This window comes from Actinomadura sp. ATCC 39365 (assembly GCF_054392275.1).
In genome coordinates this window covers 8,535,674-8,646,507 of the sequence record NZ_CP184335.1, presented here as the reverse complement: position 1 = coordinate 8,646,507, position 110,834 = coordinate 8,535,674, and the positions used below count along the sequence as shown (strand labels likewise).

The following is a 110,834-nucleotide window of genomic DNA, read 5'->3' as shown; positions in this document are numbered from 1 at the left end:
CGCATCCACACCACGTTCAACCAGATCATCGCCGCGACCGGCCGCCTGTCGTCGGAGAAGCCCAACCTGCAGAACATCCCGATCCGCACCGCCGAGGGCCGCCGCATCCGGCAGGGCTTCGTGGTCGGCGAGGGCTACGAGCGGCTGCTGACGGCCGACTACAGCCAGATCGAGCTGCGCATCATGGCCCACCTGTCCGGCGACGAGTCGCTGATCGAGGCCTTCGAGTCCGGCCACGACTTCCACCAGGCCACCGCGGCCCGGGTGTTCGACCTGCCGCCCGAGCAGATCGACAGCGAGCTGCGGGCGCGCATCAAGGCGATGAACTACGGCCTGGCCTACGGCCTGTCCGACTTCGGCCTGTCCGGGCAGCTCAACATCCCGGTCTCGGAGGCGCGGGCGCTGAAGGAGGAGTACTTCACCGAGTTCGGTGGCGTGCGCGACTTCCTGCAGGCCATCGTGGCCCAGGCGCGCACCGACGGCTACACCGAGACGATCATGGGCCGCCGCCGCTACCTGCCCGACCTGACCAGCGACAACCGCCAGCGCAGGGAGATGGCCGAGCGCATGGCGCTCAACGCCCCCATCCAGGGCTCGGCGGCCGACATCATCAAGGTCGCCATGCTCCACGTCCACCAGGCCATCGCCGAGGAGGGGCTGGCCTCGCGGATGTTGCTGCAGGTCCACGACGAGCTGGTGTTCGAGGTCGCGCCGGGCGAGCTGGAGACGCTGCGGCAGCTCGTGTGCGACCAGATGAACGCCGCCTACCACCTGCGCGTTCCGCTGGAGGTCTCGGTGGGCGTCGGGCGTACGTGGCAGGACGCCGGCCACTGACCATGTTTATCCCGACACGGCGGGGCAGACCGACATATCGCGAACGGCGTGGCCCCGCCGTCTCCGGGGCTTCTCGTCTACGCTGAAGATAGTTTTGGCCGAGATGCGGGAGATTTGTGCGGGTACCAGCGTCCTTCACGCGGATCATCGCAATCGCGAACGCGGCCGTGGTGACCGTGGCCGTCGTCGGGCTGAGCCTCTTACCTGACGGTGAGACTCCTACTACCCAGGCGTCGGCCCGGGTCGGCGTGATCGCTCCCGTCTCACCCCCGCAGGGGCAGCCGCAGGACACCTCCCAGCCTCCCGGCGTGGTCGCCACCCCCGAGTTCGCCCGGCAGGTGCGCGCCAACGAGGCGGGCATGGTGCCGATCATCATGTACCACCGGATCCTGCGCAAGCGCGTGGCCTCCATCGACCGCACCCCCGACCAGCTCAGGCAGGAGCTGGAGAAGCTGGCCAGGCAGGGCTACGTGCCCATCACGGCCAGGGAGTTCGCCACCGGCGACATCCGGGTGCCGGCCGGGCGGTTCCCGGTCGTGCTGACGTTCGACGACGGTCACCGGAGCCACTTCGCGCTCGACGACGCGGGCAACCCCAAGCCCGACACCGCCGTCGGCGTGATCCTCGACGTGGCCGCCCGTTATCCCTCGTTCCGGCCGGCCGCGACGTTCTGGATCACCCGTGAGCCGTTCGGGCTGCGCGATCAGGAGCGGCAGGCGGCCGCGGTGCGGTGGCTGGTCGATCACGGCTTCGAGGTGGCCAACCACACCTGGTCCCATCCGGACCTGCGGCGGCTGGGGAAGAAGAAGGTGCGCGAGCAGATCGTCCGGCTGGAGCGGCTGCTCAAGAAGTTGGGGGCGCCGCCGGACAAGACCCTGGCCCTGCCGTACGGGTCGGTGCCGCGGCCCAAGAAGCTCGCCCGGACCGGCTCCTGGGACGGGACCCGCTATGATTTCGCCGGCGTGTTCCTCGCCGGGGCCCAGCCGTCCCTTTCGCCCTTCGCGAAAGACTACGACCGTGGGGCGATCCAGCGGATCCAGAGCAACGGCAAGCGGGGAGAGTGCCGCAAGTGGTGCTCCCAGTACTGGCTGGAGTGGCTGAACAAGCACCCTGGCGAGCGCTACGTCTCGGACGGCGATCCCACGCGGATCTCCATCCCGCGCAAACTACGGGGTAATATCAACCCCAAGCGGGAGTCCCAGATCATCGCGTACTGATGTGCCTCCGGATTGACCCCGTGGCCAAGGTCTCATATGCTGATCGCTGCGCTGTGGGCTCGCGCGCGCCTCAGACGGAGCGGGCTCGCGCTCGGTCACGTCGATGTCGTAATTCCTCGGCTTGATGCGGAAGAGGGCCTGCCGCGCATCCGCCACATCGACATCCTGTCCGCGTTCGGAGCAATTCCACACATGACGTCCAGCACTGAGGCCACCTCGAGCACCCCGCAGGTAGCGGTCAACGACATCGGGTCCGAGGAAGCCTTCCTCGCAGCGATCGACGAGACCATCAAATACTTCAACGACGGCGACATCGTCGAGGGCACCGTCGTCAAGGTCGATCGAGACGAGGTCCTTCTCGATATCGGCTACAAGACCGAGGGTGTCATCCCCTCGCGCGAGCTTTCGATCAAGCACGATGTCGACCCTGCTGACGTCGTGGAGGTCGGGGAGCACGTCGAGGCCCTGGTTCTCCAGAAGGAGGACAAAGAGGGCCGCCTGATCCTGTCCAAGAAGCGTGCGCAGTACGAGCGCGCCTGGGGCACGATCGAGAAGATCAAGGACGAGGACGGCATCGTCACCGGTACCGTCATCGAGGTCGTCAAGGGTGGTCTCATCCTCGACATCGGCCTGCGCGGCTTCCTCCCCGCCTCCCTGGTCGAGATGCGACGGGTCCGCGACCTGCAGCCGTACGTCGGCCGCGAGCTCGAGGCGAAGATCATCGAACTCGACAAGAACCGCAACAACGTGGTTCTCTCCCGCCGCGCCTGGCTGGAGCAGACGCAGTCCGAGGTTCGCCAGACGTTCCTCAACACCCTGCAGAAGGGCCAGGTCCGCAAGGGCGTCGTCTCCTCGATCGTCAACTTCGGCGCCTTCGTCGATCTTGGCGGGGTCGACGGTCTGGTCCACGTGTCCGAGCTGTCCTGGAAGCACATCGACCACCCTTCCGAGGTCGTCGAGGTGGGCCAGGAGGTCACGGTCGAGGTCCTCGACGTCGACATGGAGCGCGAGCGCGTCTCCCTGTCGCTCAAGGCCACGCAGGAAGACCCGTGGCAGCAGTTCGCCCGTACCCACCAGATCGGCCAGGTCGTGCCGGGCCGCGTCACCAAGCTGGTGCCGTTCGGTGCGTTCGTCCGGGTCGAGGAGGGCATCGAGGGCCTGGTCCACATCTCCGAGCTGGCCGAGCGCCACGTGGAGATCCCGGAGCAGGTCGTCCAGGTCGGCGACGAGATCTTCGTGAAGATCATCGACATCGACCTCGACCGTCGTCGCATCAGCCTCTCGCTGAAGCAGGCCAACGAGGGTGTCGGCACCGAGGTCGAGTTCGACCCGACCCTCTACGGCATGGCGGCCACGTACGACGACCAGGGCAACTACATCTACCCCGAGGGCTTCGACCCGGAGACCGGGGAGTGGCTCGAGGGCTTCGACAAGCAGCGTGAGGAGTGGGAGCGGCAGTACGCCGAGGCCCAGACGCGCTTCGAGGCTCACCGCAAGCAGATCGAGGAGGCCCGCAAGGCCGAGGCGGAGGCCGGCGAGGCCGCTCCCTCGTCCTACAGCGGCGAGACCGCTCCTCCGTCGGGCAGCTCGTCGTCGGCTCCGGCCAGCGGCGCGCTCGCCTCTGACGAGGCGCTCGCAGCCCTCCGCGAGAAGCTCGCGGGCGGCCAGAGCTAAGGCTCAGCCTTGAAAGGCCCCGCACGGGTTTCCGTGCGGGGCTTTTTCATGCCTTTTTCTGGGACGGGCACCGCGGGAGAGCCTTGCCGCCCGGGGGTTCTTTTGTGATGCCCTTTCGCATCGACATTCCGTGAGCCCGCCCTCGACAGAGCGGCCGCGCCGCACCCGGTGAGCCGGGGCCGCGGCCGGGCGGAGGGGGCTGGGGGCGTGCCGGTTGGCCGCCTGCGCGGGCGTGCTGGTTCGACGGGTCCCGGCCATCGGTTTCGCGGCACCGCTGAGAGGGTCGCCTTCTCACCGTTTCCCGGGCCGTCAGGGGAGCGGCCGTGGAGCATCGCCCGCCCGGCCCGGACGTGGGCCGAGCTCATGTCCCGCCCGGGCCACGACGGGTACGGTCGCCCCGTGGAGGCGCTGCTCACACCGGCTCGCCGCGAGCGCAGGGGGCTGCCCTCCCCGCCGGACTCAGCAGGAGCGGGGGCTGGCCATAAAGCAGCAGGGAGTACCGACGAGGGTCCTATGGGCCTGGCGATCGAGCAGTGGGCAGGGGCGTCGCACGGTGGCTGACGAGCGGGCGGGGCGTCGCGTTCCGCAGGCGTGATCTGTGGTGGGGAGCCTGAGTCGCATGGTGGGCCTGGGGACAGCTTTCTCTGACCGGTGACGGGTGCGGGCTTCGGCGGCACGGAGAATCGCCGAGCGGGCCCAAGATTTTACCCACCGACCTTTTACGACTTCTCTACCTGCGAAGACGGCCGCTGGGAAACTGGCATGCGGCTGGAGGTACGAGCGTTCGGGGGCGATGCGGTGCTAATGGTTCGGCGCGTGATCCCGGTGGTGGCGGCCGTCACCGTCCTGGTCCTGGCGGCAGGCGGGGGAGTCGGGCAGGCGATGCGGCTGGCGGCGTCGCCGACCCCCTGGCCGGAACGCGACGTGACCGAGCTCGCGGAGCCGCAACCGAAGGCCGCCTGGCCTCAGAACCCGGAACAGGACGCAGTCGGACCGGCAGGCGCGGAGCTGGGAGCGACCGGATCGGCAGGCTCGGCGCTGGAGGCGGCCGGGTCGGCAGCGCCGGAGCTTGGGGCGGCCGGGTCGGCAGGGCCGGAGCTTGGGGCGCCCGAGCTGGATGCGGCGAGGGTGGAGCGGGGCGTTGCCGGGCGCGTGCGGCCGGCGCCTGGGCGGGAGACGCTCTCCTGGACCGAGTGCGGCGGGGGGCTGCGGTGCGCCACGTTGCCCGTCCCCGCTGACTGGGCCAGGCCGCGCGAGGCCCGCGTGGCCGTCCAGCTCGCCATGCTGCCCGCCCAGGACCCGCTGCGGCGGCTCGGCGCGCTGGTGGTCAACACGGGGTCCGCATCGGTCGTACGAGAGGTCGCGGCGCGGCCGGACACCGTGGGCGAACTGGCCAGGTGGTTCGACGTCGTGCTGGTCGAGGCGCGCGGGGCCGGGGACGGGGGGCACGCGGGGGCGTGCCCCCGGTCCCGGCCGGTCCCGGCGCGGCTCCAGGTGGCCGAGGGGCGGACGGCCTGGCGCATGTTCGCCCGGGACAACGCCGCCTACGACAGGTCCTGCCGTGCCGCGCTCGGGCCCGCCTACGCCGGGCTGACGTCCTGGCAGGTCGCCCACGACCTCGATGCCGTACGCGCCGCGCTGGGGGAGTCGCGGCTGCGCTACCTCGGCAACGGCTACGGGAGCGTGTACGGGCAGGCGTACCTGGAGCTGTTCCCCGGCCGGGCCGGGCGGATGTACCTGGAGGGGCTGCCCGACCACACCGAGACCGGGCTCGAACGGCGGCTGCTCGCCCACGCCCGCGCCCAGGAGCGGCAGCTCGGGTACTTCCGCGACTGGTGCCGGAACCGTCCCGGCTGCCCGCTCGGCCACGCGGACGCCGTCCGGGTGTTCGACGGCCTGGTCAGGCGCGCGCCTCTGGGGCTCGGCGGCGGCGAGCGTACGGTCAGCGGGCACGAGATCGCCGCCGCCGTCTGGGCGGGCCTCACGCCGGCACGGTGGCCGGCGCTCGCGCACGCCCTCTCCAGAGCCAGAACGGGCGACGCCACGGGCCTGGCCGCCCTGCTCCCCGCCGAGCCCCCACAGGCCACCCCTCCCGGCCCGACGGGAGGGACCCCCGGTGTGGCGGGGGGAGGCGTCGCGTCCGGGGCGCGGGTGGCTTCGGGGGCGGTCGGAGCGGTGCCCCGGCCTGGGACGACGGTTCCCCGCGCGGTGGGGGGAGTGGGGGAGACGGGGCCGGGGAGTGCGGAGGGGGTCAGGTGGTGTCATGACTTCGGGCTGGCGGTGCCCGGTTATCGCCGGTTCCTCCAGATGGAGGCACGACTGCGGAAGGCGGCCCCCCGGGTGGGGTGGCTGAGCGGGCGGGCGGAGGTCGCCAGGTGCCTGGGGGCGGCGCGCTCGCCGGGCTGGGCGCCGCACCCGCTGGCGGCCGGGCTCAGGGTGCCGCCGGTGCTGGTGGGCGTGGGACGGCTGGACAACGAGACGCCGTCCTCCGGGGCGGCGCGGCTGGCCAGGCAGATCCCCGGGGCGAGGGTGCTGTGGCACGGGGACGGGCAGGGCGCGTACCTGGCGCAGGGCGTGAGCAGGCTGCGCGCGGCCTGCCTGCGTACGAAGGTGCACGACTACCTGGTCAACGGCGTGCTGCCGAAGCCGGGCACGTTCTGCCCGGGCGAGCTCACGGCGGGCAACGCTCCCTAGCCGGAAGCGCGAAAGGACGTCCGGGTCAGGAGGGCGTGAAAGTCGGCGGTGGCGACGGAGAGGCAGCCGGTAGGGTGCTGGCGTGATGGTCGAACGGGCGGTGGCGGCGGACGCGGGAGAGATCCTCACCCTGCAACGGGCGGCGTACGTGAGCGAGGCCCAGCTCTACGGCGACCCCTACATCCCGCCGCTCGTGGAGTCGCTGGAGCAGGTGCGCAAGGCCGTCGAGACGGGCGTCGTGCTCAAGGCCGTGGACGCCGGCCGGATCGTCGGCGCGGTGCGCGGGCAGGTGGCCGGCACCACTTGCCTGGTCGGGCGGCTCGTGGTCGCGCCCGACCGGCAGGGGCAGGGGCTCGGTACGGCCCTGCTCGCGGCGCTGCACGAGCAGGTGCCGGAGGCGGGGGCGTTCGACCTGTTCACGGGGCATCTGTCGGAGGGGAACCTGCGGCTGTACCGGCGGCTCGGCTACCGGGAGACGCGGCGGGAGCGGATGGACGACCATCTCACCCTGATCCACCTGCGTCGCAGTCCGGACTGAGCGCTTCGCCGGGGCGCGCACGGCCGTTCGCGTGCGACGACGCCGTCCGCCCTGCACCCAGATCCAACTGATCCACAAGAAGCACTCCCGATGCTGCTGCGCATGCGGATGAAAAAACTCTTGTGGCCCGCGGTCGTGCTCGCCCTGACCGCGCTCGTCACCGCCCCCACCGCCCAGGCCGCGGCGAACGGGACCGGCACCAGCGACTTCAACGGTGACGGCTACCAGGACCTGGCGCTGGGCACTAGCAGGGCGCCGGGCCTCCAGGGCGTCACGGGAGCCGTCACCGTCCTGTACGGCGGCCCGAACGGCATCTCCGGCCACTTGGTACGCCGCCCGGCGCCCGGCTGCCTGACACCGTCCAAGAGCCCCTGCAGCAACTGGGGCCTTCAGGTGGCCGCCGGTGACCTGGACGGCGACAACGACGCGGAACTGCTCTTCCTCGGCGGCTACCCGGCCATGCAGATCGACACCTGGGAACCCGGCGGCGTCCGGACAGTCAGCACGGACGCGGGCGGCCCCAACTGGTTCACGCGGAACCTGACCATCGGACAGTTCGACGGGCAGCCCGGCGCCGACATCGTCGGCGGCCAGTTCGAACTGCCCTACCCTGGCCTGTTCGCCGCCAACATCAGCACCAGCCTGAACGGCGGCGCGTGGGCCCGGCACTACCTCAACAGCGGCGAGAACGCCCAGGACCGCATCTACTCGATGGCCACCGGCGACGTCCACGGCACCGGCCGGCAGCAGGTCGCCCTGATCTCGAGCAGGTCTCCGAACGAGTCCCCTTACCTCTACCTCCTGGACGACCTCACCCCCAGGTCGCGACCCGCGAGAACACCCCGTGGGCCTGGGGCGCCCTGTGCAACGCCGACAACCGGGACGTCCTCGGCTGCCCCAGGAAGGACTCCCGGCTGGCCATGGGCGACGTGGACGGCGACGGCCACGTCGACCTCGTCATGACCAACCCCAGCATGCGGGGCATCCAGATCTGGTACGGCACGGCCTCCGGCCTGTCCGCCTACCCGGGCTTCTCCAAGCACGACATCGGCTGGTTCGACGTCGGCGCCGAGATCGGCGGCGACGTCGCCGTGGGTGACGTCGACGGCGACGGCGCGGCCGAGATCGTCCTGGGCGCGCCCAACGCCACGGCGTCGGGGCAGGCGGGAGCGGGCGGGATCGTGGTGATCCCGGGGTCGAAGAGCGCACCTCGTGGCCCGGTGCTCGCCGCGGCCCGTCTCATCACCCAGGACGCCATGACGGCCCCCGACGGGAGCGCCACCGACCCGATCGGTGAGCAGTCGCAGGCGGGCGACCGCTTCGGGCAGACGGTCAAGGTGCTGGACGTCACCGGTGACGGCAAGGCCGAGGTCGTCGTGGGCGCCCCGGCCAAGAACGGCGGCGCGGGCATGCTCGTCGTCCCGCGCGGCTCGTCCGGCGGCGTCTCGGCCACGGGCACCCAGGTCTTCCACGCGGACCAGTTCGGCCTCGCCTCGCCCGACACCGCGTTCGGCAAGCTCCTGGCCCGGTAGCCCGTGCCCGGTCCGGGCGCGGCCGGTCCGGGCACGTCTCGTGGTCAGGCGTTCAGCGATCTCCGCACGGCGGCGTCCACGAACTGGCGCACCTCCTGCTCGGTGAAGATGTCGGGCAGGGTCAGCCGCTCGACGATGAGCCAGTTCAGGGCGAGGTAGAGGAGGACCACCGAGGTCGAGTCGCCGGGCAGGCCCGACTTCGCGTGGTAGCCGATGTTGGCGTCGATGTCCTCGCGGATGCGCTTGGTGAGCACGGCGCGCAGCTCAGGACGCCGGGTGGACTCCAGGCGGAGCTCGAGCAGGGCCAGGTAGCCGGAGTTGAAGGCGGTGATCCGGTCCACCAGCTCGTGCATGAGCTCGGCGTAGCGGGTCTCGTCCTGCACGCCTTCCTGGCCGCGGGCGAGCGTGGCCTCGTCGGGCAGCAATCGTTCATAGATGCGTCCGCCGACCTGGGTGAACAGGTCGTCGCGGTTGGCGAAGTAGTTGGAGGCCGTGCCGGGGGCACGGCCGCCTCGGCGTCGACGGCCCGGAACGTCAGCCCGCGCGCTCCTTCCCTGGCCAGCACCTCGATGGCCGCGTCGATCAGCGCCTGCCTCCGCTCGGGGTTCTTCCGCACTTGACACCACTCCACTCGTAGTACTATGTTCAAACCACTTCAGACATAGTACTACAGCAGGAGTTGCTCCGTATGCGCAAGCTCGTCTACTACATCGGCGTCTCCCTCGACGGCTACATCGCCGGGCCCGGCGCCGAGTTCGACTTCTACCCCGTGTCCGCCCAGATGGCCGACTGGATCAACACCCGATATCCCGAGACGCTGCCCACCCACGTCCGCAAGCTTGTCGGCCTTGAGGGCGTGCCCAACAAGGTGTTCGACACCCTGGTGATGGGCCGCGGCACCTTCGAGCCGGCCCTGGAAGTGCCCACCACCAGCCCCTACTCCCACCTGCGCCAGTACGTCGTCTCCAGCACGCTGACGATCGACGACCCCACGGTGCACGTCGAGACGGGCGACCCGATCGAGCTCGTCCGGCGGCTGAAGGCCGAGGACACCGGCATGGACATCTACCTCTGCGGCGGCGGCAAGCTCGCCGGCTCCCTGCTGCCGGAGATCGACGAGATCATCCTCAAGCGCTACCCCGTGGTGGCGGGGGCGGGCATCTCCATGTTCTCGGGCCGGTTCAGCCCCACCCTGTTCACCCCCACCAGGCGCGAGTCCTTCGACAACGGCGCCCAGGTCACCTGGCTCACCCGGGCCTGACACACACCCCCAAGGAGGAAAAGTATGCATATCAAACTCCCCGCCACGATCACCCAGGCCAAGTCCGGTCAGCAGGCCCGCTCTCCGCACCGGCACGACCAGCCGGCGCGCGACCTCAAGCCCACGGGCCGGGCCAACCTCTCCCGCCGTCCGACCGCCGCCCCGCGCCGCGGTGGATACTGAGCGAGCCGGCGGGATGACCGGGTACGCCGGGATGGGTAGTCTTTTCCGGTGCTGAAGATTGGGCTCACCGGCGGCATCGGCTCCGGCAAGAGCGAGGTGTCCAAGCGGCTGTCGGCCAGGGGCGCCGTCGTCATCGACGCCGACAAGATCGCGCGTGAGGTGGTCGAGCCCGGCACGGTGGGGCTGTCCCGGGTGGTGGCCGCGTTCGGGGAAGGGGTGCTGCGCCCCGACGGCTCGCTGAACCGGGAGCGGCTGGGCTCGGTGGTCTTCGCCGACCCCGACCGGCTGGCCGCGCTCAACGCGATCGTGCATCCGCTGGTGGGGGAGCGGGTGGCCGAGTTGCAGGGGCAGGCGGCCGACGACGCGATCGTGGTCTACGACGTGCCGCTGCTCGTGGAGAACAAACTGGCGCCCATGTACGACCTGGTGATCGTGGTCGACGCGGCCGACGAGGTGCGGATCCGGCGCCTCGCCGACCATCGCGGCATGCCGGAGGCCGACGCCAAGGCCCGCATCGCCGCCCAGGCGAGCCGGGAGGACCGCCTGGCCGCCGCCGACCTGGTGATCCCCAACGAGGGCTCGCTCGCCGACCTGGAGACCCGGGTCGACGAGGTCTGGCACGAGCTCGTACGCCGCGCCGCCCGCGGCTAGTCACCCATCGGTCAGAAGGGCGAGTCGAGCGGCACCTGACGCACCCCCGGCAGGTACGGATCCAGCTCCCCCAGCTCGAACCGCGACATCCCGATGACGTGCCAGAACTGACCGCCCGGCTCGCCGTGCACCTTGTAGCGCCCGTCCGGCGTCAGCGAGGCCCACCCCTCGGGCAGCCCCAGCAGCGTCGCCCGCCGCTCGCCGCCCTCCCAGAGGATCACCACGCCGTCGTCGCCCGCGCTGGCCAGCAGGTCGGACGTGGGGCTGTAGGCCACCGACCACACCCGGCGCGCGTGCCCGGTGAGGGTGTGCAGCAGCCGCCCGGTCGCGGTCTCCCACACCCGTACGGTCATGTCGTCGCCGCCGGTGGCCAGGTGGCGGCCCGTGGCGTCGAAGGCCAGGCTCCACAGCCGGCCGTCGTGCTGGGTGAGCGTGTGCGCCAGGCGCGGCTGCCAGGGTTGGCCGGGACGCAGCTCCCACACCATCGCGCGGCCGTCGTTGCCGGCGCTGGCCAGGTAGCGGCCGTCGGGGGAGAAGGCCACGGAGTACACCCGGTCGGTGTGGCCCTCCAGCGTCGCCACCCGGCCGCCGGAGGCGACGTGCCACAGGCGGACGAGCTTGTCGTCGCAGCCGGTGGCCACGTAGTCGCCGAGGGGGCTGAAGGCGATCGAGCGCACCCGCCCCCGGTGGTCGACCAGGTCGACGGCCATCCGGCCGGTCGGCCGGTACCAGATCTTGACGCTGTCGTCGTCGTTGGCCGTGGCCAGCATGTTGCCGTCGGGGCTGAACGCCTCGGCCCACACGTGGTCGGTCTCGGCGTGCAGCTCGCGCTCGTAGTCGCCGGTGGTGGCGTTCCAGAAGTGCACGCCGCCGTCGTTGCTGGAGGTGGCCAGCACCGGGCCGGCGGGCGAGAACAGCGCGGAGATCAGCCGGTCGGCGGTGCCGGTGAACTCCCGCAGCCGCCGCCCGGTGTGCGGCTCCCACACCCGGACGACGCCGTCGTTGCCGCTGGTGGCCAGCATCGAGCCGTCGGCGCTGAAGCGCACCGACGAGATGCGCCGGCCGTGGCCGCGCAGCACCCGCTGGCACTGCCCGGAGAGCGGGTCCCACAGGCGGACGGTGCCGTCGTTGCTGCTGGTGGCCAACTGCTGGCCGTCGGGACGGAACGCGAACGGCCAGACCGAGCTGCGGTGGCCGGTCAGCTCGACGCGCTTGCCGCCGCCCACGGGCTGCAGCCGGACCGTGCCGCCGGAGTCGCCGCTGGCCACCGTACGGCCGTCGGGGCTGAAGGTGACCTGGTAGACGGCCGCCGTGTGGGTGGTGTGCACGCCGAGCGGCTCGCCGGACGCCTGCCACAGGCGGACGCTGCCGGCGGTGTCGCCGCTGGCCAGCATCGAGCCGTCGGGGGAGAACGTCAGGCAGTAGACGCTGCCGGCGTGCCCGGTCAGCTCGTGCCGGGGCGACCAGGTGGCGGTGTCCCAGAGCCGGATCGTGCCCGCCTCGTCGCCGGTGACCAGCAGGGTGCCGTCGGGGCTGTGCACGGCCCGGAAGACGCTGCCGCGGTGGCCGTCGAGGGTCACGGCCGTCTCCCCGGCGGTCAGGTCCCAGACCCGGACGACGCCCGCCGAGTCGCCGGTCACGAGCTGCGAGCGGCCGAAGGAGGCGGTGTAGACCGGCGCGCGGTGGCCCGGGAGCTCGTGGAGCAGCCGGCCGGTCGCGGTCTCCCACACCCGGACCACGCCGTCGCCGCCGCCGGCCGCCACCAGCTCGCCCGAGGCGCTGAGGCGTAGCGGCCACACGCCGTCGGGATGGCCGGTCAGGGTGTGCAGGCGCCGGCCGGTGAGGGTGTCCCAGAGCAGGACCGTGCCGTCGCTCGCGCCGGTGGCCAGCAGGTCGCCGGCGAAGGTGACGGCGTAGACGCGGCCGCGGTGGCCCTGGAGGGTGCGTACCGGGGAGCCGCTGGCGCACAGCAGCACGCCGCCGTCCTCGTTGCCGATGGCGATGGTCGAGCCGTCGGGGCTGTAGGCGATGGGCTCGGGCAGGCGGGAGGTCTGGAAGTGGTAGCCGTACGGGACGCCGATGCCGGCGGGCGCGAACTCCACCTCCACCGGCTGGCCCGGCACCACCGCCGCGCCCGGCAGGTGCGGCAGCGTGCCGGTGACGTTGATCAGGGACGCCCGGTGCCAGCGGGCGCCCTCGACCGTGACGTCGCTCAGGTCGACCTGCGCCAGCCGCGCGCCCGACAGGTCGGCCCCGGTCAGGTCGGCGCCGGTCAGCCTGGCGCCGTCGAGCCGGGCGCCGGCCAGGCTGGCGTCACGCAGCACGGCCCTGGACAGGTTCGTGCCGGCCAGGGTGGCCTCCGACAGGTCGGCGCCGGTCAGGTCGACCTCCTGCAGGTCGCGCGCCGACAGGTCTTCGCCCTTGAGGTTCGCGCCGCGCAGGTCGGCCTTGGCCGGGGTACGCAGCCTGGCCGCGATCTTGACCGCGTTCGCCCTGGCCACGTCGTCGGCGGGCGGGTCGGCCACCCAGGCGCGCAACGCCCGTACGTCGGCCAGGTCGCACAGGAACTCGACGGTCAGCGCCGACAGCGGCCTGCGGGTCAGCGGGAGGGGATTGTCGAGGTTCGCGGCGATGTGGCGGGCGATGAGCCATTCCATCACCGAGGCGTGGATGAACCCGAACATGCCCTCCTCGGTGCGCACGAGCAGGCTGCCCGAGCCCATCGCGTGCGCGGCGTGCGCGGGCGAGAGCTGGCCCGAGGCCAGGTCGCTCAGCGTCTCGCCGATCTCGGTCAGCTCGTCGACGCCGAGCAGCGTCTCGCCGCTGTCCCACAGGCGCAGCGCCAGCGCGGTCACCACCCGCCACAGCTCGCCGATCGACAACGCGCCGGGCGAGCCGGGGACGCGGGCCCGCCGCTCCTCGAAGGCCAGCCAGGTGCTGAGGATCTCCTCGTACAGCAGGGCCGGGCTGAGGGTGTGCTGGGCGCCGGCGACCGTGCGCAGGCGGTCGGCGTCGAGGTCGGCGATGAAGCTGAGCATGCGCGGGTTCTGGGCCAGCGCGAGCAGGTCCTTGATCTCGCCCATGAGCGACATGCGGGCGCCGGCCTCGTCGCCGTCGTCGAAGCGGTTGGCCAGGTAGGAGCGGATCTGGTCGTGCGTGAAGTCCTCCACGCTGAGCACCCGCCGCTGCGGCAGCACGCCCACCATCTCGCCGAGCGAGGTCAGCACCTGGCTGTGCGACTTGAAGTGCTGCGTACGGCTGGCCACCACGATCTTGGCCTTGTCCTCGGCCGCGGCGAGCAGGGTGGCCAGGTGGTCGGCCGCCCGGTCGTAGGTCAGCCGGGTGACCAGCTCGTCGAACCCGTCGAACAGCAGCACGATGCGCCCCTGCCGGAGCAGGTAGCGGAACGCCTTGAGGTCGATGAACTCCTCGCCGTGCCCGGCCAGGTGCGCGGCGACCAGGGCGTCGACCGAGTGGGCCTTGTCGAGGGCGCGCAGCTCGATGAAGATCGGCGTCAGGTGCGGCAGCTCGGCCGGGATGCGCCTGGCCAGCTCGCGCAGCGCGAACGTCTTGCCGTGGCCGAAGTCGCCGAGCATCAGCAGGAAACGGCCGTGGTCGGTGGCCAGCAGCCGCATCAGCTCGTCGGTGAGCCCCTGCCTGATCTGGCTGCCCGGCCGGTCGAGCTCGCGGTAGCGCTGGGGGACGTAGAGGCCGGGCGGGTAGCGGCGGTCGCCGGTGAGCCTGGCGGTCTGCTCGGCGACGTACCCCGACAGGTCGAGCAGGCCCTGGAACTCCACGAAGCTGCGCGTCCGCACGCCCTTGCGCATGAGGTCGTCGCGGAGCGCGCGGGAGGCCGGCGGGCCCTGGTAGACCAGCTCGGCGGCCAGGTCGGCGGCATGGGCGCGGCGGGCGAACCCGGTCGCGGCGGCCTCGGTCAGCTCGCCGACGTGCGCGCCGATCATGAGCTGCCGGACGAACCCGTCCTCGGGGTGGGTGACCACCAGGTGGTCGGGGAAGCGGCGGATCTTGGCCCGCTCGTGCCGGGCCTCGCAGACCTCGGTGATGCGGTCGAGCAGCAGCTCGACGGGGCTCGGCTCGCGCTCCTCGGGCTGGGCGGCGGGCGGCGGGGTGCCGGGGGTCTCACCGGTGAACGTGGCCCGCACCGCCCGCCAGCCGTGCCGGGCGCGTGCGGGCTTGCCGGTGTCGGGCGTCCAGGTGCGCATGCCGTCGGGGGAGATCTCGACCACCTGGTGGCGGCCGGAGCGCGGGGCCACGACCGCGGCGAAGCCCGGCCGCGGCTCTGCGGCCGGGACGCCCGCGCCGGACCCGTGGAAGAGCAGGTTGAGCCGGTGGGTGAGCAGCCGGTCGAAGGTGGGGGCGTCCCGCAACGCGGCGGGCGGATGGCCGATCGCGCCCAGCCGCAGCCAGGCGCTCTCCTCGTAGGGACGCAGCCGCTCGGCGAACCACGCGGCCTGGGCCTCGCCCAGCAGCGCGTACGCGTCGCGCTCCAGATGGCTCATCGCCATCGTGGAGTTTAGCCCGGCCACGACCACCCTCAGGTCGGGCACCTCGAACAACGTCCAGGGCTGGCCGCCGTCGAACACCCGGTCGTCCAGCCCCTGGTACACCTCGCGGAACAGCCCGGCGAAATGCCGCCACTTGGGCCAGTAGGGGGGCTGCGGGCTCACGTCGTCGGCCTCGCAGGTCATGAAGTACGCGCTGGCCGCGGCCTTGGTGACGTCGCGCGGGCCGGGCAGCAGCACCAGCCGGTGGGGCTCCAGCCCGATCAGCAGCCGCAGGTCGGTGACGAACTGCGTGGCCTGCGCGAACTGCCCCAGGCTGCCGGACTCGGTCAGGTCGCCGCTCACCACCATCAGGTCGGGACGCGGCATGCCCCGGTCGTACATGGCGGTCAGGTCGGCCCAGATGCGGGCCTGCATGTCCTCCGGCGTGAACGGCTCGCCGGGATCGGGCAGCGCCCGCCCGAACCTCGGCCCGCCGATGTGCAGGACGTTGACCGACTCGCGCCCGCGGTCGTCGCCGCCCGAGGGCGGGAACTTGGGGGCCGTCACCGGGGTGCGGCGGGCCCTGGCCAGGTCGGCCGTCGGGGGCAGCGTCGGAGGGGCCGGGGGCGGGACGGCCCGGCCGGTGGGGAAGGCGGGGGCGGCCTCCGGCTTGGCCCGCCCGGCCAGCGCCTCGCCGACCCGGCCCAGCAGCAGCGCCCTGGCCTGCCCGGAGTCGGTGACGCCGAGCAGGTCGACCCAGGTGATCGTGGACAGCAGGCCCTCCAGCTGCACGTCCTCCAGCCGGATCGTGACGAGCTTGTTGGAGGGGTTGTCGGGGTCGGCGCGCATGGCCGCCTGCCACTCCATGCGCCCGTAGCGCGAGGTGAGGTAGTTGCGCGAGAGCACGGCCACGACGAGCTGCGCCTCACTGACCCCGCGGTCCATGAAGTCGATGAAGTTGGTGCCGGGCACGAAGTCCCAGGCTTGGATCATGGTCCGGTAGCCGGCCGCCTCCAGCTCCCAGGCGATCCAGGTCGCCCAGGCGGTGTCGGCCGGGGAGTAGCTGACGAAGATCTCGGTCGGCCTGCCGTCACGTGCCATCTGCTCAGTATCCACCGAGGAATCGGTGATTTGGAGTCAGTGTGCGATCATCGTCGAGTGTGGCGGCGTCTGGCTGTGCTCGATCTGATCCGGATCGGGCTGCTTGCTCTCGGTCTGGTCTTCGTGGCGACCGGTCTGCTGCCGTGGCGCGACGCCGTCGAGAGTCTGGAGACGATCGGGCCGTTGCTGATCTTCCTGGTCGCCATCATCGTGCTGGCCGAGCTGACCAAGGAAGCGCAGGTCTTCGACGCCATCGCGGCCAGGATGGCGGTGCTCGGCCGCGGTAACTACACCGCACTTTTCTTTCTTTGTACGGCTTTCGCGTCATTTGTCACCATATTTCTGAACCTTGACACCACCGCCGTCCTGCTCACCCCCGTCATGCTCGCCCTGGCGCCGCGGGCCCGCATCGCCGCCCTGCCGCTGGCGATGACCACCATCTGGCTGGCCAACACCGCGAGCCTGCTGCTGCCGGTCTCCAACCTGACCAACCTGCTCGCCATGGACAAGCTCGGCCTCGACGCCCAGGGCTTCGCCGCCCGCATGTGGGCCCCGCAGCTCGCCTCGATCGCGGTGACGATGGTGTTCCTGTGGGTGTTCTTCTGGCGCCGGGGCGAGCGCCGCGACCTGCGTTACACGCCGCCGGTGCTGGAGCCGGTGGCCGACCGCGTGCTGTTCGGCGCGGCCGCGGCGGGCTGCCTGCTGTTCATCGCCCTGCTGCTGCTCAAGGCGCACGTCGCCGTCGCCGCCACCGCCGCGGCCGTGCTGGTGGTGCTGGCCTTCCTGGTGCGCGACCGGGCCAAGCTGACCTGGAGCCTGCTGCCCTGGCAGCTCGTCGTCTTCGTGACCGGGCTGTTCCTGGTGGTGCCCACGCTCAGCGCCCACGGGCTCGACGCGCTGATGACGTGGATGATCGGCACGGAGGGCGACCCGTACCGGACGGCGGCGGTGGGCGCGGGCCTGTCGAACGCGATCAACAACCTGCCCGCCTACAAGGCCGTCGAGGCCGTGATCCCGGCTGCCGACCAGGACCGCCTGCTGGCCCTGCTGGTGGGCACGAACGTGGGCACGGTGATCACCCCGTGGGCCTCGCTGGCCACGCTCCTGTGGTTCGAGTCGTGCCGCCGCCACGGCGTCGCGGTGCCGCTGCGCCGCTTCCTGCTGACCGGCGCCGGCCTGGCCGTCGTCGGGCTGCCGGCCACGGTCTGGGCCCTGGTCACCTTCGGCTGAGCAGCGAGGGCGTCAGCCGGGCAGCAGCGACATCAGCCCGGGAAGCGCCCGCGGGTGGGCGGCCACGAAGCTGCGGTCGTCGGCCGAGCCGTCGATGCTCTCCTCGAACGGGCCGCCGTCGAGCGCCCTGATCTCGATCCCGGCCTCCTGGGCCAGCAGCGCGCCGGCCGGCAGGTCGACCGCCTCGGCGCGGTAGCCGACGATGCCGTCGATGTCCCCGCGGGCCAGCATCGCCCACGACAGCAGCGGCGCCCACAGTTGCAGCACCCGCCGCGCGCCGACCTCCAGCGCCGCCTTCAACGCCAGTACGGTGGCGTCGCCCCTGTTCACGCCGTACCCCTGGGTCCAGGCCAGCAGCGGGCCGTGCGGGCTGGCCGTGTACGGCGGCGCCAGCCGCGCCCCCGTGGACGCCACGGCACCGCGCCCCCGGATCGCCGACCACGTCTGGGCCGTCACCGGGTCGTGCACCACGCCCAGCACCGGCCGCCCGGCCCGGCACAACGCCACCCCCACGACGTACGTGGGCAGCCCGATGGCCACGTTGTTGGTGCCGTCGAGCGGGTCGACCAGCCACGTCCACTCGCCGCCCGCCGCGCCGATCAGCCCGGACTCCTCGGCCACGATCGCGTGCGAGGGGAAGGCCGTCAGGATGCGCTCGACCAGCAGCTTCTCCGAGGCCAGGTCGAGATCGGTGACGACGTCGCCGGCGTCGCCCTTGGCCCGGATGCCGACGGCCCCACGCGTGCCCGCCGCGAGCAGCGCCCCGGCGGCCTGGGCGGCCTCGACGGCCACAGAGCGAGCGTGATCCAGGTCCATCGGGCACCCCTCAGGTCAGGTGGGCGGTGATCAGCCGGACGGCCAGCGCCGTCTCCTCGGCGTTCAGCGGTTCCCGGGGAACGTGGTGGCTGCCCGCCCCGAGCGGGCCGAGCGACAGGTCGCGGCTGCCGGGCCGGCCGCGCCCGAGTGCGATCGTGGCCGCCTCGCCGCCCTCCGGCACCACGCTGCTGTGGAAGCGGTCGGCCGACAGGGTGTAGGTGTCGCCTGGGCCGAACAGCTCCACCAGCCCGGTCGCGTGCCGCACGGTGCGGCGGGTGGGCGAGATGCGGTCGCCGTCGGCGCCGCTGACCACCTCGAACACCCGGTGCGTGGCGTCGGGCCCCGCGTCGGTGACCACCGCGTGCACGTTGCGCACCTGGCCGTAGAGCACGTGGCTGACCAGGTCCCAGCTGTGGCAGTGGATCTGCGAGGTGGTGCTCTCGGCGTGCTGGAGCGAGTCGGACCACAGGTGGAGGCATACCCCCTCGCCGCCCTCACGCTCCAGCGGCAGGCAGACGAAGCCGAGCGGATGGCGTACGGCCCTGGGGCGCGCGGTTTCCCTCAGCACGCCGAGCGCCCACGACCTGGCCTGTCCGTCGCGGACCCGCTGGAAGACCGACCGATAGCTCATGAGTCGCACTCACGTTCCGTCTCGTCGGAGGGCCGCAGGACGCGCCTCGCCGTAGGGATCGACGGCGCGCAGGGCCTTGCGCGCGATGTCCACGACGTCGCGGCCGTCGTAGGCCTTGGGAAGGGGCACCCCGATGCGACCGAACAGGTCCTGGACCTCCTCGATCGTGGGCTCGTCGCCGAGCGGCGCCTTCTTGTACATGTCCATCGGCACCCGCCGCGCCTGCTCGAAGCTGAGCCGCAGCTCGGTGTCGCAGTTCTCGTAGTAGAACGTGCCGGCCAGCGCGGTCATGGCGCGGTTGGGGTCCTCCACCGTCATGATCAGCCGGGTGGCCGACAGGTCCCAGCGGAAGGTCGTCATCGACGACGACAGGCCGACCTCGATGTCGAGCAGGCCGTAACGCTGGCGGTACCAGAAGGCGGCCAGGATCGTCGCGTACGACTCCTTCCTGACCCGGTCGGTCGTCCACGTCTCGCCGGTCGCGTCGGGGGAGTCCGACAGGGAGCGCCGGTAGTGGGCGTACGTCTCGCACACCTCGACGTTGGACGGGTCGATCACCTCGACCCGCACCACGAGGTGCCGTTTCTCCCGGCGGGCCGCGGCCACGCACTCGGGCAGGGTGACCGCGCGCAGGTAGGTGCCGGTGCCGCCCTTGAAGCTCCACCGGGTGGTGTCCTTGCGCGCCTCGGCGTGCATCTGGGCGATCTCCTGCTTGCTGCCCAGCACCCTGACGAGCTGCAGCGCGTCGAGGGCCTTGCGGGTGCCGTGGACGAGCGTCTCGATCTCCTCCAGCCGCGACAGCCGGACGGGGAGCTGGGCCAGCGCGCCGGAGGTGATGGTCTCCTCGACCGGGGCCTGACGGGCGCGGTCGCGCAGCAGGGCGGTGGCCACCAGCGCCATGATCACCAGCGTCGCGGCGTTGACGAGCTGGGTCTGCACATCGGTCGGCACCACCTCGTCGGGCATGATGCCGAGCACGCCGATCACGACGGCCAGTAACAGCGCGATGGCGCCGTCGGCGTTCTGGGCCGCCCATGGGGCGACCCGCTTCAGCGCCGCCATGAACCGTGCCATCGTTCGCCCGCCCGTCCGACGATCAGTCAATCCCTAGGTCATCGTAACGACCGCCGGCATGCGACTTCCAGCGCACGGGAAGGAGGTATCTCCTACCCGGGAATGACATGACATCTCCCCCTGGCAGCTCAGGACCGGGACCTGACCAGGTTCGATACTGGAAGCGCACGGGGGGTGGGGATGAAGGGGATCAGGATGTTCTCGGCGGCCGCGCTGGCGCTGCTGCTGGTGGCCGTGCTGGCGTGCCCGGCAGCGCCCGCCGCGGCGTGGGCGGAGGTCTACCGGCCGTCGTCGGCGGAGCGGTTCGTGCAGGTGGTGGCCCATCCGGACGACGACCTGCTGTTCATGAGCCCCGACCTGTACGGCGCCGTCCAGTGGCACCGCCCGACGGTGACCGTCTACCTGACCGCGGGCGAGGGCCAGGCCGGCTGGGACGACGACCGCGACCCCGTCGCCTACGCCCGCGACCGCGCGCAGGGCCTGCGGGCCGCGTACGCCTTCCTGGCCGGCGCGCCCGACGTCTGGCGGGTCAGGACGATCACGGCGGGCGGCTTCCCCGTCCGCCTGGAGGAGCTGGTCGACAGCCCGGCGGTCAGGCTCGCCTTCGTCGGGCTGCCCGACGGCGGCGACCCGCGCGCCGACGGCGGCCGCGACGCGCTGACCAGGCTGTGGCAGGACCGCTCCTGCGTGCGCCGGTTCGGCGCCGGCCCCGAGCCGCGCTGCGTCGGCAGGAGTGACGTGGTCGGCGTGCTGCGCGCGCTCTACGCCCGCTTCCGGCCGACGGTGCTGCGCACGCTCGACCCCGAGCCGCCCGTCAGCCGGGGGCTGTGCGACCACCCCGACCACGTGGCCTCGGCCCGCTTCGCGCTGGCCGCGGCGAGCGGCATGGGGCTGCGGGCGGTCTCCTACCGCGGCTACCCGATGACCGGCTGGGCCCCCAACGTCGCGGGGGCGCTGCGCGAGCTCAAGCGCCGGGTCTTCGGCGTCTACCTGGGCCACGACTACCGCGTCGGGCGCACCTGGCGCTACCGGGCCTGGACCGAGCGCATGTACCGGGTCCCCTGAGCCGGGACGGCCGCCCGGCTCGGGGAGCGCCCGGTCAGAACCAGCCGCGGCGGCGGGCCATCTGCTCCAGGCCGTGCTGCAACGCCTGGTCGGCCGCGCCGGGGTGGTCGTCGTAGCGCACGGTGAAGCGGTTGTAGGTGTCGTGGCTGGAGGTCAGGAAGCCGCCGCGCTTGTCGGCCTCCAGGATGACGTCCATCTGCCGCGGCCCGGCGATGAACGTCAGCTCCAGCTCGTTGAAGTGCCGCCGCCACTGGCCGCCCGCGTAGTACTCGATCTCCTGGAAGAACGGCATCGTCGAGCCGTACAGCGTGCCGCGCTCCAGGTCGGCCTTCTTGAAGCCGAAGCCCAGCCGGTCGAGGGCGGCGATGACGTGCTCCTGGGCCGGCAGCGGGCTGACGAACAGCGGGTCGAGGTCGCCCTTGTCGATCGCGCCCGCCAGCGCCAGCTCCGTCTGGACGCCGAGCCGCATGCCGTGCAGCGGGTGGCCGCCGATCGCGCTGATCGGCGTCTCCCACGGCACCATGATCTGGAACGGCTGCTGGTGCTGGGCGCCCGAGGCGAGCTGGAACGTCCCGGCGACCTGCTGGCGCAGGAAGCTGTAGGTCGTCTTGTACTCGTTGTCGCCGCTCTCGACCTCCACCACGGCGGTCAGGTCGAGGTAGATGCCCTCGACCTTGTAGTCGGAGCCGCCGCCGCGGAAGTGCACGACGCCGCGCAGCGGCTCGCCGGGACGCACGGTCGTGTCGGTGAGCACCGTGTCGACCTCGACGCCCGCGCCGAAGGCGGCCATCAACTTGCGGAACACCATGGGGTCTCTCCTATGCGGTGGGGGTCTGGCCGTTGGCGGCGACGTGTCCCGTGCCCGAGATGCGGGGGAGCAGCTGGGCCAGGACGAGGGTGGACAGCGCCGAGTCGGCCTGGCCCTGCTGGGTCCGTACGACCAGCGGCTGGGGGGCGTTCTCGGCGAGTTTGGCGCCCACGTCCAGGCGCCGGCGGGCCAGCTCGTACTGCAGCACGGCCCGGTTGTCACGGTAGGACTCGGCCAGCCTGCGCAGGGCCTTGGCCTCGTTCTCGGCGGCGGTCAGGTCGGCCCTGCCGCGCGCCTCGATCTCCCACGTCACGCGCTGGGCCTCGGTCTCCTGCTCCTCCAGCATGCGCGCCACGTTCTTGCGCGCGGTGTTGTGGGCGGCCTTGACCTCGACCACGCGGGCGTCGCGGGTCTTCTTGGAGCGCTCGATCTCCATGAGCAGCGTGTCGATGCGGCGCTTGCGGGTCAGCTCCCACTCGCGCTCGTAGGCCGACAGCTCCTTGGCGACCTTCTCCCGGGTGGCCAGGTGCTGCTGGTACTGGTCGGGGAGCTGGACGTCGGGGATGTTGGCGCCGGTGACGCGCACGCCGTACCGGCCGAGCTGGCGGTTGAGCGCCTCCTGCATGTCGCCGACGTCGGAGCCGCGCAGGTCGTAGGCGCGCTCGGTGTTGACCCGCCGGCTGCGCTGCCTGATCGCGTCCTGCACGGCGCTGGAGAGCACGAGGTCGAAGTTGCCCGCGCCGATCGTCCGGACGAACGCCACCGGGTCCACGATGCGGAACTTCAGGAAGAACTCGATCGACTTCAGCGGCACGTTCTCGGCCGTCGGGCAGGCCACGATCGGCGCCGAGTACGGGATCTCGGTGGAGGTGTCCACGACCGCGTCCACCCGGTCCCACGGCAGCCACAGGTAGTGGCGGCCCGGCGGGAGCGTGCCGGTGATCGCGCCCCAGCGGCTGCGTACGCCGGTGGTGCCCTCCTCGATCTCGATGATCGCCTGGCGCCAGATCGTGACCAGCGCCACGACCAGGAAGAACAGCGCGGCCAGCGCGGCGGGCAGGGTGAGGTCGGTGAGCGCGGCCATCCCGGCGAAGTACAGGGCCAGCAGGACGAGCGCCATCCAGGAGAAGCCGCGCCGGTCCTTGGGGATCACCACCGGCACGAGCTGGCCCTGCTCGCCGCCGCGCAGGAGCTGGCGGATGTCCGACCAGGAGGCCAGCGATTCCTTGATCTTCGAGAACTCGCGGGTCATCGGACCTCACCCTCGCTCAGGTGGCCGGGCAGCAGGCGCTCGACCGTGCGTTCCAGGTCGTTGTCGGGCTCGGGCGTCGCCTGCGGCTCGCTCACGTCGGCGGCGGCCTTCTTCAGCAGGGCCGCGATCTCGTCCTCGCGGCTGCTGACACGCGCGGCGATCTCGCCGAGCCGGCCGCGGATGGCGGCCATGTCCTCGGCGGAGAACAGCGCCGCACCCTTGCCGCCCACGAGCTGCTGGGCCAGGGCGAGGAAGTCGATGTCGGTCTGCTCGCCCACCTGCACCACCTGCGGCAGCCGGGTGGCCACCGACTCCAGCTTGGTCAGCAGGTCCTGCTGGAAGCGGTAGTCGAGGATCTCGGGGGCCTCGGCGGCCGACAGCGCCCGGATGTCCAGGGCCTGGGCCTCCAGGAGCGCGGCGTTGGCGTTGGCCGTGGACTCGGCCTCGACCAGGCGCTGCCTGGCCTGCGCGGTGGCCTGGTGGCTGGCGCGTTCGAGCGCGGTGTCCATGCGGGCCTGGTAGCCGGCGATCTCGGCCTGGATGGCGCTCAGCGTCTCCTGGAGCCCCGCCAGCTCCTTGACCAGGTCGCCCTCGTTCTGCTCCTTGCGCAGCTGGAGCTCGTACTCGTAGGTGTACGCCTCCTTGGCCACCCTGACCATCTCGGGGGCGGCCAGGTCCATGCGGTACTCCTGGCTGGACGGCTCGGCGTGGGTGATGTTCACGTCGGTGAGCCGTACGGCGGGCAGGAACTGCTGGTTCAGGTTCTCCAGCATGCCGAGGGTGCTCTCGCCCACCAGGTCGTAGATGTCCTCGGCCCGCTGGGCGTAGATCAGCGAGCGGGTGACCTCGCTGATGGCGTTCTGCAGCTTGGACTGGAAGCCGCTGACCGAGCCGAGCACGAAGATGAACTCGGCCGGGTTCTCGATCCTGAACTGCAGGAACAGGTCGACGCTGGCCTTGACGCCCTGCTGGGTCGGCGCCTCCCTGATGGGCGCGTTGAACGGGTACTCGCGCGTGGTGTTGACGATGTAGCTGACCCGCTTCCACGGGTTGAACAGCGTCACCCGGCCCGGGTCGGCGATGTGCACCAGCTTGCCGAACTTGGTGATCAGCGCCTTGCAGCCCTCGGGGACCATCACCACGCTCCTGCGCCACCACAGGAACGCGGCGGCCAGCACCAGCACCACCCAGTAGTGCGGGCCGAAGAAGATGTCCGACCCCGGCACGATGCCGCCGAGCGCGCCGATCAGGCCGAGGACCACCAGAACGGTCAGCGGGATGACCACCTTGGCCGTGCTGCCCTTGGGGATCACCACCGGCGAGATGACGTGCATGCCGTTCTCGGCGAAGCTGCGGTTGACGATCTCGCCGGCCTCGTTCAGCGAGGCGGACCTGGCCTCGATCAACGTGCCGACGGAGGCGCCGCCGTCGCGGGCGGCGGCGAAGTCGTGCGGGTTGAGCGCGAAGCCGGGGGCCTGGCCGGTGAGCTGGCCGGCATGGTCGGCGACCTGTCCGACCGCCTGGCTCATCGCCTGCCGTACGTCACCTCCTTGCGCGACCGCTTGGGCTATGCCCTGACCTGCCTGGATCAGTGCCTCTCGGGGTCGTGACATCGAACCTTCCTTTTCCGCTACAGGCGAATCCGACCGTATCGGGTATGACTTGCTGTTCGCTTGCAATGTGTCGTCATATGACTGTTACGTCCCATAGCAGGTCTGCTACATGGAGGGTTGATGAGTGAGACCGTCCACAACCGCATCGCGCTGCTGCGCGGCGAGCGGGGGTGAGCCGCAGGCAGCTCGCGCAGGCGCTGGGGGTGCACTACCAGACCGTTGGATACCTGGAGCGGGGCGAATACAGCCCGAGTCTTCACCTGGCGTTGCGCATTGCCGGATACTTCGAGGTGCCGGTCGAGGTGGTGTTCTCCACCACGCCGTTCCCCCGGATCGGGCAGCCCATGGCCTGACGGTTTCTGTCGGTGGCGCCGCCTACAGTGGCAGCATGCGTCCGGTCACAGATTTGCAGCGGAAGGTGGCGCCTTTCGAGGTCGTCACCGAGATGACTCCATCCGGCGACCAGCCGACGGCCATCGCCGAGCTGGAGCGCCGCGTCCGGGCCGGGGAGAAGGACAGCGTCCTGCTCGGCGCCACCGGCACCGGCAAGACGGCCACGATCGCCTGGCTGATCGAGCGGCTGCAGCGGCCCGCGCTGGTCATGCAGCCCAACAAGACGCTGGCCGCCCAGTTCGCCAACGAGCTGCGCGAGATGCTGCCCAACAACGCGGTCGAGTACTTCGTCTCGTACTACGACTACTACCAGCCCGAGGCGTACGTGCCGCAGAGCGACACGTACATCGAGAAGGACTCCTCGATCAACGACGAGGTCGAGCGGCTGCGCCACTCGGCCACCAACTCGCTGCTCACCCGCCGCGACACCATCGTGGTCGCCTCCGTCTCGTGCATCTACGGCCTGGGCACCCCGCAGGAGTACGTCGACCGCATGGCCAGGCTCCGCGTCGGCATGGAGGTCGACCGCGACCAGCTGCTGCGCCGCCTGGTCGACATGCAGTACACGCGCAACGACCTGGCCTTCACCCGGGGCACGTTCCGGGTGCGCGGCGACACGATCGAGATCATCCCGAAGTACGAAGAGCTGGCCGTGCGCATCGAGATGTTCGGCGACGAGATCGAGAAGCTCGCCACCATGCATCCGCTGACCGGCGAGGTGATCACGGAGGACGAAGAGCTCTACATCTTCCCCGCCTCCCACTACATCGCCGGCGAGGAGCGCATGGCGGCGGCCGTGGCCGGCATCGAGGCCGAGCTGGCCGCGCGGCTGTCGGAGCTGGAGCGGCAGGGCAAGCTGCTGGAGGCCCAGCGGCTGCGCATGCGCACCACCTACGACATCGAGATGATGCGCCAGATCGGCACCTGCTCCGGCATCGAGAACTACTCCCGCCACCTCGACGGCCGCGCCGCCGGCACCGCGCCCAACACGCTGCTCGACTACTTCCCCGAAGACTTCCTGCTGGTCCTCGACGAGTCCCACCAGACCGTGCCGCAGATCGGCGCGATGTACGAGGGCGACGCCTCGCGCAAGCGCACGCTGGTCGACCACGGGTTCCGGCTGCCGTCCGCGCTGGACAACCGGCCGCTGAAGTGGGAGGAGTTCCTGGAGCGCATCGGGCAGTCGGTCTACCTGTCGGCCACGCCCGGGCCGTACGAGCTGGGGCGGGTCAAGGGCGACGTCGTCGAGCAGGTCATCCGGCCCACCGGCCTGGTCGACCCCGAGATCGTCGTCAAGCCCACCAAGGGGCAGATCGACGACCTGGTCCACGAGATCCGCGAGCGCGCCGAGCGCGACGAGCGCGTCCTGGTCACCACGCTGACCAAGAAGATGTCCGAAGACTTGACCGACTATCTCCTCGAGCTCGGCATCCGGGTGCGCTACCTGCACAGCGAGGTTGACACGCTGCGCCGCATCGAGCTGCTGCGCGAGCTGCGCATCGGCGAGTTCGACGTGCTGGTCGGCATCAACCTGCTGCGCGAGGGTCTCGACCTGCCCGAGGTGTCGCTGGTGGCCATCCTCGACGCCGACAAGGAGGGTTTCCTGCGCTCGGAGACCTCCCTCATCCAGACCATCGGCCGCGCCGCCCGTAACGTGTCCGGCCAGGTCCACATGTACGCCGACAAGATCACGCCGTCGATGGAGCGGGCCATCGACGAGACCAACCGGCGCCGGGCCAAGCAGATGGCCTACAACGAGGCCAACGGCATCGACCCGCAGCCGCTGCGCAAGAAGATCGCCGACATCCTCGACTCCCTCCAGCGGGAGGACGCCGACACCGACAAGCTGCTCGGCGGCGGCCGCCAGCAGTCGCGCGGCAAGGCCCCGGTGCCCGGCTTCGCCGCCCGCCAGGCGGGCCAGCACGCCAAGGCCATCGCGGGCGAGATGCCGCGGGCGCAGATGGAGTCGCTGATCGAGTCGCTGACCGAGCAGATGCACCAGTCGGCCGCCGACCTTCAGTTCGAGGTGGCCGCGCGGCTGCGCGACGAGATCAAGGAGCTCAAGCGCGAGCTCCGCGACATGCGCGAAGCAGGCGTGAAGTAGCGCGTCGGCATGTGCGACGTGGGCGTGAAGTGGTGAGCGTCGGCATGTGCGACGTGGGCGTGAAGTAGGGGTCGGCGGGCCGGTGGCGTGCGCCCGCGTGGCGCGCGCTGCCGGCCCCGATCCTGGCCCGGGGTTCTGACCTGCGGGAATGAAGGCCGGTTCCTGGGGCAGCGGTCCAGGTATGAACAAGTCGATCATCGGGGCTCTGGTCGGTGCGGCGGTGCTCGCCGCCGGCTGCGGCGCCGTACGGGAAGTCGGCCAGTTCGCCGTCGAGCCCACGCCGGGCCCCACCATGGGAAGCCCGTCTCCGTCGATGGAAAGCCCGCCCGCCACGGGGACCATGTCCCCCTCGCCGGGCACCACGTCCATGCAGCCAGGGGCCGGAGAGCTCAAGGACGCCGCCAAGGTCGCGATGGCCGCGGTGCCCGGGTCCAAGGTCGTCTCCGTCGAGAGCCAGGAGAACGGCATGGTCTGGGAGGTCAAGGTCGTCGGCTCCGACGGCACGGAACACCAGGTCGACGTGCAGTCCGGCAAGGTCGTCAAGGGGCCGACTGCTGAGCAGATGGACGAGCAGGAGAAGGCCGAGATGCAGACCCGCATCACCGAGGCCAAGCTCGACTACGCCCAGGCCGCCGACAAGGTCGCCGCGTCCGTACCGGAAGGACACGTCGCCGAGCTGAAGCTCGACACCGAGAACGACAAGACCGTCTGGCAGTCGGACGTGATGACCCCGGACGGGACCAAGCACGAGGTGATGGTCGACGCCGCCACCGGTGAGGTCACCAAGAAGAACGCCACCAGCTGACCCACGGGGGGAGCAGGCCACCTCTGACCATCGGCGGAGGTGGCCGCCCCGCTGGGGCGCGGGGCCTCGACCGGATGCGCCCAGGCCGGGACGCCACCAGGGGGCTGAGAAGCCGGAGGCCCGGCAGGACCGGGCGACTGCGAGGACGCCGGAGGGCCGGCAAGGGCGGCGGGGCCGGGGTAGGTGCTCTACGGGTTGTAGAGTAAAGTCTTGATCGCGTTTTCGGCCGCCACCCGCGGCGGTTCGCCGAGCAGCAGAGAGACCTTTTCCCCCATGACCACTCCCTTCCAGTGGCTCGCCGCCCGGGTCGCCTTCGAACGAGCCGCCCTGCGACGGGCCGCGGCCGCGGCGCTGGCCACCAGCCTGATGATCATCGTGACCGGCGGAGTCGTCCGGCTGACCGGGTCCGGGCTGGGCTGTGACGGGTGGCCGCGCTGCTCGGAGGCCGGTTTCGCGGCCACGCCCGAGCTCGGCGTCCACGGCGCGATCGAGTTCACCAACCGGGTGTTGTCCGGTGTCGTGTGCGTCGCCGTCGGCTGGCTCATCGTCGTCGCCCGGCTGCAGCGCCGTCCGGTGCCCGAGCTGACCCGGTGGGGGTGGGTGCAGTTCTGGATCGTCGTGCTGAACGCGGTCGTCGGCGGCCTCACCGTGTGGGCGCGGCTGAGCCCGTACCTCGTCGCCGCGCACTTCCTGGCCGCCGTGCTGTTCCTGACCGCCACCACGGTCGTCTGGCACAAGGCCCGCCTGCTCGACCGGCCCGCGCGGCCACTGACCACGCCGGTGGGCCGGCTTCCGGCGGCGCTGGTGGCGTCCGTGGCGGTGCTGGTCGCGGCGGGCACGATCGTCACCGGCACCGGGCCGCACGCGGGTGACTCCTCCGACGTGCCGCGCATGCCGTTCAACTGGACTGCGATGGTCTGGCTGCACGGGGCCGCCGCCGCGCTCAGCCTCGGCCTGGCCGTCGCCCTGTGGCTCAGGACCAGGCGCGAGCCGGGCTCGGCGGCCCACCTGCGCACCAAGCTGTTCCTCGCCGTGCTGCTCGCCCAGGGCCTGGTCGGCCTGACGCAGATCGTGACGGACCTCCCCGAGGTCGTCGTCCTCGCCCACCTGCTCGGCTCGGCCCTGGTGTGGGTGGGCGCGGTACGCGTGCTCCTCGACACCCAGCTCCCGGCGGCGGCGAGGCAGGAACAGACCCCGCTCGCCCACGCCCGTACGTAGACGATCCGCGCGGACGGGCCCGGACGCCGGGGCGGCGCTCCGGTCACGTCCGGCCGGACTCCTTGCGGAGCAGGTCGGCGAGCGCGTCGGGGTCCGCGGCGGCCACGCCCTTGGCGGCGAACCAGGTGGCCACGTTGCGGGCGTCCCGTTCCAGGTACGACGGGCCCGCGGGGTGGGCGATCACGTCGACGATCTGCGGCAGGTCGATGATCACCAGCCGTCCGTCGTGCACCAGCAGGTTGTACGGCGACAGGTCCCCGTGCGCCAGCCCCTCCGCGGCCAGCGTCACCATGGCCGCCACGAGCTGCTCCCACAGGTCGTCGAGGCCGTCGGAGACCTGGGCCAGGCGCGGGGCGGCGAACCCGTCGGAGGTGCCGACGAACTCCTCGAGGATCTCCGTCCCCACGATCTGCACCGGGTACGGCACCGGCACCCCCAGCTCCCAGAGCCGGCAGAGCGCACCGAACTCGGCCACCGCCCACTGCGCGGCGATCACCTGCTTGCCGAAGGCGGTGCGGTTGGCCATGGCCCGGTTCATCCGGCTCTCGCGGGCCCTGCGGCCCTCCAGGTAACCGGAGTCCCGGTGGAACAGGCGGTGCTCGGAGGAGCGGTAGCGCTTGGCCGCCAGCAGGCAGACCCGGTCGGTGCCGGGCACGCCACGCGAGATCAGGTGGACGTCGGCCTCTTTGCCGGTCTTGAGCAGGCCGAGCTCGGTGTCGACGGCGGCCAGCTCGGTGACCAGCCAGCCGGGGTAGGGCTTCGGCCCCTTCTCGGTGGGCGTGCTCTGATCCCAGGTGGACCAGCGGTCGCCCTCGGGCGGCCCGTCATCGGTCTCGGGGGTGCTTTCGAGCCATTCGATGTCGTCGGCGTCGAGCGCGAACTTGCCACGGCGGCGGTGCTGCGAGTGCTTGGGCACGGTGAGATGTCTCCAGTTTCGAGGCCCCACCGGCTCGCCGCACGGATCAGGTCAGCGGACACCTGGTGGGAAGGTCTGAGGTCGCGGAAAACGGCACGCGGGCAACGGTCGTCACGGTCTCAGCCTCCCTTCGTCTCGCTGCGATCAACGCGGACGAGTATGCCGTGTCCGGCACGGCCCCCGCAATCGAATAAACGACGGCCCGATAATCGGGTGCGCCGCGACTTGCCCGGCTTGTACGGTTCGGGCCATGCGGCGATGTGAGGTGTGCGGACATCGGGAACCCGCCGGCGCGCCGGACTGCGACCGCTGCGCCGGGCTGGTGGACGAACTGGTCGAGGCGGGCTGGCGGGCCTTCCTGCTGGCCCAGTTCGGCACCGTGGACCCTCCGGACGAGCAGCTCATCGCCCGCATGGTGGCCGACGAGCCCGACAGGCACCCGTGGCGGGTCGTGGATGCCGCCTACGACCGCCTGACGTGCCCCGAGTGCGGCGGCAGGCTGAGCCGTGGCCCGGCCGGCTGCGCCTCCTGCGACCTCGCGAACGGCTTCCGCTACTCGGCCGTCGAGATCGACCGCCCCGGCGTGCCGCCCGGCAACGAGCACGCGCTGCGGGTCAACGTGGCCGTGACGCGCCGCCCGTACGGGATCGCGGCCACGGAGGTGCTGGTGCGCCGGCTCTCGCTGCCCGTGCTGATCGAGGGCCGCCTGCCCACGATGGCCCAGGCCCAGGCCACCAAGGCCCTGGCCCGCAAGGGCGCCACGGAACAGGAGCTGGCCGCCGTGATCTACGCGGACTGGGACAGCTGAGCGTGACGCGTGGCCGGGCGCGAGGCTCCGCCATCGCCGTGGCCAGGTGAGGGGCTCCGCCATCGCCGTGGCCGGGTAGGGGCTCCGCCGACGCTGTGGCCGGGTGAGGGGCTCTGCCGACGCCGTGGCCGGGAACGGGCGACGCCCGTGCCGTGAACCGTCGGGCCGGTGCCGTGAACCGTCGGGCCCGCGCCGTCCGCTCGCCGTGGCCTTACCCGGCGGGCCCGTCACTTCTGGTCGGCGGCGGGCTGGTCGGTGGTGGGTCGGTCGGTGGTGGGCCGGTCGGCGGAGTCGCGGGCGAGGGCGACGATCCGCTCCAGGGCCGCCGCATGCCGCTGGAAGGCCGACCGCCCCTGCGGCGTGAGCTGCACGTACGTCCGCCGCGCCCGCTTGTCCTGGTCCTTGCGGACGACCACGTATCCGGCGGCGGCCAGCGCGGAGACCTGCTTGGACAGCGCCGAGTCGCTGGTGCCGACCGAGTCCCTGAGGAAGCCGAAGTCCACCCAGTCGGCCGGCGCCAGCAGCGCCACGACCGACAGACGCGCCGGGACGTGCAGGAACTCGTCGAAGAGCGGATCCATCAGGCGGCCCCGCCACCCTGCTGGACGATCGACTTCATGACCAGGCGGTTGACGGGCGTGGCCGCGACGTACGCCACGGCCGCCACGGCCGCGCCCGCGACCGCCTGCGACAGCATCCCGTGCGGCGGCAGGTCGAACAGCGCGAAGGAGGCGATCCGGCCGATGCCGAAGGCCACCATGACCCAGGCCAGCAGCACGCCGTGGAACACGGCCTCCCGGCGGGTGGCCGTCCGCCGGACCGAGGCCCGGTGCTCGTAGACGATCCCCACGCCCGCGTACACGACCACCCCGAGCGCCGCGCCGAGGTAGCGCCAGGGGCTCGGCAGGTCCATGGCCGCGAGCATGACGAAGAGGCCGAGCGCGGAGACGAGCACGCGGGGGAGCGCGAAGCTCTGTCGGACGATCTGCTGCCGGGTCCTGTCCTGAAGACGGTGGATGTCGTCGAGCGAAGTCTGGGCGTCGTGCTGGTTCATGGGCCTACTTCCAAGGTCGACTACTACTTTCCTGTGAGGAAAGTACCATCTGTTTTCCTCTCGGGAAAGTCGTCAGCGGCCGAACGGCCCGGCGCCCGGAGGTGAGCCATGTCTCTTTGATCTTCGGCAGCGGCGGAACTAGGGTCGCTGCATGGTCAAGGCCAGGGGTGACAAACCGTGATCGGCCGCGCAAAGCTCGCTCTGGGGCGCCCGCTCGGGCGTGAGGGCCAGGGGATGGTCCACGAGGAGCTCAGCGGCAGGATCAACGGCCGGCCGGGCGTCGCGTACAAGGAGATCGACTACGACGTCCGACCGGACCTCGACGTCGCCGTCCTCACCGCGATGACCCAGCTGACCGGCCGTCTCTCCCCGTCGGACGCCGCCTGGCTGGAGGAGCGCGCGGCCTGGCCGGCCGAACTGGTGGCGGAGAACGGCGCCGTCGTCGGCTTCCTGATGCGGACCGTGCCTCAGCGGTTCTTCCGCGAGACGCCCGGCCCGTCCGGCGCGGTACGCCGGCTCGCGACCGTCGACCGCCTGTTCGGCCGGGACGACGTCACCGACCGCGACCGCCTGCTGATCCTGGCCGATCTCGCCGACACGCTCGCCCGCCTGCACACGATGGGCGTCGTCGTCGGCGACCTGTCGCCCGAGAACGTGCTGTTCACCACGGAGCCCCGGCCGGGATGTTTCCTCATCGGCTGCGACGCGATGGGGCTGGGCGGGGCGCGGGCGCTGCCGCCCGTGGAGACGCCGCCCGACCGGCGCATTCCCGCCGGGGAGCAGCCGGGGACGCCGCAGGGTGACGCCTACCAGTTCGCGCTGCTGGCCGTCCGCGTCTTCGCCCGTGGCCCGTCCGCGACCGACGTGTCCGCGTTGGCCGCCGTCCATCCCGGCCTGGCGGAGTTCGCCACGGCCGCGCTCGACCAGCCCCCGTTCAGCCGTCCCATGCCCGCGCAGTGGGCCGCGCGATTACGCGAGGCGGCGCAGCCGGAGCCGGTCTCGCCGCCGGTCCGGCAGGCCGAGGCGGCTTCGGGGGCCGGACGGTCGAGAATGCTCGGCATCGGGGCCGCGGTGGCGGCCGTCGTGCTGGTGCTGCTCGCGGTGGTCGGGAAGAACGTGATCAAGAACACCGTGCGCGAGACCCTGGCCGGTTCTCCGAGCACCACGAACGAGCCCGCCGAGACGTCGTCGTCGTTCCCCGCGCCCACCGACTTCCCCACCCAGGCGCCACCCACCTCGCCCCCAACTGTGGCCCCGACTGAGGCCCCGACTGTGGCCCCGACCTCGGCGCCGAGCGAGCCGGTGGCCGACTTCAAGGTCGGCGACTGCCTGTCCGGCCTGCCGGACGCGCCGGTGACCGACAGTTGCAAGCAGGGCGCGCCCTACCGGGTGGCCGCCATCACCACTCCCTCCGGCCTCTGCGACGGCGAGACCAATCACCGCTACCTCATCCACAACGACGTGCTGTACTGCCTGGCGTACCAGTTCGGGCGGGACTACTGCTACAAGTGGTCGAAGAACGATGAGTACGTGGACTTCGCCCGCAAGTGCCGAGCGCCGAAGACGTTCACCGTGCGGCGCGTCCTGCGGGGGAACGCCGACAAGGACGCCACCGCCTGCGATGGCGTGACCAGACATTCCTGGACGTGGCCCGTGCCCGCGCTGACCATCTGCGTCGACAAGTACTGAGCGGCGTCCGGCCGGGCACCGATGAGTTCCGGGCGGCACCGATGTCCTACGTGTCACCGGACGACCCGAGACCACGGAGACGCGCTCATGCGGAAGCTGATAGCGACAGTGTTCAACTACTCACTCGACGGCCTGCTCGCCGACGAGGGCACCGACTTCTGGAAGTTCTGCTTCGACCTCCCCGAGAACAACCGGCCCGACTCCCCGGCCTACCTCGACTTCCTGCGCGGCGCCCACGCGCACGTCATGGGCCGCACCGCCTACGAGGGCATCGCCAAGGGCATGACGACCGCCACCGACCACCCGTTCGCCGACATCCTGACCGCCGGGCGCAAGGTCGTCTTCTCCCGGACCATGAAGACGGCCGACTGGGCCAACACCACCGTCGCCGACGGCGACACGGCGGCAGAGATCGACAAGCTCCGGCTGGACGGCGACGGCCACGTCCTGGTCTGGGGCGGCGTCGGCCTCTGGCGGTCGCTCATGCGGCTCGACCTGATCGACGAGTTCCGGCTGAGCGTGTACCCCTACGTCGCGGGCGAGGGCACCAGGCTGTTCGACGGCTTCCCCAAGTCCTACCGGCTCGACCTGGTCTCCAGCTTCGCCTCCAGCGGCGGGATCATGGAGCTGCAGTACCGCCGGCACCGCTGACCCCGGCCGCGGCCGGTCCGCGCCGTCGAGGGCCCCTCGACCGCCGTGACAGCGGAGCTAGGCGGGCGGCCATTCCAGGCCGAGGTCGACGTCCACGTCGAACCCGACGTCGAGGCGCAGCCGCCCGCGATGGACACCGGCCGACACGTACGCCCCGGCGTCGCGGTCGAGGCGGAAGGCGTGCACCACCGGCTGGCCGTCTTCGCACTCCACCCGCCAGTAGTGCTCGATGCCCGCCTCGGCGTACCTGACCGGCCTGGTGCGGCGATCCCGCTCCCGGGACTCCGCCGCGACCACCTCGCAGACGAGGTGCACCTGATCAGGACGGAAGGACGTGGTGGCCGGGCCGATCACCGGCCTGTCGGCCACCAGGACGTCCGGCGCGAGCAGCAGCCGCGGCCCGAGGGCCACGGTCATCGAGCGGATCACCGCCAGATGCGCGGGCGGCCTGAGCGACCGCTCGAACAGCCGGGTCGCGAACATGTGGAAGGCGGTCCGCGGCGGCCGCCTCACGAGCACGCCGTCGATCAGCTCGGCGTGCCGGGGAGCACCCGGCGGGAGCCCGTCGAGCGGGTCCGCGGTGAAGGTGCGCGACCGCGCAGGCAGGGCTGGGGACATCGGGCGGGCACCTTCCGGACGAGCGCTCGGCGCGCTCATGGTGCCACGGCGGACGAGGCTCAGGAGGGGTCTTTGCGCTGCTCCATCGAGCGACGGTAGAGCTCGTCGATCTGGTCCAGCGGGTCCGGGGGACGGCGGCGGGCCTCGATCTCCAGCTCCGTGCGCGAGTACAGCTCGTCGATGCCGGACGACGCGTGGTGCATCTGGTCGCCCAGGAGGTCGGCGCGGATACGGGCGCACATGGCGGTCAGCTTGGCCTGGTGCTCGCGCAGCCGGTCGAGGGCGGCGTGGTCGACGTACGGCGAGACGCGGCGCTGCTGGGCGTACATGGCGAGCTGGCCGTCGTGCACGTCGGCCTGGGCCGACAGGTCGGCCAGCAGCCGGGGCAGGTCGCCGAGGCCCCAGCCGCGCTGCTGGGCCTGTTCGACGGCCTGGCGGGTGAGGGCCACCTCGCGGCGCAGGTCGAGACGGAGGCGTTCGACCTCGGCCGCGTCGCCGGTGCCCATGGCGTTGACGTGCGTGGTCAGCCGGGTGGTGGCCTGCCGGGCCTTCTTGGCCGCCTTCTTGCCCAGTTTGACCAGCAGATAGACGCCCACGCCGGTCAGCAGCAGGAGGAACGCCAGGATGGCCAGCACGATGACAAGGAACTCGCTGATCTCCGCCACCTCCCGTGGTTCGTTGCTTAGAAGGATAGTTCGACCCCCAAGGGGTTCAACGCGCGACGGGGATCCCGGGTTCCGGCGACCGTGCCGAGCAAGCCCTTGATCGGGGACGTGGGCGCGTGTTTCAGTGCACATGTTCGGTCGTCTCGGATGAGGGGTGCGCGTGCTCGACGGCAAGGTAGTGATCATCACGGGCGGCGCCCGGGGCATGGGCGCGGCCACGGCGCGCCGGTGCGCGGCGGGCGGGGCGCGGGTCGTCCTCACCGACGTGCTCACCGAGGAGGGGACGGCCACCGCCAAGGACGTCGGGGGCATGTTCGTCCCGCACGACGTGACGGACCCGGAGCAGTGGGCGGCCGTCGTGGCCGCGACCGTCGAGGCGCACGGGCGGCTCGACGGGCTGGTGAACAACGCCGGGATCGTCACGGTGCGGACCATCGAGCAGCAGTCCCTGGCGGAGTTCGAGCGGGTGCTCCAGGTGAACCTGGTGGGCGTGTTCCTCGGGCTGAAGGCCGTGGCCGGGGCCATGCGGGCGTCCGGCGGCGGGGCCGTGGTGAACCTCTCGTCGGTCGCGGGGCTGACCGCGCTGCCCGGCACGGGCGGGTACGGCGCGTCGAAGTGGGGCGTGCGCGGGCTGACCAAGATCGCGGCGCTGGAGTTCGGGCGGGACCGCATCAGGGTGAACTCGGTGCATCCCGGGATGATCGTCACCCCGATGACGGCCTCGCTGGGCGCGGTCTCGGGCGAGGGCACGTTCCCGCTGGCCGCCGCCGGGCGATGGGGGGAGCCCGAGGAGGTCGCCGAGGCCATCGCGTTCCTGCTGTCGGACGCGGCCTCGTACGTCACGGGCGCGGAGCTGGCCATCGACGGCGGCTGGACGGCGGGGGAGACGGCCCTGCTGGGCTCCGTCCCGCGCGAGGCCGCTCCCGCGACGGAGGAGGAGGCCGGAGATGGCCGTTGACGAGCCGACCCGCGCGGTCATCGACCTGATGAGCGAGTTCTTCCCCAAGGGGGAGGGGCCCTGGGACCCCGTGGCGGCGCGGCGCGTGCTGGCCTCGGTCCCGAGCCCGGAGCCGATGCCCGTGGGTCGGGTGGAGGACCGCGAGGCGGCGGGCGTCCCCGTGCGCGTCTACCGGCCTACGGAGGGTGCGGCGGGGCGGCCGCTCGTCGTGTACTTCCATGGCGGCGGGTTCACGCTGGGGTCGCTGGACAGCCATGACGGTGTCTGCCGCCAGATCTGCGCCGGGTCCGGGGCGGTGGTGGTCGCCGCCGACTACCGGCTCGCGCCCGAGCACCCCTATCCGGCCGCCGTCGAGGACGCCTTCGCCGTCACCCGGTGGGCCCACGAGCACGCGGCCGGCCTCGGCGCCGATCCGGGGGCGCTGGTGGTGGCGGGCGACAGCGCGGGGGGCAACCTCGCCACCGTCACCTGCCTGCGGGCGCGCGAGGAGGGCGGGCCGCCGATCGTGCTGCAGGTGCTGGTCTATCCCGCGACGGACGCCGTCCGCCACTGGCCCTCCTACGACCGGAACGGCGAGGGATACTTCCTGACGACGGCGCACATGCGGTGGTTCTGGGACTGCTACCAGCCCGATCACGAGCGGCGCGGGGAGCCGTACAGCTCGCCCCTGGGCGCGGACGTGAGCGGCCTGCCGCCGGCCCTGGTGATCACGGCCGGGCACGACCCGCTGCGCGACGAGGGCGAGGCGTACGCCCGCCACCTGCGCCACTCCGGGGTCGAGGCGGAGTGCGTCCGGTACGAGGGCCTGTTCCACGGCTTCTTCGGCACGGGCCCGATCCTGCCGGCCGCCCGCGACGCCATGGACCGGGTGTGCGCCGCCATCCGCGCCCTCAAATAAGGGGATATTTCATGCCACACGCCGAAATTTCGGCAACCATCAGCCTCTTCTACACCGACGACGGCGCCGGCGACCCGCCGCTGCTGCTCGTGCACGGCTGGGGCGCCGACTCCCACCAGTGGTCCTGGCACATCGACGCCCTGGCCGCCCGCCACCGCGTCATCGCCGTGGACCTGCGCGGCCACGGCTACTCCTCGGTCCCGGAGACCGGCAACACCCCACAGGCGATGGCCGAGGACCTGAACACGCTGCTCGACCGCCTGGACGTCCCGGAGGTGATCGTGGTCGGCCACTCGATGGGCGGCCAGGTCGTCTCGATCCTCGCGGTCGAGCATCCCGGCCGCGTACGGGCGCTGGTCGCCCTCGACCCCGGCTACGGCATGAGCCAGGACCTCGCCGCGGGCTTCCCCGGCATGATCGCGGGCCTGCGCGGCGAGCACCCGCACGCCGTCGCCGAGGAGATCGACCGGTGGTGCACCACCTCCGCGACCCCCGCCGTCATCCGGCGCTGGCACAAGCGCCGCCTGTCCGGCATGCCCCCGCACGTGCTGGCCGAGGCGTTCGAGGCCATGTTCACCGCGCCCGGGGCCATCGGCGTGCGGCCGGCCAGTGACGACTACCTGGCCCGTCGGAGCTGCCCGGTGTTGTCGATCTGGGCCGACCCCGGACGCGCGGCGTGGGAGGCCGGGCTGCTCAAGCATCCGGACTCGAAGGTCGTGTGCTGGGAGGGCTCGGGCCACCGGCTGCACGAGGAGCGCCCGGCTGAGTTCGTCCGCGTGCTGGAGGGCTGGCTCAGGGGGCGTTGAACGACATGGTGAAGGGCCCGGCAGCGCGGACGCTGCTGCCGGGCCCTTCGTGTGAGCGCGCACAGGGGGTTGGGGGCCATGGCGCTCACACGTCTATGCGGGCGGCTCCACCCGGACGATCTCGCCCTTGCCGGGGGTGAAGCCCTTGTTCGACACGTAGACCGAACCGTCGGCGGCGACCGCCATGCCCAGCGGCACGGTCAGCGTGCCCGGCTTGAGCAGCTCGGTGCGCGTGCCGTCGGCCTCGATCCGGTAGAGCGACGTACGGGGCTGGTGGTCGGCGGGCACCGGGCCGACCGAGCCGAGCACCAGCAGCCGGCCCGAGGCGTCGAAGGCGACGTCGACCGCGGTGGTGAAGCCCTTGACGGCGGTCTCGGTCTTCTTCCCGGCCAGCCTGAACACCCTGGCCACGCCCTCGGGCTGCGGGAAGCCGGCGTGCTCCGCGACGTAGTAGGAGCCGTCGGGGGCGGCCGCGATGCCCATCGGCACCGACTGCATCGGCACCTTGCTGCCCTTGGCGAGCTTGAGCATGGCCGGGGCCGCGACCTTGCGCGCGTGGAACACCGCCCGCAGCGTCACCTTGCCCGACGCGCTGACCTGGAGCACGTCGTTGGCGCCCACGTCCGTGACCAGCGCGCCGCCCTGCGGGGTCGGCACGACCGCGAACGGGTACGAGTCGATCGCGCTGCCCTTGTCCTTCTTGTCGGGGTTGTGCTTGACCTCGAACGCGAGCAGGTCGCCCATGACGGACGACTTCCCGTCCTTGATCTTCAGCAGCGTGCCGAGGGTGCGGCCCTTGGGGCCGAGGTCGGCCCGCAGCTTGCCGTTGCCGCCCAGGCCGACGGGCACCAGCATGGAGCCGTCCGCGGCGAAGGCGACGTCGTGCGGGCCGGTGCCGAGCCCGTCGGAGCCGGCCGAGGGCAGGCCCTTGACCACGGTGGTCAGCCGGCCGTCGGCCAGCTTGGAGATCTTCCCGGTGAGGCCGAGGCACACCTTGCTCGCCTCGCCGCCCGGCTCGGCGGGCACGGTCGCGCACTTGATCTTGCCGCCGGAACCGGACTCGGCGACGTACAGGGCGCCGTCGGGGCCGAAGGTCAGGCCGCGCGGGCCGTCGAGCTTGGCGGCGACGACCGTGACGCTCGCCTGCGCGGACGCTGACGCCGGGACGGGCGCGACCGACGCGGCCAGGCCGAGAGCAGCGACTCCCCCCGTGATGATGACTCGCTTCATGAGGGAACACCGTAGGAGCGCGGGACGGGGGAGCGGATCAGCCCGCAGGGTGAGGCGTACTCAGCCTGGGGGTGGATTTCTCCTGATCCTGCGCCGGGCGCGCAGCCGGCGTACCCGCCGGAAGGTCCACCACGCGAGCAGGGCGAGCAGCAGCAGCACGACGATCACCAGCAATGGCAGGAACACCGCGATCAGGCTCATGCCGAGCGAGCCGGCGTCCTCGGCGGTGCTCACCACGGGCGCGCCCACCCCCGCCGTGCCCGCGTTGATCACCGGACGGGCCGTCGCCTTCAGCGTGTGGACGGCCAGCGCCATCACGATGCCCAGCAGCCAGCCGGCCCACGGGTTCTCGGTCATCCAGGTCGAGTGGTCGATCTCGGCGGCGGCGTTGGTGGCGGAGAAGACCACGCCGCCCGCGGCCGGGCGCACCACGGTCTGGATGGCGTCGTTGACGGTGTCGACGGCGGGCACCTTGTCGAGGACCATCTCGGCGACCAGCAGCACCGCGATGATCGCCAGGACGCCCCAGTTCGACAGCCAGGAGTAGCCGTCGGGCAGTTTCACCCGGTCGGTGAGGTTGGCCAGCACGCCCACGACCAGGAGAGGGATGTAGGCGTTCAGGCCGGCGGCGGTGGAGAGGCCGAGACCGGTCAGCGCGGCGAACATCCCCCTAGTCTGCCCCCGCCGCGGCCTCCATCACGTGGGCCAGGCCCGGCCGGGTGAACTCGGCCGCCGCACGCTCGTACTTCTCCATGCCCCAGGACCAGAAGTCGAAGTCGATCGTGTCGTTGGCGCCGTCCTGGATCGAGGCCCACAGGGTCCAGCCGTACTTGGACATCAGGCCGAGCAGCCGGGCACGGGCGATCCTGTGGCGCAGGCGGCGGCCGTAGTAGGCGGTGACGAGCTCCTCCAGGTGGCCGGGCGGCAGGTCGGCCTCGCTCCAGAGGTTGCCGAGCTCGAAGCAGGGGTCGTTGTTGCCGGCGTACTCGTAGTCGATGAGGTGGAGGCGGTCGCCGCACTCGACGATGTTGCCGGGCAGGAGATCGTTGTGGCAGGGGACGGTGGTCTCGGCGCGTACCGCCAGACATTTCCTGATTTCTGCGGCGGCGGGCATGAAATCCAGATATTTCGCAGGAAGTCGGAAACCTCGCTCCTGGACGATCCGCAGATACCCCCGCTGCACCTCGAACATGTCGAAATCCCGGACGAAGCGCGGCCCCGCGTGCAACCGCCGGCACACCTCCGCCACCCGGGGCAGGTTCGCCGGCTCCCACAGGTCGGCCTCGGTGAACGTCCGGCCCGGCAGGAACCCGATCACCAGCACGCCCGCCTCCGGCAGGTAGCCGTGCACGGGCGCCCCCACCCCGGCCCGCGCGGCGGCGACCGAGTCGGCGTGCTCGGCGTCCTTGTCGATGCCCAGCAGGGAGCCGTCGCTGGCGGCCACGCGCACGACGTAGACCCCGGCCGGGGTGGTGACCTTGTAGTTGCGGTTGGTCATCCCGCCGGGCAGCTCCTCGACGGAGCGCGGCAGGCCGGACAGCAGCGGGATGCGGTCGAGGACCCGGGCGATCGCCATGATCGATGCTAGCTCCGCCGCTCTAAACGGTCTAGACCTTTTAAGGTACGCGGGTTAGCCTCGCGACCATGAGCGACTCGGCCCGCATCGTGATCATCGGCGGCGGGGTGGGCGGCGCGTCCGTCGCCTACCACCTCACCCGGCGCGGCGAACGCGACGTCGTCCTGCTGGAGCGGGACGAGCTCACCAGTGGCTCCACCTTCCACTCGGCGGGCCTGGTCGGCCAGCTCCGCTCCGACCCCACCCTGACCCGGATGAACCAGTACTCCGTCGAGCTCTACCGCACCCTCGACGCCGGCTGGACCGAGTGCGGCGGACTCAAGCTGGCCTCCACCCCCGAGCGGATGGCCGAGATCCGCCGCCAGATCGGCTGGGCCAGGACGTTCGGGCTGCCGCTGGAGGAGATCTCGGTCGCCGAGGCGGTGGAGCTGTTCCCGCTGATGGACCCGACGGGGGTGGTGGGGGCGGCGTACCTGCCGACCGACGGCCAGGTCGACCCCTCGATGCTGTGTTACGCCCTCGCCGCCCGGGCCCGCGAGGGCGGCGCCCGCGTGCGCACCCGTACGCGGGTGCTGGGCATCGGCGTCGAACGCGGGCGCGTCACCGGCGTCCGCACCGACCAGGGGGACATCGCCTGCGAGATCGTGGTCAACTGCGGCGGCATGTTCGCCGCCGAGATCGGCCGCATGGCCGGGGTGCGCGTCCCGATCGTGCCGATGTCCCACCAGTACGTCGTCACCGACGCCTGCCACGACCACCCCGTCCTGCCCACGCTGCGCGACCCCGACCTGCTCGTCTACTACCGGCAGGAGGTGCGCGGCCTGGTCATGGGCGGCTACGAGCGCACCTGCGCCCCCTGGACCGCCTCCGAGACCTCCTACGACGCCGTCCCGGCCGACTTCAACGGCAGGCTGCTGCCCGAGGACTGGCCGCGGCTGGAGGAGATCTCCGCCAACTCCCGGATCCGGGTGCCCGCGATGGCCGACGTCGGCATCCGCAAGCTGATCAACGGGCCGGAGGCGTTCACCCCGGACAACGAGTTCTGCCTGGGGGAGACCGAGGTGGGCGGGCTCTTCGTGGCGGCCGGGTTCTGCGCCCACGGCATCGCGGGCGCGGGCGGCATCGGCCGGGTCATGGCCGATTGGATCGTCGACGGCGAGCCCGGCATGGACGTCCACCACATGGACGTACGCCGCTTCGGCCGCCAGTACCGGTCGCCGTCGTACACGGTCAGACGCTCGGTCGAGAACTACGAGACGTACTACGACATCCGCTACCCGGGCCACGAGCGCGCGGCCGGGCGCCCGCTGCGGGTCTCGCCCGCCTACTCCTGGCACGCCGCCCACGGGGCCGTCTTCGGCGAGAAGGCGGGCTGGGAGCGGGTCAACCACTACTCCGCCGCCCCCGGCGGCGCGGACGAACGCCCCCGCGGCTGGGCCGGGCGCCTGTGGTCGCCCGCCGTCGGGGCCGAGCACCGCGCCACCCGCACCACGGCCGGGCTGTTCGACGAGAGCTCCTTCGCCAAGATCGAGGTCACCGGCCCGGACGCCGCCGCCCTGCTGGAATGGGTGTGCGACAACCGCGTGGCCCGCCAGGTGGGCGCCGTCACCTACACCCAGGCGCTGAACCGGCGCGGCGGCATCGAGTGCGACTTCACCGTCACCCGGCGCGGCGAGCAGGAGTTCCTGATCGTCACCGGCACCGCGTCCGGCTCCCGCGACCTCGCCTGGCTGCGCCGGCAGGCCGCGCTCACCGGCTCGACGGCCAGGATCGCCGACGTCACCGGCCAGTACGCCTGTTTCGCCCTGTGGGGTCCCAAGGCCCGCGACATCCTGTCCGGGCTGACCCCGGACCCGCCGGATCTCCCGTTCATGTCGGCCAGGGAGCTCACCGTGGGCGACGTGCCCGCGCTGGCGCTGCGGGTGACGTTCGTGGGGGAGCACGGCTGGGAGCTGTACTGCTCCAGCGAGTACGGGCTCGCGCTGTGGGAGACGCTGTGGCGGGCGGGCGAGCCGTACGGGCTGGTCGCGGGCGGCTACCGGGCCATCGACAGCCTGCGGCTGGAGAAGGGGTACCGGGTGTGGGGGGCCGACATCGGGCCCGAGACGACGCCGTACGAGGCCGGGCTCGGGTTCTGCGTCAAGCCCGGCAAGGACTTCCTCGGCCGCGACGCCCTCAACCCCGACCCGGCCCGCCGCCTGCGCTGCCTCACCCTGGCCGACCCGCGGGCGGTCGCCCTGGGCAACGAGCCGGTACGGGTGGACGGCCAGGTCGTGGCCCGGGTCACCTCAGGCGGCTATGGGTACACGGTCAAGCAGTCGATCGCCTACGCGTACCTGCCGGTCGGGCCGGGGGGCGAGGTGGAGGTCGAGGTCGAGGGGGAGTGGGTGCCGGGCGTCGTGGTCAGGGAGCCGCTGCATGACCCGGCGGGGTCGCGGGCGCGGTGACGCCGCTGCGCACCGACAGGCGCACCCGGTCGGGGCGGAACAGGTCGCGGGCGTACTCGACGGGGGTGCCGTCGGCGGCGTAGGCCGTGCGCTCGATCAGCATGAGCGGCGCGCCCGCAGCGATGCCCAGCTCGGCCGCCTCCTCAGGACCGGCGATCACCGGGTCCAGGTGCTCGACCGCGGTCCGCGGCTCCAGCCCGTAGCGGCCGGCCAGCAGGGCGTAGAGGGAGCCGCCGAGGTCCTCGCCGAGGAAGCCGGGCAGGGCGGGGAAGAAGGAACGTTCGAGCGCCACCGGCGAACGGCCCGCCGACCGCACACGGGCCACCTCGTGCACCGGCTCGCCCGGCCCGACGCCGAGCGCGGCGGCCACGCCCGCCGGCGCCGGCACGGTGGCGGCCGTCAGGATGCGCGCCTCGGCCCGCAGGTGGGCGCGGCGCATCTGCTCGGTGAACCCGGCCAGGCCCGTCAGGTCGCACTCGATGCGCGGCTCGGCCACGAACGCGCCGCCCGACCGGCCGGGGAGCCTGATCAGCACGCCGTCGCGTTCGAGGGTGGCCAGGGCCTGGCGCAGGGTCATCCGGCTCACGCCGAGGCGGGCGGCCAGCTCCCGCTCGCCGGGCAGCCGGTCGCCCGGGGCCATCTCGCCGGACGAGATCGCCGCCAGCAGCCACTGCTCGATCTGCGTGTGCGCGGGAACCCCGGTGCCACGCTCCAGCTCAGGCGGTGTCCCGACCACACGCGCATGCTATCGGGCCATACGGGAGGAACCACTCCGCACGGGGGCGGTGAGACGGCCTTCAGGTCGAGGTGAGACGGGTCACGGCGTCGGTGAACTCGCTGATCATGTCGTACACCACGTCACGGGCCGGCCGCACCCGGTCGAGCTGGCCCACCACCTGGCCCACGTAGTAGGTGACGAGCTCCACGGCCCCCGGGTCGCCGCGGTCGGCCGCCGCGCCGATGCGGGCCATCGCCCCCTCGGCCAGCAGCAGTTGCAGGGGCATGCCCAGCGGCCCCGGGCTCTCCTGCCCGGAGTCCCACTCCTCGGTCCAGGCCGACCTGAGCTGCCGCGCCGGCTTGCCCGTACGCGACCGGGACCGCACGGTGTCCAGCGACGAGGCGGCCAGCAGCTTGCGCCGGAGCGCGGGCGACGTCTCCGCCTCCTCGGTCGTCAGCCACACCGAGCCGCACCAGACCCCCTCGGCCCCGAGCGCCATGGCCGCGGCCATCTGGCGTCCCGAGGCGATGCCGCCCGCGGCCAGCACCGGGACCGGCGCGACCGCGTCCACGACCTGCGGCACGAGCACCATCGTGGAGATCTCGCCGGTGTGGCCGCCCGCCTCGGTGCCCTGGGCCACGACGATTTCCGCCCCGGCCGCCACCTGCCTGCGGGCGTGCTCCACGGTTCCGACCAGCGCGGCCACCGGCACGCCCGCCTCCCTGGCGCTCGCCACCATCTCCGGCGGCGGCGGCCCGAGGGCGCTGGCGATGAGCCCGATCGGGTGCTTGAGCGCCACGTCGATCAGCGCGGTCGCCCCCGACGCCGTCACCCGCCTGCCGAACTCGTCGGCCACCGCGCTCAGGGGCTGCGGCGGCGCGTTCACGCCGTACTTGGACAGCAGGTGGGCGACGAAGTCGCGGTGGCGGTCGGGCACGAAGTCCAGCAGGTGGGCCCGCAGGTCGAGCGCCGAGGCGTCGATCCGGCCGGGGACGAGCACGTCCACCCCGTACGGCCGCCCGCCCACCCGCTCGTCGATCCACGTCAGCTCGGCGTCGAGCCGCTCAGGGGAGTACGCGACGGCCCCGAGCACCCCGAACCCGCCGGCGTTCGTGACCGCGGCCACCACGTCGCGGCAGTGGCTGAAGGCGAACAACGGGAACTCGACGCCCAGGCGCTCACAGATGGCGGTCCGCATGCACCGACGCTAACCGCCAGAAGCTTGTTCGGTCCATCCCCGTTCTCGGGCCGGTCCCAGCCCTCAGGACGGCCCGGCCTGCCCGTCGAGTGCCAGGGCGATCGCCGCGGCGGCCTCGGCGGCGCCTGGGGCGTGCCAGCCGAGCTCGGGCGTGTACCCGCGGACGCGCTTGGCGGGCACCCCGGCCACCACGCTGTGGTCGGGGAACTCGCCGCGCACCACCGCGCCGCCCGCCACCACGCACTGCCGCCCGAGGACGGTGCCCGGCAGGATGATCGCGCCCGTGCCGAGCCAGGACCCGGCGCCGATCGAGACCGGGCTGTTGCGCGGCCACTGCCGCCCGATCGGCGTCTCGGGGTCGTCGTAGACGTGGTTCTGGTCGGTGATGTAGACGTACGGGCCGGTGAAGACGTGGTCGCCGATGTCGATCGACTGGTGGGCCACGATGTGCGAGCCCCTGCCGATCGAGCACGAGCCGCCGATCCGCAGGATCGAGTCGGGGCCGAGCTCGACGCCCGGCCACATGCCGCAGGAGATCGACACGCGCTCGCCGATCAGGGTGTGCTCGCCGATCTCGATCCACCGCTCGCCGAAGATCGCCCCCGGCGGGAAGGCGATGCTCACTCCCTCGCCGATCCGGCGGAATCGGTAACCCGCCGTGGAGTCCGGGGAGATCGCCCCGGCGTGGCGGATCGCCGCGTACGCACGGTGAATCAGCGCGCCCATGGCCCGGCGTACTAGTGACATAGGGCCCAAAGTTACCGCTAGGTCATGCCGTTCGGGCATGTGAGGGGCGTTGTTTGATATCCTGAGAGCCCGTGGACACATCGGCCACCATTCGAGCCACGGGAGCCCCTTTGCGCAGCGCATCGCAAACCAAGCATCTGTTCGTCACCGGCGGTGTCGCCTCCAGTCTCGGCAAGGGGCTCACGGCCTCCAGCCTCGGCCGGCTGCTCAAGGGGCGCGGTCTCCGGGTCACCATGCAGAAGCTCGACCCTTACCTCAACGTCGACCCCGGCACGATGAACCCGTTCCAGCACGGCGAGGTCTTCGTCACCGACGACGGCTCCGAGACCGACCTCGACGTCGGCCACTACGAGCGTTTCCTCGACACCGACCTGCACGGCTCGGCCAACGTCACCACCGGCCAGGTCTACTCCAACGTCATCGCCAAGGAGCGGCGCGGCGAGTACCTGGGCGACACCGTCCAGGTCATCCCGCACATCACCAACGAGATCAAAGACCGCATCCGGGGCATGGCCGGCCCCGACGTCGACGTCGTCATCACCGAGGTCGGCGGCACGGTCGGCGACATCGAGTCGCTGCCGTTCCTAGAGGCCGTCCGCCAGATCAGGCACGAGGTCGGCCGCGACAACGTCTTCTTCCTGCACGTGTCGCTGCTGCCCTACATCGGCCCGTCCGGCGAGCTGAAGACCAAGCCGACCCAGCACAGTGTGGCCGCGCTGCGCAGCATCGGCATCCAGCCCGACGCGATCGTGCTGCGCTCCGACCGTCCCGTCCAGACGGCGATCAAGCGCAAGATCAGCCTCATGTGCGACGTCGACGAGGACGCCGTCGTCTCCGCCGTCGACGCCGCCTCCATCTACGACATCCCCAAGGTGCTGCACGCCGAGGGCCTCGACGCCTACGTCGTGCGCCGCCTCGGTCTGCCCTTCCGCGACGTCGACTGGAAGGAGTGGGAGCAGCTCCTGCGCCGCGTGCACCGTCCGGCCAAGGAGGTCACGATCGCGCTGGTCGGCAAGTACATCGACCTGCCCGACGCGTACCTGTCGGTCACCGAGGCGCTGCGCGCCGGCGGTTTCGCCAACGACGCGCGGGTCAACATCCGCTGGGTCAAGAGCGACGACTGCGAGACCCCCGAGGGCGCCGAGCGCGAGCTCGACGGCGTCGACGGCGTGCTGATCCCCGGCGGGTTCGGCGTGCGCGGCATCGAGGGCAAGATCGGCGCCATCCGGCACGCCCGCGAGGGCCGGATCCCGCTGCTCGGCATCTGCCTCGGCATGCAGGGCATGGTCATCGAGGCCGCCCGCAACATGGCCGGCATCGAGGACGCCAACTCCGCCGAGTTCGACCCCGACACCAAGCACGCGGTCATCTCCACCATGGCCGACCAGGAGGACGTCGTCGCCGGCGAGCGCGACATGGGCGGCACCATGCGGCTCGGCAGCTACACCGCCAAGCTCGGCGAGGGCACCCTGGCCAGGCAGCTCTACAGCGGCAAGGCCAAGGCCGACGAGCGCCACCGCCACAGGTACGAGGTCAACAACGCCTACCGCGAGCGCCTGGAGAACGTCGGCCTGGTCTTCTCCGGCCTGTCGCCCGACGGCCGTCTGGTGGAGTACACCGAGCTGCCCGTCGACGTGCACCCGTTCTTCATCGGCACGCAGGCGCACCCCGAGTTCCGCTCCCGCCCCACCCGCGCCAACCCGATGTTCAAGGGCCTCATCGGCGCCGCCCTGGCCTACGCCGACAGCCGCGTGACCACCAAGGTCGGCAAGTGAAGGTCCAGGACACGCCCGAGGCGTGGGACGTCGTCGCGTCCAAGGAACACTTCCAGGGCTACGTGATCAAGGTCGTCACCGACACGGTCAGGATGCCCCAGGACGAGGTCGCCGACCGCGACTACGTCGTCCACCCCGGCTCGGTCGCCGTGCTCGCGCTCGACGACCGCGACCGCGTCCTGATGATCAGGCAGTACCGCCACCCCACCCGGCAGCTCATGTGGGAGCTGCCGGCCGGCATCCGCGACGTGGCGGGCGAACCGCTCGCCGACACCGCGGCCCGCGAGCTCGCCGAGGAGTCCGGCTACCGCGCCGACACCTGGCACACCCTGGTCGACCTGCGCTCCTCTCCCGGCATGACCGACGAGCGGATCAGGGTCTTCCTCGCCCGCGGCCTGAGCAGGATCCCCGACGAGGAGAACACCTTCGTCCACCGGCACGAGGAGATCGGCATGCCGGTCGAATGGGTGCCGCTGTCCGACGCGGTCGAGAAGGCGCTCATGGGAATGATCCACAATTCCCCGGCCGTGGCCGGTATCCTCGCCGCATATGCGGCTTCGGTTGAGGGATTCGCCCTGTTGCGCCCCGCCGACGCCCCGGAGGCGTGACGGAAGGACCATGTCGTGGAGGCGGTGCTCTCCAGCTACCTCGCCCATCTGGCGGTGGAGCGGGGCCTGGCTGCCAACACGCTCGCGTCCTACCGCCGTGACCTGCGGCGATACTTCGAACATCTGCAGGCGCGCGGGCGGCTGAAGCTCGACGAGGTGGGGGAGGCCGACGTCCAGGCCTTCCTCGCCGCGCTGCGCGAGGGCGACCGGGAACATCCCGCCCTCGTGGCCAGCTCGGCCGCGCGGGCCGTCTCGGCCGTACGCGGGCTCCACCGGTTCGCCCTGCGCGAAGGCGTCACGGCCCACGACCCCGCCCACGAGGTACGCCCGCCGCGCCAGCTCCGCAGGCTGCCCAAGGCGATCGCCGTCGACGAGGTCGAACGCCTCATCGCCGCCTCCGGCCCCGACGGCGCCCCGCTCACCCTGCGCAACCGCGCCCTGCTGGAGGTCCTGTACGGCACCGGCGCCCGCATCTCCGAAGCCGTCGGCCTGGCCGTCGACGACCTCGAACCCGACCAGGTGCGGCTGCGCGGCAAGGGCGGCCGCACCCGGGTCGTCCCGCTCGGCCGCTACGCCCGCTCGGCACTCGACGCCTACCTCGTCCGCGCCAGGCCCGGCCTGCTGGCCCACGGGCGCGGCACCCCGGCGGTCTTCCTCAACGCCCGCGGCGGCCGGCTGACCAGGCAGGGAGCCTGGGAAGTGCTCCAGGCCGCGGCCGAACGCGCCGGCCTGGCCGGCATCAGCCCGCACGTCCTGCGCCACTCCTTCGCCACCCACCTGCTCGACGGCGGCGCCGACGTCCGGGTGGTCCAGGAGCTGCTCGGACACGCCTCCGTCACGACCACGCAGGTCTACACCCTGGTGACGGTCGACAAACTCCGCGAGGTCTACGCCGCGGCGCACCCGCGCGCCCGGCAGTGATCTATAGTCTTTTGCGCGTGCGCGGTGCCCCGGCGTGCCGCCTTGCCGCGTTTAGTGGTGACGCCATAGTGTCCGTCCGGACGGTCCGGTTCGGGATCGTCAGGGAGGTTCGAGCTGGTGACTGTGACGACCAAGGGTTCGACCCAGGGGACCCCCGACAACCCCTGGGGTGACACCAAGACCAACGCGCCTTCCAACGGCGTCAACCTGGGCCCCACCCAGCGCCCGCGGCCGGTGTTCCCTGAACCGGTCCCGCCGCAGGTGCACGGGCCGGCGCGAGTGGTCGCGATGGTCAACCAGAAGGGCGGCGTCGGCAAGACGACCACCACCATCAACCTGGGCGCGGCGCTGGTCGAGTGCGGGCTGAAGGTGCTGCTGGTCGACTTCGACCCGCAGGGCGCGCTCTCGGTCGGCCTGGGCATCAACCCGCTCCAGCTCGACCTGACCGTCTACAACCTGCTGATGGACCGCGGCGTCACCGCCGAAGACGTCCTGCTGGAGACCGGCGTCGAGGGCCTCGACCTGCTGCCCAGCAACATCGACCTGTCGGCCGCCGAAGTGCAGCTGGTCACCGAGGTCGCCCGCGAGCAGGTGCTCGGCCGGGTGATCAAACCGCTGCTGCCGCACTACGACGTCTGCCTCATCGACTGCCAGCCGTCGCTCGGCCTGCTCACCATCAACGCGCTGACCTGCGCCCACGGCGTCATGGTGCCGCTGGAGTGCGAGTTCTTCGCCCTGCGCGGCGTCGCGCTGCTCATGGACACCATCTCCAAGGTCCAGGAGCGGCTCAACGAAGACCTCGAGATCGAGGGCCTGCTCGCCACCATGTACGACGCCCGTACCCTGCACGGCCGCGAGGTGCTGGCCCGCGTGGTGGAGGCGTTCGGCGACAAGGTGTTCCACACGGTGATCAACCGCACGGTCCGCTTCCCCGACGCCACCGTCGCCGGCGAGCCGATCACCACCTTCGACCCGTCGTCCCTCGGCGCCAACGCCTACCGCGAACTGGCCCGCGAGGTGCTCTCGCGCTGGCCGGCTCCTGCGACAATGGCCAGGTGACCGCAGAGCAGACCGAGGCCCCCCAAGGCTTCCAGGTGCACCTGGACGTCTTCGAGGGCCCCTTCGACCTGCTCCTCGGCCTGATCGCCAAGCACAAGCTCGACATCACCGAGGTCTCGCTCTCCAAGGTCACCGACGAGTTCATCGCCTACATCCGGTCCAGGGGTCCGGAGTGGGACCTCGACCAGACCAGCCACTTCCTGCTGGTCGCGGCCACGCTGCTCGACCTGAAGGCGGCCCGGCTGCTGCCGTCCGGCGAGGTGGAGGACGAAGAGGACCTCGCGCTCCTGGAGGCCAGAGACCTGCTGTTCGCCCGGCTGCTGCAGTACAAGGCGTACAAGGAGGTCGCGAAGGTCTTCGCGGGGCGGATGGCCGAGGAGGCGCTGCGGTTCCCCCGCACGGTGTCGCTGGAGCCCCAGTTCGCCAACCTGCTGCCCGAGCTCATCCTCGGCATCGGGCCCGAGCAGCTCGCCCGCATCGCGGCCAAGGCGTTCACCCCGAAACTGCCGCCCACGGTCAGCGTCGGCCACATCTACCAGCCGCTGGCCAGCGTCAAGGAGCAGGCGGCCATCCTGGTCATGCACCTGCGCAGGCTGCGCCGGGCCACCTTCCGCGCGCTGACGGCCGACTGCGAGGGCACCTTCGAGGTCATCGCCCGCTTCCTGGCGGTGCTGGAGCTGTTCCGGGAGTCCGCGGTGACGTTCGAGCAGGTCGAGGCGCTGGGAGAGCTCCACGTGACCTGGACGGGCGCCGACGACGGCGACGTCGCGGTGGGGGACGACTACGAGGAATCCGCGGAGAAACCATCGAATGACTGACAACCCCAACCCCCTGCCAGGCCCCCGCAAGGCACCCGACTCGGGGTCGCCGCTGCCCGCCTGGATGACCCTCCCGGGCTCCCTCGTCCAGCCGTCCTCCCCGGAGGAGGCGTCCGCCCTGCCCGCCGGCCCCGACCTTCCGGTCGCGCCGCCGAAGCCAGCGCCGAAGCCAGCGCCGAAGCCAGCGCCGTCGCCCGAGTCGTCCTTCCCCGAGTCGCCTTCCGCCGGCCCCGAGCGGCCCTCGGACACCGCCGCCCCTTCGGAGGCCGCGCCGGTGAACGCCGCCGACCGGCAGGAAGACCAGCAGGAAGGCCGGCAGGACACTCCGGAGGAGGAGGCCCAAGCGGCGGGGCCCGCTCTTGAGGCGGCGCTGGAGGCCATCCTGATGGTCGTCGACGAGCCCGTCGCCGAGATCACGCTGGCCCAGGTGCTGGAGCGCCCCACCCACGAGGTCGCGGCGGCGCTCAGGCGGCTGGCGGCGGAATATTCGGCCGCCGGGCGGGGTTTTGATCTGCGGGAAGTCGCGGGTGGCTGGCGTTTCTACACGCGGGCCGACTGCGCGGCGCTGGTCGAGCGGTTCGTCCGCGACGGCCAGCAGACGCGGCTGACCCAGGCCGCGCTGGAGACCCTCGCGGTCGTGGCCTACCGGCAACCGGTGAGCCGCGCCCGCGTCGCCGCCGTACGCGGCGTCAACAGCGACGGCGTCATGCGGACGCTCGTCGCCAGGGGGCTGGTCGAGGAGGCCGGCACCGACCCGGAGAGCCAGGCAGTGCTCTACCGGACAAGCTCATACTTCCTGGAACGTCTGGGACTGCGGGACCTCAGCGAGCTTCCCGAGCTCGCTCCCTTCCTCCCCGACGACGTGGAGAACCTCGAGGAGACAACAAAGTGATCAACAGGCGCAGCACCCCGTCCGGTGATGGACGCGGTCGTGGACGTACCGGCGGCTCCGGCCGCGGCGGGCGTCCCGCCTTCCGCTCCGACGACAACCGCCGCGACGCCTCCGGCGGCGGCTTCGGCGGGGACGACCCCCGCCGCGACTCCCTTCGCGCCGACCGCGGCGGCGCCCGCGCCCGCTTCGGCGACCGCGACGACCGCGCCCGCCAGGACTCCGGCCCCCGCGGCGGCGACCGCTCCGGCCGCCCCACCTTCGGCGGCGACCGCTCCGGCCGTCCCACCTCCGGCGGTGACCGTTCCGGCCGTCCCACCTCCGGGGGTGACCGTTCCGGCCGTCCCGCTTCCGGCGGCGACCGCTTCGGGCGCTCCGGTGGCGAGCGTTCCGGCCGCCCCGGCTTCGGCGGTGACCGTTCCGGCCGTCCGGCCTCCGGTGGTGACCGCTTCGGCCGTTCCGGCGGCGACCGCGACGGCTACTCGCGCGGCGACCGCGCGGACCGTCCGGCGCGTGACGTCCGCGACGACCGCTACCAGCGCGCCGACCGGCCGGCCGGTGGCGACCGCGGCGACCGCTTCCGTGACGACCGTCCCCGTGACGACCGCGGTGACCGCGGCCCGCGTGGCGACCGTTTCGACCGTCCTCGCCGTGAGGGCGGTTTCGAGCGTCCGCGTCGTGAGGGCGGTTTCGAGCGTCCGCGTCGTGAGGGCGGGGACCGGCCGCGTGGTGAGGGCTTCGGCGGGGCTGCCCGGTCCGGCGACCGGGGCAGGTTCGGCGACGACCGGCGCGGCGGCTACGGCGGCGACCGGCGCGGCGAGCGCAGCGGTTACGCCGGTGGCGAGCGCGGTGGCTACTCCGGCGACCGTGGCGGGTACTCCGGCGAGCGCGGCGGCCCCTCAGGTGACCGGGGCGGGTTCTCCGGCGGTCGTGGCGGGTCTTCCGCGGGCCGCGGCGGCTACGCGGGCGAGCGGCGCGGGGAGCGCGGCGGTTACGCCGACTCCCGTGGCGGCGGGCGTCCCGGACGTGGCGGCGACGGCGAGCGTCAGGGCGGCGGCTTCCGTGCCGACCGCGGCGGGCGCAGGGACGACGCCCCCAGGTCCGCCTCCGCCGGCAACACCCGCGCCCGTTTCGGCAGGCGCGAGGACAACCCCGGCGGGCAGCAGCCGCGTACCCCGAGGCGCGACGACGTGCAGACGCTCGGCGGCGGACGGCGTGCGACCGGCTCCGAGAGCCCCCAGGCCAGGCGCATCAAGGCCGCCCGCCAGCCGCTGCGCGACCGTGCCTTCTACGACGACGACTACACCGACGAGCGCGACACCACCGAGGTCCCCGACGGCGTGCGCCTGCAGAAGGTGCTCGCCCAGGCGGGCGTGGCCAGCAGGCGCGCCTGCGAGGAGATGATCGGCGAAGGCCGCGTCACGGTCAACGGCCAGGTCGTGCGCCGGTTCGGCGCCAAGGTCGACCCGGCCACGCAGGTCATCCACGTCGACGGCAAGCGCATCCCGACCGCCCCCGACCTCGTCTACTACGCCCTCAACAAGCCGATCGGCGTCGTGTCCACCATGGACGACCCGCAGGGCCGCCCGTGCCTGGCCGACTACGTCGAGGAGCTGGCGCCCCGCCTGTTCCACGTCGGCCGGCTCGACACCGAGACCGAGGGCCTGCTGCTGCTCACCAACGACGGTGAGCTGGCCAACCGGTTGACGCACCCGAGCTACGGCGTGCAGAAGAAGTACTGGGCCAAGGTGCCGGGGCCGATCCCGCGCGACCTGGGCCGCAGGCTCAAGCAGGGCATCGAGCTGGAGGACGGCATCGCCAAGGCCGACAGCTTCGCCATCGTCCAGGAGCACGGCCAGCAGGCGCTGGTCGAGGTGGTGCTGCACGAGGGCCGCAAGCACGTCGTCAGGCGCATGCTGGAGGAGGCCGGTCACCGGGTGATCGACCTGGCCCGGATCGAGTTCGGTCCGGTGAAGCTGGGCCGCACCAAGGCCGGCACGGTCCGCGCGCTGAGCCTGAAGGAGGTCGGCGAGCTTTACGCGGCCGTGAAGCTGTAATCTGGCCGGAACGCAGGGGCCCGTGCGCATCTCCGCACGGGCTCTCCCGCTATGGAAGGGGAAATTGGCGCATGGTGCGGGCGATCCGCGGGGCGATCCAGGTGGATGCCGACGACCGCGACTCGATCATCCAGGGGACGACCGAGCTGGTCCAGGCGATCATGGAGCGCAACAGCCTGACCACCGACGACGTGATCAGCGTGCTGTTCACCGCCACGCCCGACCTGACCTCCGAGTTCCCCGCCCTCGCGGCGCGCAAGCTGGGTTTCCACGACGTGCCGCTGATCTGCTGCACCGAGATCGGCGTGCCGGGAGCGCTGCCGCGCGTGGTGCGCCTGATGGCGCATGTGGAGACCGACCGTCCGCGGGCAGAGATGCAGCATGTGTATCTGCGGGGCGCGGTGGCGCTGCGCCAGGACATCGCCCAGTAGGCGACCGGCGTGAGCCGGATCGTCGTGCGGCACGTGCCTGACCGACACGGCAGGCAACACTCTCACTAGCCCGATAAATCAGGACATCGATATGGCCTCGGAACTCCGTACCGTGCTCGTCGTCGGCACCGGTCTCATCGGCACCTCGGCGGCCCTGGCGCTGCGCAAGCACGACGTGCGCGTGCTGCTCGCCGACCGTGAGCCGGCCGCCGTGCGGCTGGCCAGGGAACTGGGCGCGGGCGAGGAGTGGGATGCGGAGCGGCTGCCCGCCGGGCAGGTCGACCTGGCGGTCATCGCGGTGCCCCCGGCGCACGTGGCCGACGAGCTGCTGAAGCTGCAGAGCCGCGGCGTGGCCCGGTTCTACACCGACGTCGCCAGCGTCAAGGCCGAGCCCATCCGGCTGGCCGCGCGGCTCGGCTGCGACCTGACGACCTACGTCGCCTCCCACCCGCTGGCCGGGCGGGAGAAGTCCGGCCCGGGGGCGGCCAGGGCCGACCTGTTCCTCGGCCGGCCGTGGGCGCTGTGCCCGACCGGCGAGGCCGCGGAGGACGCCAGGGCGGCGGTGCTCAAGCTGGTCGAGCTGTGCGGCGCCAACCCCGTCGAGGTGGGCGCGGAGGAGCACGACCGCGCGGTCGCCGTCGTCTCGCACGCCCCCCACGTCGCCGCCTCGGCCGTGGCGGCCCGCCTGGCCGACGCCACCGAGGTCGCGCTCGGCCTGGCCGGGCAGGGAGTGCGCGACGTGACCAGGATCGCGGGCGGCGACCCCGGGCTCTGGCTCGGCATCCTGTCGGGCAACGCGACCCCGGTCGCCGAGGTGCTGGAGGCGGTCTCCCGCGACCTGGCCGAGGCCGCGACCGCGCTGCGCTCCCTGGCCGAGGGCGACGGCACCGCGAGCGGCGACCTCACCCAGCTCCTCAAGCGCGGCGTCGCCGGGCACGGGCGCATCCCGGGTAAGCACGGCGGCCCCGCTCCCGCGTACGTGGTCGTCCAGGTGGTCATCGGTGACCGTCCTGGGCAGCTCGCGCGGCTGTTCCAGGTGTGCGACGAGGTCGGCGTCAACGTCGAGGACGTGCGGCTGGAGCACGCGCCCGGGCTGCCCCTGGGCATCGCCGAGCTGTGGGTCCAGCCGGACGCGGCCGCGCCGCTCGCCGAAGCGCTGCGCGAACGCGGCTGGCAGGTCCCCTGACGTCCCCTGACCGGGGGCACTGAGCACGACGCGGCGGGCGGGCGCCGAGCGCCGCCCGCGGCGTCAGTCGGCGGTCCGTTCCAGTCTGCGGCGGGCGCGTTCCACGGCGACCGGCAGGCCGCGCCGGGCGGCCAGGGCCCTGGGCAGCCGCCGTACGGCGGTGCGCAGCCCCTCCCGGCCCGCCGGACCGCCCAGCAGCGCCTGCAGCGACCTGCGGGCCACCACCGGCCAGGGACGGCGCAGCACGGCGGTCAGCACCGCGTTGCGCGCCGCCAGCGCCTGCCTGCCGCGCGGGTCGCGGGCTGGGGAGGGGTGGTGGTGGGCGACGACGTCCTCCACGTAGGCCAGCCCCCAGCCGCGCGCAGCCAGGTCCACGGCCAGCCGCTCCTCCTCGCCGAAGAAGAAGATCACGTCGTCGAAGCCGCCCGCCTCCAGGAACGCCTCTCTGCGCACGACGGCTCCGCAGGCCAGGAAGCCCAGCACGCTCGGCCCCGGCAGGTCGTCCTCGACGCCGAGCGGGGAGTCGCGCATCGCCTCCGACACCGGGTCCAGCCGCTCCCGCGGCCCGACCAGCACGCGCGCGCCCAGCACGGCCAGGCGGGGATGGGCGTCCAGCACGTCGGCGGCCAGCTCCAGGGCGCCGGGCGCCCACCAGGAGTCGTCGTCGGCGAAGGCGACGTAAGGCGTCTCGGCCAGGCGCACGCCGACGTTGCGGCCCGGCGCGCCCAGGTTGGACCCCGCCTCGACCACCTGGACGTCGGGGAAGTGCTTGCGGACGAACCCGGCGGTCCCGTCGGAGGAGCCGTTGTCCACGAGGATCACCGGCCTCGGGTGGCGGGGGATCGTCCGGGCCAGCGATCGGACCCGGTCCCTGGTGGCCACCACGACCGTGACCCGCGCTCGGTTCGTCTCCGTCACGCCGGACCTCCTTACCCGGGCGGACGCCCTTACTCCTCGGCGGCGGCATTGACGGCGGGACGCAGGAGGCGTACAAAGGTCGGTAACAGCGTTACCGAGAAGAAACGGTGTTACTCAGATGGCGGTCACCGCGTACCGGCAAGCCCAGCAGGAAGGCCAGAGCGTGGTCAGGACGGCCATCCTCGACGCCGCCAAACACCTGCTCGTCGCCGAGGGCCCGGCGGCGCTCACCGTCCGGCGCATCTCCGGCGAGGTCGGCTGCTCCACGAAGGTGATCTACACCCTCTTCGGCGGCAAGGACGGCCTCAGCGAGGCGCTGTGGCTGGAGGGCTTCGCCCGGCTGGAGGCGCGCCTGCTGGCCGTCCCCGCCCAGGAGGACCCGCTCCCGGCGCTGCACGCGGGCCTGGCGGCCTACCGCGAGTACGCGCTGGACGAGCCCGACTACTACCGGGTCATGTTCCAGAACGCGATGCACGGCTTCCAGCCCGCCCCCGACGCGGTCGCGGCCGGACGGCGGACCTTCGACATCCTGGTCGAGGCCGTGGCCGCCGGCCTGGAGGCCGGACGGCTGCGCGGGGCCGCCGCCGGTGAGATCGCCGACGTGCTGTGGATGGCGATCCACGGCGCGGTGAGCCTGGAGATCTCCGGCTTCTTCGACAGCGCCGAGGCCGAGCGGCGCTACCGGCTGCTCTACACCTCCGTGCTCACGCCGTTCCTGACCTGAGAGGAAGCGCACGATGACCAGCACCCCCTTCCGCAACGGCTTCGCACCCGCGACGGAGGAGATCACGGCCTTCGATCTGGAGGTCACCGGCCGCATCCCCGCCGAGCTCGACGGCCGCTACCTGCGCAACGGCCCCAACCCGCTCAGCCTCGACGACCCGGCCGCCACCCACCTGTTCATGGGGCACGGCATGGTCCACGGCGTGCGGCTGCGCGGCGGGCGGGCCGAGTGGTACCGCAACCGGTGGGTGCGCAACGCCGAGGTCGCCCGACGGCTGGGCGAGCCGCCGGCGCCGGGCCCGGTGCACGCGGGCATGGACTTCGCGGCCAACACGCACGTCATCGGCATCGCCGGGCGCACGTTCGCGACCGTCGAGGCGGGCGGGCTGCCGTACGAGCTGGGTTACGAGCTCGACACGGTCGGCGCGTGCGACTTTGTCGGCGGCCTGCCCGGCGGGTACGCCGCCCACACCCACCTCGACCCGGTCACCGGCGAGCTGCACGCGATGGCCTACTTCGCCGGCTGGGACCACCACCAGCACATCGTCATCGACCCCAAGGGCGTGGTGGCCCAGGTCAGGGACATCCCCGTCGCCGACCGCCCGATGCTGCACGACTTCGCGCTGACCCGCCGGCACGTCGTGATCTACGACCTGCCGGTCACGCTCAGCATGGCCCACGCCGAGCGCGGCGCGCCGCTCCCGTACGCGTGGGACGACGACCGGCCCGCCCGGCTCGGCCTGCTCTCCCGCGAGACCGGCGACGTGCGCTGGGTGGAGATCGCCCCCTGCTGGGTCTTCCACACCCTCAACGCCTATGACGACGGCGACCAGGTCGTGGTGGACGTCGTCCGCTACCCCAAGCGGTTCGTGGACGCCCGGCTCGACCTGGGCGGCGCGCCCACGCTCGACCGGTGGCGCATCGACCCCGACGCGGGCCGGGTCACCACCACCCGCCTGGACGACCGCCCCCAGGAGTTCCCCCGTATCGACGAGCGCCGCACCGGCGGCCCGTACCGTTACGGCTACACCGCGGCCGCCGCCGACCTGCACGACGTGATCTACCCGGCCGCCGAGCTGGAGGACCTGCCGGACGAGGCGTTCGACAACACGCTCATCAAGCACGACCTGGAGCGCGGCACGCAGGAGGCGCGGCGGTTCGGGCGCGGCGCGTACGTGGGGGAGCCGGTCTTCGTGCCCTCCGGCGCGGCCGAGGACGACGGTTACCTGCTCACCTACGTCAACGACCCGGCCAGGGGAGCGGCCGACCTGGTGATCCTGTCGGCCCAGGACTTCACCGGCGAGCCGGTCGCGATCGTCCACCTGCCCGCCAGGGTCCCGCTCGGCTTCCACGGGAGCTGGATCGCGGACTGACCGGAGGCGGTAGCCTCTTCAGGTTGGGGAAACACACGTGAAGAGGGAGAGGCCGTGTCCGGTCTGGTCGTCGCCATGGACGGTCCTTCGGGGTCGGGCAAGTCGAGCGTGTCGCGCGGGGTCGCCCGTGCGCTGGGCCTGCGTTACCTCGACACCGGGGCCATGTACCGGGCGATGACGTGGTGGATGCTCCGGCAGGGCGTCGACCTGGCCGATCCCGAGGCGGTCGCGGCCCGTTGCGGCGAGCCGTCCATCGTCTCCGGCACCGATCCCGAGGGCCCCACGATCGTGGTCGACGGCGTCGACGTGGGCGGGCCCATCCGGGAGTCCGAGGTGACCGGCGCGGTCTCCGCCGTCGCCGCCGTCCCCGAGGTGCGCAGGCGGCTGGTCGCGCTGCAGCGGGAGATCGCCGGCGCCGGTGACATCGTGGTCGAGGGCCGCGACATCGGCAAGGTCGTCTGCCCCGACGCGCCCGTCAAGGTCTACCTGACGGCCAGCGCCGAGGCCCGTGCCCGCCGCAGGAGCGCCGAGCTGACCGGCTCGACGGTGGAGGCGCAGCAGGCCGCCATGGCCCGGCGTGACACCCTGGACTCGACACGTAAGACGGACCCACTCTCGATGGCGGATGGCGCCGTCGAGCTCGACACCACCGCGCTCAACCTCGAAGAGGTCATCGCGGAGGTGCTGAGGCTGGTCAAGGAGCGCACCTGACCTCCAGGTGCGGTACTCACCTAAGGATGAACAAGCATGTCAACGGGGGATTGGGTCGAGGCTGACCTCGACCAGCTGGAAGTCACCGAGCACGGCGACACCACGCCTCTGCCGGTCGTGGCCATCGTGGGCCGCCCCAACGTGGGCAAGTCCACGCTGGTCAACCGCATCATCGGCCGCCGCGAGGCGGTCGTGGAAGACGTGCCGGGCGTCACCCGCGACCGCGTCACCTACGACGCCAACTGGCGCGGCCGCCGCTTCACCGTGGTCGACACCGGCGGCTGGGACCCTGACGCCACCGGCATGAACCTGCGCATCGCCGAGCAGGCCCAGGTCGCCGTCGAGCTGGCCGACGTGATCGTGTTCGTGGTCGACGCCACCGTGGGCGCCACCGACGCCGACGAGATCGTGGGCGCGGTGCTGCGCCAGTCGGGCAAGCCGGTGATCCTGGCCGCCAACAAGGTCGACAACCAGCAGCTGGAGCTGGAGGCCGCCGCGCTGTGGGCGCTCGGGCTGGGCGAGCCCTACCCGGTCTCCGCGCTGCACGGCCGCTCCAGCGGCGACCTGCTCGACGTGGTGCTCGACGCGCTGCCCGAGACGCCGCAGCTGACCTTCGGCGGCGAGCGCGGCCCGGCCCGCGTGGCGCTGCTCGGCAAGCCCAACGTGGGCAAGTCCTCGCTGCTCAACCAGCTGGCGGGGGAGGAGCGGGTGCTGGTCGATCCGATGGCGGGCACCACCCGCGACCCGGTCGACGAGCTGATCGAGCTGGGCGGGCGCACCTGGCGCTTCGTCGACACCGCCGGCATCCGGCGGCGCGACCGCGAGCTGCAGGGCGCCGACTTCTACGCGGCCATGCGCACCCGCGCCGCCCTGGAGCGCTCGGAGGTGGCGATCGTGCTCATCGACGCCAGCGAGCCGCTCACCGAGCAGGACCTGCGGATCATCGGCCTGGTGATCGAGTCGGGGCGGGCCATGGTGGTGGCGTTCAACAAGTGGGACCTCGTCGACGAGGACCGCCGCTACTACCTGGAGAAGGAGATCGACCGGCAGCTCGTGCGCACCCCGTGGGCGCTGCGGGTGAACATCTCCGCCAAGACCGGCCGCCACATGGACCGGCTGGTGCCGGCGCTGGAGAAGGCGCTCGACTCCTGGTCCACCCGGGTGCCGACGGCGCGGCTCAACGCGTTCCTCACCGAGCTGGTGCACGCGACGCCGCCGCCCGTCCGGGGTGGCAAGCAGCCGAAGATCCTGTTCGCCACGCAGGCGTCCGTCGAGCCGCCCAAGTTCGTGCTGTTCACCTCCGGCTGGCTGGAGGACACCTACCGGCGCTTCATCGAGCGGCGCATCCGCGAGGAGTTCGGGTTCGCCGGGTCGCCGATCGACGTCACGATGAAGATCCGCGAGAAGCGCCCCAAGAAGGACAAGTAACGGCGTTGCCGTATCATCTACGGCAACGCGTGGACGGAGACGAGTAACCAGCGGGCCGCACGGGCCCAGAGAGCCGCCGGCAGCTGCGAAGGCGGTCCCGTGCTCCGCTGGTGAAGACACTCCCGAGTGCGGGGAGGAAATGCCCCGCCGGCCTGACCCCCGTCATCGGGTCGTGGAGGCCGCCCCTCGCGGGCGGCGAAAGTGCGGTGGCACCGGGAGCTCCCTTCTCCCCCGCACTCCCAAGGGGTCATGCATTTCCTGCAGAGGAGCTGTAATGATCTCTCGTGTCCTGTCGGCGTCGCTCGCTGAGCACGCCGGCCGACGAGTGACGATCGCCGGCTGGGTCCATCGCCGCCGGCACCTGAAATCCGTCTCCTTCCTGGTCGTACGCGACCGTGCCGGGCTGGCCCAGGTGGTCAGCGCGGACGGGGAGCTGCCGCCGGAGGAGAGCGTCGTCCGGGTCACCGGCACCGTGACCCCGGCCGGGCAGGCGCCGGGCGGGGTCGAGCTGACCGGGCCGGAGATCGAGGTCCTGGCCGAGCCCGCGCAGGCGCCGCCGTTCGACCTCTACCGGCCGGTCGTGGCCGCGACGCTGCCGACGATCCTCGACCACGCGCCCGTCGCGCTGCGGCATCCGCTGCTGCGGGCGCCGCTGGAGATCTCGGCGGCGAGCGTGGCCGGGTTCCGCGAGACGCTGGACGGCCTGGGGTTCACCGAGATCCACACGCCCAAGATCGTGGCCTCGGCCACCGAGTCCGGCGCGAACGTCTTCGGCATCGACTACTTCGGCCGCCGCGCCTACCTCGCGCAGTCGCCGCAGTTCTACAAGCAGACGATGGTCGGGGTGTTCGAGCGGGTCTACGAGGTCGGGCCGGTCTTCCGCGCCGAGCCGCACGACACCGTCCGCCATCTGGCCCAGTACACCAGCCTCGACGCCGAGCTGGGCTTCGTGACCGACCACCGGGACGTGATGGCCGTGCTGCGGGAGGTCGTGGCCGGCATGGTCGAGTCGGTGCGCCGCCGGGCCGCGTCCGCCGTCGAGGTGGCCGGGGCCGCGCTGCCCGTCGTGCCCGCCGAGATCCCGGCTGTGCACTTCACCGAGGCCCAGCGGCTGACCGGCGAGGACGAGCCCGACCTGTCACCGGCCCAGGAACGCTGGTTGTCGGAGTGGGCGCTGCGCGAGCACGGGTCGGAATTCCTGTTCGTCACCGGCTACCCGATGTCCAAGCGGCCCTTCTACACCCATCCCGACCCGGCCAGACCGGGCCACTCCAACGGCTTCGACCTGCTGTTCAGGGGCCTGGAGCTGGTGACCGGCGGCCAGCGCCTGCACCGCTACGACGACTACGTCCAGGCCCTGGACGGAGACGTGGAGCCGTACGAGGGCTACCTCCAGGCGTTCCGGTACGGGATGCCGCCGCACGGCGGCTTCGCGCTCGGCCTGGAACGCTGGACGGCCCGGCTGACCGGCGCCGCCAACATCCGCCAGACCACCGCCTTCCCCCGCGACCTGCACCGCCTGTCGCCCTGACCGGCGGCCCGAGCTCTGATCCGCGATCAGAGCTCGGGGTCGGGGGCGGCGTCCGCGAGGGCGGGCGCCGCCTCCGGCAGGGCACGGCGCGGCATGAGCAGCGCCACCGCCGCCCCCAGCAGGCAGACGAACGCGGTGAGCAGGAACATCTCGGTGTACTCGACGTGCAGGGCGGCATCGACCTGGGCCAGGTAGTCGGCCAGCCGCCGCTGGTAGGTCTGCGCGTCCACGCCGAACGGCAGCGGCGTGTCCAGGTGGGCGGTCAGCGACTGGAACCGGTGGAACCCCCACGCCGACACGCCCGCCACGCCGACGAGCATGCCCATCATCCTGGCCACCACGACCGCCGCCGAGGCGACGCCGTGCTGGACGGCCGGGCTCACCCGCAGGACCGCCGAGGAGACCGGCGCGATCACCAGGCCCAGGCCGAGCCCCGCCACGACCAGGTCGGCGTCCACGGCCAGGCCCGCGCCGGCCAGGTCGAGCGGCCAGCGGCTCATCAGCCAGTATCCGGCCGCGGCGAGCAGCAGGCCGGGCACCGCCACCGCGCGTTCGCCGGCCCGCCGGGCCAGCACGCCGCCGAGCAGCGCGCCCACGGCCAGCGCGCCGAGGAACCGGGCCAGGACCAGCGCCGCGCCCAGGGCGTCCTTGTCCAGCAGCGTCTGGGCGGCGAACTGCACGAACACCATCGTCACCAGCAGCGCCGCCCCGGCCAGGAAGCTCACGCCCAGCGTCGCCAGCAGCGGCGACTTGCGGGCGGCCGACAGGTCGAGCAGCCGGACGGGGGAGCGGATCTCCCACCAGACGAAGACGGCGCCCGCCACCGCCCCGGCCGCGATCACCGGCGGCCCCCACGGCGGCAGCACGGTCGTGGCCGGGTCGGGGTTGTACAGGCCGACGACCAGGAGGGCCAGTGCCAGCGCCAGCAGCGCGCCGCCGACGACGTCGACACGGGCCGTGCCGGAGGGCGGCCGGGCCGGGACCGTACGCTGCACGGCGACGGCGGCCAGGGCGGCGAGGGGCACGTTGACCCAGAAGATGGCGTGCCAGCCGCCCAGCTCCACGCCCGCCACGGCGACCGGCGGGACCAGCGCCAGCACGCCGCCGTACAGGGGGCCGAGGGCGCTGCCCAGCTCCTGCGCCGCGCCCACCGCGCCCAGCGCGAGCGGCCGGTCGCGCGCCTCCCACAGGTCGCCGATGAGCGCCATCGTGATCGGCAGCAGCGCCCCGCCCGCCACGCCCTGCACCGTACGGCCCGACACCACCATCGCCTCACCGGCCGCCAGCGCGGTCAGCACCGAGCCGAGCGCGAACGCCGCCAGGCAGGCGTGGATCAGCGGCCGCCTGCCGTAACGGTCGGAGAGCTGGCCGAGCAGCGGCATCGCGGCGACGTAGCCGAGCAGGAACCCGGTGACGACCGGTGTGACCCGCTCCAGGTGGTTCTGCGGCACGCCGACGTCGTGGGCGATGTCCATCAGGACCGTCACGACCACGTAGGCGTCGAGCGCGGCCAGCAGCACCACCGCGCCGCCCGCGCCGAGCGCGACCCGGCGGGCGCGGCCGGCCGGGACCTTCCGGCTCACCGGGCTCATCCGGAGGGGGGCGGCGTGATCGTGACCGGCGCGTCGTAATCGCTGAACGTCACCGTCACCGTGCCGTTCTGCAGCGGCAGGCTCGCCCTGGTGAGCCTGCTGGTGGCCTTGTCGATCCAGACCTTGCCGTTGACGCCCTGCGTGACGCCCGGGACGATCTGCCCGACGACCTGCCCGGAGAACGTCGTGGCCACCCGGTACGAGCCGTCCTCGACCGCCTCCACCCTGGGGTCGGTCGCCGAGGCGAGCAGCTGCGCGATGCCCTTGGCCGGGTTGAGGATCACCGACGGGTCGTAGAACTGGGCGAGCTGCTGCCTGGTCATCGTCTGGAAGCCGCCGGTCGGCCCCTTGAAGTGCACGGTGTCGCCGATCACGGCGAAGGTGATCTCCTGCAGGGTGCCCAGCACCTCCAGCGTGATCGTGCCGTCGGCGTCACCCGCCGAGGTGAGCCTGCCGTCGGCCTTCTTGAGCGGCACGTTGGGCTTGCCCTCCGTGGCGATCGAGAAACCGGCCGACCGGACGGCCTTCATGGCCTCCGCGGACTTCTTCATCACATCGGGCCCGGCGGGCAGCTCGTCACCTCCGCCGCCACCCGCGGAGCAGGCCGGCATCAGCGCGAGCACGACAACGATCAGCAGCTTTCGGAGCATGAGCGGATCGTAGCGACCGCCCGGGAACGCCGGTGAGCCGTCGCCGATATCGGTTGGGCCTCAGCGCAGCTTCTTCAGGTGGTCGACGATGGGCCCGAACGCCTGCTCCAGCGCCTCCAGCTGGTCGTCGGTGAGCCGGTCGACGAAATGCTCGCGCACGCTCGCGACGTGGTCGGGCGCCACCCGCTGGATCGTCGCCCAGCCCTCGTCGGTCAGGACGGCGAACGTGCCGCGCCGGTCGTCGCGGCAGTCTTCCCTGGTGACCAGCCCTTTGGCCTCCATGCGGGAGATCTGGTGCGACAGCCTGCTGCGCGACTGGATCGTGGCGTCGGCCAGGTCGCTCATCCGCATGCGCCGCTCGGGGCTCTCGGAGAGGTTGACCAGGATCTCGTAGTCGTTCAGCGAGAGCTGGTGCTCCTGCAGCTCGCGGTCGAGGCGGTGCATGAGAAGCTTGTGCAGCGCGAGATGCGTACGCCAGGCACGCTGTTCGGCGGGGGAAAGCCAGCGGGGCGCGCTCATGATCCCCAATCTATCGCACGCCCGCGGCGATGCGGCTACCTGCGGGGGGCCGCCGCACAGGGCCGCCGTACAGTGATCTGATGGAGGAGAAGTCGGGGGAGAGCCTGGCGACCGTGCTGGTCGCGGGCGCCGCGAACCTGACCATCGCCCTGGCCAAGCTCGTCGCGGGGCTGATCGGCGGCTCGGCCGCGATGTTGTCCGAGGCGGCCCACTCGGCCGCCGACACGATGACCGAGCTGCTGCTGCTGGTCTCCGTACGCCGGGCGGGCAAGCCGCCCGACGAGCGCCACCCGTTCGGCTACGGCAAGGCGGGGTTCTTCTGGGCGATGATGGCGGCGGTCGCGACGCTGGTCGGCGGGGCGGGCTTCTCCGTCACCCACGGGCTGCACGAGATCAGCCACGGTGAGGAGCTGGGCAACCTGACCCCGTCCTACGTCGTGCTGGCCGTCTCGTTCGTGATCGAGGGCATCTCGTTCACGAAGGCGTACTCGCAGTTGCGCGCCGAGGCCGGCAGGTACAAGGTGCGTCCGGTGCGGCTGGTGCGGATCACGTCCGACACCGCGTTGAAGGCCGTGCTGTTCGAGGACGCCGCCGCGCTGGTCGGCCTGGTGATCGCGGCGCTCGGGCTGCTCGGCTCGCAGTGGTCCGGCTCGGCCCTGTGGGACGGCGCGGCCTCGGTCGCCATCGGCCTGCTCCTGCTGGTGGTCGCGCTCATCCTGATCCAGTCGAACCTGTCGCTGCTGATCGGCCAGGCCGCCCCCAGGCAGATCGAGGTCGGCATCCGCGCGGTGCTGCTGGCCCAGCCCGAGGTGGACGACGTGGTCGAGCTGCTGACGATGATGATCGGACCGGGCTCCATCATGGTCGCCGCCAAGATCGACTTCCGGGACGAGGCGAGCGCTGCCGGGGTGGAGATCGCCTGCGACGAGATCGACCGGCGGCTGCGCGACCGCTTCTCCGGCGTCACCCTGGTCTTCCTCGACCCCACCCCCACCCGCCGCCGCTAGCCGGGCCCTCAGCGGGACGGGACGGGGACGCGCTCGGCCGGCGTGTCGGTGATGACGGCGACCCTGATGTCCGGGACGACCTGCCATTCCAGCAGGTGGCCGGCCGACAGCGGGTCGACGGCGGTGGTGCGCAGCTCGTCCAGGGTGAGCTCGCCGCGTTTGACCAGGGCCTCCTTACGGGTCCAGTGGCGGATCAGCTCGTCGTTGCCGGTCACCAGGGCACGTTCGGCGGGGGTGAGCGCGTGGTCGGCCAGGCCCTCGTTCAGCGGGCCCGGCGGCACGTGCTCGGCGTCCACGCCGACCCGGCCGGGGCCGGCCGCGGCGCACACGTAGCCGCGGGTGTGGCTGAAGCTCACGCCCAGGCCGGGGGCCTCGCGCAGGTACGGCCTGCCGTGGCCGGGGCCGTGCACCTCGCAGTGCTGCAGCAGGGTCAGCTCCTCCGGCGGCAGATCGAGCACGGCCGCGGCGCACAGGCGTACGAGCAGGTGGGCCGCGACGAAACAGGCGCGGTCGGCGGGGAAGACGAACCGGTCGGCGCGTTCGCGCTCGGCGTCGGTCAGCCACGTCTCGGGGGCGCGCACCTCTTCGGGGCGGCCGCCCATCGCCAGGGGGACGATCGTCAGTCCTTCTTCTTCGCCGCGGGGTCGTCGAGCTTGTACTGGTCCTCCGAGGCCGCGCCGAGCACGGTCACGTCCTGGACCTTCCAGGCGCCCTTCTGCTTCACAAGCGTGATCTTAAGGTGCGAATCCTTCACCGAGCGAATCGCCTGCGCGGTGTTCACCTGCTGGTCCACGACGACGATGGCGTGCGCGGTGGCCTCGTCGGCGTCGGCCAGGTAGACCTCGCGGACCTTGGCCTGGGAGACGGCCTTGAGCTTGACGATCACCTGGGACATCGCGCCGCCGAACGCCGCGTCGTAGGTGGCCTGGAAGTCGCCCGTGGCCTGGGCGGACAGGGTCGAGCGGGTGCTCTGGAGGTCTTTGTAGTCGTAGCTGAGCAGGGCCTGGCTGAAGGCGCTCGCGGCGCCGGAGACCTCCAGGCGCAGGGCGCGTTCGCCCTCCAGGCGGGCCAGCGCGTCGCGGGCCCGGGAGGCGTCGACCCACTGCAGCACCGCCGTGGCCGCGACGGCCGCCGCCAGCATCGCGGCCAGCGCCCCGAGCAGCCGCGCCCGCGTGAACCGCCCGCCCGCCGCCGGCCCGGACACCGGCCCGCCGCCCGCGACCTCGGCGGGATCCTCGGCGGGGGTCTTGGGGGAGGGGGCGGTGGGGGCAGCAGCGGGAGCCACGGGCGGCGCGTCGGCGGCCGCAGGGACGGTGTCCAGGGTGGTATCGGGGGCGGTGCCCGGGGTGGTGCCCAGGGCGGTGGGGGCGGGGGCGGCGAGGTGGTGGTCGGTGGTCATGGTGACTCCTCACGGCGGCGGGCTGCCCGGCCCGCCGCGATCCAGCCCACGATGCCACCACACACCACGACGGCGAGGAAGATCGCGACAATCAGCGGCGTGGGGCTCGGTGGGGTACGGGACGCGGCGCCGGCGGCGGCCACGCTGCTCGACGACTCCGGGGACGGCGGCTCGGACGCGCCGGACTTCTTCTTCCCGGCCACCGGGCCCTCGCCGTCCGGCCCACCGGCGTCCCGGGCGGTTCTCGACGGGCCGGTGTCCGGGGTGGCGGAGGTGTCCCGGGCCGTCCTCGACTGGCCGGTGTCCGGGGCGGCGGAGGTGTCCCGGGCGGCCCTGGAGACGTCCGAAGTGGTGCTGGAGGTTTCCCGGGCGGTGCCGGTGGGGGTGTGCGAGGGGCAGGTGGCGAGCCGGGGGACGCGGGGCGGGCCGACGGGGCCCGCGTACTCCTCGGCCGGGGTGGGCCCGCCGGGCACGCTGAAGATGAACGACGCCTTGCCGTACACCGTGTCCCCCTGCCGTTCGCTGATGTCGTCGGCCAGGCTCAGCGCGGTCGGCACCACGCTCAGCAGGCGGTGCACGTCCTTCTCGGTCGCGGCGGAGAAGACCGGCCGGTGCGGCAGCCCGGCGGCGGTCAGCAGGCAGGAGAACCCGGGCCTGGACCTCCTGATCGCCGCGTCGAGCCGGGCGAACACGCCGGGGCCCTGGTCGAGGAAGGCGTTCAGGTCCGTGCGTGAGGCCCGCAGCGAGCCCGTGACGGCGCTCAGGTCCGTGATGCCGGCGGCCAGCCGGTCCTTACGGCCGACCAGCGTGTGGGTGAGCCGGGTCAGCTGCACCGACAGGTCGTCCAGGGTTCTGGAGTCGTCGGCCAGGGTGCCGGTCAGGTCGTGGGCGTTCTCGATGACGGTCCTGATCGCGGGCGCGCGCCCGTCCAGGGCGGTGGCCAGCTCGTGGCTGATCGTCCTGGCGTCGTCGGCCGGCACCGCGTCGAGCAGCTTGCCCACGCCCTCGAACAGCTTGCGGTAGTCCAGCGGCACGGTGGTCCTCGAGAGCGGGATGGTGTCGCCGGGCGCGAGGGAGGCCGCGCCCACGCCGCGGGCGGGCGGCGACAACTCCACGTACGGCTCCCCGACCGCGGACTTGCGGCGTACCTCGGCCGTGCTGCCCTTGGGCAGTTTGATCTCCTTGTCGATGTCCAGCCCGACGACGATCCTCCCCGGCGCCAGCCGCACGTCGCCGATCCTGCCGACCCGCACCCCCAGGTACGCCACGTCGAAGCCGCGTACGAGACCGGGGGAGGAGGCGAACTCCGCCGACACCCGGTACGGCCGCTCGATCACGTCGAGCCGGATGATCGTGCTGAACGCCCAGATCGTCATGACCACGCCCAGCAGCACGAAGAAGCCGAGGTTGAGGTGCACGCGGTTCCTCATCGCGGCGGCTCCCACAGCAGGCGGAAGTCGCTCAGCCGGTCGGCGACCTTCCTCGCGGCGTCGGTCGCCCTGTTCCCGTCGGCCCCGGGCAGCAGCAGGCCCTTCAGCCAGACGTAGATCAGCACCTGCCCGTTGACCGTGATCGGCGGCGCGTCGATGAACGCCTGGATCCGCGCCACCAGCCCCTTGAGGTCGTCCTTGCCCCGCTGCATGGCCGAGGAGACGGCCTCCAGCTCGCGCAGCAGCGTGCGCAGCCGGGCCGCGTGCCGCGGGTACACGGTGAGGTTGGCCTCCCTGGCCAGGTCGGTCAGCGCCACGATGGCCCGCCTGACGTGCTTGCGGCCGTGCGCGACGCGGGTGGTGGCGGCGGCCAGGGCGCCGGGCAGCCGGTCCAGCTCGTCGCTGCCCTCGGCGAGGTCGTCGCCGAGCCTGGCCAGCGCGTCGATGCCGGTCGCCAGGTCCCGCCGGGCCGCGGCGTAGGCGTCGGTGACCTCGGCGGTCCGCCGGATCAGCTGGTTGACGTCGGCGCCCTTGCCGGCGAACGCGGTCGAGGCGGCGTCCAGGATCGCGTTGACGTCCTGGGCGCCGAGCGCCTCGACCAGCGGGCCGGCCTTGGCGGTGACCTGCTCGATGTCCGGTTCGACCGAGGTGTCGGCGATCGTGGCCCCGTCCGCCAGGTACGGGCCCGTGGCCAGGTCCCGGCCCGCGGGCGGGCTCAGCAGGACGTAGTTCTCGCCCAGCACGGACGTCTTGGCCACGGTCGCGGTGCTGCCCACGGGCACCCGGTGCGCGGACTGGATCGACATCGTCACCCTGGCCCGGTAGCCCTCCAGCCGGATGCCGGTCACCGTGCCCACGCGGACGTCGGAGATCTGCACGCTGTGCCCGGCCACCAGGCTCTGGACGTCGTCGAAGGTGGCGTTCAGCGTCAGGTCGCCGGTGGTCGCACCGAGCGTGCGCAACGAGCAGGACGCGGTGAGGGTCAGTGCGGTGAGGGCCAGCGCGAGCAGCGCGGCCAGCGGGCGGGCCCTCATCGGGTGGCCTTCTTCCGCTCGAAGGGACAGTTGCTCAGCCCGGCCGGCAGGCACGGCACCTCGCCCAGGTTCAGCGCCTGGAACAGCGGCGTCAGCCAGGTCCTGGTCATCGCGTTGAGCACGACGCGGATCTTCAGCACGTGCCGGTCCCGGTCCCAGGAGTCGATCAGCACGTCGGCCAGGTCGGCCGCGCCCTTGACCGCCCGCGCCATGGACTCGCTGTTGGCCCGGACCGTCAGCACCAGCTCGGCCAGCGTGCTGGCGGCCCGCGGCAGGCGTTCGGAGTAGGCCTCGATGATCAGGTCGCCGCGCCGGACGAAGCCCGCCATGTCCGCGACGAAGCCGCGCAGGCGCTGCCGCTCCTCGGCCAGGATCGCGCCGGCCTCGGCGAAGGAGTCGATCGCGCCGGTCACCTGGTCCTGCCGCCTGTTGAGGCCGGTGGCCAGCCGGTTCAGGCCCTTGGCCAGGGCGATGAGCTGCTCGTCCTGGCGGGCCAGGGTGTCGGTGAGCCGGGCGGTGCCGGCGATCGCGTCGTTGATCGTCCGGCCGCGCCCCCGTACGCCGTCGGCCAGGTTCCCGGCCACGTCGCCCAGCTTCTCGTCGTCGAGGGCGTCGGTGAGCCTGGTGAAGGCGGCCAGGGCGTCGTCGATCTCCACGGGCAGGTCGGTGCGCTCCAGCGGGATGACGGCGCCCGGCGCGATCCGCCGGTCGCCCGGCTTCCACGGCGGGTACAGCACGACGTTGCGCTCGCCCAGCGTGTTCTGCGGCGCGACCACCGCCTTGACCCCGGCCAGCAGCGGCACCTCGCGATCGACCAGCAGCTCGACCCGTACCTTGTCGCCGTCGATGCGGATCTTCTCCACGTGTCCGGCGTCCAGCCCCATGACCTTGACCCGGGCCTCCTCGTACAAGGAGGGCGTCTTGCGGAAGACCGCCACCAGCCGGTACGGCTGCTCGCCCAGCACCGAGCACCCGCCGTTCGCCGCCAGCAGCACCCCGGCCAGCAGGACCGCGAGGAGTCGTCTCATCGGTCGCTCCTCCTGTCCTTGGCGACGGCGGCCAGCACCTCGGGGTCGATCGGGCCGAGACCCGTGGCGACGGCCTCCAGCCACGGCCCCTGACCGCCCATGGTGGCCAGGCCGGAGAACGTCGGGCCCGCCCAGGCCAGCAGCGAGTTGAGCCGCTCGCCGCTGCCGCTCAGCCGGGTGGTGACGGCCGCGCTGTCGTCCAGGACCCTGATCAGGGCGCGCTCGTGCTCGTCGATCAGGCGGGTGGTGCTCCGCACCAGGCCGCTGCCGTCGCCGAGCAGGGTGCGCAGCTCCTTCCTGCGGGCGCGCAGCTCGTTCAGCATGATCTGGACGGCGTCGATGAGCCGGCCGAGCTGGCGGTCCTTCCTCTCCAGCAGGTCCATGATCTTCGTGCCGTTGTCGAGCAGCCGCTGGAGTTGCGGCTCGCTCCTGCTGACGGTGTCCGACAGGTCGCCGATGTTCTTCAGCAGCCTGCTCACCCGGCCGCGCCGGGAGGTGTCGATCTTGCCCAGCTCGGTGAGCAGGTCGTCCACGGCGTCGGTGTCGAGCCGCCGGACCAGCCGGGTGGCGTCGTTGACCGCGTCGTTGACGAGCGTCGGCACGCCGGTCCGGTCCACGGGGATGCGCCGCCGCGCCTCGGGGAGCTGGTCGAGGTACGGGGCGGCGACCGGGCCGGTGAGCTTGACGTAGCGGCCGCCGAGCAGGTTCGACAGGGCGATGTCGGCGCGGGTGGACCTGCCGAGCCGCACGCCGTCGTCCACCTTCCAGGTGACGACCACGTTGCCCTGGGCGTAGTCGGCGCGCACCTCGGTGACCTTGCCGACCCGCACCCCGGCCACGCGCACGTCGTTGCCGGTGCGCAGGCCGCCCGAGTCCACGAAGACGCCCGACATGGAGTAGCCGCCTTCGAGCAGCCCCAGGTTGCCCACCAGGAACGTGGCCACCAGCAGCGCGCCCAGCACGGCCACCGACACCAGGCCCACCACGACCTTGTTCCGGTCCCGGAACGATTTGACCGCCATCACCGGCCCACCAGCAGCCTGCGCAGGTCCTTCTCGCTCTGGACCCGGGTGTTGCGCAACGGCGGCGGCGACCGCATGGGGTACGGGCACGGCGACGGCCCGAGCGCCAGGCAGGGCACGGCGGTGATGAAGTAGTGCCCGCGGTCCACGGTCGAGTAGGCGCGGGCGAACAGCGGCTGGAACGTGCCGACCGTCCTGTCGATCTCGCGGACGTGCCGCCGGATGCCGCCGGTCAGCCCGGACAGGTTCTCCACCACCCGGCCCAGCTCGCCGGCGTTCTTCCCGATCACCTCGTCGGAGGTGTGGAAGGTGGCCGACAGCTCGACGAGGGCGTCGTCCACCAGCTTGCGGTTGCCGGCGAACGCCTCCGAGAGCGTCACCAGGTCGTCCACCAGGCGTTCGATCTGCCGGTCGCGCCGGGCCACCACGCCGGTGACCGTCGCGTAGTCCTTCAGCAGCTTCTCGATGGTCGTCCTGCGTTCGGCGAGCGTGCCGGTGACGGCGTCGACGTTGTCCAGCAGCCGCGGGATGTTCCGGTCGTTGCCCTTCAGCGACCTGGCCGCGGCGGTGAGGAGCTGGTTGATCTGCTCGGGGTCCAGGCTGCGGGTCAGCGGGCCGAGGTCGCCGACCAGCTCGCCGATGTCCACCACGGACGAGGTGCGGACGATGCGCGACCCCGGTGGCAGCCAGCCCGGCGCGGTGCCCGGCAGCAGGTAGACCACGCGCTGGCCGATGGCGTTGCGCCAGCGTACGGCCGCCTCGGTGTCGGTGGGCAGCCGGACCTCGTCGCGCACCTCCATGGTGACCTCCGCCCGGCCGGCCACCACCTCGATCGACTCCACCTGGCCGACCGGCGCCCCGGCGATCTTGACCTGGTCGCCCTCGGTCAGCCCCGACACGTCGTCGAACGCGGCCACCAGCCGGTAGCCGCCGTCGGTGCCGACCCGGGCGATCTGGACGGTGATCAGCACGATCAGCGACATCGTCAGGCCGACGAACAGGGCGAACCGGACGAACGTCCACCGGCGTGCGACCCGCGTCCTGGAGACCGCCACCTCAGCGCCTCCCGTCGGTGGGGCCGCAGACGCCGACGACCAGCTCGCAGACGTCGGTGGCGACGAACGCCTCGACCTGGAGCATGCCGCTGCCGTCCGGCCCCGGTGTCTCGATCAGCTCGTTGAGCAGGTCCACCAGCCTGCCCAGCCCGCGTACGCCGTCGCCGGCCAGGCCGAGCTGGGCGTAGATCAGGGCGGCCACGCGCTCGCCGGAGTGCACGGCCGCGCGCAGGTCCTCGGCGGTGCGCGCGCAGGCCGTGCGCGGCCAGGCCGGAGACGGAGGTGATCTCCTGGAGCAGGGCGCGCACCTTGTCGGCCCGCCTGAGCAGGTCGGGGGTGATGACGTCGGCGTCGGAGGCGATCGAGACCAGTTCGTCGCCCTTGTCGGACAGGGCCGTGCCGAGCGCGGCGGCGTCGTGCAGGAACCGCCGGGCCCGCTCCCGCTGCCGGTGGGCGACGCCGACGACCGTGCCCGCGTCGCCGATCAGCTCGCGCAGGTTGCGGCCCTCGCCGTCCAGCCCCTTGGCCAGGGTGTGCACGATGACCGTGACGTCGCGGGGGTCGACGGCGTCCAGGCCCCGGTAGGCGTCGCCGAGCGTGTCGGACAGGTCGAGCGGCTCCTTCGTGTCGGTGATGACCGAGCCGCTGTCCAGGTACGGCCCGGTGGTCTCGCCGGCGCCCGGCCGCAGGTCGATCATCTTCGGGCCGAACACCGACAGCGGCTCGACCGCCGCGACGGTGGTCCGCGGCACCTTCACGCCGGGCTGGAGGTGCATCGTGACCACGGCCCGGCCCCTGGCGTCCAGGGTCACGTCCGTCACGTCGCCGACGGTGATGCCGCGGATCTTGACCTTGGAGTTGGTGTCCATGCCCTGCCCGGCCCGGCCGAACACCGCCTCGATCCGGGTGCCGCGCGCCTCGGTGGCGCCGCGCACGACCAGGAACGTCGCCGCGGCCAGCGCCAGGACCACGCCCAGGGCGATGCCGAGGCGTACGGCGAGCGGAAGTTCGAATCGGGACACCGGCTCACCCCGTCAGCGGAATGTTGCCGCCGCCGCCCCAGAACAGGAACGACAGCAGCAGGTTCAGCAGCACGATCGTGACGATCGACTGGCGGATGGCGCGCCCGGCCGCCACGCCCACACCCACCGGTCCGCCGGTGGCGTGGAAGCCGTGGTAGCAGTGGATCACGATGACGGCGAAGGCGAAGATCCCGACCTTGACCAGGCTGTAGACGATGTCGCTGACCGGCAGGTACAGGTAGAAGTAGTAGTCATAGGCGCCGGGTGCCAGGCCGAACAGCGCCGTGCACATCAGGCGGGTGGCGAAGAAGCTGGCGAACAGCGCGATCAGGTAGATCGGCAGCAGCGCCAGCAGCGCCGCCACCACGCGGGTGCAGATCAGGTAGGTGAAGGCGTTGATGCCCATCACCTCCAGCGCGTCGATCTCCTCCGAGATGCGCATCGCCCCGAGCTCGGCCGTGAACGCCGAGCCCACCTGCGCGGCCAGCGCGGTCGCGGCGATGATCGGGGTGATCTCGCGGACGTTGGCGAAGCTGCCGATCAGCCCCACGAACGACTCCGCGCCGATGGCCTGCAGCCCCTGGTAGCCCTGCAGGCCCACGGTCGCGCCCACGACGAACGCCATCGTGAACACCACGAAGATCATGCCGCCGCCGATGACGGTCGCGCCGACGCCCACCACGACGTCGCTGACCTGCCTGATCACGACCTTGCGGTAACGCAGCCGCAGGACGACGTCGCGGACGGAGTAGAAGAGCACCTTCCCCACGAACAGCGGCCAGTCGGCGAGTGTCGCGAACCGCTCGGCCAGGTCCCGCCCGCGGTGGGCGATCCCGGGCCCGGCCGCCGACGTCGCCGTCACATCGACCTCGGCGGGTAGGCCAGGAAGTAGACGGCCGAGATCACGTAGTTGAACGTGAACACCAGCATGAACGTCAGCACGGTCGCCTGGTTGACCGCCCGTCCCACGCCCACCGGGCTGGTCGCGCACGTCATGCCCTTGTAGCAGGCCACGGCGGCGGCGACGAAGCCGAAGATCCACGCCTTGAACAGGGTGACGTACAGGTCGGAGCCGACGACCAGGGACAGCGCGCCGTCGAAGTACGCGCCCGGCGTGACGCCCTGCACCACCACGTTGAAGAAGTAGCCGCCGGTCGCGCCGGCCAGGATGACCAGCGGGCACAGGCAGACCGCGATCGTGGAGGCGGCCCACATGCGCGGCGTGACCAGGCGGTGGACGGGATTGACCGACATGACCTCCATGGCGCTCAGCTCGTCGCGGATGTGCCGCGCGCCGATGTCGGAGGTCATCGCGCTGCCGCCGGCCCCGGCGATCAGCAGCGCGCTGGCCAGGGGCGCCACCTCACGGATCAGGCCGACGAAGACCGCGCTGCCGGTGGCCGAGCCGGCGCCGAGCTGCCAGGCCAGCTCGCCCACCTGCAGCGCCACGGTGGCGCCCAGCGGCAGGGAGACGAGCAGCACCGGGACGCTGGTGACCTTGGCGAGGAACCAGCACTGGTCGACGAACTCCCACCACCAGCTCCTGACGTCCCAGGTGCGGCGTAAGCCCTCCAGGACGATGACGAACAGCTCGCCCACCTGGCCCAGCAGCGACCCGGCCGTGCGTCCGACGTACCCGGACAGGGCCATCAGGCGCCTGTCCGCACGCGTGTACCCGCCATGACCACCTCCGCCTACGGAGCAGTCACCTTACTGACGGGTTGTCTAGTAGTCGATGCCTTGTCGGGAATTTGCGCAAAAACTATGAGACCTGGGTCACACCTTGTCAGCCGTCTACGAAAAGTGACCGGGTGGTCACGACCGGACGACGTTCATCCACGACTCGATCTCGTCGGGGTGGCGGGGGAGGGCCTTCGACATCAGGGTGGCGCCCTCGGCGGTGACCACCAGGTCGTCCTCGATGCGGATGCCCATGCCGCGCAGCTCGGCGGGCAGGGTCAGGTCGTCGGGCTGGAAGTACAGGCCGGGCTCGACCGTCAGGACGTTGCCCTCCTCCAGCACGCCGTCGAGGTAGACCTCGGCCCGCGACCTGGCGCAGTCGTGCACGTCGAGGCCGAGCATGTGGCCGCTGCTGCACAGCGTGTAGCGCCGGTACAGGCCCGACTCCATGAGGGCGTCGGGGGAGTCCTTCAGCAGGCCCCAGTCGTGCAGGCCCTCGCAGATGACGCGCATGGCCGCCAGGTGGAAGTCGCGGAAGCTCGCGCCGGGCTTCAGCGCCGCGATGCCGGCGTCCTGGGCGGCCAGCACCAGCTCGTACGCCTGCCGCTGCGCCCCGGTGAACCGGCCCGACAGCGGGAACGTCCGGGTGACGTCGGCGGTGTAGAGGGTGTCGGTCTCGACGCCTGCGTCGAGCAGGAGCAGGTCGCCCTCGGCCAGCGCGCCGTCGTTGCGGATCCAGTGGAGCACGCAGGCGTGGGCGCCGGAGGCCACGATGCTGTCGTAGCCGACCGCGTTCCCCTCCAGGCGCGAGCGCAGCCCGAAGACGCCCTCCAGGTAACGCTCGCCGCGCGGGTGGCCGAGGGCCGCGGGCAGGGCGCGCACGACGTCCTCGAAGCCGCGCACGGTGGCGTCCACGGCCGACTGCAGCTCGCCGACCTCCCACTCGTCCTTGACCAGCCGCATCTCCGACAGGAACACCTCCAGCTCGGCGTCGCGGCCGCCCGCCGGCACCAGCGCGTCGACGGAGGCGTCGACGCCGCGCAGCACGCGGGCCGGGCCCTCGGGCCGCAGGTCGCGGATGTGCGCGCACTCGATCTGGTACAGCTCCGACGCCTCGGCCAGGTCGGGCCTGCGGCCCACCCAGAACTCGCCGTAGCGGCGGTCGCGGTAGAACTCCTCGCCCTCCTCGCGCGGCGAGCGCGGGCGCACGTACAGCACGGCCTGCCCGGACGGCTCGATGACCAGCACGTCGCCCGGCTCGCCCGCGCCCGTCAGGTAGGAGTACGCGCTGTGCGGCCGGAACCGGTAGTCGCTGTCGTTGCTGCGCACCTTGAGCGTGCCCGACGGGACGACCAGGCGCTCACCGGGAAAACGCGCGGCCAGCGCCGCCCTGCGCCGGGCCGCCCAGGGAGCGATCGGCAGCGCGGTCACGCCGGTGCGCCGGGTGTCGGCCCAGCCGGTGCGCATGAACGCGGCCAGCTCCGGGGTGATGGGCAGGTCGTGGCTTCCGGTGTTGAGCTGCTCGGTCATCGATGCCTTCCACGTCGTCGGAGATGCGGCAAGCCAGCCTACGTGACCGCTTGACGGGGTCCCCACTCGGTTGTTTGCCTGTGAGGACCGGGCATAAGCCGGCCCTCGGCCGGGGACATTGGGAGCAGAGGTGGTGCACATGCTCATCGGGACGATCCTGCGCAACAAGGGAAGCGCTGTTACCACGGTGGCGCCGGTGGCGACGGTTCGGGAACTGCTCGGCAAGCTCGCCGACCACAACATCGGCGCGGTCGTCGTCTCCACCGACGGCACGACGATCCAGGGGATCGTCTCCGAGCGCGACGTGGTGCGGCGGCTGCACGACCGGGGCCCGGAGATCCTCGACGCGCCGGTCTCCTCGATCATGACGACCGAGGTCCGCACGGCCGGGCCCGGCGACAACGTCGACGAGCTGCGCCGGACGATGACCACCCACCGGTTCCGCCACATGCCCGTGGTCGAGAACGGCCGCCTGGTGGGCATCGTCAGCATCGGCGACGTGGTCAAGAGCGCGATCGAGGAGCTGGAGACGGAGAAGGCGTCGCTCGTCGACTACCTCCACCGCTGACAGGGGCGTTGACAGGGGCGTCGATGGAGATGGCACCCTTGGGTCCGTGACGTACGGCCCCCTGAGCCCCCTCGGGCGACGAGCAGTCCGCCGATCATCCTGCTCGTGTCCGGGCTGGCCGCCGTGGTGGCCTTCATCCTGGGCGTCTTCGTCGGGTACGGGGCGGAGGGCTCGTCGGCCTCGCCGGCCCCCAGGGTCACGGTGACGGTCGAGGGCACCGGCCCGCCCTCGGCCTCCGGCCCCGCCACCCAGCCCGCCCCGACGGACGCCCCGCAGACCGACCCCCTCCAGCCCGGTCCCACGCAGCCCGGTCCCGCCCAGACCGGCCCTGCTCAAACCGGACCAACGCAGCCTGGACCCGCGCAGACTGGACCTGCGCAGACCGGACCCGGGCAGACCGGGTCGACGGCCGGGATGCGGACGTTCGTCGTGGGCGTGGACATCCAGCCCGGCACCTACCGCACGACCGGTCCCGTCGCGGGCTCCACGAACTGCTTCTGGGCCCGGCTGAACAGCACGTCCCCCGACCTCGGCTCGGTGATCAACGCGGGCGCGCCGACCGGGCCGGCGAGCGTCACCATCGAGCCGGGCGACAAGGCGTTCCAGACCGCCGGATGCGCACAGTGGACCAAGGCGTGACGGCCGCCATGACCGGCGGGTTCGACCTCTGGCCGTCGGCGACGCCAACCCCGACATCGTGCTGTCCGGCGCGCCGCGCGAGCTGGCGTACGGCCAGCGCGAACGGCTCGTCGCGGGCGGCGATCCGGCCCACGGCCATGACGGTCGTGCTCGCCGACGGGACGGACCGGGCCATCCTCACCTCGCCGGGCTGCCTGCCGTACCCGACCGCCGGGGACGTGCCGCGCGGCCTGGCCCGGCACGTGCACGTGTCGTCGTACTTCCTGCAGCCCGGACTGGCGGCGGGCTGCCCGCGCTGCTGGCGGAGCTGCGCGCGGCGGGCGCCACGACCTCGCTGGACACCAACGACGACCTGGCCGGCCGCTGGGACGGCCTGGCGGACGTGCTCGCCGCCACCGACGTGTTCCTGCCCAACGCCGGCGAGGCCAGGGCGATCGCGGCCCGCCTGTCCGGCGTCCGTGACGGGCCGCTGGAGGCCGTCGCGGCGCGGCTGGGCGCCCTCGGGCCGGCCGTCGTCGTCAAGGACGGCGCGGACGGCGCGCTGGCCTGGGAGTCCGGCCTGGTGACGCGGGCCCCGGCCAGGCCCGTCGACACCGTCGGCGCGGGCGACAGCTTCGACGCGGGCTACCTCGCCGCCAGGCTGCGCGGGATGAGCCGGCGCGAATGCCTCGACGTGGCCGTGGCCTGCGGATCGTTGTCCACCCGCGCGGCCGGCGGCACCGCCGCCCAACCCGCCTGGAAGGAGCTGTGAAGACCGCCGTGCCGCGTCGTTGCGCAGGTGAGTCCCGCTGGAGGAGGATGCGCTCAGCCCAACAAGGAGGATGACATGTCGGTGTTGCAGAGCTTCCTGGACAGCGTGCGCGGCGGCGCGATCGAGGTGGTCGACCTCACCGCGCCCCTCTCCTCCGAGACGCCGATCCTCCAGTTGCCCGAGCCGTTCGGCAACACCATCCCGTTCCGGCTGGAGGAGATCAGCCGCTACGACGACCGCGGCCCCGCCTGGTACTGGAACGACATCCACACCGGCGAGCACTCCGGCACCCACTTCGACGCCCCGATCCACTGGGTCACCGCCCGCGACGGCCAGGACGTCTCCCAGGTGCCCGTACGCAGCCTGATCGCGCCCGCGGTCGTGCTCGACTTCGCTGCCGAGGCGTCCAAGGACCCCGACTTCCTCCTGCAGATCGACCACGTCAAGGAATGGGAACGCGCCAACGGCCCGCTGCCCGACGGCGGCTGGCTGCTCTACCGCACCGGCTGGGACGCCCGCTCCGCCGACCAGGCCGCCTTCCTCAACGCCGACGAGACCGGCCCGCACTCGCCGGGCATCTCGGTCGAGTGCGCCTCCTGGCTGGCTGCCGAGACCCCGATCCTCGGGCTCGGCGTGGAGACCGTCGGCACCGACGCCGGGGCCGCCCACTCCTTCGACCCGCCCTTCCCCTGCCACTCCTTCCTGCTCGGCGCGGGCAAGTACGGCCTGACCCAGCTCCGCAACCTCGACCGCCTGCCGGTGACCGGCGCCGCCGTGGTCGCCCCGCCGCTGCCCATCGTCGGCGGCTCCGGCAGCCCCGTCCGCGTCCTGGCCCTGGTGGAACGTTGACCGTCCCGGAGACGGCGGCCGCGGCGGTCGGCCGGGCGCTGGCCGCCCGCGGCGTCCGCACGGCGTTCGGGGTGGTCGGCAGCGGCAACTTCCACGTCACGAACGCGCTGGTCGAGCACGGCGTGCGGTTCGTCGCCGCGCGGCACGAGGGCGGGGCGGCGACCATGGCCGACGCCTACGCCCGGATGAGCGGCGAGGTCGGCGTCGTCACGGTCCACCAGGGGCCGGGGCTGACCAACGCGATGACGGGGATCGCCGAGGCGGCCAAGAGCCGTACGCCGATGATCGTCCTGGCCGGTGAGGCGACGGACGCGCGCTCCAACTTCCACATCGACCAGGACGCCCTGGCCGCGGCGGTGGGCGCGGTCCCCATGCGCCTCACGGACGCCGCGCGGGCCGAGGAGCAGGCGTTCGACGCCTTCCGCGTGGCCAGCCTGGAACGCCGTACGGTCCTGCTGAACCTGCCGCTCGACGTGCAGTCCGCCCCCTCGGGCTCCCGCGCCCCCGCACCTCTCCTGACCGGCGCGGCCGGGCCCGACCGGTCAGGCGCGGAGGACACGACGGCCCGGCCCGACCTGTCGGGCGCGGAGGACACGACGGCCGAGCTCGGGCGGTTGCTGGCCGGGTCGCGGCGGCCGGTGTTCGTCGCGGGCCGCGGCGCCCGGCACGCCCGCCGCGAGCTGGAGGCGCTGGCCGACCGCACCGGCGCCCTGCTGGCCACCTCCGCCGTCGCCAAGGGCCTGTTCCGCGGCAGCCCCTGGGACCTCGACGTGAGCGGCGGCTTCGCCACCCCGCTGGCCGCCGAGCTGATCCGCGGCGCGGACCTGATCGTCGGCTGGGGCTGCGCCCTGAACATGTGGACGACCCGCCACGGCTCGCTGATCCCGCCGGAGGCGAAGGTGGCCCAGGTCGACCTCGACCCGGCGGCCGTCGGCGCGCACGTCCGGGCCGACCTGGGGGTGGCCGGGGACGTCCGCGCCGTGGCGGCGGCCCTCACCGGGCCGGGCGGCGCCGCGCCTGGCTACCGGTCGGCCGAGCTGGCCCGGCGGATCAGGGACGAGGGGCGCTGGCGCGCGGTGCCGTACCGGGACGAGAGCGGCGCGGGCCGCATCGACCCGAGGACGCTCACCATCGCCCTGGACGACCTGCTCCCGAGCGAGCGCGTCGTGTCCGTGGACTCCGGCAACTTCATGGGATACCCCTCGATGTTCCTGGACGTGCCGGACGCGGGCGGGTTCTGCTTCACCCAGGCGTTCCAGTCGGTCGGGCTCGGCCTGGCGACCGCGATCGGGGCCGCCCTGGCCCGTCCGGACCGGCTCCCCGTGGCCGCCCTGGGCGACGGCGGCGCGCTCATGGGCATCGCCGAGCTGGAGACCGTCGTCCGGCTGGGGCTGCCCATGGTGGTCGTGGTCTACGACGACGAGGCGTACGGGGCGGAGGTGCACCACTTCGGGCCGCACGGGCATCCGCTCGGCACGGTCCGCTTCCCGCCCGCCGACCTGGCCGCGATCGCCCGGGGCCACGGGTTCGCGGCGGTGACCGTCACGGACGTCGCCGGTTTGGCGGGCGTGGCCGAATGGCTCAAGGGGCCCAGGGACCGCCCGCTGCTGGTGCACGCCAAGATCACCGGCGAGCACGGCTCCTGGTGGCTGGAGGAGGCCTTCAAGGGCCACTGAGGAGAACGCGGGGGAGGGGCGGGGTGCCGGGGAGCGGTCAGAGTTTGCGGTAGGTGCGGGCCTCTTCGGCGGCGGCCAGCACCTCCGCCAGCGACCCGCCCGTGCACGCCGCCACGCACGCCGCCACCGCACCCTCCACGAACGGCACGTCTGCGATCACGATGCGGCCGTCCTCCTCCAGCAGCCGGGCGGTCAGCACCGAGCTGCCGAGGTCGGGGATGATCAGCACGCCGTCGCCCCGGTCCACGCTGCGCACCGCCTGCTCGACGAGGTCGAAGCTGGTGCCCAGGCCGCCGTCCGCGGTGCCGCCGGCCGCCGCCACCGGCACGGGCTCCGCGGCGATCCCCAGGGCCAGCGCCGCGGTCTCGGCCGCCAGCCCGGCACTGTGCGAGACCAGCACCACCCCGACCATCAGCCCTCCGCCCGTCCCTGGCCCTCCGCCGCTGTCCGGCCCTCGGCCGGGGGCTGGCTCTCTGTCTGGTTCCGGCTCTCTGTCTGGTTCCGGCCTTCTGCCCGGTTGCGGGCCACCGTGGCCAGGGCGCGCATGATCAGGGCTGCCGAGGCCGCTCCCGGGTCCTCGTGTCCCACGCTGCGTTCGCCCAGGTAGCTGGCCCGGCCCTTGCGGGCCTGGAGGGGGATCGTCTCCCGCGCGCCCTCGGCCGCCGCGTCCGCCGCCCGTTCGAACGCCTCCAGCGCTCCGATGCCGTCCCGTACGGCCAGCGCCAGCGACCGGGAGGCCGGGACCAGCGCGTCCACCATGGTCTTGTCGCCCAGGACCGCCTTGCCCAGCCGTTCCAGCGCGACCACCCCCTCCTCGAACGCCGCCTCGAAGCGGGCCAGCGTCACCGGGGACTCCAGCGTCCGGCCCATCTGGCGGAACATCGACCCGTACAGCGGGCCGGAGGCGCCGCCGACGCGGCGGATGAGGGCCGTGCCCGCGTCGGCCAGCACCTGCCCGGGGAGCCCGGCGGCCGGTCGGCCAGCGCCTTGGCGACCTCGGTGAAGCCGCGGTCGAGGTTCGCGCCGTGGTCGGCGTCGCCGATGGCCGCGTCGAGCTCCGTCAGCCGCCCGCGGTCGCGGCGGACCAGCCGGGCCGCCTCGTCCAGCCAGTCCGCGAAGAAGCGGGTGTCCATCAACGCCCCCAGCGCAGCGCCGGCGTCTCGACGGGCGCGTCCCAGAGCCGGGTGAGCGTGTCGTCGAGCCGGCACACGGTGACCGAGAAGCCCTGCATGTCCAGGCTCGTCACGTAGTTGCCGACGAGCGAGCGGGCCACCCGCGCGTCCTTGCCCTTCACGAACGCCGCGACCTCGGCGAACAGCACGTACAGCTCCATGAGCGGGGTGCCGCCCATGCCGTTGACCATGACCAGCAGGTCGCCGCGGAGCGGCAGGTCGCTGTGCAGGGCCTCCATGGCGACGGCGGCCAGCTCGCGGGCCGAGGCCATCGGCACCCGCGTGCGGCCCGGCTCGCCGTGGATGCCGATGCCCAGCTCCACGTCCGTCTCGGGCAGGTCGAACGTCGGCTTGCCCGCCGACGGCGTCGTGCACGAGGTCAGCGCGATGCCGAACGACCGGCTGCGCTCGTTCACCTCACCGGCCACCCTGGCCACCTCGGTCAGCGGCGCGCCCTCCTCGGCCAGCGCGCCCGCGATCTTCTCCACGAACAACGTCGCGCCCGTGCCGCGCCGCCCGGCCGTGTAGAGCGAGTTCTGGACGGCCACGTCGTCGTCGACCAGCACGGAGGCGACGTCGTTGTCCTCGGCCAGCTCGGCGGCCATCTCGAAGTTGAGCACGTCGCCGGTGTAGTTCTTGACGATGTGCAGCACGCCGGCGCCGCCGTCGACGGCCTTGGTGGCGTCGATGATCTGGTCGGGCACGGGCGAGGTGAAGATCTCGCCGGGGCAGGCGGCGTCCAGCATGCCGTGGCCGACGAACCCGGCGTGCAGGGGCTCGTGGCCCGAGCCGCCGCCCGACACCAGCCCCACCTTGCCGGGGCGTGGCCCCGCGGCCCGGTAGACCACGCGGTCCTGGACCCTCAGCGCGGGATGGGCCGCGGCCATGCCGTTCAGCGCGTCCTCCACCACGGAGTCGGCGGTGTTGATGAGCTTCTTCATGGTCAAAACATCTGCCCGTTCTCGCGGGAGGGCAAGCGCCGCCGCGTGAACAGGGGCGATGTCCTACGATCTCGTGACCAGAGCCGATCTTTTCCGGGCGGGTACGGGTCTCCCGAGTGGCCTGCCGACCGGCGTGAGTAGGCTACCTTCTGCTCATGGCTGAGATTGTGTACCCGCCGGTGATCGCCGCCGCGCGGACCCTCTTTCGCGTGCTCGACTACCGCTTCCACATGGAGGGCACCGAGCACGTGCCGCGGACCGGGGGAGCGGTGCTGGTGAGCAATCACATCAGCTATCTCGACTTCATCTTCGCGGGGTTCGCCGCGCTGCCGTCCAAGCGGCTGGTGCGCTTCATGGCCAAGCAGGACGTCTTCGACCACCGTGTCTCCGGGCCGCTGATGCGCGGCATGCACCACATCCCGGTCGACCGCGGGGCCGGGGCGGGCTCGTACGCCACCGCGCTGCGCAAGCTCAAGGCCGGCGAGGTGGTGGGCGTCTTCGCCGAGGCCACGATCAGCCGCTCCTTCACCGTCAAGGAGATCAAGAACGGCGCCATCCGCATGGCCCAGGCCACCAACGTGCCGGTCATCCCGGTCGCCCTGTGGGGCAGCCAGCGGTTGTGGACCAAGGGCCGTCCCAAGCAGCTCACGCAGCGGCACGTGCCGATCACCATCCTGGTGGGCGAGCCGTTCCATCCCAAGCGCGGCGAAGACGTCAACCAGCACACCGTCGACCTGCACACGCGCCTGTCGGAGCTGGTCGACCGGGCGCAGCGCACCTACCCCGAGGTGCCGCCGGGCGTGTGGTGGCAGCCCGCGCACCTGGGCGGCACCGCGCCCACCCCGAGGAGGCGGCCGCCATGGACGCCGCCGAGGCCGAGGCCCGCGCCCAGAAGGACTGAGCCCGCCGGAGCCGGTTCAGATGGCGGCCTGGTAGGCGCTGGCGCGCATGCCCGCCAGCAGGCCCGCCGTCTGCTCCGGCGTGTAGCGGCGCACCGGGTCGTGGTGGAGCAGCCCCTCGATGAGGGGGCGCATCACCCCGGCCCGCCGCGGCGGCGGATAAGGGCCGCTGCGGGCCATGCCGAGCACCGTGGCCGCGTCCTGCCCGGGGTAGGGCGGCTGGCCCTCGACGGCGCTGTAGAGCGTCGCGCCGAAGGACCACATGTCGGCCTCCTTGCTGGCCGGCCCGCCGTGCAGCCGCTCCGGGGCCATGAACGCGGGCGTGCCGCGCAGCCGCCGCGAGGTCGTCATGCGGATGTCGCCCTCGGCCGTGGCGATGCCGAAGTCGGTCAGCACCACGCGGTCGCCGGTCAGCATCACGTTCGCGGGCTTGACGTCGCGATGGAGCACGCCGGCCTTGTGCGCGGTGCGCAGCGCGGCGAGCAGGTGCTGCCCGATCGCCACCACCGACTGCGCGGGCAGCGTGCCCACCTGGGAGAGCAGCTGGTGGAGTGAGAGCCCGTGCAGGTACTCCATCACGATCCAGAGCTTGCCGCCCACTTCCATCAGGTCGTGGACCGTGACGATGTTGGGGTGCGTCAGGCCGGCCGCCATCCGGGCCTCGCGCAGCACCCGGCGGCGAACCATCTCGGCCTCACCGGCCAGAGTCAGCTCCTTCAACGCCACCTCTCGGTGGAGGAGCCGATCGAACGCCCGCCAGACGACTCCCATACCCCCACGACCGGCCTCCTCGTTCAGGAGGTACCGTCCGCCGATCTCCCGCATACCATCCCCTCAAGCTCGGGGATAATCATGTCATCTCCGCACACGGCATAGGGTGCCTAACGTGATCTGGATATGTCGGAAAGTGTAGGTTCGCTGGTCAGCGCCGCAGAAATTCGCCCAGGCAGGGCGCGCCACACCAGCCCCACAGCCACCAGGCACAGCCCCGCGGCCCCGGCCAGCACGGTGGCCAGCCCGAACAGGTCGCCCACCACGCCGGCCAGCGCCGCGCCCACCGGCATGCCGCCCATGCCGACCAGCCGGTAGGCGGAGTTCACCCGGCCCAGCATCTCGCCCGGGATCAGCCGCTGCCGCACCGAGACGACCAGCACGTTGGCCGCCGCCCCCGTCACGCCCCACATCACCGCGACCGGGTACAGCGCCCACGGCGACGGCACCAGCATGGGGACGAGCAGCAGCAGGCTGCTGATCAGCCACGCCCCCACCAGCGTGCCGCTCTCGCCGATCAGCCGCGTGACCGGCCCGGTCAGCGGCGAGCCGAGCACCGCGCCGGCCGCGAACGCCGTCATCATGAGGCCGTAGCCGCTCGGGTCGAGGCCGATGCGCGACCCGTCGCCGACGGCCCACAGGACGAAGACGGCGAAGTATCCGGCGTTGGCCAGGTTCAGCATGCCCGCGGAGATCGCCAGCCTGCGCAGGAACCGGTGGGCCCACAGGTAGCGCAGCGCCTCGCCGATGTCGGCGCGCAGCGGCCGGCGCGGCCCGGACGCGGCCGGAGCGGCCCGGAAGGAGCCGGCCATGCCGGTCAGCAGCAGGGCGGCGGCGGCGTACAGGAGGGCGGGGGCGCCGAAGAGGGCGGCGGGCAGCAGGCCGACGAGCAGCCCGGCCAGCGGCGCGCCGACGAAGTCGTTGCCGACGGTCTGGACGCCGACGATCCGGGCGTTGGCCCTGGTGAGATCGTCCTTGGAGACGGTCATGGGCAGGACGGACTGCGCCGAGGTGTCGGCGAAGACCTCGCTCACCCCGGCGGCGAAGACCACCGCGAGCAGCGTCCACAGGTTCAGCAGGCCCGCCATCGCCAGCAGCGCCGCCACCGCCAGCACCGCCGTACGCGCGGTGTTGGCCAGCGTCATGACCCGGCGGCGGTCGACCCGGTCGGCGACCGCCCCCGCGTGCAGCGCGAACAGCAGCCAGGGCGCGGTCGCGGCGGCACCGGCCAGCGACACCAGCGTGGGGGAGCGGGTCATGGACACGGCCAGCAGCGGCGCGCCGACCCGCAGGACACCGTCGGCCAGGTTCGACAGGGCGGTGGACGACCAGAGAAACCAGAAGGCCCGGCCGAGACGGTTCATGGTGCAACCCCGATAGTGTGTAAGCAAAAGTGTGCATAGATTCCTTTGCAAAGATAGGCTTGCACAGTGACAGAAGGCAAGAGCTTCTCCGCCCGCACCCTCGACGCGAAGGCGCTGAAGTCGTTCGCGCACCCGCTGCGGCTGCGCATCTACGAGCTGCTCGACGAGCACGGCCCGGCCACGGCCACCGGCCTGGCCGGCCTGCTCGGGCAGAACACCGGGGCCACCAGCTACCACCTGCGCGAGCTGGCCCGCCACGGCATGATCGAGATCGCGCCCGAGCTGGGCCGGGGCAAGGAGAAGTACTGGCGGATCACGCCCGGCGGCTTCAGCTTCGGGCCGGCCAGGGACCACCCGGAGGAGGCCGACGCCCTGGAGTTCCTGCTGGACGACATGGTCCGGCAACGCGGCGCGGAGCTGACCCGCTGGTGCGAGGGCTCGGCGCAGGCCGCCGAGGAATGGCTGCAGGCCAGTGTGTTCGCCCGCCGCTCGCTGCGGCTCACCCCCGAGGAGACGGCCGACCTGCGCGACGGGGTCCTGGAGGTGCTGGACCGCTTCCGCCGCCTGTCGGACGGGAGGGACACCCCCGCCAGCGGCACCCACGTCGTCGTGCACTTCGACGTGCTGCCGCTCGGGGCCACGGGCGACCCGCCCCCGGCGGACCGGCCCTGACCCCTGCGACGCGCGGCGCCCCCGTCCCTGGAGGGACGGGGGCGCCGCGGCCGGACGGTCAGGAGATCAGGCTCATGGCCCGCTCGACGGTGCCCTCGGGCGCCTTGGCGGGCGAGCCCGCGTCGAACGGCGGACGCGGGTCGTACTCGATCGCGAGCTGCACCGCCTGGGCCGTCTCGACGCCGTCGGCCTGGGCCAGCAGGGTCAGGGCCATGTCGATCCCGGCCGACACCCCGGCGGCCGTCACGATCTTGCCCTCGGTGACGACGCGCTCGCTCACCGGCTCGGCCCCGACGCCCGTCAGGCCGTCCAGCACCGCCCAGTGGGTGGTCGCGCGCACGCCCTTGAGCACCCCCGCCGCGCCCAGCACGTACGAGCCGCTGCACACCGACGTCGTCCACCGCGTGTGCTCGTGGGCCTCGCGCAGCCAGCCCAGCAGCGCCTCGTCCGACATCGCCTCCAGCGTGCCGGGCCCGCCGGGCACGATCACCACGTCGGGACGCGGCAGGTCGGCGTAGGAGGCGGTGGCGGCGATCGACAGGGTGCCCTGGTCGTCGGTCACCGGCCCCACCTCCCCGGCCACGAACGTCACCGTGACGCCGGGCGCGAACGCCAGCACCGTGTAGGGGCCGACCGCGTCGAGGGCGGTGAAACGGGGATAGAGCGGGATTGCCACATGCATGCTGTCATTTCTCCTTCGACTGGAATCTGCGGCGGTGCTCGCCCGGCGACACCCGCCAGTGGCGGCGGAAGACGCGGTAGAGGGTCTCCGGCGTGCCCAGGCCCGCCTCCCTGGCCACGGTCTCCAGCGGATGCCCGGTGACCTCCAGGAGGCGTCTGGCGGCGTCGGCGCGGCTGCGTTCGACGTACCGGCCGGGTGGCAGGCCGGTCTGCTCGGTGAAGACGCGGGAGAAGTGCCGTTCGCTCATCCCGACGCGCCGGGCGAGCGCGGGCACGCTCAGGTCGGCGGACGGGTTGGCGTCGATGTAGCCCTGCAGCTCCCGCAGGGGCAGGCTGCGCGGCGTCATGGCCCGCATCGGCGCGCTGAACTGGCTCTGCCCGCCCGGCCGGTGCAGGTAGACGACGAGCCCGCGGGCGACGTCGCGGGCCAGCTCGTGGCCGTGGTCCCTGGACACCAGCGCGAGCGCGAGGTCCACGCCGGACAGCACGCCCGCCGAGGTCCACACGTTGCCGTCCTCGATGTAGAGGGGATCGGGGTCCACCTCGACGTCGGCGTAGCGTTGGCGCAGGTCGTCGGCGGACAGCCAGTGGGTGGTGGCCCGGCGGCGGCCGAGCAGCCCGGCCTCGGCCAGCAGGAAGGCCCCGTTGCAGACCGACGCCACCCGCCCGGCCCGCGCGGCCAGGCCGGCGACCGCCCCGACCAGCGCGCGGTCCTCCAGCTGCCGCGGCACCGACAGCCCGCCGGCCACCAGGAGCGTGTCGATCGGCCCCGACACCTCGCCGAGCGCCCCCGCCATGACGGTGACCCCGTTCGACGCGCTCACCGCCCCCGCCTCCACGCCGGCCACCTCGACCCGGTAACCCCGCCCCCGGGCGATCAGGTCGGCGGTCGCGAACACGTCCGCCGGCCCGGCCATGTCCAGCAACTGGAAGCCCGGGAAGACGACGATCACGATCCGTCGCTGCATGCCTTCATGCTGGTCGCGGCCCCGCATTGGCGTCAATGACACAAACCTTGCACATTACGCCACGCCCCCGGAATTGGAGACGGCCGGCACCCCTGTGGGGGTGCCGGCCGTGGCTCTTCGGGGGCGTCAGCCCATGTGCGGGTAGCGGTGGTCGGTCGGCGGGACGAACGTCTCCTTGATCGTGCGGGCGTTCACCCAGCGGATCAGGTTGAAGATCGAGCCGGCCTTGTCGTTGGTGCCCGAGGCCCGCGCGCCGCCGAACGGCTGCTGGCCCACGACCGCGCCCGTCGGCTTGTCGTTGACGTAGAAGTTGCCCGCCGCGAAGCGCAGCCGCTCCGAGGCCGCGGCGATGGCGTACCGGTCCTGGGCGATGATCGAGCCGGTCAGCGCGTACGGGGCGATGCCCTCCATCTGGTCGAGCACCGTGTCGAAGTCGCGGTCCTCGTAGACGTGCACGCCGAGGATCGGCCCGAAGTACTCCTTGACGAAGATCTCGTCCGTCGGGTCGGCGCACTCCAGGATGGTCGGCTTGACGAAGTAGCCGACGCCGGAGTCGTACGAACCGGTGAGCACGTCGATGTTCGAGGCGGCCCGCGCCCGGTCGATGGCGTCCTTGTGCTTGGCGAAGGCCCGCTCGTCGATGACCGCGCCCATGAACGTCGACAGGTCGGCCGCCACGTCGCCCACGGTCAGCGACTCGGCCACGCCCACGAAGTCGTCACGCATGCGGTTCCACACCGAGCGCGGCACGTACGCCCGCGAGGCCGCCGAGCACTTCTGGCCCTGGTACTCGAAGGCGCCCCTGACCAGCGCGGTCGACAGCACCGCGGGGTCGGCCGACGGGTGGGCCAGCACGAAGTCCTTGCCGCCGGTCTCGCCCACCAGGCGCGGGTAGCCGTGGTAGGAGGCGATGTTGGCGCCGATCGTGCCCCACAGGTGCTGGAAGGTGGGGGTGGAGCCGGTGAAGTGCACGCCGGCCAGGGCCGGGTGCGTCATCGCCACCTCGGAGACGGCCTGCCCGTTGCCGGTGACCATGTTGATCACGCCCGGCGGCAGCCCGGCCGCCTCCAGCAGCCGCATCGTGTGGTGCGCGGCGAGCTGCTGCGTCGGCGACGGCTTCCAGACGACGACATTCCCCATCAAAGCGGCAGAAGTCGGCAAATTTCCGGCGATGGCGGTGAAGTTGAACGGCGTGATCGCCAGCACGAACCCCTCAAGGGGCCGGTACTCCATCCGGTTCCACACGCCGGGCGACGAGATCGGCTGGTCGGAGTAGAGCTGACGGGCGTAGGTCACGTTGAAGCGCAGGAAGTCGATCAGCTCGCAGGCCGCATCGATCTCCGCCTGCTGCGCCGACTTCGACTGGCCGAGCACGGTGGCCGCGTTCAGCGTCTGGCGCCACGGGCCGGCCAGCAGGTCGGCGGCCTTGAGGAAGACCGCGGCCCGCTCGTCGAAGGACAGCGCCCGCCAGGCGGGCGCCGCCCGCAGGGCGCTGTCGATGGCGTCCTGCACGTCCTGAGCCGTAGCGTCGTTGGTACGGCCCAGGACGGAGGCATGGTTGTGCGGCTGCACCACGTCGATGGGCGCGCCGCCGCCGAGCCGCTGCTCGCCGTCGATGGTCATGGTCAGGTCGACGGGGGAGCCGGCCAGCTCCTTGATGCGGTCCTCCAGTGCCGAACGCTCGGCGCTGCCCGGCGCGTAGCCGAGCACGGGCTCGTTCACGGGGACGGGGACGTTGCTGATGGCATCCATTTACTTACCCCCAAGGGCACGAAGGAAGAAGGCGACGTTGGCGGGGCGCTCGGCCAGCCGGCGCATGAAGTAGCCGTACCAGTCGTCGCCGTAGGGGACGTACACGCGGACCGTGTGGCCGGCCCCGGCCAGGGCCTCCTGCCGGTCGGTCCGGATCCCGTAGAGCATCTGGAACTCGTGGTCGCCGAGGGTCCGGCCGAAGCGGTCGGCGAGCAGCTCGGTGATGGAGATCAGCCGGTCGTCGTGCGTGGCCACCATGGGGTAACCCTTCCCCGCCATGAGGATGCGCAGGCATCGCACGTACGCCTTGTCCACGGCCTGCTTGCCCTGGTGCGCGACCGAGGCGGGCTCGCGGTAGGCGCCCTTGACCAGCCGTACGCGCGATCCCTCGTGGGACAGGTCGCGGCAGTCGTCCTCGCTGCGGAACAGGTAGGCCTGGATCGCCACGCCGGTCGACGGGTAGTCCTCGCGCAGCTTGCGCAGGATGCCCAGCGTCGAGTCGACGGTGGTGTGGTCCTCCATGTCGAGCGTCACGGTCGAGCCGTTGGCCGCAGCGGCGGCGCAGATCTCGCGGGCGTGCTCCAGGGCCATGCCGTCGTCGAGCCGCTGCCCGACGGCCGACAACTTCACCGACACCTCGCCCCGGGTGCCGAGCTGCAGCGGCTTCAGCGCCTCCAGCAGCGTCACGTACGCCTGCGCCACGGTCTCGGCGGCGCGCGCGTCGCGCGTCTCCTCGCCGAGGTGGTCGACGGTGACGGCCAGGTTGGCGTCACGCAGCCGTTCGATGGCGTTCCGGGCCTCCTGGACGCTCTCGCCCGCGACGAACCGGTCCACCACCTTGCGGGTGAGCGGGAAGCCTGACACGGAGCGGCGCACGACGCCGCTCCCGGAGGCGGCAAGGAGCAGTTGACCCAACATGCCTCAAGTCTAGAAACCCCAGGTCAGAGGGGGCCATGAACGCGCGTAACGATCGGTGTGGCAGGCTGTCATACAAATGCACAACACGTCCGACCTTCAGGAAATCGTCGACGAGATCGCCGCCACGCTCGGGGCGTCCGCGACGCTGGAGGACCGCTCGTTCCGGCTGCTCGCCTACGGCGCCCAGCACGGCGACATCGACACGGTCCGCCAGGAGTCGATCCTGCGCCGGCGCGCCACCGGCGAGGTGCGCGACTACTTCGAACGCTACGGCATCGCCAGGGCCGGCGGCCCGGTCAGGATCCCGGCCGACGCCGAGCTCAAGGTGCTGGCCCGGGTCTGCTGGCCGCTGCGCCACGGCGAGGTCACCTACGGCTACCTGTGGCTGCTGGACTCCGGCAGCCTCGCCGACGAGGCGCTGCGCCGCGTCGCGCCGCTGGTCGCCAGGGCCGCCGCGGCGCTCGCCCAGGAGGCCAGGAGCCGCCAGGACCTCGGACGCGGCCTGCTCGCCCTGCTCTCCGCCGACCCCGAGGAACGCGCCGCGGCCTCCATCGAGATCCCCGGCCCGGTCACCGCCGTCGCCGTGCGCGAGTCCAGCGAACGCGTGGCCGCCCTCTGGACGCTCCCCCGCGGCGTGCTGGCCCGCACCGGCTCGCCCGTCGCCCTGCTGGCCCCCGCCCACCTGGCCGGAGAGGTCGCCCAGACCCTGCAGAGCGCGTACGGCACCGCCGCCGGCATCGGCGCCCCCAGGAACGACCCGGCCGAGGCGTGGCAGAGCTGGCGCGAGGCCCGCCAGGCGCTGCGCATCGCCGAGCACTTTCCCCGGCACGCCCCCATCGCCCGCTGGCAGGACCTGGGCGTGCACCGCCTGCTGGCCCGCCTCGGCCGCTCCGACCTGCGCGAGCTGGCCGCCGAGACCGCCGCCCTCGACGCCGAGCTGGCCCAGACGCTGGAGGTGTACCTCGATCTCGGCGGCCACGCCCAGAAGACGGCCGCCGAGCTGGGCGTCCACCGCCAGACCCTCTACTACCGCCTGGGCAAGGCCGAACGCCTCCTGCACCGGGACCTGTCCGACGGCGACGACCGGCTGACCGTGCACCTCGGGCTGAAGGCGGCCAGGCTGCTGCCTCAGGACGGCCGGTAGACCTTCACCCAGTCCACGTACATCGACACCGTCGCGGGGGTGGAGGAGTCACGGCAGCGCGGCTCGCACACCACGTCGTTCTGCAGCGCCAGGCCCATGCGGCCGTCGTCGGGCACGTACCGGCCGCGGTAGTCCCACACCTTCCTGCCGTCCAGCCAGAACGTCAGGCGGCCGGGCAGCCGGTCCACGGCGGCGGTGTGCCAGCGGGTGAAGTCGGCCCGCAGCTGCCGTTGCGCGCGCCCGCGCCCGCCGTGCACGAAGATGCCGCCGCCCTGCCGGCGCGGGTCCACGATCTCGGCGAAGTCGACCTCGGCGTAGCCGTCGCCGTCGCTCTGGGCGGTGGGCCACAGCAGCGCGACCGGCGTGTAGCCGTTGCCCGCCTCGGCCCTGAAGCGCACCTCCCACCTGCCGTACCGCTGGGCGAGCCGGGTGGCCACGCCGCCGGACAGGTCCTTGCCGCCGTACCGGCCGCCCTTGAGACGCAGCATCCCGTCCGCGACCGTGGCGGCCCGCCCCGTACGGGGGTTACGGGCCGCGTCCGGCGAGTGGTAGACCATCCACCTGCTCGTGTCGACCGAGGATCCGTCGAAGTTCTCGACGAGGACGGGGGCGCCCCACCTCGACGTCTCCGCCTGTGCGCTCTGGGGGAGGGCGAGGGCCGTGATCAGCGCCGCCACCGCCGCCCGCTTCGAACCGCGAGTAGACATGCGGACCATCGAAGCAAAGATCTCACTCCGGTAACAAGGGCCCCTCCCGGACAGGCTCCGGGAACGGCGGGAGGCGGACGGCTTCCGCCGCCCGCCTCCCGCGCGGTTTCCGTCAGACGCAGGCCGACTCGTAGACGCGGACCAGCTCCTGGCTCACGCGCTCCCAGGAGTAGCGCGAGCGCGCCCGGTCGGCGCCCGCGTACCCGAGCGCGGTGCGCAGCGTCGGGTCGCACAGGATCTCGCGGGCCAGCCGCGCGGTGCGCGCCGGCCGGTCCGGCGGGACCAGCAGGCCGGTCACGCCGTCGATCACGGAGTCGAGGTGGGCGCCCACGGCCGAGGCGATCACCGGCACGCCGCAGGCCATGGCCTCCAGCGCGACGACGCCCGTCGCGGCCTCGCGCGGCACCGACACCACGGCGTCCGCGCTGCGCATCAGCTTCGGCACCGAGGCCCGCTTGACCTGGCCCAGCAGCGTCACCCGGTCGGCGACGCCGAGCTGCTCGGCCAGGGCGCGCAGCCGGCGCGCGTCCCTGTCCTGGTCCAGGTCCTCGGGCTCGGGGCCGCCCGCGATGACCAGCTCGACGTCCGTCAGCCCCTGCAGCGCCCGCACCGCCGTGTACGCCCCGCGCTCGGGGGACAGCGGGCCGACGTGCACCAGCCGCTTGCGGGTGCCCTTGGTGGCGATCGCCCCGCGCCGCTGGAAACGCTCGGTGTCCACGCCGTGCGGCACGATCGCGATGTTCCCGCGCGGCACGCCCAGCCTGATCAACGCCGACTCCTCGTCGCCCGAGCCGGCGATGACCGCCTTGGCCCGGCGCCCGAGTGCCCGCTCCAGCTTCTGGTGCGCGGCGTCCACGGTGTGGAAGGTCTGCATGACCGGAACGTCCAACCCCTTGGCGCCCGCCACGGCGGCGAGGCCGCCGGTCCACGAGTGGGCGTGGATCACGTCCGGGCGCTCCTGGTTCCACCGCTTCATGAGGTGCTCGCCCACGTCGTTCAGGTACGGCACGACGTCCTCGGGTGTGAGGTCCTTGGCCGGGCCCACGTCGATCTGCTCCAGAGTGACTCCCGGGGCCACCCGCGTCTTGGGCTTGCCCTCGGCGTCGTCACGGCGGGAGTAGATGGTGACGTGGTGTTCGCGGCCCAGCTCGCGCGCTACGGAGAGGATACGGTGGCGCTGGTTTCCCTTGGCGGACGCGACGATCGCAATATTCATGGCACACCTCAGCGTGGAAAAGCCTTCAAGGTGTGCCTGCGTCTTAGGCACGTTGTTCTACGGAAAGACAATACCCATGTTTAGCCGGATCGCAAACCCCCGCAGATCAGACACCCTTGAGGGCCAGGACGACGATCTCGTCCCACACCTGGCCGCCCGAGAAGGCGTGCCGGTCGGCCTCCACCGCCTTGACCACGGTGGCCGGTGACTGGCCCGCGCACCGGCCCAGCACGTCGGCCAGCCGCTCCTCGCCGTACGGCTCGCCGGCGTCGTTCCTGGACGAGATCAGGCCCTCGGAGTACAGCACCAGCGTCTCCCCGACGGAGACGGTCAGCTCCTGCACGCCCGTCTCGGCCTCGGGGGAGATGCCCATCGGCACGCCGCCCCCCGCCGCGAAGCGCACGTTGCCGTCGGGCTGCAGCAGTGCCGCCGGATGGTGGCCGGCCGAGGAGAGCTGGATCGTCCGGCCCTTGACGAACCCCACCACGGCCATCACGAACATGCCCGTGCCCTGCGCCACCAGAGCCTCGTTGACCTTGCGCATCACCAGGTCGGGATGGGTCTCCCAGGTGCTGAGCACCCGCAGCCCGCCGCGCACCATGGCGCTGACCGAGGCCGCCTCCTCGCCCTTGCCCGCCGCGCCGCCCAGGGCGAACCCCCAGCCGCCCGCGACCGGGAACACGTCGTAGAACTCCGCACCGACCGACGCACCCGGATGGTAGACCGCCGACGCCTCGTAGCCGGGCACGTCGGGCAGGTTGCGCGGGGCCACGCTGGCCGACAACGCGTCGGCGGCCCGCGAACGGCTCTGGAAGCTCGACTGGGCACGTACGGCCAGGCCGAGCTGCATCCCCACGTCCTGCAGCACGCCGAGGTCGGCCAGCGAGAACGGCGGCCGGTCGTGCGTGCGCACCAGCGTCAGCACCCCGTCGGACTGCCCGATCGGCACCGACAGCAGCGAGCCGGCGCCCATCGCGGTCAGCAGCGGCCCCTCGGCGGTGAAGCCGAGCAGCGACTCGTCGTCGACCATCTCGTGCACCACGCCCGAGCCGCGCTCCAGCACCTGCATCACCACCTGGCCGCCGGCCGGGTCGGCCGACTCCACCTGCCGCACCAGGTCGCCCAGCGGATGGTTCTTCGGCGCCACCACCACAGAACGCCGCGGCAGCCCGTCGCGCACCAGGTCGGCGATCACCCAGTCGGCCCACTCGGCCGCCAGCAGTCGCGTGGTCCGCGGCAGCGCCACCGGACGCAGCAGCGCCTCCTCGTCCAGGAGCAGCCCGCCGACCCTGGCCAGCAGGTCCTGCCGTTTGGACGCCGCCAGCAGCAGCGCCCCGTCGGACTGCTCGGGCCGCCGCCCCCGGGCTCGGGCAGCTGCACCTCGGTGGGCAGCGCCACGGCCGCCACCATCTGCTGCGGCTCGCCCGGCATCGTCACCCGCGTCAGCGCGAGCTGCACGGTGTGGGTGCGCCCCTGGTGCGCCAGCCGCGTCTCGAACGCCGACGGCTGCCCGGTCTGCAGCACCGAGTTCAGGTGCGAGCGGAACGCCGCCCGCCTGGAGACGTCGACCAGCAGCGGGAACGACCGCCCGACCAGGTAGCCGTCGGGGCTGCCGAGCACCCGCGAGGTCTCCGGGTTGATCCGCCGGACCACCCCGCCGCCGTCGAGCACGATCACCGGCACCGGGAAGGCCCGGAACACCTGGCGCAGCAGCTTCAGCTCCCGCTGGGTGCCGTCCTTCTTGCTCGCGGCGCGCTTGGGCGCCTTGCGCAGCGCCTCACGCGCCTCGGCGAGCAACTCGGCGGCGGTGTCCAGTTCGGCCAGGGCGGCGTCGAGCGTGGGCGCGAGGTCGGTAGGGTAGGCGGTCCTCGCCTCACGCAAGGACGACACGCGTCCCGCCAGCGCGTCCAGAGCGTGTTCGAGGTCCGGCATGGTCATCCTTTGACGCTACGCCACCGGGGATAACGGTAGCCATAAGGGGTAGGGGCTTCTTGCTATGGAATCGACGGCGATGATCACTCCCGGGCTCGCCCGAGACCTGGCGGCACTGGGGCGGCTGGGCGAGGACACCTCCACCGAGAGTGTGCTGCGCGGCCTGACCACGGCGCTGGCGGCCGGTGTGCCCGGGTGCTCGGGCGGCTCGGCCGAACACTGGCGCGACCAGCGGGTGCTGGTCTCCGGCTCGCACAGCGAGCTGATCATGCTGGTCGAGGGCGAACGTGAGATCGGTGAGGGGCCGTCCCTGGAGGCCCGCCAGAGCGGCGCCCGCGCGAGCCTGAGCGACGTGCTGAGCGACAGCCGCTGGCCCCGCTACAACGCACTGGCCACCCGCTGGGGGGTGCGTTCGGTACTGATCGTGCCCATCGAGGTGGCGCCGGCGCAGGTCATCGTCGGACTCTACTCCGTACGCCCGGGTGCCTTCTCCCCGCAGGCCGCCCACTCGCTGGCCGACATGCTGACCGAGCAGGTCGGGGTGGCCATGGCAAATATGTGGGAGTTCGAGGAGGTGCGCACCGACGCCGCCCAGCTCCAGGAGGCCCTGGCCGGCCGGTCGGTCATCGACCAGGCCAAGGGCATCATCATGCAGACCAGCGGATGCACGGCCGAGGCCGCCTTCGAGGAGCTGCGCAGGATCTCGCAGCACCATCAGGTCAAGGTGGCCGATCTGGCCAGGCTCCTGGTGGAGGAGCATCAGCGCAAGTCGACGCGTCGCTCATAGAGTCTCAGCCGATGGCGGCCAGCGCGTCGTCGAGCGTGTCGTACAGCGGCAGGCGCTGGGCCAGCCCGGTGATCCACATCACCTTCGACTTGGAGTACTCCACGCCCACCAGGGCGAACCGCGCTCCTGACGACAGGCTGGTCTGCCAGTGATGGACGATCAGCCCGAGCGCGCGCGAATCCATGAACGTCACCCCGGCCAGATCGAGTATCAGGTGGGCTCCGGCCAGCGACAGGTAGTCGGCGAACTGCTCACGCGTCGTGGCGTCGAGCACGCCGTCGACCTTGACGACCGTGATCTCGTCGACGGTCGACGACGTCAGGCTCAGGGCGGCCACGGGCCCTTCGCCGTTTTCGGGCATTGTCACGAAGCAACCCTACTGTCACCACGCGACCGAGGAATACTTCCCGCGGCAGGGGGGAGACTGGGACCGAAGTCCAGCAGAGGGCTTCCGTCTCGAGAGTAGAGCGAGGCGTGCCTCTGCCTGGGCTTTTCTGCTGGCGGAGGCCGCCCTGCGACCCATATGAGGAGCAGCGATGGCTGTGCAGGAGTACGTCCTCGAGGAGATGACCGCGGAAGAACTCCTGGCTGAGATGGTCAGGGAAGACACACCCGACAGCCACAGGGAACGGCTGCGCGAGCGCATCGTGGAGATGCACCGGCCGCTGGCCATGGAAATCGCCAGGCGTTACCGTTACCGGGGCGAACCTTTGGAGGACCTCCTCCAGGCCGCGTACGTCGGCCTGATGAAGGCCGTCAACGGCTTCGACCCGACCCTCGGCCACGCCTTCAGGGGCTACGCGGTCGTCACGATGACCGGTGAGGTCAAGCGGCACTTCCGCGACCGCACCTGGGCCATCCGGGTGCCGCGTCTCTACCAGGAGCGACGGTCCGAGCTCAACCGGCTCGTCGCCGACCTCAGCCAGGACCTCGGCAGGTCCCCGACGGTGGCCGAGCTGGCCGCGAAGATGAACATCTCGGAGGAGGACGTCCTGCTCACTCTCGACGCCTCGGCCGCGTACAGCACGCTGTCGCTCGACGCGCCGCTCGGCACCGACGACGACGCGGCCTCGCTCGGCGACGTCATCCCCGAGGACGACGACACGCTGAGCACCATGGTCGACCGCGAGGCCGTCAAGCCGCTCATCGACGCGCTGCCCAGCCGCGAGAAGCACATCCTGCTGCTGCGCTTCTTCGGCAACATGACGCAGGCCGAGATCGCCGCCGAGTTCGGCATCTCGCAGATGCACGTCTCACGGATTCTCCGTAAGGTACTCGACCAGCTCCGCAGTGAGCTGCTGGTCGGTTAGCCGCTGGCCGGCTGGTGAGAGAAAGGCGAGTCGCCGGGTGAACGAGGACGTCGAGCCTCAGTCGGGCTACACGAGCCCGCCACCCGGCGTGCCCGTGAAGAAGCTGCGCTTCCGCCTGCCGGACCTGCCGGAGGTCCGGCAGTTCGCCGAGGACGAGGCCCGCGCCGTCGGGATGCCCGAGGAGGCGGTCGGCGACTTCGTCATCGCGGTCAACGAGGTGGCGACCAACGCGGTCACGCACGGGGCCGACCGGGCCGCCATGAGGACCTGGGTGATCAGCGGGGACCTGGTGGTCGAGGTGCACGACGAGGGCTTCTGGAAGCCGGGGCCGCTGCCGGGGGCGGTGGGGGGGATGGGATTGTGGGTGGCGCGGCTGCTGTCCTCTGATTTCACGTTGAGGGTGGGGAGCGGGGGCAGCACAGTGATCATGAGGTTCCCCGGCAAGGGGTGACCTGCGCTTTAATCGTTCGAGCTCGGTCGTGAGCTCTCTGGCGGCTTTTTCTGGATATTTAGCTCTATGTAGTTCTTTGGGGGTTTCGGGCGGGGGCCGGTCGGCCGCCCGCCCGAACGGGGCGCTCAGCGGCGGCTGCGGCCGCGCCAGTTGCCGGATCCGCCGCGGATGCTCGCCGTGCCGACGCCTGCCTGATGCAGGGCCAGCAAGGTCAGCCCCAGCAGGACGAACGTCATGCCGGAGATCCCGCCGATCTTCACGCCCACGAGGTCGAGCAGGAAGCCGAGCCCGAAGATGATCGCTGCGACGATTGCGAGCATGTCGATCACCTCCTCGTTTCAGGGGTCAGATTGTGCGTGGACAGCGCGAGCAACTGCTCCAGGACGTTGCGATAGTCGCGGAACGCCTGACGCAGGTCCTCGGTGTCGGGGGAGTCGACGTCCTTCCAGCGTTCGCGCAGAGCGCCGGTACGGCTGGTGAGGGAGTTGGTCAGCGACTCCACCACCTCGCCGACCAGGCCGTCGGCACGCTGCATCGCCTCGGCGGGGTCGTCCACGAAGGACGCCTGGACGTCGCGCCAGCGGGCCTGCACCTCGGCGGGGTCGTGGTCGAACAGGGTGACCTCCCGAGGGGCCGCGTGAGAGGGAACGTCATCGACCGGAGGCCCTTCGACCGGCCGCCCGCCCTCGCCCTCGCCCTCGGTGAGGTCGTTGCCGGTGTGACGGCTGTCGGTGAGACCGCCGTCGGTCGTCAGCCCGTCGCGGGCCGTTGCAGCGGGGGTCAGGTCGTCGCGCGCCAGGTCGTCGTTGTCCCGCTCACCGTGAACCACGACGTCGTCCTCGGCTCGCCCGTCGTGGGCCAGTTCGCCGTGGGGGCGGCCATCGTGCACCAGCTTGTCCTCGGACCGGTCACCGTGGACCAGCACGTCGTCGGACCGGTCGCCGTGCACCAGAACGTCGTCAGATCCGTCGTCGTGGCGTGCCCCGGTTCCGGACAGCACGTCCCGGGAGGTCTCGTGTCCGGGCGTCTCGCCGGCGGGGACGTCGGAGTGAGCGGGGTCGGGGTCGGGGTAGCGGTGGTCGGCACCGTGTCCCAGAGGGGTGTCGCGGTGCGGCTCGGTCGGCAGGTCGCCGGTGCTCGCGTAGGGGTCCTTGTAGGGCGGCTCGTCGTCATGGCCCCGGTCGGGGACCGTGGGGTCGTAGCCGTGGCTCGCCGGGGTGTGACCGGCATCGGCCGGGTAGCCGCCGCCGTCGCCGTCGTGCCGTCCGGTGGCGGTCCCGTCGTAACGGTCGCCGGTCCCGTCGGCGAGATCCCTGCGCTCGTCGTCCCTGCGCTCGTCGTCCCTGCGCTCGTCGTCCCTGCCGGCCTCGTCCGACCGCTGTGACGGGACCTTGAGCTCGTCCTCACTTCTTCTGCTGCTGCTCATCTATCTTCACCGCCCTCGCGTGGTCTCGTGCAGCAGTTCCTCGAACAACGCGCGGTAATGAACCATGGCCTGCCGGAGCTCCTCGGTCGAGGCTTCCTTCCTGGCCGCCCGCCCGCTGATCTCGTGGGCCGTCCTGTAGTGGTCGAGAGTGGCCGCGTGCCCGACCGACAGATCGGACACCCGCTGCTCGAAGTCGTCCGTGGGGTAGCCGCGGTCCGCCATCACCGAGGTGACGAGCTGGTCCGCCTCGGTCACCGCGAACCCGGGGGCGTCGACGAAACGCTCCTGGACCTCGGTCCACCGGTTGGCGTACGCGTCGCGCGTCTCCTCCGGCAGCGGCCGGATGTCGAGCTCGGAATGGCGCTGCTCGCGGGCGATGAGCTCCCGCTCGGCCTCACGCCGGTTGTCACTCTCGGCCACCGTACGCTCGTACTCAGGGCCGAAACGTTCGCGGAGACGGCTGCGGCGTTGCTGCTGTAGCACGACATAGCCCACTGCGGCGAGCGCCACCACCGCGACCACGACGACGGCCACCCAGATCAAGGTGGTCATTGATGTTCGCCTCCGGTCTCTGTAATGAGACCTGCGACTGCCCACGATCAAGGCCGTCGAAACTCGCGTACTCAGTGAGCTGCAAGCCCTTTCCTGGCGGCCTCCAGCATCGTCGCGATATGCGAGCCCGCAGGTGACGCCGGAACCTCACTGAACCCTTCGGCCGCGTCGTACCGGACGTCGAGCCCCGCGTCCACGAGCCGCTGCGCCCACCGCAGCGCCGTGTTCAGCCGCTCCGCCGCGGGGGGCTTCCCCTGCGCCGCCGCCGACAGGTTCCGCAGGTTCGTCGCCGGCCCGGACTGCGCGTGCACGCGCGCCAGCTTCCACGGTACGGCGGCACTGTGGTCGAGCATCGGCTTGGCCAGCCCGGCGGCCCGCTTGGCCTGGAGCACCCCCGACTCGGACACCCCGAAATGAGCGGCCAGCTCCTGCACACTCATCCCGTCGGCCACCAGCCGCGCCAGCTCCACCCGATCAACGCTCGGCCTCCGCCCCACCACGCCTCCGCTCCCGCTTTCCGTGTACGCGCCTACCTCCGATGTGCGCTAAGGTTATGACGTCCCGCCCCGCAGGGGGCGGCCGACACAACCGGGACGTAGCGCAGCTTGGTAGCGCACTTGACTGGGGGTCAAGGGGTCGCAGGTTCAAATCCTGTCGTCCCGACGGTTGCGAAAGGCCAGCCAATTTGGGTGAAAGCCCAGGTCGGCTGGCCTTTTCTGTTGATCACTCAACCTTGATCGATGATCTAGACCGCTCTCAGTTTGGGACCAGTTTGGGACCAGCCCCCTGAAAGGTGGGCGCTGAGGGCGTTACCCGCGGCGGCGATGGAAGCGCCGTCCGGGTGGAGATAGCGCTGCGTGGTCGTCAGGGACCCGCAGTACCGCCGTCGTGATGCGACCGCCCCTAGTACTACAGCGAGGCTTTGAGATGTTTCAGTCGATGTCTTCTGTAGTGACTGGCTCGGGCGCGGGTCTGATGGAGGCGCCGGTAGTGGGACCAGGCCAAGGCATGGGCGAGGGGTGGGACGAGAGTGCTGGTCAGGTGTGCCAGGAGACGGCGGATCTCGGCTGGTGTGAGGCGGACCAGCCCGCTTGGGCTTTTGGGAAGTGCGCGACGGTCACGGCCAGGTAGGCGTGGGCGAGCATCGCCAAAGTGATGTGGCGGTGCCAGGCGTCGTAACGGCGCACCTGGTAGTGGTCCAGGCCGGTCTCGTTCTTGGCGCTCTGGAAGCATTCCTCGATGGCCCATCTGCTGCCCGCGACGGTGATGAGGTCTTCCAGGGTGGTGCCGGCCGGAGCATGGCACAGGTAGTAGGCCAGTTCCCGTTCCCCCTTGGCGTTGGGGGTCAGGCTGCGCCGGGCCAGCAGCCAACGCTGATAGCCGGGCTCGACCTCGAAACGCACCGACGCCAGCGCCCAGTCATACAACCGCTCGCCTTTGGCACCGCGGCCGCAGGAGCGGCGCTTCCATGCCTCGGCCGGAGCTTGGGCGGTGGCGGTGTCGGCACGGATCTGCCCGCCCCAGCCCGTGCCGATCCACTGGCTCCTGGGTACGGCCACCACATAACTGAGACGGTGTTCTTCCAGGAAACGCCGGAACTTGAAATCCATGCCATAGGCCTCGTCCGCGGTCACCCACGACACCGGCACGCCGGCCTGCAGCGCGCGGGCCAGCATCGTCCGCGCCAGCATCGGCTTGGTGGCAAAGGGCGCGTCGGCCGGGATGCCGGCCCGGGCGCAGCGATCACGGTCATCGGTCCAGGACCGGGGCAGATACAACTCGGCGTCGATCAGTGCCCGCCCGAGCGGGGAGGCATAGGCCAGGAAGACGCCCACCTGGCAGTTGTCCACCCGGCCAGCGGTACCGGAGTACTGGCGCTGCACCCCGGCCGACTTGTCGCCCTTCTTCAGGAAGCCGGTCTCATCGACGATCAGCACGCCGTCGCGGTGGCCGAGGTGTTCCATCACGTACTCACGCAGATCGACGCGCACCTGGCGCGGGTCCCAGCGGGCGCTGTTGAGCAGGCGCTGCATACGATCCGGCGTCGCATCCCCCGCCGCCTCGGCCAGCTGCCAGCCGTTCTTGCGCTCGATCGGCGCCAGCAACCCCAGCAGATAAGCCCGCGCCTGTCGACGCGGCTCCACCCGCCCGAACCGGCCCGCTACCCGGCCGAACAACACATCCAGCCCCGTAACCCACTCCCGCAGATCAGCAGCGGTTAAGTCATCTGGCATGTTCACACGCTACAGATCTCAAAGCCTCGCTGTAGTACTAGGTCGCGTTGCTACGAGTCGGCAGCGTTAGCCAGCCCACGATGCGGCAAAAGATCAGATAGAAGAGACGGAGCGCCACGAGCTGGAGCATGCCCGCCCCAGCTACTGCTCCGACCTGGAAGCCAAGACAAACCCGCAGCTCACGGTCGTGAACGGAGTATTGACACCCTTCAGGTCCAGTCCGGCTCCTGGGCCTACACCCAGCGCGCCAAGGACGTCGGCCTGTTGCCCTCGATGGGCAGCGTCGGGGACTGCTTCGACAACGCCATAATGGAGTCGTGCTGGTCTCGCATGCAGGTCGAGCTCCTCGACCATCAGCACTGGAACACTCGGATCGAGCCGGCGAACGTGATCTTCGAGTACCTGGAGATTCGGCACAATCGGCAACGACGGCACAGCAGCCTGGGCGCGCGCTTGCCTCTTTGGACGGTCGCCCAGTGTCTCGGCAGGTGATCGTACGCCTGCTCTGATTTGGCTCATGAGCATCTCGCAGGCAACGATCAATGCGAGGCTCGGCGATCCGGCAATGATGCGAGCGGCGAGCGTGGGTTCGGCTACGGCGACATTGGCCGCCAGGCTGGTGATACTGCTGGCGAGAAGCATGCTCCATGGCAACGGTGGGGTCATGCTAGGCCGCGCCGTCGACCGGATGGGAGCCCGCACTCCGTGGTCTTGCCATGATGGTCTGCATGTCCACTGGTGAATCGTCCCGCGCGCTTTTGATCATCGGCACGGTGGGAGCTGGCAAGACCTCCGTTGCGGAGATGATTGGCGATCTGCTCTCCGACGCCGGGATTGCCCATGCTGTCATTGACTTGGATGCACTTCGCCGATCTTGGCCTCCGCCACCGGATGATCGGTTCAACTTCGAGATGACCCTCCGGAATCTGCGCAGCGTTGCTGGAAACTATCTGGACGCTGGGGCTGTCCGACTCGTCATGGCCGGCGTCGCTGAGACTCCAGAGCAGCGCAGGCGGTATGCAGAGGCGGTCGGCGTCGAGTTGACGGTATGTCGACTCCTTGTAGCGCTCCCTGTTGTCCGTCAGCGGCTGGCCAGGCGTCACCAAGGTGAGGAAGCCGCCCTTCAGTGGCATCTCAACAGGTCGGGCGAGCTTGACCAGATCATGGACAATGCTCAGCTCGAAGACGTTGTCGTCGAAGCCTCCGATGGTTCCGTTTCGGAGGTGGCCGAGGCCGTGATGAAAGCTATCGGCTGGGTCTGAAGCAGGCAGGTAAGCCACCAGCGGTACGAAAGCCCAGGGCAAGTCCGGACGGGGTAGGCAACAACGTCCGGGCCTCCCTTGAGCCGCAGGCAAGAGTACCGACGTGTGTCACGGAGGCTCGCATGGCTGGCCGAGCAACTCGGGCACCAGTTCGTCGAGCCATGTCAGGAGAGCCTCGATCTCGCTGAGGGCGTGGGCGAGCAGCCACACGTGGCGCCAAAAGGCGTGGCCGCGGTCCTGGTCAGAGTGGCACGGCCCAGTTGTCGCCATCGGTCGGCTCGTCCGGTGATGTGCACTGCCAGGCGCGGCGAGATTCCTCCTCGGCATCGTTGCCCAGCCGCGGCGGGAGAGGCGGCCCTCGATCAGGCCAGGGCAGTCTTAGCCCAGCTCCGGCGGGCCCCATTGGGACAACGGCTGATCACGGTCGCGATGAGATACCGCGCACGTCACCGCGCACGTCACCGCGATCGTCTGACGACTGGTGCCCGCCCTGCGACGACAGGTGAGGGCCGCTCATTCGACCCGTCCTTGGCAGATGGCGGTGCAGGTGCGCTGGTCGGTGAGGTACCGGGTGGGATCGTGGGCGCGCGCCGTCGTAGACCACCTGCCCGGCCACCCGGTCGCTGAAGTGCGGCCGCAGATCCTTCACCAACGCCACGACGTCGCCGCGGTCGACCACATTCGTCCAGACCAGTCTGTCGCCGCCCGGCCAGAGGCTCTGCGGATCGGGGACGACCCCAGCCGGTCGAAGATCATTAGCGCGCCGAGCGGCGACTCTCGCGTGACCAGGGCGCACCCATACCCGTCCTCATCCTTGTTCTCGTGTGTCAGCGCGCACAGCGCCTCTTTAGGCGACCACCGAGCCGAGCGAATGCGCCACCCCAGCCGCGTGTCCGGCCTTTTCAGCGCCGTCACCCGATCTCGCTCCGCCTGCCGTGACTGCGGATCGGGCAGATACCGGCGCACCTGCTTCAGTTGAACACCAGCTTCCGTAAGGCCAAGTCGGCGAAGAACCGCGGCGCCGACGATGCCCGCAGCGCCGCCTGCACCGACCGCGGCGCCGACGATGCCCGCAGCGCCGCCTGCACCGACCGCGGCGCGCGCACCAGGGTGTCCCCGTCGGGCGGCGACACCTCCGACTCGAACTCTGCCGCCATCAGGCCGGCAGCTCAGCCTCCAGCCCGTCCTCCACATCGACGGCGGTGTAGAGCAGATCGTCTACCGCAGCGTCTCACAGGGCGGCCGGTGTTCTGGTCGTCGACGTGACTGAAGCCGAGTTTGATGAGGGCGTTCACGTCGTCATGGTCAAGCCCGCGACCGGGGGATGTCGGGCTAGGAGGGGTACAGGACGACCTCTCGTGCTCGGCGATGCTGTGGGGGAATGCGAGGCGGCGCGGGGTGAGGCGGGCCCTGTGCCGGGCTCCTCGGATCTACCAGCTGAAGGGCGGCCGGGGCGTTGTCGTCCTCGGGGTGGTACTTTTCGCCGTAGACGTCCTCACAGCCGAGGCCGGGGGCGGCGACATGGCACGTTCGGCGCAGTCGTGACGCCGGTGCGCGGCCGCGGGCAAGGCGGATGGGCTGGGCGAGTCGGCGGTGCGGTACTTGTAGGGGCTGAGTTCGCTACAACCCGTGTCGGCAGGACGGAGAGCCATTCACTGCTCACGGCTCGCGAGATCTTCTGGGCCGCGTACCTCACGGAATCATTTCGCTGAGGATAGAGGCGCGTGGAGCGTCACGAACGCCGGGAGACGTCCGACCGCATCGAGGCGGGATCACCCAGGGAGGCGCGCCGGTCACGATGCTTCCTCCATCATGACCGCGATGGGCCTGGCCAGCTCGTCCAGATCGGCGAAGAAGCGGTCGGGATCGATGGCAGCTTCTGGTGGGTGGACTCCTGGCCGGACGACAGTGCCGTCGAGCAGCTGGGCGAGCCCCGCCGCTGCCGGGATCCCGGTGGCCTCGGACATGTTCTTCATCAGCCCGCCCGCGCTGACAAGGTGGGCCAGGACCGTCAGCGGACGACCGTCCCTGGTTCCTGTGGCGGCGGCGAAGAACGGCGGCAGGGAGCCGGGCGTGCTGAACTTGACGGCGCGCAAGGCGGCCCGTACGGCGCGGCGCATCGTCGGTTTCGCCAGGTCCGCGGCTGCCGTCTCGTTGGTGAGCTTGCCGCTGTCCATGTCGCTGCGGAGCACGTCCAGGTAGGCCACGGCACCAGGCGTGATGACCATGAGATTGGCCGCGTCTCCGGTGGGTCGATAGCTGCGTTGCAGAGTCACCGGCTCGGGATGGCCGACGGTGTACGCGGTGCCCTTGTGGCCACCGGGCAAGGTGAGCGCGACCGGCCGCAGCGGTGGCTGCTGCACGATCTCGCCGTGGCTCACCACAGCAACCGTTCCCCTGATCTGCTGCATCCAGTGCACGGCGGCCGCGATCGGACGACCGTCCGGACCGCATAGAACAGTATCGTCGGCGCCGGCACCCGGCACGTCGACGGGCCAGGCCGTGTAGAGGTCGGTCACGGCGTCGAGCCGGGCTACGGCCCTGGCCGCGAGCAGGTTGCTGATGCCGGGGCTCGCGCCCATCCCGATCACGGCGCGTACCCCTGCCGCCCGGGCGTCGGCGTCCAGATCGAGCATCTCCAACGTGGGTTCCCAGTCGTCACAGATGTCGATGTAATGCGTACGAGCGCGGATCGCCGCCCGCAACACACCCAGGCCGAACCGGTAGTACGGACCGACGGTGTTGATGACGATGTCGACATCGCTGAGCGCTGCGTCGAGCTCGGCCTCATCCGTGACGTCAACCTTGCAGGAACTCAGCCGTACCCCCGAACCGCCCAGTTCATGGGCGAGTCGCGCTGCTGCGTGCGAATCGCGATCGGCGACGACGATCTCCCGGATGCCGGGCAGCCCGGTCGCCACGCGCACCGCGACCCGGCCCATCGCACCGGGTCCGCCGAGGGCGAGAACCTTCATGCGCCACTCCCTGAATACGTGACTCAAACTATCGTTTAACCTACGATCGTAGATGTGATGAAAATATCACTCGCGATGCTCATCCGCGAGCGTCCGGCGAGCCGGATTCTCGTCGTCGAGGCGCTGAGCGCCCTGCCGATCGGCGCGCTGACCCTGCCCTTCTCGACGCCGGACCGCGACCTTGTGCCCGACTGGGTTCAGCTCCTCGGCCTGACGATGCTCGTCGTGCTGTACGGCACGGCGCTGTCCACCTGGCGCCTGGTCATGGTCGGCGGATTGCGTTCGTCGCCGATGACCTGCCAACGGATCCGTGACGACCGGCGGCTTCGACTCCTGGTGCTGTGCTACCCACCCGTCCTGGCAATCCTGTTGACCCTGCCTCCCACCTGGACGGCGTTCTGGTTCGGGCTGACGCTGACCACAGTGGTCGGCGGCGCGGTTTCGCTGGTTCGGGTCGCGATCATGCTCCATGGTTCCGGAGCCTTGACCCGCCCTCTCTCTCGGCCGTTCACGGCCCGCTCACCGGGCCGCCGGGAAGACGCGTGATCCAGGAGTCCAGCTCGGTCATCCGAAGTGACTTCTTGTAATGATTCATGGCCCACGAAGGGGCCGAAGCGTCCATGGACGTCTTCAAGGCCATCGCCGAACTCTGCGACGGCGTCGAGGCGACCATCGCCGCCGTCCGGGACCTGGCCACTGGCTTCGCTTCAGACGATGCGGCGCCGGCGGCATCCCTGGATGAGAACGGCGGGCTGCCATGAGCGGCAGGCAGATATCCCGGCGGACCCATGGCGCTGTGAGACTGGCTTCACACGGGCCGAGAAGGACGTCGCGGACGTGATGATCCGGCTTCGCTGCAACCACGGCCGCGAGCCCAGCTACGCCGATATCGCCGCTGGCGTCTAGATCCCGGACGGCCACCGGCTGCGGCAGGCCGTACGCGTCGTCTGGGTGATCGCGGCCAATCGGGGCGACCGCCTGGAACGGTTCCAGCTCTCGACCGACCTCGCCCGGTGTGACGCTGCCCGCCGCCGGGTCTGGCCCACCCGCTACATGCGGTCCGGGCACGGCGATCGAGTTCGCTTTCGCGAACTCGATCGCCAGCAAGGAGTTCGCCACGATGGCCCAGGCCGCCGACGAGTGCATCACGAAGTCGCCGGCCTCGACACAGTCGGCGAGCGGGCGGTCCGGCGCGAGAACACCAGCCTGCTGATCCAGATGATCGCTGGCCCGTAGGCCCGGCTCACCGATCCGGCAAGGGGTTGACCGAGACCACTTGCGCGTCGCGGCAGCGTTCTAAGGCGAACGAGGTCCTCACCGGGGGATGTCTACTCCTGGATGAGGATGCCCAACGCGCCAGCCAGGGCGCGAACCAGCCCCTGCGTGTCGCGGCTCTTGACGGTCGTGCCCTTGAGACTGGTGACACCACCGATCCCCAGCAGCACGCAGTCGGAGAGGTGCGCGCCGTCCATCTGCGCCTGGGAGAACTGAGCCCCACTTAGATCGCAGCGCTCGAAGCGAACTCCCCGCAGGTCGGCGTTCTGAAAATTAGCCTCCGGCATGATGCAGTCGCGGAAGACGGTGTTCTTGAACGTCGAGAATCGAAAGCCGATGAGATCGGCACGGCACGCGTCGAAGAGCACGTCACGGAACGAGCATTCGGTCCAGGTCATGCCGGTCAGCCGACTCGCCGACATGCGGACCCGATGCATGCCCGACGCCCTGGCCGTCATGTTGGACAAGTCGCAGCGCTCTAGCTCCACATCGACGAACCCGGCCCGGTACAGTCGCTGCCCGCGAAGCTGGTGACGACGAATCGGCAGCCCTCATAGTCAGCCGCATCCACCTCGCGAGAAGTCAGGTCGCTGCCGTTGAATTCCAGGCCGCGGTAGGTGCCGTCGTCCTCCACGTCATGCTCGGGCAGCTGCGCCACGACCAGCGGCGAGGGCAATTTAGGTGCAGCCGGTGCTTTGAGCCGCTTCTGCTGTTGATGACGAGATCGGGAAGACATCGGGCAGCAGCCTAGCCCACGCCCGATCATCCTGCAGATGACCCCTGGCGCCCTACCGTTCAGGCCCCAGCGACGACCGAGACGAGATTCTCGCGGTCTTGACACTGCTGTGATCTGCACGAACACCAAGCCGTCAGTGTGAACACCAAAGACCTGGCAACGTCACGTTGCCCGGTTCTTCTCACTCCCGACGATCCGCAGGCGCGGCAGCTACGGCCGGCCTACTTGCCTTACATGGCTTAACGACCTTCAAGCAGCTGACCAGCCAGTTCGCTTGGCTACTCCAGATATCCATCGAACCGGCCGGGCGTATGGCCTGGACGGTGAGGCGGTGGCGGACCACTCCGGCGCCAGCGCGAGCGTCTGTTGTCACGTGCCTGTCTCGGAGGCTCTTCCGGCTGGGCACACGGCGTCAGTCACCATCGAGCGGCATGTGCGGAGGGAAGCGGTCATGTGGCCATACCGCATAGGCGCCCGGGCGAGGCCACGCTGCTCATAGCCGCCGAGTGCAGCGACCTGGTGCGGCCATGACGGGCGAACGAGCGAAGCTGCCGACGCACACCCGCGGTGCCGCGAACCTCGTCCGCCGAAACCTTCATATCCACTCAAACATGACTTCTGTTACTATCGTT

At 71.8% G+C, this 110,834-nt stretch carries 109 protein-coding genes, 1 tRNA gene and 4 pseudogenes (2 of these 114 running past the window's edge); 56 read left to right on the top strand and 58 right to left on the bottom strand.

Going from position 1 to position 110,834, the window contains the following annotated elements; all coding sequences use genetic code 11:
• From polA to ACNF49_RS41740, 7 genes are all read left to right on the top strand, one after another.
• Positions 1-834, top strand: partial view of a DNA polymerase I gene (polA, locus tag ACNF49_RS41770; protein WP_357968220.1) — the 3' portion only. It extends 1,857 nt beyond the left edge of the window; the window shows 834 of its 2,691 coding nt (coding positions 1,858-2,691); its start codon lies beyond the left edge, outside the window; the stop codon is at positions 832-834.
• A gap of 116 nt (positions 835-950) precedes the next feature.
• On the top strand, positions 951-2,051 hold the full coding sequence (locus ACNF49_RS41765; RefSeq protein ID WP_498703345.1) for a polysaccharide deacetylase family protein: 1,101 nt from the start codon (positions 951-953) through the stop codon (positions 2,049-2,051).
• 192 nt (positions 2,052-2,243) lie between these two features.
• Positions 2,244-3,725, top strand: a complete 1,482-nt coding sequence (gene rpsA / locus ACNF49_RS41760) for a 30S ribosomal protein S1 (RefSeq protein ID WP_352358288.1) — start codon at positions 2,244-2,246, stop codon at positions 3,723-3,725.
• An 816-nt stretch (positions 3,726-4,541) separates the two neighbouring features.
• Complete coding sequence (locus ACNF49_RS41755; RefSeq protein ID WP_482941218.1) at positions 4,542-6,419, top strand: alpha/beta hydrolase; 1,878 nt, start codon at positions 4,542-4,544, stop codon at positions 6,417-6,419.
• An 85-nt stretch (positions 6,420-6,504) separates the two neighbouring features.
• Positions 6,505-6,957, top strand: a complete 453-nt coding sequence (locus ACNF49_RS41750; RefSeq protein WP_482945654.1) for a GNAT family N-acetyltransferase — start codon at positions 6,505-6,507, stop codon at positions 6,955-6,957.
• Positions 6,958-7,047: 90 nt separating this feature from the next.
• Complete coding sequence (locus tag ACNF49_RS41745; protein ID WP_482941217.1) at positions 7,048-7,920, top strand: FG-GAP repeat domain-containing protein; 873 nt, start codon at positions 7,048-7,050, stop codon at positions 7,918-7,920.
• Complete coding sequence (locus ACNF49_RS41740; protein ID WP_482941216.1) at positions 7,878-8,489, top strand: FG-GAP repeat domain-containing protein; 612 nt, start codon at positions 7,878-7,880, stop codon at positions 8,487-8,489. Before ACNF49_RS41745 ends, ACNF49_RS41740 begins: the two co-directional genes overlap by 43 nt.
• Before the next feature lie 44 nt (positions 8,490-8,533).
• On the opposite strand, the pseudogene ACNF49_RS41735 reads toward ACNF49_RS41740, so the two are convergent.
• Positions 8,534-9,105 (bottom strand): annotated as a pseudogene (locus tag ACNF49_RS41735) (TetR/AcrR family transcriptional regulator).
• A 72-nt stretch (positions 9,106-9,177) separates the two neighbouring features.
• Between ACNF49_RS41735 and ACNF49_RS41730 the strand changes: the two are divergent.
• The 3 genes from ACNF49_RS41730 to coaE are packed head-to-tail and all read left to right on the top strand — an operon-like array spanning position 9,178 to position 10,584.
• A complete protein-coding gene (locus tag ACNF49_RS41730; protein ID WP_482941215.1) occupies positions 9,178-9,750 on the top strand; it encodes a dihydrofolate reductase family protein in 573 nt (190 codons plus the stop codon).
• Between the two features lie 24 nt (positions 9,751-9,774).
• A complete protein-coding gene (locus tag ACNF49_RS41725) occupies positions 9,775-9,933 on the top strand; it encodes a hypothetical protein (protein ID WP_357968237.1) in 159 nt (52 codons plus the stop codon).
• Between the two features lie 48 nt (positions 9,934-9,981).
• Complete coding sequence (gene coaE / locus ACNF49_RS41720; protein WP_482941214.1) at positions 9,982-10,584, top strand: dephospho-CoA kinase; 603 nt, start codon at positions 9,982-9,984, stop codon at positions 10,582-10,584.
• Positions 10,585-10,595: 11 nt separating this feature from the next.
• On the opposite strand, the gene ACNF49_RS41715 is transcribed toward coaE, so the two are convergent.
• Positions 10,596-16,190, bottom strand: a complete 5,595-nt coding sequence (locus ACNF49_RS41715) for a TIR domain-containing protein (protein ID WP_482941213.1) — start codon at positions 16,188-16,190, stop codon at positions 10,596-10,598.
• Positions 16,191-16,265: 75 nt separating this feature from the next.
• On the opposite strand from ACNF49_RS41715, the gene ACNF49_RS41710 reads away from it, so the two are divergent.
• Positions 16,266-17,420, top strand: a complete 1,155-nt coding sequence (locus ACNF49_RS41710) for an ArsB/NhaD family transporter (RefSeq protein ID WP_482941212.1) — start codon at positions 16,266-16,268, stop codon at positions 17,418-17,420.
• Between the two features lie 12 nt (positions 17,421-17,432).
• Here the strand turns inward: ACNF49_RS41710 and ACNF49_RS41705 are convergent, their stop codons facing one another.
• From ACNF49_RS41705 to ACNF49_RS41695, 3 genes are read right to left on the bottom strand one after another with little or no spacing between them, the layout of a single operon-like run.
• Positions 17,433-18,212: an inositol monophosphatase family protein gene (locus ACNF49_RS41705; protein WP_482941211.1), complete on the bottom strand. Its 780-nt coding sequence runs from the start codon at positions 18,210-18,212 to the stop codon at positions 17,433-17,435.
• A 34-nt stretch (positions 18,213-18,246) separates the two neighbouring features.
• On the bottom strand, positions 18,247-18,867 hold the full coding sequence (locus tag ACNF49_RS41700; protein WP_357968248.1) for a hypothetical protein: 621 nt from the start codon (positions 18,865-18,867) through the stop codon (positions 18,247-18,249).
• A gap of 9 nt (positions 18,868-18,876) precedes the next feature.
• Entirely contained in the window at positions 18,877-19,929 is a 1,053-nt protein-coding gene (locus ACNF49_RS41695) for a hypothetical protein (RefSeq protein ID WP_357968251.1), read from the bottom strand.
• A gap of 192 nt (positions 19,930-20,121) precedes the next feature.
• Here ACNF49_RS41695 and ACNF49_RS41690 point away from each other — a divergent pair, with 192 nt between their 5' ends.
• Positions 20,122-21,006 carry a PIG-L family deacetylase gene (locus ACNF49_RS41690; RefSeq protein ID WP_357968254.1) on the top strand — a complete coding sequence of 295 codons (885 nt, stop codon included), beginning with the start codon at positions 20,122-20,124 and terminating at the stop codon, positions 21,004-21,006.
• A 34-nt stretch (positions 21,007-21,040) separates the two neighbouring features.
• Here ACNF49_RS41690 and ACNF49_RS41685 read toward each other — a convergent pair whose 3' ends face one another.
• From ACNF49_RS41685 to ACNF49_RS41675, 3 genes are read right to left on the bottom strand one after another with little or no spacing between them, the layout of a single operon-like run.
• Complete coding sequence (locus tag ACNF49_RS41685) at positions 21,041-21,814, bottom strand: sporulation protein (RefSeq protein ID WP_357968257.1); 774 nt, start codon at positions 21,812-21,814, stop codon at positions 21,041-21,043.
• A 10-nt stretch (positions 21,815-21,824) separates the two neighbouring features.
• Entirely contained in the window at positions 21,825-23,066 is a 1,242-nt protein-coding gene (locus tag ACNF49_RS41680) for an SPFH domain-containing protein (protein WP_482941210.1), read from the bottom strand.
• Positions 23,063-24,679 (bottom strand): SPFH domain-containing protein, encoded by a 1,617-nt coding sequence (locus ACNF49_RS41675; RefSeq protein ID WP_482941209.1) that lies wholly within the window; start codon positions 24,677-24,679, stop codon positions 23,063-23,065. The genes ACNF49_RS41680 and ACNF49_RS41675 overlap by 4 nt, the downstream gene beginning before the upstream one ends.
• Positions 24,680-24,799: 120 nt before the next feature.
• On the opposite strand from ACNF49_RS41675, the pseudogene ACNF49_RS41670 reads away from it, so the two are divergent.
• The 4 genes and pseudogenes from ACNF49_RS41670 to ACNF49_RS41655 all read left to right on the top strand — a co-directional run bounded on the left by ACNF49_RS41670 (position 24,800) and on the right by ACNF49_RS41655 (position 29,199).
• Positions 24,800-25,032, top strand: a pseudogene (locus ACNF49_RS41670) (helix-turn-helix transcriptional regulator).
• A 35-nt stretch (positions 25,033-25,067) separates the two neighbouring features.
• On the top strand, positions 25,068-27,176 hold the full coding sequence (uvrB, locus tag ACNF49_RS41665; RefSeq protein WP_352358255.1) for an excinuclease ABC subunit UvrB: 2,109 nt from the start codon (positions 25,068-25,070) through the stop codon (positions 27,174-27,176).
• A gap of 181 nt (positions 27,177-27,357) precedes the next feature.
• Complete coding sequence (locus ACNF49_RS41660; RefSeq protein ID WP_357968268.1) at positions 27,358-27,981, top strand: PepSY domain-containing protein; 624 nt, start codon at positions 27,358-27,360, stop codon at positions 27,979-27,981.
• A gap of 273 nt (positions 27,982-28,254) precedes the next feature.
• Positions 28,255-29,199, top strand: a complete 945-nt coding sequence (locus ACNF49_RS41655; protein WP_482941208.1) for a COX15/CtaA family protein — start codon at positions 28,255-28,257, stop codon at positions 29,197-29,199.
• A 43-nt stretch (positions 29,200-29,242) separates the two neighbouring features.
• Here the strand turns inward: ACNF49_RS41655 and ACNF49_RS41650 are convergent, their stop codons facing one another.
• On the bottom strand, positions 29,243-30,115 hold the full coding sequence (locus tag ACNF49_RS41650; protein ID WP_482941207.1) for a serine protein kinase RIO: 873 nt from the start codon (positions 30,113-30,115) through the stop codon (positions 29,243-29,245).
• 250 nt (positions 30,116-30,365) lie between these two features.
• Here ACNF49_RS41650 and ACNF49_RS41645 point away from each other — a divergent pair, with 250 nt between their 5' ends.
• Positions 30,366-30,923, top strand: a complete 558-nt coding sequence (locus tag ACNF49_RS41645; protein WP_482941206.1) for a hypothetical protein — start codon at positions 30,366-30,368, stop codon at positions 30,921-30,923.
• Positions 30,924-31,150: 227 nt separating this feature from the next.
• Here the strand turns inward: ACNF49_RS41645 and ACNF49_RS41640 are convergent, their stop codons facing one another.
• Both ACNF49_RS41640 and ACNF49_RS41635 read right to left on the bottom strand, forming a co-directional pair.
• Complete coding sequence (locus ACNF49_RS41640; RefSeq protein WP_482941205.1) at positions 31,151-31,504, bottom strand: winged helix-turn-helix domain-containing protein; 354 nt, start codon at positions 31,502-31,504, stop codon at positions 31,151-31,153.
• Positions 31,504-31,977, bottom strand: coding sequence for a hypothetical protein (locus ACNF49_RS41635; RefSeq protein WP_482941204.1), 474 nt, complete (start codon positions 31,975-31,977; stop codon positions 31,504-31,506). Before ACNF49_RS41635 ends, ACNF49_RS41640 begins: the two co-directional genes overlap by 1 nt.
• Before the next feature lie 177 nt (positions 31,978-32,154).
• On the opposite strand from ACNF49_RS41635, the gene ACNF49_RS41630 reads away from it, so the two are divergent.
• Positions 32,155-33,666, top strand: coding sequence for a hypothetical protein (locus ACNF49_RS41630; protein ID WP_482941203.1), 1,512 nt, complete (start codon positions 32,155-32,157; stop codon positions 33,664-33,666).
• 87 nt (positions 33,667-33,753) lie between these two features.
• Positions 33,754-34,317 (top strand): dihydrofolate reductase family protein, encoded by a 564-nt coding sequence (locus ACNF49_RS41625; protein WP_482941202.1) that lies wholly within the window; start codon positions 33,754-33,756, stop codon positions 34,315-34,317.
• Positions 34,318-34,374: 57 nt separating this feature from the next.
• Here ACNF49_RS41625 and ACNF49_RS41620 read toward each other — a convergent pair whose 3' ends face one another.
• Positions 34,375-34,935: a Uma2 family endonuclease gene (locus ACNF49_RS41620; RefSeq protein ID WP_482941201.1), complete on the bottom strand. Its 561-nt coding sequence runs from the start codon at positions 34,933-34,935 to the stop codon at positions 34,375-34,377.
• 59 nt (positions 34,936-34,994) lie between these two features.
• Entirely contained in the window at positions 34,995-35,600 is a 606-nt protein-coding gene (locus tag ACNF49_RS41615) for a hypothetical protein (protein ID WP_482941200.1), read from the bottom strand.
• A gap of 160 nt (positions 35,601-35,760) precedes the next feature.
• Here ACNF49_RS41615 and ACNF49_RS41610 point away from each other — a divergent pair, with 160 nt between their 5' ends.
• Genes ACNF49_RS41610 through ACNF49_RS41600 form a run of 3 tightly spaced genes read left to right on the top strand, consistent with a single transcriptional unit; the run spans position 35,761 to position 38,262 of the window.
• Positions 35,761-36,558 (top strand): glucose 1-dehydrogenase, encoded by a 798-nt coding sequence (locus tag ACNF49_RS41610; RefSeq protein ID WP_357968295.1) that lies wholly within the window; start codon positions 35,761-35,763, stop codon positions 36,556-36,558.
• Positions 36,548-37,456, top strand: coding sequence for a LipP1 family hormone-sensitive lipase (lipP1, locus tag ACNF49_RS41605; protein WP_482941199.1), 909 nt, complete (start codon positions 36,548-36,550; stop codon positions 37,454-37,456). Before ACNF49_RS41610 ends, lipP1 begins: the two co-directional genes overlap by 11 nt.
• A gap of 11 nt (positions 37,457-37,467) precedes the next feature.
• Positions 37,468-38,262, top strand: a complete 795-nt coding sequence (locus ACNF49_RS41600) for an alpha/beta fold hydrolase (protein WP_482941198.1) — start codon at positions 37,468-37,470, stop codon at positions 38,260-38,262.
• A 93-nt stretch (positions 38,263-38,355) separates the two neighbouring features.
• On the opposite strand, the gene ACNF49_RS41595 is transcribed toward ACNF49_RS41600, so the two are convergent.
• The 3 genes from ACNF49_RS41595 to ACNF49_RS41585 are packed head-to-tail and all read right to left on the bottom strand — an operon-like array spanning position 38,356 to position 41,068.
• The gene (locus ACNF49_RS41595) at positions 38,356-39,492 is read right to left on the bottom strand and encodes a ScyD/ScyE family protein (RefSeq protein WP_482941197.1); all 1,137 of its coding nucleotides are present in this window, start codon (positions 39,490-39,492) and stop codon (positions 38,356-38,358) included.
• A gap of 60 nt (positions 39,493-39,552) precedes the next feature.
• On the bottom strand, positions 39,553-40,158 hold the full coding sequence (locus tag ACNF49_RS41590) for a DUF4126 domain-containing protein (protein ID WP_357968305.1): 606 nt from the start codon (positions 40,156-40,158) through the stop codon (positions 39,553-39,555).
• A gap of 4 nt (positions 40,159-40,162) precedes the next feature.
• Positions 40,163-41,068: a phosphotransferase gene (locus ACNF49_RS41585; RefSeq protein ID WP_482941196.1), complete on the bottom strand. Its 906-nt coding sequence runs from the start codon at positions 41,066-41,068 to the stop codon at positions 40,163-40,165.
• 68 nt (positions 41,069-41,136) lie between these two features.
• Here ACNF49_RS41585 and ACNF49_RS41580 point away from each other — a divergent pair, with 68 nt between their 5' ends.
• Positions 41,137-43,515: a GcvT family protein gene (locus ACNF49_RS41580; RefSeq protein ID WP_482941195.1), complete on the top strand. Its 2,379-nt coding sequence runs from the start codon at positions 41,137-41,139 to the stop codon at positions 43,513-43,515.
• Here the strand turns inward: ACNF49_RS41580 and ACNF49_RS41575 are convergent.
• The 3 genes from ACNF49_RS41575 to ACNF49_RS41565 all read right to left on the bottom strand — a co-directional run bounded on the left by ACNF49_RS41575 (position 43,472) and on the right by ACNF49_RS41565 (position 46,178).
• Complete coding sequence (locus ACNF49_RS41575; RefSeq protein ID WP_482941194.1) at positions 43,472-44,251, bottom strand: GntR family transcriptional regulator; 780 nt, start codon at positions 44,249-44,251, stop codon at positions 43,472-43,474. The two genes, ACNF49_RS41580 and ACNF49_RS41575, sit on opposite strands and share 44 nt — an antisense overlap.
• Before the next feature lie 61 nt (positions 44,252-44,312).
• Positions 44,313-45,431 carry an NAD(P)H-dependent flavin oxidoreductase gene (locus ACNF49_RS41570; protein ID WP_482941193.1) on the bottom strand — a complete coding sequence of 373 codons (1,119 nt, stop codon included), beginning with the start codon at positions 45,429-45,431 and terminating at the stop codon, positions 44,313-44,315.
• A gap of 63 nt (positions 45,432-45,494) precedes the next feature.
• Positions 45,495-46,178 (bottom strand): DapH/DapD/GlmU-related protein, encoded by a 684-nt coding sequence (locus tag ACNF49_RS41565; protein ID WP_357968317.1) that lies wholly within the window; start codon positions 46,176-46,178, stop codon positions 45,495-45,497.
• A gap of 110 nt (positions 46,179-46,288) precedes the next feature.
• On the opposite strand from ACNF49_RS41565, the gene pyrG reads away from it, so the two are divergent.
• The 9 genes from pyrG to ACNF49_RS41520 all read left to right on the top strand — a co-directional run bounded on the left by pyrG (position 46,289) and on the right by ACNF49_RS41520 (position 55,922).
• A complete protein-coding gene (pyrG, locus tag ACNF49_RS41560; protein WP_357968319.1) occupies positions 46,289-47,953 on the top strand; it encodes a CTP synthase in 1,665 nt (554 codons plus the stop codon).
• Positions 47,950-48,561: an NUDIX domain-containing protein gene (locus tag ACNF49_RS41555; RefSeq protein ID WP_357968321.1), complete on the top strand. Its 612-nt coding sequence runs from the start codon at positions 47,950-47,952 to the stop codon at positions 48,559-48,561. The genes pyrG and ACNF49_RS41555 overlap by 4 nt, the downstream gene beginning before the upstream one ends.
• Before the next feature lie 15 nt (positions 48,562-48,576).
• On the top strand, positions 48,577-49,482 hold the full coding sequence (locus ACNF49_RS41550; protein WP_352321922.1) for a site-specific tyrosine recombinase XerD: 906 nt from the start codon (positions 48,577-48,579) through the stop codon (positions 49,480-49,482).
• 117 nt (positions 49,483-49,599) lie between these two features.
• The gene (locus tag ACNF49_RS41545; protein WP_125630250.1) at positions 49,600-50,541 is read left to right on the top strand and encodes a ParA family protein; all 942 of its coding nucleotides are present in this window, start codon (positions 49,600-49,602) and stop codon (positions 50,539-50,541) included.
• Positions 50,538-51,359 (top strand): segregation and condensation protein A, encoded by an 822-nt coding sequence (locus tag ACNF49_RS41540; RefSeq protein ID WP_357968326.1) that lies wholly within the window; start codon positions 50,538-50,540, stop codon positions 51,357-51,359. The genes ACNF49_RS41545 and ACNF49_RS41540 overlap by 4 nt, the downstream gene beginning before the upstream one ends.
• 274 nt (positions 51,360-51,633) lie before the next feature.
• Complete coding sequence (gene scpB, locus ACNF49_RS41535) at positions 51,634-52,251, top strand: SMC-Scp complex subunit ScpB (protein ID WP_498703875.1); 618 nt, start codon at positions 51,634-51,636, stop codon at positions 52,249-52,251.
• Entirely contained in the window at positions 52,248-54,305 is a 2,058-nt protein-coding gene (locus ACNF49_RS41530; RefSeq protein ID WP_482941192.1) for a pseudouridine synthase, read from the top strand. Before scpB ends, ACNF49_RS41530 begins: the two co-directional genes overlap by 4 nt.
• A 71-nt stretch (positions 54,306-54,376) precedes the next feature.
• On the top strand, positions 54,377-54,736 hold the full coding sequence (gene aroH / locus ACNF49_RS41525; protein WP_357968329.1) for a chorismate mutase: 360 nt from the start codon (positions 54,377-54,379) through the stop codon (positions 54,734-54,736).
• Between the two features lie 91 nt (positions 54,737-54,827).
• Positions 54,828-55,922 (top strand): prephenate dehydrogenase, encoded by a 1,095-nt coding sequence (locus ACNF49_RS41520; RefSeq protein WP_357968331.1) that lies wholly within the window; start codon positions 54,828-54,830, stop codon positions 55,920-55,922.
• A 63-nt stretch (positions 55,923-55,985) separates the two neighbouring features.
• Here ACNF49_RS41520 and ACNF49_RS41515 read toward each other — a convergent pair whose 3' ends face one another.
• Entirely contained in the window at positions 55,986-56,840 is an 855-nt protein-coding gene (locus tag ACNF49_RS41515; RefSeq protein ID WP_357968334.1) for a glycosyltransferase family 2 protein, read from the bottom strand.
• Positions 56,841-56,958: 118 nt separating this feature from the next.
• Between ACNF49_RS41515 and ACNF49_RS41510 the strand changes: the two genes are divergently transcribed.
• The 5 genes from ACNF49_RS41510 to aspS all read left to right on the top strand — a co-directional run bounded on the left by ACNF49_RS41510 (position 56,959) and on the right by aspS (position 62,606).
• Positions 56,959-57,564, top strand: a complete 606-nt coding sequence (locus tag ACNF49_RS41510) for a TetR/AcrR family transcriptional regulator (RefSeq protein ID WP_482941191.1) — start codon at positions 56,959-56,961, stop codon at positions 57,562-57,564.
• 13 nt (positions 57,565-57,577) lie between these two features.
• Positions 57,578-58,936, top strand: a complete 1,359-nt coding sequence (locus ACNF49_RS41505) for a carotenoid oxygenase family protein (RefSeq protein ID WP_482941190.1) — start codon at positions 57,578-57,580, stop codon at positions 58,934-58,936.
• 54 nt (positions 58,937-58,990) lie between these two features.
• Positions 58,991-59,647 carry a (d)CMP kinase gene (gene cmk / locus ACNF49_RS41500; RefSeq protein WP_482941189.1) on the top strand — a complete coding sequence of 219 codons (657 nt, stop codon included), beginning with the start codon at positions 58,991-58,993 and terminating at the stop codon, positions 59,645-59,647.
• 36 nt (positions 59,648-59,683) lie between these two features.
• Positions 59,684-61,075: a ribosome biogenesis GTPase Der gene (gene der, locus ACNF49_RS41495; protein WP_357968340.1), complete on the top strand. Its 1,392-nt coding sequence runs from the start codon at positions 59,684-59,686 to the stop codon at positions 61,073-61,075.
• Positions 61,076-61,349: 274 nt separating this feature from the next.
• The gene (aspS, locus tag ACNF49_RS41490; RefSeq protein WP_482941188.1) at positions 61,350-62,606 is read left to right on the top strand and encodes an aspartate--tRNA(Asn) ligase; all 1,257 of its coding nucleotides are present in this window, start codon (positions 61,350-61,352) and stop codon (positions 62,604-62,606) included.
• Between the two features lie 26 nt (positions 62,607-62,632).
• Here the strand turns inward: aspS and ACNF49_RS41485 are convergent, their stop codons facing one another.
• Genes ACNF49_RS41485 through ACNF49_RS41475 form a run of 3 tightly spaced genes read right to left on the bottom strand, consistent with a single transcriptional unit; the run spans position 62,633 to position 65,367 of the window.
• Entirely contained in the window at positions 62,633-64,189 is a 1,557-nt protein-coding gene (locus ACNF49_RS41485) for an MFS transporter (protein WP_482941187.1), read from the bottom strand.
• 5 nt (positions 64,190-64,194) lie between these two features.
• The gene (locus tag ACNF49_RS41480; RefSeq protein WP_482941186.1) at positions 64,195-64,848 is read right to left on the bottom strand and encodes an LppX_LprAFG lipoprotein; all 654 of its coding nucleotides are present in this window, start codon (positions 64,846-64,848) and stop codon (positions 64,195-64,197) included.
• A gap of 60 nt (positions 64,849-64,908) precedes the next feature.
• Positions 64,909-65,367, bottom strand: a complete 459-nt coding sequence (locus ACNF49_RS41475) for a MarR family winged helix-turn-helix transcriptional regulator (RefSeq protein WP_352321897.1) — start codon at positions 65,365-65,367, stop codon at positions 64,909-64,911.
• 80 nt (positions 65,368-65,447) lie between these two features.
• Here ACNF49_RS41475 and ACNF49_RS41470 point away from each other — a divergent pair, with 80 nt between their 5' ends.
• Positions 65,448-66,374 (top strand): cation diffusion facilitator family transporter, encoded by a 927-nt coding sequence (locus ACNF49_RS41470; RefSeq protein WP_357968349.1) that lies wholly within the window; start codon positions 65,448-65,450, stop codon positions 66,372-66,374.
• 8 nt (positions 66,375-66,382) lie between these two features.
• Here ACNF49_RS41470 and ACNF49_RS41465 read toward each other — a convergent pair whose 3' ends face one another.
• The 11 genes from ACNF49_RS41465 to ACNF49_RS41415 all read right to left on the bottom strand — a co-directional run bounded on the left by ACNF49_RS41465 (position 66,383) and on the right by ACNF49_RS41415 (position 77,574).
• The gene (locus tag ACNF49_RS41465; protein WP_482941185.1) at positions 66,383-66,976 is read right to left on the bottom strand and encodes a 4'-phosphopantetheinyl transferase family protein; all 594 of its coding nucleotides are present in this window, start codon (positions 66,974-66,976) and stop codon (positions 66,383-66,385) included.
• 17 nt (positions 66,977-66,993) lie between these two features.
• Positions 66,994-67,773, bottom strand: a complete 780-nt coding sequence (locus ACNF49_RS41460; protein WP_482941184.1) for a hypothetical protein — start codon at positions 67,771-67,773, stop codon at positions 66,994-66,996.
• Positions 67,770-69,203 carry an MlaD family protein gene (locus ACNF49_RS41455; RefSeq protein ID WP_482941183.1) on the bottom strand — a complete coding sequence of 478 codons (1,434 nt, stop codon included), beginning with the start codon at positions 69,201-69,203 and terminating at the stop codon, positions 67,770-67,772. Before ACNF49_RS41455 ends, ACNF49_RS41460 begins: the two co-directional genes overlap by 4 nt.
• The gene (locus ACNF49_RS41450; RefSeq protein WP_482941182.1) at positions 69,200-70,237 is read right to left on the bottom strand and encodes an MCE family protein; all 1,038 of its coding nucleotides are present in this window, start codon (positions 70,235-70,237) and stop codon (positions 69,200-69,202) included. Before ACNF49_RS41450 ends, ACNF49_RS41455 begins: the two co-directional genes overlap by 4 nt.
• Positions 70,234-71,265 carry an MCE family protein gene (locus ACNF49_RS41445; protein WP_482941181.1) on the bottom strand — a complete coding sequence of 344 codons (1,032 nt, stop codon included), beginning with the start codon at positions 71,263-71,265 and terminating at the stop codon, positions 70,234-70,236. The genes ACNF49_RS41450 and ACNF49_RS41445 overlap by 4 nt, the downstream gene beginning before the upstream one ends.
• Positions 71,262-72,287, bottom strand: coding sequence for an MlaD family protein (locus ACNF49_RS41440; RefSeq protein WP_482941180.1), 1,026 nt, complete (start codon positions 72,285-72,287; stop codon positions 71,262-71,264). Before ACNF49_RS41440 ends, ACNF49_RS41445 begins: the two co-directional genes overlap by 4 nt.
• Positions 72,287-73,342, bottom strand: a complete 1,056-nt coding sequence (locus tag ACNF49_RS41435; protein ID WP_482941179.1) for an MCE family protein — start codon at positions 73,340-73,342, stop codon at positions 72,287-72,289. The genes ACNF49_RS41440 and ACNF49_RS41435 overlap by 1 nt, the downstream gene beginning before the upstream one ends.
• Positions 73,273-74,364, bottom strand: a complete 1,092-nt coding sequence (locus ACNF49_RS41430) for an MlaD family protein (protein ID WP_482941178.1) — start codon at positions 74,362-74,364, stop codon at positions 73,273-73,275. The genes ACNF49_RS41435 and ACNF49_RS41430 overlap by 70 nt, the downstream gene beginning before the upstream one ends.
• A gap of 4 nt (positions 74,365-74,368) precedes the next feature.
• Entirely contained in the window at positions 74,369-75,226 is an 858-nt protein-coding gene (locus tag ACNF49_RS41425) for an ABC transporter permease (protein WP_482941177.1), read from the bottom strand.
• Positions 75,223-76,014, bottom strand: coding sequence for an MlaE family ABC transporter permease (locus ACNF49_RS41420; RefSeq protein ID WP_357968372.1), 792 nt, complete (start codon positions 76,012-76,014; stop codon positions 75,223-75,225). The genes ACNF49_RS41425 and ACNF49_RS41420 overlap by 4 nt, the downstream gene beginning before the upstream one ends.
• Positions 76,015-76,179: 165 nt before the next feature.
• Positions 76,180-77,574, bottom strand: a complete 1,395-nt coding sequence (locus ACNF49_RS41415) for an aminopeptidase P family protein (RefSeq protein ID WP_482941176.1) — start codon at positions 77,572-77,574, stop codon at positions 76,180-76,182.
• A 139-nt stretch (positions 77,575-77,713) separates the two neighbouring features.
• Between ACNF49_RS41415 and ACNF49_RS41410 the strand changes: the two genes are divergently transcribed.
• From ACNF49_RS41410 to ACNF49_RS41390, 5 genes are all read left to right on the top strand, one after another.
• Entirely contained in the window at positions 77,714-78,142 is a 429-nt protein-coding gene (locus tag ACNF49_RS41410; RefSeq protein ID WP_357968377.1) for a CBS domain-containing protein, read from the top strand.
• A gap of 105 nt (positions 78,143-78,247) precedes the next feature.
• Complete coding sequence (locus tag ACNF49_RS41405) at positions 78,248-78,781, top strand: Rv1352/Rv1906c domain-containing protein (RefSeq protein WP_482941175.1); 534 nt, start codon at positions 78,248-78,250, stop codon at positions 78,779-78,781.
• 58 nt (positions 78,782-78,839) lie between these two features.
• Positions 78,840-79,532 carry a carbohydrate kinase family protein gene (locus ACNF49_RS41400; protein WP_482941174.1) on the top strand — a complete coding sequence of 231 codons (693 nt, stop codon included), beginning with the start codon at positions 78,840-78,842 and terminating at the stop codon, positions 79,530-79,532.
• Positions 79,533-79,607: 75 nt separating this feature from the next.
• Positions 79,608-80,381, top strand: a complete 774-nt coding sequence (locus tag ACNF49_RS41395; protein ID WP_482941173.1) for a cyclase family protein — start codon at positions 79,608-79,610, stop codon at positions 80,379-80,381.
• A complete protein-coding gene (locus ACNF49_RS41390) occupies positions 80,378-82,057 on the top strand; it encodes a thiamine pyrophosphate-binding protein (protein ID WP_482941172.1) in 1,680 nt (559 codons plus the stop codon). Before ACNF49_RS41395 ends, ACNF49_RS41390 begins: the two co-directional genes overlap by 4 nt.
• A gap of 37 nt (positions 82,058-82,094) precedes the next feature.
• Here ACNF49_RS41390 and dhaM read toward each other — a convergent pair whose 3' ends face one another.
• From dhaM to dhaK, 4 genes are read right to left on the bottom strand one after another with little or no spacing between them, the layout of a single operon-like run.
• Positions 82,095-82,469 carry a dihydroxyacetone kinase phosphoryl donor subunit DhaM gene (gene dhaM / locus ACNF49_RS41385; protein ID WP_482941171.1) on the bottom strand — a complete coding sequence of 125 codons (375 nt, stop codon included), beginning with the start codon at positions 82,467-82,469 and terminating at the stop codon, positions 82,095-82,097.
• Positions 82,469-83,008 (bottom strand): dihydroxyacetone kinase subunit DhaL, encoded by a 540-nt coding sequence (dhaL, locus tag ACNF49_RS41380; RefSeq protein WP_482941170.1) that lies wholly within the window; start codon positions 83,006-83,008, stop codon positions 82,469-82,471. Before dhaL ends, dhaM begins: the two co-directional genes overlap by 1 nt.
• A complete protein-coding gene (locus tag ACNF49_RS41375) occupies positions 82,900-83,190 on the bottom strand; it encodes a dihydroxyacetone kinase family protein (protein WP_482941169.1) in 291 nt (96 codons plus the stop codon). Before ACNF49_RS41375 ends, dhaL begins: the two co-directional genes overlap by 109 nt.
• Positions 83,190-84,170 (bottom strand): dihydroxyacetone kinase subunit DhaK, encoded by a 981-nt coding sequence (dhaK, locus tag ACNF49_RS41370; RefSeq protein ID WP_357968395.1) that lies wholly within the window; start codon positions 84,168-84,170, stop codon positions 83,190-83,192. The genes ACNF49_RS41375 and dhaK overlap by 1 nt, the downstream gene beginning before the upstream one ends.
• Before the next feature lie 155 nt (positions 84,171-84,325).
• Between dhaK and ACNF49_RS41365 the strand changes: the two are divergent.
• Positions 84,326-84,715 (top strand): annotated as a pseudogene (locus ACNF49_RS41365) (lysophospholipid acyltransferase family protein); the annotation flags it as partial.
• 372 nt (positions 84,716-85,087) lie between these two features.
• Here ACNF49_RS41365 and ACNF49_RS41360 read toward each other — a convergent pair.
• Together ACNF49_RS41360 and ACNF49_RS41355 are read right to left on the bottom strand one after the other, a co-directional pair.
• Positions 85,088-85,894, bottom strand: a complete 807-nt coding sequence (locus tag ACNF49_RS41360) for a serine/threonine-protein kinase (RefSeq protein ID WP_352358144.1) — start codon at positions 85,892-85,894, stop codon at positions 85,088-85,090.
• Between the two features lie 56 nt (positions 85,895-85,950).
• Positions 85,951-87,204, bottom strand: coding sequence for an MFS transporter (locus tag ACNF49_RS41355; protein WP_482941167.1), 1,254 nt, complete (start codon positions 87,202-87,204; stop codon positions 85,951-85,953).
• A 66-nt stretch (positions 87,205-87,270) separates the two neighbouring features.
• Between ACNF49_RS41355 and ACNF49_RS41350 the strand changes: the two genes are divergently transcribed.
• Entirely contained in the window at positions 87,271-87,876 is a 606-nt protein-coding gene (locus tag ACNF49_RS41350) for an ArsR/SmtB family transcription factor (protein ID WP_482941166.1), read from the top strand.
• A gap of 58 nt (positions 87,877-87,934) precedes the next feature.
• Here the strand turns inward: ACNF49_RS41350 and ACNF49_RS41345 are convergent, their stop codons facing one another.
• The 4 genes from ACNF49_RS41345 to ACNF49_RS41330 all read right to left on the bottom strand — a co-directional run bounded on the left by ACNF49_RS41345 (position 87,935) and on the right by ACNF49_RS41330 (position 92,195).
• Complete coding sequence (locus ACNF49_RS41345; protein WP_482941165.1) at positions 87,935-88,558, bottom strand: DJ-1/PfpI family protein; 624 nt, start codon at positions 88,556-88,558, stop codon at positions 87,935-87,937.
• A gap of 4 nt (positions 88,559-88,562) precedes the next feature.
• Entirely contained in the window at positions 88,563-89,525 is a 963-nt protein-coding gene (locus ACNF49_RS41340; RefSeq protein ID WP_482941164.1) for a GlxA family transcriptional regulator, read from the bottom strand.
• A 126-nt stretch (positions 89,526-89,651) separates the two neighbouring features.
• Positions 89,652-91,277: an L-glutamate gamma-semialdehyde dehydrogenase gene (gene pruA / locus ACNF49_RS41335; protein WP_358293699.1), complete on the bottom strand. Its 1,626-nt coding sequence runs from the start codon at positions 91,275-91,277 to the stop codon at positions 89,652-89,654.
• On the bottom strand, positions 91,278-92,195 hold the full coding sequence (locus ACNF49_RS41330; RefSeq protein ID WP_357968415.1) for a proline dehydrogenase family protein: 918 nt from the start codon (positions 92,193-92,195) through the stop codon (positions 91,278-91,280). It lies immediately after the preceding gene.
• Positions 92,196-92,271: 76 nt separating this feature from the next.
• Between ACNF49_RS41330 and ACNF49_RS41325 the strand changes: the two genes are divergently transcribed.
• Positions 92,272-93,339 carry a PucR family transcriptional regulator gene (locus ACNF49_RS41325; protein ID WP_357968417.1) on the top strand — a complete coding sequence of 356 codons (1,068 nt, stop codon included), beginning with the start codon at positions 92,272-92,274 and terminating at the stop codon, positions 93,337-93,339.
• On the opposite strand, the gene ACNF49_RS41320 is transcribed toward ACNF49_RS41325, so the two are convergent.
• From ACNF49_RS41320 to ACNF49_RS41305, 4 genes are all read right to left on the bottom strand, one after another.
• The gene (locus ACNF49_RS41320) at positions 93,324-94,046 is read right to left on the bottom strand and encodes a glycoside hydrolase family 16 protein (protein WP_482941163.1); all 723 of its coding nucleotides are present in this window, start codon (positions 94,044-94,046) and stop codon (positions 93,324-93,326) included. The two genes, ACNF49_RS41325 and ACNF49_RS41320, sit on opposite strands and share 16 nt — an antisense overlap.
• A gap of 112 nt (positions 94,047-94,158) precedes the next feature.
• Entirely contained in the window at positions 94,159-95,262 is a 1,104-nt protein-coding gene (locus ACNF49_RS41315; protein WP_357968422.1) for a glycosyltransferase, read from the bottom strand.
• Positions 95,263-95,368: 106 nt separating this feature from the next.
• Positions 95,369-96,508 carry a PP2C family protein-serine/threonine phosphatase gene (locus tag ACNF49_RS41310; protein ID WP_482941162.1) on the bottom strand — a complete coding sequence of 380 codons (1,140 nt, stop codon included), beginning with the start codon at positions 96,506-96,508 and terminating at the stop codon, positions 95,369-95,371.
• Positions 96,454-97,200, bottom strand: a complete 747-nt coding sequence (locus ACNF49_RS41305; RefSeq protein WP_482941161.1) for a PAS domain-containing protein — start codon at positions 97,198-97,200, stop codon at positions 96,454-96,456. Before ACNF49_RS41305 ends, ACNF49_RS41310 begins: the two co-directional genes overlap by 55 nt.
• Positions 97,201-97,273: 73 nt before the next feature.
• Here ACNF49_RS41305 and ACNF49_RS41300 point away from each other — a divergent pair, with 73 nt between their 5' ends.
• Positions 97,274-97,981 carry an ANTAR domain-containing response regulator gene (locus ACNF49_RS41300; protein ID WP_357968427.1) on the top strand — a complete coding sequence of 236 codons (708 nt, stop codon included), beginning with the start codon at positions 97,274-97,276 and terminating at the stop codon, positions 97,979-97,981.
• Positions 97,982-97,985: 4 nt separating this feature from the next.
• Here the strand turns inward: ACNF49_RS41300 and ACNF49_RS41295 are convergent, their stop codons facing one another.
• Positions 97,986-98,342 (bottom strand): STAS domain-containing protein, encoded by a 357-nt coding sequence (locus ACNF49_RS41295; protein WP_357968529.1) that lies wholly within the window; start codon positions 98,340-98,342, stop codon positions 97,986-97,988.
• Between the two features lie 175 nt (positions 98,343-98,517).
• On the opposite strand from ACNF49_RS41295, the gene ACNF49_RS41290 reads away from it, so the two are divergent.
• On the top strand, positions 98,518-99,291 hold the full coding sequence (locus ACNF49_RS41290) for a SigB/SigF/SigG family RNA polymerase sigma factor (protein WP_352330971.1): 774 nt from the start codon (positions 98,518-98,520) through the stop codon (positions 99,289-99,291).
• 37 nt (positions 99,292-99,328) lie between these two features.
• Positions 99,329-99,742: an ATP-binding protein gene (locus ACNF49_RS41285; protein WP_482941160.1), complete on the top strand. Its 414-nt coding sequence runs from the start codon at positions 99,329-99,331 to the stop codon at positions 99,740-99,742.
• A 125-nt stretch (positions 99,743-99,867) separates the two neighbouring features.
• Here the strand turns inward: ACNF49_RS41285 and ACNF49_RS41280 are convergent, their stop codons facing one another.
• From ACNF49_RS41280 to ACNF49_RS41265, 4 genes are all read right to left on the bottom strand, one after another.
• Positions 99,868-100,062, bottom strand: a complete 195-nt coding sequence (locus tag ACNF49_RS41280; protein ID WP_357968531.1) for a hypothetical protein — start codon at positions 100,060-100,062, stop codon at positions 99,868-99,870.
• Between the two features lie 5 nt (positions 100,063-100,067).
• Entirely contained in the window at positions 100,068-101,168 is a 1,101-nt protein-coding gene (locus ACNF49_RS41275; protein ID WP_482941159.1) for a hypothetical protein, read from the bottom strand.
• Between the two features lie 6 nt (positions 101,169-101,174).
• Positions 101,175-101,720, bottom strand: a complete 546-nt coding sequence (locus tag ACNF49_RS41270) for a hypothetical protein (protein WP_357968433.1) — start codon at positions 101,718-101,720, stop codon at positions 101,175-101,177.
• 71 nt (positions 101,721-101,791) lie between these two features.
• Positions 101,792-102,190, bottom strand: a complete 399-nt coding sequence (locus ACNF49_RS41265) for a hypothetical protein (protein ID WP_482941158.1) — start codon at positions 102,188-102,190, stop codon at positions 101,792-101,794.
• A 119-nt stretch (positions 102,191-102,309) separates the two neighbouring features.
• On the opposite strand from ACNF49_RS41265, the gene ACNF49_RS41260 reads away from it, so the two are divergent.
• A tRNA-Pro gene (locus ACNF49_RS41260) sits at positions 102,310-102,383 on the top strand.
• 246 nt (positions 102,384-102,629) lie between these two features.
• Here the strand turns inward: ACNF49_RS41260 and ACNF49_RS41255 are convergent.
• Positions 102,630-103,954: pseudogene (locus tag ACNF49_RS41255) on the bottom strand (IS701 family transposase).
• Positions 103,955-104,227: 273 nt separating this feature from the next.
• On the opposite strand from ACNF49_RS41255, the gene ACNF49_RS41250 reads away from it, so the two are divergent.
• A complete protein-coding gene (locus ACNF49_RS41250) occupies positions 104,228-104,446 on the top strand; it encodes an integrase core domain-containing protein (RefSeq protein ID WP_482941157.1) in 219 nt (72 codons plus the stop codon).
• Between the two features lie 236 nt (positions 104,447-104,682).
• Positions 104,683-105,216 (top strand): adenylyl-sulfate kinase, encoded by a 534-nt coding sequence (locus ACNF49_RS41245; protein WP_352330209.1) that lies wholly within the window; start codon positions 104,683-104,685, stop codon positions 105,214-105,216.
• A 971-nt stretch (positions 105,217-106,187) separates the two neighbouring features.
• Here the strand turns inward: ACNF49_RS41245 and ACNF49_RS41240 are convergent.
• Both ACNF49_RS41240 and ACNF49_RS41235 read right to left on the bottom strand, forming a co-directional pair.
• Positions 106,188-106,373, bottom strand: coding sequence for a hypothetical protein (locus tag ACNF49_RS41240; protein WP_482941156.1), 186 nt, complete (start codon positions 106,371-106,373; stop codon positions 106,188-106,190).
• 636 nt (positions 106,374-107,009) lie between these two features.
• Positions 107,010-108,191, bottom strand: coding sequence for a saccharopine dehydrogenase family protein (locus ACNF49_RS41235; RefSeq protein ID WP_482941155.1), 1,182 nt, complete (start codon positions 108,189-108,191; stop codon positions 107,010-107,012).
• Between the two features lie 75 nt (positions 108,192-108,266).
• Between ACNF49_RS41235 and ACNF49_RS41230 the strand changes: the two genes are divergently transcribed.
• The 3 genes from ACNF49_RS41230 (at position 108,267) to ACNF49_RS41220 (ending at position 109,427) form a co-directional block, all read left to right on the top strand.
• On the top strand, positions 108,267-108,737 hold the full coding sequence (locus tag ACNF49_RS41230) for a hypothetical protein (RefSeq protein ID WP_352330203.1): 471 nt from the start codon (positions 108,267-108,269) through the stop codon (positions 108,735-108,737).
• A 74-nt stretch (positions 108,738-108,811) separates the two neighbouring features.
• A complete protein-coding gene (locus ACNF49_RS41225) occupies positions 108,812-108,952 on the top strand; it encodes a hypothetical protein (RefSeq protein ID WP_364389361.1) in 141 nt (46 codons plus the stop codon).
• A gap of 190 nt (positions 108,953-109,142) precedes the next feature.
• Positions 109,143-109,427 (top strand): hypothetical protein, encoded by a 285-nt coding sequence (locus tag ACNF49_RS41220; RefSeq protein WP_482941154.1) that lies wholly within the window; start codon positions 109,143-109,145, stop codon positions 109,425-109,427.
• A gap of 92 nt (positions 109,428-109,519) precedes the next feature.
• Here the strand turns inward: ACNF49_RS41220 and ACNF49_RS41215 are convergent, their stop codons facing one another.
• Positions 109,520-109,864, bottom strand: a complete 345-nt coding sequence (locus ACNF49_RS41215; RefSeq protein WP_482941153.1) for a pentapeptide repeat-containing protein — start codon at positions 109,862-109,864, stop codon at positions 109,520-109,522.
• A gap of 80 nt (positions 109,865-109,944) precedes the next feature.
• Positions 109,945-110,202: a hypothetical protein gene (locus tag ACNF49_RS41210; protein WP_482941152.1), complete on the bottom strand. Its 258-nt coding sequence runs from the start codon at positions 110,200-110,202 to the stop codon at positions 109,945-109,947.
• 527 nt (positions 110,203-110,729) lie between these two features.
• On the opposite strand from ACNF49_RS41210, the gene ACNF49_RS41205 reads away from it, so the two are divergent.
• A protein-coding gene (locus tag ACNF49_RS41205; RefSeq protein ID WP_482941151.1) for a flavin-containing monooxygenase crosses the window boundary here: on the top strand, positions 110,730-110,834 show its start. It continues 1,461 nt past the right edge of the window; only the first 105 of its 1,566 coding nucleotides appear in the window; it begins with the start codon at positions 110,730-110,732; the stop codon falls past the right edge of the window.

Excerpts from the sequence above, each read along its gene's own strand:
- rpsA (WP_352358288.1), top strand. The coding sequence starts at position 2,244 with ATGACGTCCAGCACTGAGGCCACCTCGAGCACCCCGCAGGTAGCGGTC.
- ACNF49_RS41750 (WP_482945654.1), top strand. The coding sequence starts at position 6,505 with ATGGTCGAACGGGCGGTGGCGGCGGACGCGGGAGAGATCCTCACCCTG.
- ACNF49_RS41745 (WP_482941217.1), top strand. The coding sequence starts at position 7,048 with ATGCTGCTGCGCATGCGGATGAAAAAACTCTTGTGGCCCGCGGTCGTG.
- ACNF49_RS41740 (WP_482941216.1), top strand. The coding sequence starts at position 7,878 with ATGGGCGACGTGGACGGCGACGGCCACGTCGACCTCGTCATGACCAAC.
- ACNF49_RS41730 (WP_482941215.1), top strand. The coding sequence starts at position 9,178 with ATGCGCAAGCTCGTCTACTACATCGGCGTCTCCCTCGACGGCTACATC.
- ACNF49_RS41725 (WP_357968237.1), top strand. The coding sequence starts at position 9,775 with ATGCATATCAAACTCCCCGCCACGATCACCCAGGCCAAGTCCGGTCAG.
- ACNF49_RS41715 (WP_482941213.1), bottom strand. The coding sequence starts at position 16,190 with ATGGCACGTGACGGCAGGCCGACCGAGATCTTCGTCAGCTACTCCCCG.
- ACNF49_RS41700 (WP_357968248.1), bottom strand. The coding sequence starts at position 18,867 with ATGAGCTATCGGTCGGTCTTCCAGCGGGTCCGCGACGGACAGGCCAGG.
- ACNF49_RS41695 (WP_357968251.1), bottom strand. The coding sequence starts at position 19,929 with ATGGCGGCGCTGAAGCGGGTCGCCCCATGGGCGGCCCAGAACGCCGAC.
- ACNF49_RS41690 (WP_357968254.1), top strand. The coding sequence starts at position 20,122 with ATGAAGGGGATCAGGATGTTCTCGGCGGCCGCGCTGGCGCTGCTGCTG.
- ACNF49_RS41685 (WP_357968257.1), bottom strand. The coding sequence starts at position 21,814 with ATGGTGTTCCGCAAGTTGATGGCCGCCTTCGGCGCGGGCGTCGAGGTC.
- ACNF49_RS41680 (WP_482941210.1), bottom strand. The coding sequence starts at position 23,066 with ATGACCCGCGAGTTCTCGAAGATCAAGGAATCGCTGGCCTCCTGGTCG.
- ACNF49_RS41675 (WP_482941209.1), bottom strand. The coding sequence starts at position 24,679 with ATGTCACGACCCCGAGAGGCACTGATCCAGGCAGGTCAGGGCATAGCC.
- uvrB (WP_352358255.1), top strand. The coding sequence starts at position 25,068 with ATGCGTCCGGTCACAGATTTGCAGCGGAAGGTGGCGCCTTTCGAGGTC.
- ACNF49_RS41660 (WP_357968268.1), top strand. The coding sequence starts at position 27,358 with ATGAACAAGTCGATCATCGGGGCTCTGGTCGGTGCGGCGGTGCTCGCC.
- ACNF49_RS41655 (WP_482941208.1), top strand. The coding sequence starts at position 28,255 with ATGACCACTCCCTTCCAGTGGCTCGCCGCCCGGGTCGCCTTCGAACGA.
- ACNF49_RS41645 (WP_482941206.1), top strand. The coding sequence starts at position 30,366 with ATGCGGCGATGTGAGGTGTGCGGACATCGGGAACCCGCCGGCGCGCCG.
- ACNF49_RS41640 (WP_482941205.1), bottom strand. The coding sequence starts at position 31,504 with ATGGATCCGCTCTTCGACGAGTTCCTGCACGTCCCGGCGCGTCTGTCG.
- ACNF49_RS41635 (WP_482941204.1), bottom strand. The coding sequence starts at position 31,977 with ATGAACCAGCACGACGCCCAGACTTCGCTCGACGACATCCACCGTCTT.
- ACNF49_RS41625 (WP_482941202.1), top strand. The coding sequence starts at position 33,754 with ATGCGGAAGCTGATAGCGACAGTGTTCAACTACTCACTCGACGGCCTG.
- ACNF49_RS41620 (WP_482941201.1), bottom strand. The coding sequence starts at position 34,935 with ATGTCCCCAGCCCTGCCTGCGCGGTCGCGCACCTTCACCGCGGACCCG.
- lipP1 (WP_482941199.1), top strand. The coding sequence starts at position 36,548 with ATGGCCGTTGACGAGCCGACCCGCGCGGTCATCGACCTGATGAGCGAG.
- ACNF49_RS41600 (WP_482941198.1), top strand. The coding sequence starts at position 37,468 with ATGCCACACGCCGAAATTTCGGCAACCATCAGCCTCTTCTACACCGAC.
- ACNF49_RS41595 (WP_482941197.1), bottom strand. The coding sequence starts at position 39,492 with ATGAAGCGAGTCATCATCACGGGGGGAGTCGCTGCTCTCGGCCTGGCC.
- ACNF49_RS41590 (WP_357968305.1), bottom strand. The coding sequence starts at position 40,158 with ATGTTCGCCGCGCTGACCGGTCTCGGCCTCTCCACCGCCGCCGGCCTG.
- ACNF49_RS41585 (WP_482941196.1), bottom strand. The coding sequence starts at position 41,068 with ATGGCGATCGCCCGGGTCCTCGACCGCATCCCGCTGCTGTCCGGCCTG.
- ACNF49_RS41580 (WP_482941195.1), top strand. The coding sequence starts at position 41,137 with ATGAGCGACTCGGCCCGCATCGTGATCATCGGCGGCGGGGTGGGCGGC.
- ACNF49_RS41570 (WP_482941193.1), bottom strand. The coding sequence starts at position 45,431 with ATGCGGACCGCCATCTGTGAGCGCCTGGGCGTCGAGTTCCCGTTGTTC.
- ACNF49_RS41565 (WP_357968317.1), bottom strand. The coding sequence starts at position 46,178 with ATGTCACTAGTACGCCGGGCCATGGGCGCGCTGATTCACCGTGCGTAC.
- aroH (WP_357968329.1), top strand. The coding sequence starts at position 54,377 with ATGGTGCGGGCGATCCGCGGGGCGATCCAGGTGGATGCCGACGACCGC.
- ACNF49_RS41520 (WP_357968331.1), top strand. The coding sequence starts at position 54,828 with ATGGCCTCGGAACTCCGTACCGTGCTCGTCGTCGGCACCGGTCTCATC.
- ACNF49_RS41510 (WP_482941191.1), top strand. The coding sequence starts at position 56,959 with ATGGCGGTCACCGCGTACCGGCAAGCCCAGCAGGAAGGCCAGAGCGTG.
- ACNF49_RS41505 (WP_482941190.1), top strand. The coding sequence starts at position 57,578 with ATGACCAGCACCCCCTTCCGCAACGGCTTCGCACCCGCGACGGAGGAG.
- der (WP_357968340.1), top strand. The coding sequence starts at position 59,684 with ATGTCAACGGGGGATTGGGTCGAGGCTGACCTCGACCAGCTGGAAGTC.
- aspS (WP_482941188.1), top strand. The coding sequence starts at position 61,350 with ATGATCTCTCGTGTCCTGTCGGCGTCGCTCGCTGAGCACGCCGGCCGA.
- ACNF49_RS41480 (WP_482941186.1), bottom strand. The coding sequence starts at position 64,848 with ATGCTCCGAAAGCTGCTGATCGTTGTCGTGCTCGCGCTGATGCCGGCC.
- ACNF49_RS41475 (WP_352321897.1), bottom strand. The coding sequence starts at position 65,367 with ATGAGCGCGCCCCGCTGGCTTTCCCCCGCCGAACAGCGTGCCTGGCGT.
- ACNF49_RS41470 (WP_357968349.1), top strand. The coding sequence starts at position 65,448 with ATGGAGGAGAAGTCGGGGGAGAGCCTGGCGACCGTGCTGGTCGCGGGC.
- ACNF49_RS41465 (WP_482941185.1), bottom strand. The coding sequence starts at position 66,976 with ATGGGCGGCCGCCCCGAAGAGGTGCGCGCCCCCGAGACGTGGCTGACC.
- ACNF49_RS41460 (WP_482941184.1), bottom strand. The coding sequence starts at position 67,773 with ATGACCACCGACCACCACCTCGCCGCCCCCGCCCCCACCGCCCTGGGC.
- ACNF49_RS41455 (WP_482941183.1), bottom strand. The coding sequence starts at position 69,203 with ATGAGGAACCGCGTGCACCTCAACCTCGGCTTCTTCGTGCTGCTGGGC.
- ACNF49_RS41450 (WP_482941182.1), bottom strand. The coding sequence starts at position 70,237 with ATGAGGGCCCGCCCGCTGGCCGCGCTGCTCGCGCTGGCCCTCACCGCA.
- ACNF49_RS41445 (WP_482941181.1), bottom strand. The coding sequence starts at position 71,265 with ATGAGACGACTCCTCGCGGTCCTGCTGGCCGGGGTGCTGCTGGCGGCG.
- ACNF49_RS41440 (WP_482941180.1), bottom strand. The coding sequence starts at position 72,287 with ATGGCGGTCAAATCGTTCCGGGACCGGAACAAGGTCGTGGTGGGCCTG.
- ACNF49_RS41420 (WP_357968372.1), bottom strand. The coding sequence starts at position 76,014 with ATGGCCCTGTCCGGGTACGTCGGACGCACGGCCGGGTCGCTGCTGGGC.
- ACNF49_RS41415 (WP_482941176.1), bottom strand. The coding sequence starts at position 77,574 with ATGACCGAGCAGCTCAACACCGGAAGCCACGACCTGCCCATCACCCCG.
- ACNF49_RS41410 (WP_357968377.1), top strand. The coding sequence starts at position 77,714 with ATGCTCATCGGGACGATCCTGCGCAACAAGGGAAGCGCTGTTACCACG.
- ACNF49_RS41395 (WP_482941173.1), top strand. The coding sequence starts at position 79,608 with ATGTCGGTGTTGCAGAGCTTCCTGGACAGCGTGCGCGGCGGCGCGATC.
- dhaM (WP_482941171.1), bottom strand. The coding sequence starts at position 82,469 with ATGGTCGGGGTGGTGCTGGTCTCGCACAGTGCCGGGCTGGCGGCCGAG.
- ACNF49_RS41375 (WP_482941169.1), bottom strand. The coding sequence starts at position 83,190 with ATGGACACCCGCTTCTTCGCGGACTGGCTGGACGAGGCGGCCCGGCTG.
- dhaK (WP_357968395.1), bottom strand. The coding sequence starts at position 84,170 with ATGAAGAAGCTCATCAACACCGCCGACTCCGTGGTGGAGGACGCGCTG.
- ACNF49_RS41360 (WP_352358144.1), bottom strand. The coding sequence starts at position 85,894 with ATGCGGGAGATCGGCGGACGGTACCTCCTGAACGAGGAGGCCGGTCGT.
- ACNF49_RS41355 (WP_482941167.1), bottom strand. The coding sequence starts at position 87,204 with ATGAACCGTCTCGGCCGGGCCTTCTGGTTTCTCTGGTCGTCCACCGCC.
- ACNF49_RS41345 (WP_482941165.1), bottom strand. The coding sequence starts at position 88,558 with ATGCATGTGGCAATCCCGCTCTATCCCCGTTTCACCGCCCTCGACGCG.
- ACNF49_RS41340 (WP_482941164.1), bottom strand. The coding sequence starts at position 89,525 with ATGCAGCGACGGATCGTGATCGTCGTCTTCCCGGGCTTCCAGTTGCTG.
- pruA (WP_358293699.1), bottom strand. The coding sequence starts at position 91,277 with ATGGATGCCATCAGCAACGTCCCCGTCCCCGTGAACGAGCCCGTGCTC.
- ACNF49_RS41330 (WP_357968415.1), bottom strand. The coding sequence starts at position 92,195 with ATGTTGGGTCAACTGCTCCTTGCCGCCTCCGGGAGCGGCGTCGTGCGC.
- ACNF49_RS41325 (WP_357968417.1), top strand. The coding sequence starts at position 92,272 with ATGCACAACACGTCCGACCTTCAGGAAATCGTCGACGAGATCGCCGCC.
- ACNF49_RS41320 (WP_482941163.1), bottom strand. The coding sequence starts at position 94,046 with ATGTCTACTCGCGGTTCGAAGCGGGCGGCGGTGGCGGCGCTGATCACG.
- ACNF49_RS41315 (WP_357968422.1), bottom strand. The coding sequence starts at position 95,262 with ATGAATATTGCGATCGTCGCGTCCGCCAAGGGAAACCAGCGCCACCGT.
- ACNF49_RS41305 (WP_482941161.1), bottom strand. The coding sequence starts at position 97,200 with ATGACCATGCCGGACCTCGAACACGCTCTGGACGCGCTGGCGGGACGC.
- ACNF49_RS41300 (WP_357968427.1), top strand. The coding sequence starts at position 97,274 with ATGATCACTCCCGGGCTCGCCCGAGACCTGGCGGCACTGGGGCGGCTG.
- ACNF49_RS41295 (WP_357968529.1), bottom strand. The coding sequence starts at position 98,342 with ATGCCCGAAAACGGCGAAGGGCCCGTGGCCGCCCTGAGCCTGACGTCG.
- ACNF49_RS41290 (WP_352330971.1), top strand. The coding sequence starts at position 98,518 with ATGGCTGTGCAGGAGTACGTCCTCGAGGAGATGACCGCGGAAGAACTC.
- ACNF49_RS41280 (WP_357968531.1), bottom strand. The coding sequence starts at position 100,062 with ATGCTCGCAATCGTCGCAGCGATCATCTTCGGGCTCGGCTTCCTGCTC.
- ACNF49_RS41275 (WP_482941159.1), bottom strand. The coding sequence starts at position 101,168 with ATGAGCAGCAGCAGAAGAAGTGAGGACGAGCTCAAGGTCCCGTCACAG.
- ACNF49_RS41270 (WP_357968433.1), bottom strand. The coding sequence starts at position 101,720 with ATGACCACCTTGATCTGGGTGGCCGTCGTCGTGGTCGCGGTGGTGGCG.
- ACNF49_RS41250 (WP_482941157.1), top strand. The coding sequence starts at position 104,228 with ATGGGCAGCGTCGGGGACTGCTTCGACAACGCCATAATGGAGTCGTGC.
- ACNF49_RS41245 (WP_352330209.1), top strand. The coding sequence starts at position 104,683 with ATGTCCACTGGTGAATCGTCCCGCGCGCTTTTGATCATCGGCACGGTG.
- ACNF49_RS41240 (WP_482941156.1), bottom strand. The coding sequence starts at position 106,373 with ATGGCGGCAGAGTTCGAGTCGGAGGTGTCGCCGCCCGACGGGGACACC.
- ACNF49_RS41235 (WP_482941155.1), bottom strand. The coding sequence starts at position 108,191 with ATGAAGGTTCTCGCCCTCGGCGGACCCGGTGCGATGGGCCGGGTCGCG.
- ACNF49_RS41230 (WP_352330203.1), top strand. The coding sequence starts at position 108,267 with ATGCTCATCCGCGAGCGTCCGGCGAGCCGGATTCTCGTCGTCGAGGCG.
- ACNF49_RS41225 (WP_364389361.1), top strand. The coding sequence starts at position 108,812 with ATGGACGTCTTCAAGGCCATCGCCGAACTCTGCGACGGCGTCGAGGCG.
- ACNF49_RS41215 (WP_482941153.1), bottom strand. The coding sequence starts at position 109,864 with ATGACCTGGACCGAATGCTCGTTCCGTGACGTGCTCTTCGACGCGTGC.
- ACNF49_RS41210 (WP_482941152.1), bottom strand. The coding sequence starts at position 110,202 with ATGTCTTCCCGATCTCGTCATCAACAGCAGAAGCGGCTCAAAGCACCG.